This window comes from Pseudomonas sp. 22082 (genome assembly GCF_052046055.1).
GTDB classification, from domain to species: Bacteria; Pseudomonadota; Gammaproteobacteria; order Pseudomonadales; family Pseudomonadaceae; genus Aquipseudomonas; species Aquipseudomonas pharyngis.
Genome location: NZ_JBQEQB010000026.1, coordinates 1 through 97,936, shown reverse-complemented (window position 1 = coordinate 97,936; position 97,936 = coordinate 1). Strand labels below are relative to the sequence as shown.

The window sequence follows — 97,936 nt, the reverse complement described above, 5'->3', positions numbered from 1 at the left end:
CCCCAGCCCGACGTCGATCTCGGCCGCACTGCTGCGGTACAACCGGCTGAACTCGAATGGAAGCAGCCCATCGAGCACACCATCGGTCAGCGTCAACAGCTCTTCGCCGGTGACCATCGACACCGGACAGCCATTGGTGCAGGTCCTCGGTGCACAATCGGCACTATCACCGTTGGGATTTTTCGCCTGATCCGAAGCATCATCCCGAGGCTCATGCCGTTCCATTCGTGTCATGCCGTGGGGCTTGTCGCGGGCAATGGCCGCCGGATTGGGCACCGTCAGTACCAGCGAATCGGCCGTACGAATTTCCAGCGGAATGGCCGGTGTCGGCCGCAATGGCGCCTGCCGCGCATTGACCATCAACGGTTTCAAAGCGCTCGCATGGCGGGTCAGGTCAGGCGCCGAGGTCAGCTCTGCCAGCCGCAACGCCGATGCCGCCAGCCATTCCCGCGCACGGGGTGACTTGATCTTGCCCAATACCTGGGTGCTCAACCGCAGCGGCACGCCCATGCCACCCGACACGCACATCAGCAGAAAACTGACCAGCAGCTCAGCGCGAACCTCAGCCACCACCTCGGCCAGATACTGCGGCGGCAACATCTTCAGCCAACTGGTAAAGGCCGCCAGATAAATGAACAGCAACGGCTCATCGCCGAGCATCAGCAGGCCATTGGCGATGGCCTCGCTGGACGCCTCGAGCAAGGCATCCAGTTCAGCGCTGGACAGGTACTGCAGAAGCTTTTCGCTGTTGGCCTGCAAGTCTGCAAGCAGGGCAAACAGCTGCTTCACGTCGTCCCAGACGCCATTCAGGGCGGATTCGAAACCGTGCCAGTCAGCCTGTTGCAACTGCCCGTAACGCTCGGTGAAACCGGCGCTGGAAAACGCCGTCCACTGCGGTTGAAACCCTTTCCATTCCTCACGTAACCAGCCTTCCAGACCATCGATGAGGCCTTGATACGAGGCGTATAACGTCCGGATATGCGCAGTGGAAACATCGGGAAAGAAGGTGATGCGATAACGCTGGCCCCGGTCGCAGTCGCTGACCTCGAGAATGCCGCTGGGGCCGATGGTGTGATGCAGCGGTTCGCCGAACCCCAAAACGCCGTCGACATCGGAAATCACCGGTTCAAGGATCACCGGCGTGTCGCCGATCGGCACAAACCGTGCGGCTTCGAACATGTGCACCAGCGTCAGGGGGCCGGTGGCGGGGCACATGACCACGGAGGAACTGATGGGTCTGCGGCTGCCAACCGGTGCACTGAGCCGGACATCGTTGCCGACCTTGAACACCTGCTCGACACCCAGCGCGGTGCCCATCCAGAACTGCTCGGCCCAGGCGTCATAGTTGTTGAGACAAAGGCGAAACTCCTGAAACAGCTTTTCGACATCGGGCTGATCAGGGTTCAGCGCAGCGACCACCAGCAAACCGATGCTGTTGTTCAATTTCAGGAGTGGATCAGGTGGAAGCATTGGCAGTCACTCGCGCGCATCGGGGGAATGGCGCGAAACTTTGCGGGGGATCGAACAGGAAAGAAGTCAGCCGAGTAGGCGATGTCTGTAGGGCGATTCTCTAAATGTGCGGGAGGGCGTTCGGCGGACAACCGACATTGCCCGTTGCTCTACCTCGGCTGCGCTCGTTATGCTGCTGAACCCTTTAATCAGATCCGAGCAGCGGCGCTATCCACGCCGCTCGGGATGTCTTTGATAACGGATCCGATGATGAATGCACCGCTGAAGGCGTTTGGCCCGATCAAGGCCGTGATTTTCGACATGGACGGTTTGCTGCTGGACACCGAGGGCATCTACACCGAGGTCACCTCACTGATTGCCGCGCGTTACGGGCGTACCTTCGACTGGAGCATCAAGCAGAACATCATTGGTCGCGGCGCTGGCGATCTGGCGCGCTACGTGGTTGAGGCGCTGGACCTGCCGATCACCGCCGAAGAGTTTCTGGTGATCCGCGAGCCGCTGATGCGCGAGGGCTTTCCCACCGCGCAGGCGATGCCGGGTGCCGAGGAACTGATCCGTCACCTCAAGGCGCACAACATTCCGATTGCGGTCGGTACCAGCTCATCGCGTCAGTCGTTCGGTCAGAAAACCACCTTGCACCGCGAGTGGTTCGCGCTGTTCGACTTCATCGTCACCGCTGACGACCCGGAAGTCGGCGCAGCCAAACCGGCACCGGACATCTTCCTTACCGCAGCGCGTCGCCTGGGTGTAGCGCCGGAAGATTGCCTGGTATTCGAAGACTCGCCGTTTGGCGTGACGGCGGCGAAAGCAGCCGGCATGACCGCTATCGCCATTCCCGATGCCGCCATGGCCGATGAAAAATATGCACACGCCGACGGGATTCTTCGCACGTTGAAAGCGTTCACGCCGAGTGCATGCGGATTGCCGGCGCTCGACTGGGCCTGATCAAACCGCCGACATAAAAACGCCGCCCCTCTGTCAAAGGAGGGGCGGCGTTTTTCGTTATCGACTATCTGATCAATCAGGCGCCGAAACCACCGTCGATGGTCAGGCTCGCTCCGGTGATGTAACCGGCCTCCGGGCTGGCAAGGTAGGCCACGAAGCTGGCGATTTCCTCGGCTTTACCGTAGCGACCCACCGCCATCAGCGGGATCAGGCTGTCGGCGAACTCGCCATGAGCCGGGTTCATGTCGGTATCGACCGGGCCGGGTTGCACGTTGTTGATGGTGATACCCCGTGGGCCGAGGTCGCGGGCCAGGCCTTTGGTCAGGCCGACCAGTGCGGATTTGCTCATCGCATACACGCCGCCACCGGCGAAGGGCATGCGGTCGGCGTTGGTGCTGCCGATGTTGATGATGCGCGAGCCTTCGCCCATGTGCTTGGCGGCTTCTTGGCTGGCGATGAACACGCTGCGCACGTTGATTGCCAGGGTCTGGTCGAAGTCTTCCAGTTTGAAGTCTTCCAGCGGCGCGACGGCCAGCACGCCGGCGTTGTTGACCAGGATGTCGAGGCGGCCAAAGGCTTCGACAGTGGCGCTTACGGCGTGGCGAATGGCACCGGCGTCGGCGCTGTCAGCCTTGATCGCCAGGGCTTTGCCGCCGGTGGCGGTGATGCTGTTTTGCAGTTCTTCAGCCTTGGCGGCCGAGCTGACGTAGGTAAAGGCAACCGCAGCGCCTTCAGCGGCCAGGCGTTTGACGATGGCGGCACCGATGCCGCGAGAGCCGCCTTGAATCAGAGCGACTTTGCCGCTGAGGTGTTGAGTGGTCATGTTCGATCTCCAGAAGTTTCAAGGCAGGCTGCCTTGGTGTGGTGTCGAGTATCTGCCCCTCGCCAATAGGCGGGTAGACCGTGGTTGCTATAGTCTGTGTAAACCAAAAGTTTAGAGTGGCGGCCATGGAAACCTTCAGCAGTATCGAATGCTTCGTGCGCAGCGCCGAAGTCGGCAGCTTTGCCGAGGCCGCGCGACGCCTGAGCCTGACACCGGCCGCCGTGGGCAAAAGCGTGGCGAAACTGGAAGCGCGCCTCGGCGTGAGGCTGTTCCAGCGTAGCACCCGTCGGTTGACCCTGACGGAAGCGGGGCAGTTGTTTCTGAGTGAGGTCAGCGGCAGTCTCACCACCATCCAGAACGCCGTGAACAATCTGGCCAGCGCCGGTGGCCAACCGGCGGGTACGCTGAAAGTCAGCATGGGCACGGTGTTCGGCCGCTTGTACATCGTGCCGTTGCTGGGAGAATTTTTGAGAAGGTTTCCGGCGATCAACCCGGACTGGCACTTCGATAACCGCCAGGTCGATCTGATCGGCCAAGGTTTCGACGCAGCGATTGGCGGTGGTTTCGAGCTGCCCCAAGGCGTGGTCGCCCGCAGGCTGACGCCGGCGCATCGGGTGTTGGTGGCCTCGAAGGATTATCTGGATCGGTACGCACCGATCAGCGAACCGGACGACCTCACACTGCACGACGGCATCCTGATCCGCTCACCGCAAACCGGTCGCGTGCGCTCCTGGCAGTTGACTCACCGCACGCAACAACACAGCCCGCTGACCCTCAAGGCACGAATGACCATGAGCGATTCCGAAGCCGCCTGCGCCACGGCGGCGCAGGGGATGGGGATTGCACTGGTGAGCATGCCATTCGCGGTCGGCTACCTTGAGGCGGGGACTTTGCAGCGGGTCCTGCCGGACTGGTACGTCGACGACGGCAACATCTCCATTTATTACGCCGAACACAAACTGTTGCCGGGCAAGACCCGGGCCTTCGTCGATTTTGTCATCGAGCAGTTTTCAATCCTGGGTCTCGCCGAACGCTTCAACGCGCAAAACGTGCTGGCCAGCCGATGATGGTTTTTGGCCGTGGCGTCGCATACGTGCGCACCTTGGAGGTCGACAAACCCAGCCGCACCAGCGATTCGGCGATGGTCACGGCTGCCGTGACGCCATCCACCACCGGCACCCCGGTGCGCTGACGGATCTGCTCGTCGAGCCCGGCCATGCCGCCGCAACCCAGGCAGATCACTTCGGCTTTATCTTGAGTCACCGCCAGTTCCGCCTGATGCACGATCGCTTCCAGCGCCCGTTGCGGCTCGTGTTCCAGCTCCAGAACCGCCAGGCCGCTGGCGCGCACCGAGGCGCAGCGATCCCACAGGCCGGAAAGTTTCAGCCGATCCTCAATCAGCGGCACGGTGCGATCCAGCGTGGTCACCACCGAGTAGGCGTGGCCAAGGTACATCGCGGTGCTGGCGGCCGCGTCGGTGATGTCCACCACCGGCACGTTGAGCAACTCCTGCAAACCTTCACGACCGTGCTCGCCGTAGCCGGCCTGGATCACCGCGTCGAACGGCTGGTCGTAGGACATCACCCGGTCCATCACGGCGATGGCCGCCAGATAACTTTCGAAATTGCCCTCGACTGAATCGGCGCCGAAGTATGGCGTCAGGCCGACAATCTCGGTGCCGGGGGAAGCGACAGCCTGCGCCGAACGAGCGATGGCCTGAGTGATGGATTCGGTGGTGTTGACGTTGACCACGAGAATGCGCATGGGAAGTCCTTATTACGGTTGGTTCTGCGGCCCCGCGAGGGGCCGCCAAAAGATTCAGTGGCTGACGTTGTCGACGGCGATGGCTTCACCGTCGACATCGGCGTAGTGCGGCTGGCGTTTGGCGATGATCAGGTAGAGCATCCCGGCAATGCCGGCGCCGATCAGCCAGGAGAAGGGCGAAACGCTGTGGAAGCCCGGCACCAATGCCAGAACGATGGCGATCAACGCCGCCGGAATAAACGCCGCAACGGCCCGCAGATTGACCCCGCGGCTGTAGTAATACGCGCCGTTCGGGTGTTCGCTGTACAGCTGCGGCACGTGGATCCGGCCTTTGCGGATCAGCCAGTAGTCGACCATGATCACGCCATACAACGGGCCGAGCAGGGCGCCGAGGCCGGACAGGAAGTACACGATCACCAGCGGGCTGTTGTAGAGATTCCACGGCAGGATCAGCACCGCAATCGTCGCGCTGATCAATCCGGCGCGGCGGAAGGTCAGGTATTTCGGCGCCAGGTTGCTGAGCACGAAGGCCGGGGCGACGAAGTTGGCCATGATGTTCACCGCCACGGTGACGATCAGGAACGCCAGGCAACCGAGTACCAGAAAGAACGTGTTGGGAATCGACGCGATGATCTCGGTCGGGCTTTCGATGATCCGGCCGTTGATCTGAAATTGCGCACCGCACAGCAGGACAGTGATCCCGGCGAACACCAGAATATTCACCGGCAGGCCCCAGAAATTTCCGACCTTGATGGTTTTGCGGCACGGCGAAGAGCGGGCGAAGTCGCAGAAGTTGAGGATCAACGTGCCGTAGATCGCCAGCCACAAGGCGCCGCCGGCAAAGATGTTGCGCCACATCTCGCCACCGGTCAGGGGGTCGCGGATCGACCAGGCGATGGTCGCGTTGGCCTGGGTGTACATCCACGCGGCGAGGCAGGCGACGGTCAGCAGAATCACCGGCCCGGCGAAGGCTTCGTAGCGGCGCACCATTTCCATGCCGTAGGCCAGAATCGCCAGTTGCACGAACCAGATCGCCACGAAACACACCCAGCCCAGGCTCGACAGGCCGAGGATCGAGTTGTGATCGTAGTCGGCGAAACCGGGATGGATCGCCGTGAGCAGCACGCGAAACACCACTGACGCCAGGTACGTCTGAATCCCGAACCAGGCGATGGCGATCACCGCCCGGATCAATGCAGGAATCTGCGCCCCATGAATGCCGAAACTGATCCGGCTGATCACTGGAAACGGCACGCCGGTTTTCTGCCCCATATAGCCGGACAGGTTCATGAAGAAATACACCAGTGCTGCACCGATCCCCAGCGACAGCAGAATCTGCCAGCCGCCCAGGCCCAGGGCGTACAGACCGATGGCAAACGAGTAATTGGCGATGTTGTGCACATCGTTGGTCCACAGGGCAAAGATGCTGTATTTACCCCAGCGCCGTCCTTCGACCTTGGTCGGCGCGAGGTCGCTGTTGTGCAGGCGTGGACTCAATTGCAGCGGTTCGGCGATCCCGTCACCGGGCACGCTGCGGTCGAGGGTGGAAGAGGCGGGCAGATTCAGCGCGATGTTGTTATTGGAGAGACTCGTACGCATTCCGGCAGGCTCCTGATGTTCGGGCCGCGATGACTGTGCATGAGCGTTCGGGCTCGGCAGATCTTCGTCGCGGCGGTGAAACATCACTGGTTTCGGGGCATCTGCAGCCTGTACGGGATAGGGCGCTTCAGGCTTGCGGATCGAAAGTGTGGGTTCATGTTTTGCGGTTTTGTATACAAAACATGTATGCACTAAAGCCAGATCTGTGCCAGCCGGCGATCTATGAAAACCACCGCTGATTTCGAAAAGTTATTGAGGCGCGCCAAGTCGTTGAATTACGGGCGATATAAATTGACCGTTCGAACAGGTATTTATTTTTCGGGAGGGTTTTTAGCGGGCGTCGGGAGGGAGTGTTGCTGGAGCTTGATGTAACTTTTCAGGGCGCAGAAACGAAAAGTGCACACATAAATGGCACCGATGGTGACAATCCTGTGTACACATTTTTCAGAACGGGTAGAGAACACTGTCGGAGCTGATTAGCTCCCACAGTGCATCGGGGACCTTATGCCTTGCTGATGATATTCCCGGCATGCAACCCGCATTCTTTCTGGGTCGCTTCTTCCCACCACCAACGGCCTTCGCGCTCGTGCTGGTTCGGCAGGACAGGGCGGGTGCACGGTTCGCAGCCGATGCTGATGAAACCGCGTTCATGCAGGCTGTTGTACGGCAGCTCCAGCATGCGGATGTAGCCCCAGATTTCCTCGCTGGTCATCTGCGCCAGCGGGTTGAACTTGTACAGGGTGCGCTCCGGGGTGGAGAACGCTGTATCGATTTCCATCACCGCCACGGCACTGCGGGTGCCTGGGCTCTGGTCGCGGCGCTGGCCGGTGGCCCAGGCTTTGACGCCGGACAACTTGCGGCGCAGCGGCTCGATCTTGCGGATCCCGCAGCATTCGCCGTGACCGTCCTTGTAGAAGCTGAACAGGCCTTTTTCCTTCACGAACGGTTCAAGTTTCGTGTAGTCCGGTGAGACCAGTTCGATGTCGATCTTGTAGTGCTCGCGCACCTGATCGATGAAACGGTAGGTTTCCGGATGCAGGCGGCCGGTGTCGAGACTGAACACCTTGACGTTCTTGTTCAGCTTCCAGGCCATGTCCACCAGCACCACATCCTCGGCGCCACTGAAAGATATCCACAGGTCATCGCCGAACTCGGCGAACGCGAGTTTGAGGATGTCCTGCGCGGATTTGTTGGCATAGGTCGTGGCGAGTTCCACGACGTCGAACGTTGGGCTCATCAGGGCGGCTTCCTACAGGTCGGTGGCGCTGGGCGCTCTATATGGCGGCGATGGTAACAAAAAGCAACGCGCGCCGGGGCGGCCTCTGCGTTGCGCGCTCCAGGTCGAGCCGCTAGAGTTCGGGCTCGCTCGGCTCAATAAACATTACAAATGGAGTGTCCTGTGGAAATTGCCTGTCTTGATCTTGAAGGGGTGCTGGTACCGGAAATCTGGATCGCCTTCGCCGAAAAAACCGGAATCGAATCGCTCAAGGCCACCACCCGGGACATTCCCGACTACGACGTGCTGATGAAGCAGCGCCTGCGTATCCTCGACGAGCATGGCCTGAAACTTTCGGACATTCAGGAAGTGATCGCCACGCTCAAGCCGCTGGACGGCGCGGTGGAATTCGTTGACTGGCTGCGCGAGCGTTTCCAGGTGGTGATTCTGTCGGACACCTTCTACGAGTTTTCCCAGCCGCTGATGCGTCAGCTGGGCTTTCCGACCTTGCTCTGCCACCGACTGATTACCGATGACAGCGGTCGGGTGACGAGCTACCAGTTGCGTCAGAAAGATCCGAAACGTCAGTCGGTCCTGGCCTTCAAGAGCCTGTATTACCGGGTGATTGCGGCGGGGGATTCCTACAACGACACCAGCATGCTTGGCGAAGCGGATGCGGGGATTCTGTTCCATGCGCCGGACAACGTTATTCGCGAGTTTCCGCAATTTCCGGCGGTGCATACGTTTGCCGAGTTGAAGCAGGAATTCCTCAAAGCCTCGAACCGCGACTTATCCCTTTAGCCACCTGATGATCGTTCCCACGCGGACGGTTCGACGCCTCGACGTGGGAACGATCAACGGTTAAAGGTTTTGCAGGGTTTCGAGCAGGACTCTGACCTTGGTGATCGATTCCTGATACTCCGCCAGCCAGTCCGAATCGGCGACGATCCCGCCACCGCCCCAGCAGCACACCTGTCCATCCTTCACCAGCAGACTGCGGATCGCGATAGAGCTGTCCATCTCGCCGCGCACGTCCAGGTACAGCAACGAACCGCAATACAAGCCGCGTCGGGTCGGCTCCAGTTCGTCGATGATCTGCATCGCACGAATCTTCGGTGCGCCGGTGATCGAGCCGCCGGGGAAACTGCCGGCAATCAGGTCCAGGGCGTCGCGATCCGCCGCCAGTTCACCGGTTACGCTGCTGACCAGGTGATGCACGTTCGGATAGCTTTCCAGGCTGAACAACTCCGGCACCCGCACCGAGCCGATGCGGCAGGTGCGGCCCAGGTCGTTGCGCAGCAGGTCGACAATCATCAGGTTTTCCGCACGATCCTTGGGGCTGGCCAGCAGTTCGGCGGCGTTCGCCGCGTCCTCGGTCGGGTTCGCGCCACGGGGACGGGTGCCCTTGATCGGGCGGGTTTCCACCTGACGCTGGCTGACTTTGACGAAACGCTCGGGCGACAGGCTCAGCACTGCATTGCCGTCGGGCAGGCTCTGGAACCCGGAAAACGGCGTCGGGCAGGCCTCGCGCAATTTGCAGTAGGCCAGCCATGGATCGCCCTGGCACGGCGCGCGGAAACGCTGGGCGAAATTGACCTGATAGCAGTCGCCGGCCTGGATGTAATGCTGGATGCGTTCGAACGCCTGACGGTATTCATCTGCCGAGAGATCGGCTGCCATCGGGCTGTTCAGCTTGAAAGGCGTCAGTGCGGTGCTCACCGGTTGGCTGAACACATCGATCAGTCGTTGTTTCTCGCTGGCGCTGACCGAGGGGTGAAACACCAGTTGGCTGGTGGCCGATTGGTGGTCGCTGATCAGTGCCCAGTCGTACAGACCAAAACGCGCATCGGGCAATTGCAGATCATCCCGGGCCTGACTCGGCAGGTTTTCCAGATGCCGGCCGAAGTCGTAGCTCAGGTAACCGATCAGGCCACCGGCGAAAGGCAATTCGTACCCATCGGGCAATTGCGCGTCGCCCAACCGGGTCAGATTATCCCGCAGACGTTGCAGGAAATCGTCGCCGCGCTCGTCCGGCAAAACCGCCAGCTGTTCCAGCGGCCAGGCGCTGAGCAGGTCATAACGGCCACGGTCGGCACTCGGGCGGCCACTGTCGAGCAGCACGGCGCCGGGCGCATGGCGGATGGCCGCGAAATAGTCGGCGGGGTTGGCGCGGTAGGGCAGCGGGTGTACGGAACAGGTCAACATGGGCGGGGCAGATCGGCCATCGAGGCGGGGTGGGGATTGTAGTCCCCTCCGGGAATTGCTCCTAGAGGGGATGTCGGGGATTGGCAGATTGGCGGCAGGTAGTGCGACTCAGCCCTCGACCGCCGGAATATGCCCAAACAACTCCTGAGCAAACGCCACCCGCTCTTCAACCGATTCAGTCACACCACGCGCCTTGAGTTCTTCCAGATGCGCTTCCACCGCATGGGTGCGCAACGTCAGCCCGCAGTCGTTGGCAATCTGGATATTCAGCCCCGGCCGCGCATTCAGCTCCAGAATCAGCGGGCCTTTCTCCTGGTCCAGCACCATGTCCACGCCGATGTAACCCAGGCCACACAGCTCATAACAACCGGCCGCGAGCTTCATGAAACCGTCCCAGTAGGGCAGTTGCACGCCGTCCACCGCGTTGGTGGTGTCCGGGTGTTTGGTGATGATGTTGTTCAGCCAGGTGCCGCGCAAAGTCAGGCCGGTGGCCAGGTCGACACCGACGCCGATGGCGCCCTGGTGCAGGTTGGCCTTGCCGCCGGACTGGCGGGTCGGCAAACGCAGCATCGCCATCACCGGGTAACCCATCAGCACGATGATGCGGATGTCCGGCACGCCTTCGTAGCTGATGCTCTTGAAGATCTGGTCCGGGGTCACCCGATATTCGATCAGCGCCCGGTCGCGGTGCCCGCCCAGCGAATACAGGCCGGTGAGGATGCTGGAGATATGATGCTCCAGCTCTTCGTGGGCAAGGATCTTGCCCGACACCGTGCGATAGCGGCCCTCGAAACGGTCGGCGATGACGATGATGCCGTCACCGCCGGCGCCCTGGGCCGGCTTGATCACGAAGTCGTTGCGCCCGCCGATGATCTCGCCGAGCTTGTCGATTTCCTTCTCCGTGGAAATCACGCCATACAGTTCCGGCACATGAATGCCGGCCTCGATCGCGCGTTCCTTGGTGATGATCTTGTCATCGACGATCGGGTACAGGCTGCGCTTGTTGTACTTGAGCACGTAGTCCGCGTTACGCCGATTGATGCCCATGATGCCCCGGGCTTCCAGGGACTTCCAGGTCTTCCAGAAACCGAACATCAGGCGTCAGCCTTCTTCAGGAAAGCCTTGAAACGCACCAGTTCAGTCAGGCGATAACCGCGATAGCGACCCATGGCCAGCATGAAGCCCACCAGGATCAGCAGGATTGCCGGGAAGGTGAACACGAAGTACACCAGTTCCGGAACGGTCATGATCAGGTGCGCCAGGGACGCCGCGAACAGCGTGCCGATCGCCACTTTCATGGCATGGCTGGCGCCGCGTTCTTCCCAGGTGATCGACAGGCGTTCGATGGTCATGGTCAGAATCACCATCGGGAACAGCGCCACCGACAGACCGCGCTCCAGACCGAGTTTGTGACTGAACAGGCTGATCGCCGCGATCAGCACCACCACGAACGTCAGCACGACCGACAGGCGCGGCAGCATTTGCAGCTTCAAGTGTTCCAGATACGAGCGCAGTGATAACCCGAGCGCGGTGATCACGGTAAACAGCAGGATGCCGAAGCCCAGTTGCGTCTCGCGGAAGGCCAGGGCGATCAGCACCGGCGTGAATGTACCGAGGGTCTGTAGGCCGATCAGGTTGCGCAGGATCAGGATCACCAGCACGCCGATCGGAATCATCACCATGATCATGAAGGTTTGCTGGGTTTGCAGCGGCAGGCCGTACAGCGAGTATTCGAGGAAGTTGGCGTCGGTGTTTTCGTCGGTCAGCTTGGCCAGACGAATCGCGTTCATCTCGCTGTTGTTCAGGCTGAAGGTTACGTTGGCTTTCTTGCCGCCGTCGACGGTGATCAGGTTTTCATCACCGCTCCACCACAGCAGGCGGTCAGTCGGCAGGCCTTGCTCGCCGGTTTCCGGGTTGAAGTACAGCCAGTCGGTGCCGTTGAAGCTGCGCAGCCACAGTTCCGGGGTTTGCGGTTGATCGGCGACGAGGCGGATGGTGTGGACTTTCTCCACCGGTACGTGGGCGATGGACAGCAGCAGCTCGACGATTTTGGCTTTGTGCGGTGTCGACGGATCGCCGGCCAGCAGCAGTTTCACGTTGTCGTCGTTGACGTTGTTGACGCGTTTGATCGCTTCGCCGATGAAGGTCTCGACGTCGGCCGAATGCTGGCGGATCGGCGCGAGCAGGGCTTCGGCGGCAATCTTTTCCGGGCCTTCGATGGCCATGCTGTCGCGGAAGGTCGGGCCTTTGATCTTGGTTTTCTCGGCGGTGTAACGCTTGGTCAGCACCAGACGGTAATAAAGCGTCTGGTTGCCCTTGGCCCGGCGTGCCGACCAGGTGACCTTGCGGTTGCCGTCGACGCGGTTGACCGCCACCCCGTAGTTGTTGGAGATAAAGCTTTCATTGAGGCTGACGTAATCGCGGCTCAGGGGCGGCACGAACATCTGGATCTTCACCGGATCCTTGGTGCTGGCGACGAACTCGACCTTGGCGTCGATGTTCCACAGGTCGTCGGTGGCGTCTTCGGTCACCGGGATGCCGAGCACGAAAATCTGATAGGCCGTAACCGAAACGCCCAGCAACACCAGGATGGTGATCAGGACTTTCAGGTGGAAGGTTAGAGAACGCATGGAAATTACTCGGCGGTATGAGCGGCGATGGCGCAGGCGGGTTTGCCGGCAGCGTATTTAAGACTGGGATCGACCAGCGCATCGAAGCGTTTCAGCGCCTCGGAGCCGATCAAAAGCGGGTATTGGAACGCACTACGGTCGGTCAGGTTCACTTCGATGCTGCGCATTGCCGAACCCATGCAGATGTCCAGCTCGATCACCGGGCGGGCGGTGTACTTCTTGCCTTCTTCCGGGTCGTAGTCGCCGGCGCGGCGCTTGATCTTGCTGACCCGGGCCAGAGGCCGTTCGATCGGGTGCGAATGCGCGGCGTCGATGGCCAGGTAGAAACGTACCCAGGACTCGCCGTTGCGTTTGAAGCGTTTGATGTCGCGGGCACTCAGGGAGGCGGTTTTCGCCCCGGTGTCGAGTTTCGCCGCCACTTCCAGGTTGATCCCGTCGAGGGCAGCGTATTCGTTGAGGCCGTACACGGTCTTTTCCCCCGCCGCAGCAAGGCCGGGCAGGCAAAACAGTGCAAAGAATGTGGGGAAGGGCTTGAGTCTCATAAATCCTGGCGAGCAGCGTTCCGTTCTCGGTTCAGGGCCATGGCATCAGGAAATCCTGTCTGGTCATCGCCTTCGTGTGCCTATCAGCTTTTTATGACAAGCCGTGCAAATGACTCGCAAATGCGGGCGGCATTCTAGCACGGTGGTTTTATGGCGCCAGCGCCGGGGCCGGTCTATAACCCTTGGGGCTGACACGCAGGCTTATTAGACGATTGTCGACAATCTCTATTTATCCTTTGACTGATGCGGGTTGATTCGCTAGTTTTTGCCGCATTGGATTTGAAGGTGTTGACAATATGCTGGATCAACTCGATCCCCCGGTGATCAGCGGCGACGATTCCGAGACGCTCTCGGAAAACGTCTTCCGGCGCATCCAGGCGGCCATCGTCAAAGGCGAGATCGCCCCGGGCAGCAAGATCTCCGAGCCGGAACTGGCGCGCACCTACGGCATCAGCCGCGGGCCGCTGCGCGAGGCGATCCATCGTCTGGAAGGCCAGCGCCTGCTGGTGCGCGTACCGCACGTCGGTGCGCGGGTGGTGTCGCTGAGCCACGCCGAATTGCTCGAACTCTACGAAATCCGCGAATCCCTCGAAGGCATGGCCTGCCGTCTGGCGGCCGAACGCATGAGCGTCGAAGAAATCGACGAACTGCGCCGGGTGCTGGAAACCCACGAACGCGATGCAGCGTTCCAGGCCGGCGTCGGCTACTACCAGCAGGAAGGCGATTTCGACTTTCACTACCGGATCATCCAGGGCAGCGGCAACCGCACCCTTACGCAAATGCTCTGCGGCGAGCTCTATCAACTGGTGCGCATGTACCGCATCCAGTTTTCCACCACGCCCAATCGCCCGCGCCAGGCCTTTGCCGAACACCACCGGATTCTCGATGCCATCGCCGACCGTGACGGCGAGCTCGCGGAATTGTTGATGCGCCGTCACATCGGCGCCTCGAAACGCAACATCGCCCGTCATTACCAGGACGGCGCCGACCACAAGACAGCCACTGAACGAGGTGAGTCATGAGTTCCAACAAGAGCACTCCAGGCCAGCGTTTCCGCGATGCGGTCGCCAGCGAACATCCGCTGCAAGTGGTCGGGGCGATCAATGCCAACCACGCGCTGCTGGCCAAGCGCGCCGGTTTCAAGGCGATCTACCTGTCGGGTGGCGGGGTGGCTGCCGGCTCCCTCGGCGTGCCGGACCTGGGCATCACCGGCCTGGATGACGTGCTGACCGACGTGCGCCGCATCACCGACGTCTGCGACCTGCCGCTGCTGGTGGACGTGGACACAGGTTTCGGCGCCTCGGCGTTCAACGTGGCCCGCACCGTCAAGTCGATGATCAAGTTCGGCGCGGCGGCGATTCACATCGAAGACCAGGTCGGCGCCAAGCGCTGCGGTCACCGTCCGAACAAAGAGATCGTGACCCAGCAGGAAATGGTCGACCGCATCAAGGCTGCCGTCGATGCCCGCACCGACGACAGCTTCGTGATCATGGCGCGCACCGACGCGCTGGCTGTTGAAGGCCTGGAATCGGCACTGGATCGCGCCGCCGCGTGCATCGAGGCCGGCGCCGACATGATCTTTCCGGAAGCCATCACCGAGCTTGAGATGTACAAGCTGTTCGCCAGCCGCGTGAAGGCGCCGATCCTGGCCAACATCACCGAATTCGGCTCGACGCCGCTGTACACCACCGAGCAACTGGCCGGCGCCGACGTGTCGCTGGTGCTGTACCCGCTGTCGGCGTTCCGCGCGATGAACAAGGCTGCGGAAAACGTCTACACCGCGATCCGCCGCGACGGCACTCAGCAGAATGTCATCGACACCATGCAGACTCGCATGGAGCTCTACGATCGCATCGATTACCACACCTTCGAGCAGAAGCTCGACGCGTTGTTTGCGGCGAAGAAGTAAGCCGCAACCGTACTCCCTAATAAATTCAAGATTGGAGACAACAATGGCCGAAGCAAAAGTACTCAGTGGCGCCGGGCTCCGGGGCCAGGTCGCCGGGCAAACCGCACTGTCCACCGTGGGCCAGGCCGGTGCCGGGCTGACCTATCGCGGCTACGACGTGCGCGAACTGGCAGCCGACGCACAATTTGAAGAAGTGGCGTACCTGCTGCTCTACGGAGAGCTGCCGACCAAGGCGCAACTCGCCGACTATCAAGGCAAGCTGAGCAAGCTGCGCGACCTGCCGCAAGCACTCAAGGAAGTGCTGGAACGCATCCCCGCCGACGCCCACCCGATGGACGTGATGCGCACCGGTTGCTCGTTCCTGGGCAATATCGAGCCGGAAAAAGACTTCTCCGAGCAACGCGACAAGACCGACCGTCTGCTGGCCGCCTTTCCGGCGATCATGTGCTACTGGTATCGCTTCAGCCACGACGGCAAACGCATCAATTGCGTGACGGACGAGCAGTCCATCGGCGGCCACTTCCTGCACCTGCTGCACGACAAGAAGCCGAGCGAACTGCACGTCAAGGTGATGAACGTCTCGCTGATCCTCTACGCCGAGCACGAATTCAACGCCTCGACCTTCACCGCTCGGGTGTGCGCTTCGACCCTGTCCGATCTGTATTCCTGCGTCACGGCGGCCATCGGTTCCTTGCGCGGCCCGCTGCACGGTGGCGCCAACGAAGCGGCGATGGAAATGATCGAGCGCTTCTCGTCGCCGGAAGAGGCGATCAAGGGCACCCTCGGCATGCTCGAGCGCAAGGACAAGATCATGGGCTTCGGCCACGCGATCTATAAGGACAGCGATCCGCGCAACGAGGTGATCAAGGGCTGGTCGAAAAAACTCGCCGACGAAGTGGGCGACAAGGTGTTGTTCGCGGTTTCCGAAGCCATCGACAAGACCATGTGGGAACAGAAAAAACTGTTCCCCAACGCCGACTTCTACCATGCCTCGGCGTACCACTTCATGGGCATCCCGACCAAGCTGTTCACCCCGATCTTCGTCTGCTCGCGCCTGACCGGCTGGGCGGCGCACGTATTCGAACAGCGTGCCAACAACCGCATCATCCGTCCAAGCGCCGAGTACACCGGCGTCGAACAGCGCAAGTTCGTGCCAATCGAACAGCGCTGACCGGGGAGGGCGCCGGCACAGGCGCCCCCTCTTTGAAACTACCGTGACCGAGTCCTGACCGATGAACACAGAATTTCGCAAGAACCTGCCCGGCACGCCGCTGGACTTTTTCGACGTCCGCGCGGCTGTCGATGCGATCCAGCCCGGCAGCTACGACACCCTGCCGTACACCTCTCGCGTGCTGGCGGAAAACCTCGTGCGTCGCTGCGACCCGGCCACGCTCACCGATTCCCTGAAACAACTGATCGAGCGCAAACGCGACCTCGACTTCCCGTGGTTCCCGGCCCGCGTGGTGTGCCACGACATTCTTGGCCAGACCGCACTGGTGGATCTGGCCGGCCTGCGCGACGCGATTGCCCAACAGGGCGGCGACCCGGCGCAGGTCAACCCGGTGGTGCCGACACAACTGATCGTCGACCACTCGCTGGCGGTGGAAGCGGGCGGCTTTGACAAGCAGGCCTTTGAGAAGAACCGCGCCATCGAAGACCGGCGAAACGAAGACCGCTTCCACTTCATCAACTGGACCAAGAAGGCCTTCAAGAACGTCGACGTGATCCCGCCGGGCAACGGCATCATGCACCAGATCAACCTGGAGAAAATGTCGCCGGTGATTCAGGTGCGCGACGGCGTGGCGTTCCCGGATACCTGCGTCGGCACCGACAGCCATACCCCGCACGTCGATGCGCTGGGCGTGATTGCCATCGGCGTCGGTGGTCTCGAAGCTGAAAGCGTGATGCTCGGCCGCGCATCGTGGATGCGCCTGCCGGAAAGCGTCGGTGTCGAGCTGACCGGCAAGCTGCAACCGGGCATCACCGCCACCGACATGGTGCTGGCGCTGACCGAATACCTGCGCAAACAGAAAGTGGTCGGCGCGTGGCTGGAGTTCTTCGGCGAAGGTGCTTCGGCACTGACCCTCGGCGACCGCGCGACCATTTCCAACATGGCCCCGGAATACGGCGCCACGGCGGCGATGTTCTACATCGACCAGCAGACCATCGACTACCTGAAACTCACTGGTCGCGAAGACCAGCAAGTGCAGCTCGTCGAGCAATACGCCAGGCAGATCGGTCTGTGGGCCGACAGCCTGAAAGGTGCGCAATACGAGCGTGGCCTGACCTTCGATCTGTCTTCGGTGGTGCGCAACATGGCCGGCCCGAGCAACCCGCACGCTCGCGTGGCGGTGTCGGATCTGGCCGCCAAAGGCATCGCCGGCCAGTGGGAGGACGTGCCGGGGCAAATGCCTGACGGCGCGGTGATCATCGCCGCCATCACCAGTTGCACCAACACCAGCAACCCACGCAACGTGATCGCCGCCGGCCTGCTGGCGCGCAACGCCAACAAGCTTGGGCTGACCCGCAAGCCGTGGGTCAAGTCGTCGCTGGCACCGGGTTCGAAAACCGTGGCGCTGTACCTCGATGAAGCAGGGCTGACCACGGAGCTGGAGCAGCTCGGTTTCGGCGTCGTCGCCTTCGCCTGCACCACCTGCAACGGCATGTCCGGCGCGCTGGATCCGGTGATCCAGCAGGAAATCATCGACCGCGACCTGTACGCTACCGCTGTGCTGTCCGGTAACCGTAACTTCGACGGGCGGATCCACCCGTACGCCAAGCAGGCTTTCCTCGCTTCGCCGCCGCTGGTGGTGGCCTACGCGATTGCCGGCACCATCCGCTTCGATATCGAGAAAGATGTGCTGGGCGTGGTCGACGGCAAGGAAATCCGTCTGAAAGACATCTGGCCGAGCGACGAAGAAATCGACGCGGTGGTGAAATCCTCGGTCAAGCCCGAGCAGTTCCGTCAGGTCTACATCCCGATGTTCGCCATCCATGAAGACACCGGCCCCAAAGTTGCGCCGCTGTACGACTGGCGCGAAATGAGCACCTACATCCGCCGTCCGCCTTACTGGGAAGGCGCGCTGGCCGGGGCGCGCCCGCTCAAGGGCATGCGCCCGCTGGCGGTGCTGCCGGACAACATCACCACCGATCACCTGTCGCCGTCGAACGCGATCATGCTCGACAGCGCCGCCGGCGAATACCTGGCGAAAATGGGCCTGCCGGAAGAGGACTTCAACTCTTACGCGACCCACCGTGGCGACCACCTGACCGCACAGCGCGCGACGTTTGCCAACCCGAAACTGTTCAACGAAATGGTCGTGGAAAACGGCAAGGTCAAGCAGGGTTCGCTGGCCCGTGTCGAGCCGGAAGGCCAAGTGATGCGCATGTGGGAAGCCATCGAAACCTACATGGAACGCAAGCAGCCGCTGATCATCATCGCCGGCGCCGACTACGGCCAGGGTTCGTCCCGCGACTGGGCGGCCAAAGGCGTGCGTCTGGCGGGTGTGGAAGCGATTGCCGCCGAAGGTTTCGAGCGCATTCACCGCACCAACCTGGTGGGCATGGGCGTGTTGCCGCTGGAGTTCAAACCGGGCACCGACCGCAAGACCCTGGGTATCGATGGCAGCGAAACCTACGACGTGATCGGCGAGCGCACGCCGCGTGCCGACCTGACGCTGGTGATCCATCGCAAGAACGGCGAACGCGTTGATGTGCCGGTGACCTGCCGTCTGGATACCGCTGAAGAAGTGTCGATCTACGAGGCCGGCGGCGTGTTGCAGCGCTTTGCCCAGGACTTCCTCGAAGAGTCGGCGGTTGCCGTTTAAATCAACTGATGTGGGCATGGGACTTCAAGTCCCATGTCTTCGTTAAGGAGCACCATGGCTCACGCACCGCAAATAAAAATCCCCGCCACCTACATGCGTGGTGGCACCAGCAAAGGCGTGTTTTTCAGCCTCAAGGATCTGCCCGAAGCCGCGCAGATTCCCGGCCCGGCCCGCGATGCGCTGCTGCTGCGGGTCATCGGCAGCCCCGACCCGTACGACAAGCAGATCGACGGCATGGGCGGCGCAACGTCCAGCACCAGCAAAACCGTCATCCTGTCGAAAAGCATCAAGGCCGATCACGACGTCGATTACCTGTTCGGTCAGGTGTCGATCGACAAGCCGTTCGTGGACTGGAGCGGCAACTGCGGCAACCTGTCGGCGGCGGTCGGTTCGTTCGCCATCAGCAACGGCCTGGTGGACGCCAGCCGCATTCCTCACAACGGCGTGGCGGTGGTTCGCGTGTGGCAGGCCAACATCGGCAAGACCATCATTGCCCACGTGCCGATCACCAATGGCGAAGTCCAGGAAACCGGTGATTTCGAGCTCGACGGCGTAACCTTCCCGGCCGCCGAAGTCCAGGTCGAATTCATGGACCCGGCGGCGGAAGAAGAGGGCGGCGGTGGCTCGATGTTCCCCACCGGCAACCTGATCGACGAGCTGGAAGTGCCGGGTGTCGGCACGTTCAAGGCGACCATGATCAACGCGGGTATCCCGACGATCTTCGTCAACGCCGAAGACATCGGCTACACCGGCACCGAACTGCAAAGCGCGATCAACAGCGATCCGAAGGCTTTGCAGATGTTTGAGACGATTCGCGCCTACGGTGCTTTGCGCATGGGGCTGATTTCCAGTTTGGATGAAGCGGCCAAGCGTCAGCACACGCCGAAAGTGGCGTTTGTCGCCAAACCTGCGGATTACGTCGCGTCCAGCGGCAAGGCCATTGGCGCCGGGGATGTGGATCTGCTGGTGCGGGCGTTGTCGATGGGCAAGCTGCACCACGCAATGATGGGGACGGCGGCGGTGGCGATTGGCACTGCAGCAGCTATCTCCGGCACCTTGGTGAATCTGGCGGCGGGTGGTGTTGAGCGCAATGCTGTGCGGTTCGGGCATCCGTCCGGGACGTTGCGTGTTGGCGCAGAAGCTAGCCTGGAAAACGGTGAGTGGGTGGTGAAGAAGGCGATCATGAGCCGTAGTGCGCGCGTCCTGATGGAAGGTTACGTCCGCGTCCCTGGCGACTCTTTCTGACCCAGCGCAGCAGCAAATGTGGGAGCGGGCTTGCTCGCGAAGGCGGTGTATCAGGCAACATCAACGCTGGATATGCGGCCCATTCGCGGGCAAGTCGAATCGTCGCACCGCCGCTCCCACAGGTTCTGTATTTCAACAATAAGAATGGTTTAAAACCAAGACTCAGCCTGAACCGAGGTCCCATCAACGAACCACTTTCAAGAGTGAATCGAACATGAGCGCCAACGTCGACCTGAACAACCGCCCCGACTACGACCGTGTCCTGCAGGACATCGCCGATTACGTCCTCACCTGCAAAATCAAATCCACCGAAGCCCTCGACACCGCCCGTAACTGCCTGATGGACACCCTGGGCTGCGGTCTGCTGGCCCTGCGTTTCCCCGAATGCACCAAGCACCTTGGACCTATCGTCGAAGGCACCATCGTGCCGTTCGGCGCGCGAGTCCCCGGCACCTCCTATCGCCTCGACCCGGTGAAAGCGGCGTGGGACATCGGCTGCATCGTGCGCTGGCTCGATTACAACGACACTTGGCTCGCCGCTGAATGGGGCCATCCGTCGGATAACCTCGGCGGGATTCTCGCGGTGGCCGATCACCTGTCGCAAAAGCGTCTGGCCAATGGTGAAGCGCCGCTGACGGTACGCGATGTACTCGAAGCCATGATCATGGCCCACGAGATTCAAGGCGTGATCGCCCTGGAAAACTCCTTCAATCGTGTAGGCCTCGATCACGTCATTCTGGTGAAAGTGGCCTCGACTGCCGTGACCGCCAAACTGATGGGCGCCAACCGTGAGCAGCTGTTATCGGCGTTGTCCCATGCGTTCGCCGACGGTCAGGCGTTGCGCACGTACCGCCATGCGCCGAACGCCGGTTCGCGAAAATCCTGGGCGGCGGGGGATGCGTCGAGCCGAGGCGTGCGGCTGGCGGATATCGCGATGCGCGGCGAAATGGGCATTCCCGGCGTCTTGAGTGCCAAGCAGTGGGGCTTTTACGACGTTCTGTTCAGCCACACCAACAACGATCTGGCGCTCAAGCCTGAAGACAAACGCGCCTTCAGCTTCTCCCGGCCGTTCGGCAGTTACGTGATGGAAAACGTGCTGTTCAAGATCAGCTTCCCCGCCGAATTCCACGCGCAGACCGCCTGCGAAGCCGCTGTGACCCTGCATCCGCAGGTGCGCAATCGTCTGCATGAGATCGACCGGATTGTCATCACCACGCATGAGTCGGCGATTCGCATCATTTCCAAGGTCGGGCCGCTGGCCAACGCCGCCGACCGCGATCACTGCCTCCAGTACATGACCGCCGTGCCGCTGGCGTTCGGCAATCTGGTGGCTGAGCAGTACGAGGATGATTTCCACAAGGCCCATCCGGTCATCGATGTGCTGCGCGAAAAAATGGTCATCGTCGAAGATCCGCGTTTCACCCGCCAATACCTGGAGGCCGACAAGCGCTCGATCGCCAATGCGGTGCAGGTGTTTTTCAAGGACGGTTCGAGCACGGAAAACGTGGTGGTGGAGTACCCGATCGGCCATCGCCGGCGTCGCGCTGAGGGCATTCCGTTGCTGGAGGACAAATTCCGGACAAATCTGGCGACCCGCTTCACCGGACAGCACAGCGGGGAGATTCTTGCGCTGTGCAAGGATCAGGCGCGGCTTGAAGCCACGCCGGTGAACCGGTTTGTCGATTTGTTTGTGATCTGAGGGACCGCGTTATCGTTCTTCGCGGGCAAGCCACGCTCCCGCAGGGTTTTGTATCGGATGCAATTATTGCAAACGCCACGACACCTGTGGGAGCCGGGCTTGCCCGCGAAGGCGTCAGATCAGACACCGCAGAGCTATTTGAAGCGCCGCTCGACGCCTTTTTCCACGAGAATCTTCGCGGAAATCTCTTCCACTGAAAAATGCGTGGAGTTGATGTTCGGGATGTTCTCGCGGCGGAACAGGTTTTCCACCTCGCGCACTTCGAACTCACACTGGGCGTAGCTCGAATAGCGGCTGTTGGGCTTGCGTTCGTTGCGGATCGCGGTGAGGCGGTCCGGGTCGATGGTCAGGCCGAACAGCTTGTGCTGGTGGGCGCGCAGGGCGGCCGGCAGTTGCAGGCGTTCCATGTCGTCCTCGGTCAGCGGATAGTTGGCCGCACGGATGCCGAACTGCATCGCCATGTACAGACACGTCGGCGTCTTACCACAACGCGACACGCCCACTAGTATCAGGTCGGCCTTGTCGTAATAGTGGGTGCGGGCGCCGTCGTCGTTGTCCAGAGCGAAGTTCACCGCTTCGATGCGCTCCATGTAATTGGAGTTGTGACCGATGGAGTGGGATTTGCCGACGGTGTAGGAAGAATGCTCGGTCAGTTCCTGTTCGAGCGGGGCGAGGAACGTCGAGAAGATGTCGATCATGAAACCATTGGAGGTTGCGAGAATCTCACGGATGTCCTGATTGACGATGGTGTCGAAGATGATCGGCCGGAAACCGTCGGTTTCAGCGGCTTTGTTGATTTGTTGTACCATGGCCCGCGCTTTTTCAACGCTGTCGATGTAGGGGCGCGTGAATTTGCTGAAGGTAATGTTTTCGAACTGCGCCAGAAGGCTTTGACCCAGGGTTTCGGCGGTGATGCCGGTGCCATCGGAGATAAAGAAAGCAGATCGTTTCATTTGCACCTTGGGCCTTAAGCTAATGAGCATTTCTGGATATGATAGGCACGATTTGTCGGCCGCCATTGGCCCGCATTCTCACTTATTTTCCAGGTCCAGGCCATACAGCCGGCCAACGCTCCCCCGAGCCGCCGGTTTCTGAGCTTTTCCAACACAGTTAGTGGAGAGATCACCTTGGTAGAGTACGTAGTTTCCCTCGATAAGCTCGGCAAACACGATGTTGAGCATGTGGGGGGCAAGAACGCATCCCTGGGCGAGATGATCAGTAACCTGGCCGGTGCCGGTGTTTCGGTCCCCGGCGGCTTCGCCACCACGGCGCAAGCCTATCGCGACTTCCTGGAACTGAGCGGTCTGAACGATCAGATCCACAAGGCCCTCGATGCGCTGGACGTCGATGACGTCAATGCCCTGGCCAAGACCGGCGCCCAGATCCGCCAATGGATCATGGAAGCCGAATTCCCTGAAAAACTGAACACCGAGATCCGCACCGCGTTCGCCGCGTTGTCGGCCGGTAATCCTGACGTGGCCGTGGCCGTGCGTTCCTCCGCCACCGCTGAAGACTTGCCGGACGCTTCGTTCGCCGGTCAGCAGGAAACCTTCCTGAACATCCGTGGCGTGGAAAACGTCATCCGCGCGGCCAAGGAAGTGTTCGCTTCCCTGTTCAACGACCGCGCCATTTCCTACCGCGTGCACCAGGGCTTCGACCACAAGCTGGTCGCCCTGTCGGCCGGCGTGCAGCGCATGGTGCGTTCGGAAACCGGCACCGCCGGCGTGATGTTCACCCTCGATACCGAATCCGGCTTCCGTGACGTGGTGTTCATCACCGGCGCCTACGGCCTGGGCGAAACCGTCGTACAAGGCGCGGTGAACCCGGACGAATTCTATGTCCACAAGGGCACGCTGGAGGCCGGTCGCCCGGCGATCCTGCGCCGCAACCTGGGCAGCAAGGCCATCAAGATGATCTACGGCGACGAGGCCAAGGCCGGTCGTTCCGTGAAAACCGTTGATGTCGACAAGGCTGACCGCGCGCGTTTCTGCCTGACCGACGCTGAAGTCAGCGAGCTGGCCAAGCAGGCGATGATCATCGAGAAGCACTATGGCTGCCCCATGGACATCGAGTGGGCCAAGGACGGTGACGACGGCAAGCTGTACATCGTGCAGGCCCGTCCCGAAACCGTGAAGAGCCGCACCCAGGCCAACGTCATGGAACGTTACCTGCTGAAGGAAACCGGCACCGTGCTGGTGGAAGGTCGTGCCATCGGCCAGCGCATCGGCGCCGGCAAGGTGCGGATCATCAAGGACGTCTCCGAGATGGACAAGGTCCAGCCGGGCGACGTGCTGGTCTCCGACATGACCGACCCGGACTGGGAACCGGTCATGAAGCGCGCCAGCGCCATCGTCACCAACCGTGGCGGCCGTACCTGCCACGCGGCGATCATCGCCCGTGAGCTGGGAATCCCGGCCGTCGTCGGTTGCGGCAACGCCACCCAACTGCTGAAGGACGGCCAGGGCGTGACCGTGTCCTGCGCCGAAGGCGACACCGGTTACATCTTCGAAGGCGAACTGGGCTTCGACATCAAGAAGAACTCCGTGGACGCCATGCCGGAGCTGCCGTTCAAGATCATGATGAACGTCGGCAACCCGGACCGCGCCTTCGACTTCGCGCAGCTGCCGAACGCTGGTGTGGGCCTGGCCCGTCTGGAATTCATCATCAACCGCATGATCGGCGTGCACCCGAAAGCGCTGTTGAACTACGACGGCCTGCCGCAGGACATCAAGGAAAGCGTCGACAAGCGCATCGCCGGTTACGACGATCCGGTCGGCTTCTATGTCGAGAAACTGGTTGAAGGCATCAGCACCCTGGCCGCTGCGTTCGCTCCGAAGAAAGTCATCGTGCGTCTGTCGGACTTCAAGTCCAACGAATACGCCAACCTGATCGGCGGCAAACTGTACGAGCCGGAAGAAGAAAACCCGATGCTGGGCTTCCGTGGCGCTTCGCGTTACATCAGCGAATCGTTCCGTGACTGCTTCGAACTCGAGTGCCGTGCGCTGAAGCGCGTGCGCAACGAGATGGGCCTGACCAACGTCGAAATCATGGTGCCGTTCGTCCGTACCCTCGGCGAAGCCAGCCAGGTGGTCGATCTGCTGGCCGAGAATGGCCTCAAGCGTGGCGACAACGGCCTGCGCGTGATCATGATGTGCGAACTGCCATCCAACGCGATCCTGGCTGAAGAATTCCTCGAATTCTTCGACGGTTTCTCGATCGGCTCCAACGACCTGACCCAGCTGACGCTGGGTCTGGACCGTGACTCCGGGATCATTGCGCACCTGTTCGACGAGCGTAATCCGGCGGTCAAGAAGCTGTTGGCCAACGCGATTGCCGCGTGCAACAAGGCCGGCAAATACATCGGCATCTGCGGTCAGGGTCCTTCGGACCACCCGGACCTGGCCAAGTGGCTGATGGAGCAGGGCATCGAAAGCGTGTCGCTGAACCCGGACACCGTGCTGGAAACCTGGTTCTTCCTTGCCGAAGGCCAGGCGGCGGAATAAGCCGTGAATGAAGCCCCGGCCCGTTGAACCGGGTCGGGGCTTTAAGATTGAAGTAGGGCGAGCTCTCCGGATGCCGCCCTTTTTTGTGCAAGAGCATTATGCAAAGCAGCAGCAACCTATTTCCTGTCGCCCTGATCAGCGCCGAGCGACGCGGTGATCTGAGCGAAGACGTTTATCGTTTGAAACCGGGCAACAGCCCTGACTGGTCCGTGGAAATCGCGGTGACCCGCCTCGGCATGGCCGATGAGCCGGCGTCGCGCGGCGTGCCGGTGATCTTGCTGCACGGCAGTTTTTCCAATCGGCGCTTCTGGTTCTCGCCGAAGGGCCTGGGTCTGGGCGCGTATCTGACGCGTCTGGGTTTCGATGTGTGGATCCCGGAAATGCGCGGTCACGGTCTGTCCCAGCGCAACGAGGACTACCGCCGCAACCGGGTCGCCGACTATGCCCGTTACGATCTGCCGGCGATTGCCGCGTTCGTCCGTGAGCAGAGCGGGCAGATTCCGCACTGGATCGGCCACTCGCTGGGTGGCATCACGTTGGCGGCCGCGCTGGGCGGCGAATACCTCGGTGAACCGGCGGTGGCGTCGGCGGCGTTTTTCGGCACGCAGGTCAGCCGCACGTACTGGCCGCTGAAGATTCCGCCGGTGGAGTGGAGTGGGCGCTTCATTCTCAAGCGTTTTGCCCAGTTGTCCGGCTCGCGACTCAAGCGCGGCCCCGAGGACGAGCCGATCGGCCTGGCGCTCGAAAGCATGCGCTGGTACGGACTGTTCGGGCGTTTCGGCGACAAGGACAAGGATTGGTGGGCAGGTCTTGCCGACGTGCAGGTCCCAGTGCTGGCGGTAAGCGCGGCGGGGGATCATCAGGATCCTGCCTGGGCCTGCAGGAAACTGTTCGAACAGATTGGCTCCGAGCACAAGCAGTTCATCAACCTGGGCCGTGAGCAGGGTTTCAACGATCAGTTCGGGCATGTCGAGATGCTGGTCAGCAAAGCGGCACAGGCCGAGGTCTGGCCGCTGGTGGCGCGCTGGCTGGCAGATCAGCACACGCCATTGCTTGGCGAGAAGCCGGATCTGGCGGCAGCGGTCTGAACGCGGCGCCCTGAAAAGGGCATTTCGTTCGCGTCGGCTTGCGGCTAAGATATGACGCATTGGACGGTTCTGGTCATATTTAGTGACTGTTTTGCTATTACGTTTCAGCCTGTGTTCAGGTTCGTTCAGCGACCATGACATGGTCTAAGGTAAACAGCGACCGCCGGAACTCGTTTCAAAAGAGTGCGACATCCTTGATCGTCTTCCTTGTTACAGGAGTTTTTCGATGAACCATTACCTTACGCCTGACCTGTGCGACGCCTATCCGGAGCTGGTTCAGGTGCTGGAACCGATGTTCAGCAATTTCGGCGGCCGTGATTCGTTCGGCGGCGAAATCGTGACCATCAAATGCTTCGAAGACAACTCGCTGGTCAAGGAGCAAGCCGAGCTCAAGGGCAACGGCAAGGTGCTGGTGGTCGATGGTGGTGGTTCCCTGCGCTGCGCGCTATTGGGCGACATGATCGCCGAGAAAGCCGCGAAAAACGGTTGGGAAGGGCTGGTGATCTACGGCTGCATCCGTGATGTGGACGTCATCGCCCAGACCGATCTCGGCGTTCAGGCCCTGGCCAGCCATCCGAAAAAGACTGAAAAACGCGGTCTCGGCGACCTCAACGTGCCGGTGACCTTCGCGGGTGTGACCTTCCATCCCGGCCAGTACATCTATGCGGACAACAATGGCGTGATCATCTCGCCAAGTCCGCTGAAAATGCCTGAATAAATCGCGGTAACCACAGGGGTGAGGATGTTCGAGGAAGAAAACGCGCAATGGGGGCTGGTGCATGCCCTGGTGCTGGACGGTAAAGGCGGTGCGCGTTCGATAGCCCGGACTGATCTCGACGATCTGCAGCTGCAGGCTCATGAAAGCCTGTGGCTGCACTGGGATCGCAGTCACCCGCAGACCCAGACCTGGCTGCGTAAATCCAGTGGGCTCAATGAGTTCACCTGCGACCTGCTGCTGGAAGAAAACACCCGTCCACGCCTGTTGCCGCTGCCGGATTCCGAGCTGCTGCTTTTTTTGCGCGGGGTCAATCTCAACCCCGGCGCCGAGCCGGAAGACATGGTATCGGTGCGGATCTTTGCTTCTGCCCAGCGAGTGATTTCCCTGCGTTTGCGGCCATTGCGCGCCACTGACGAGTTGCTTGTGATGCTGGGCGAGGGGAAGGGGCCGAAAACCTCGTCCGAACTGATGCTGTATCTGGCGCAATTCCTCACCAACAAGGTGCAGGATCTGGTGACTTGTCTCTCCGAAGTGGTCGATGAAGAGGAAGAAAAACTGGATGCCGACGAACGGTATACCCCCGAGCACGGCGCCATTTTGCATATCCGTCGCCGGGCCGCCGGACTGAAGCGTTTTCTGGCACCGCAGCGGGATATTTTCGGACAGCTGACGCGGATAAAGCTGCCGTGGTTCGTCGATGACGATGCCGACTACTGGAACGAATTGAACAACAGCCTGACCCGTTATCTCGAAGAGCTCGAATTGACCCGAGAACGCGTGGGGCTGGTGCTGGAAGCCGAAGACCGGCGCTTGAGCGTGCACATGAATCGCACGATGTATCGCTTCGGGATCATCACCTGCATCTTCTTGCCGATGAGTTTTATTACCGGTCTGTTGGGCATAAACGTTGGCGGAATACCGTTCGCCAGCAGCCCTTATGGCTTCCTTATCGCCTGCCTGACGGTGCTCGCCCTGGCGTTCGGTCAGTGGTGGTTGTTCCGCCGTTTGCGCTGGGTCTGACGATGCATCATGTGACCCGACCAAATTTGCCCGCGTCTTTCACAGACATCACGAGAGGTGCGTATGCACGATCCGTTTGAACAGTCTTTGCGCGACATGCTCAACGCTTCGCCGTCCAGCCGCGACGACGATGCCTGCCTGGGTCGCGTGCTCAAAACCGCCAACCGCCAGGTTGGCGCCGGCGATCTGTTCAGCCTGCTGGGCCGCTGGCTGCCCGCGCTGATGATCGCCCTGAATAACGGCTCGGCTCATGTCGCGCCGGTCTCACGTCTCCGTAAACCTACCGCTCGCACTGCTGATAAGGCTGATTGAATATGGAACTTGATCTCTGGACTCAGAGCCTCGTCACTGCAATGACTGCGTTGTGGACCAAAGTCGCTAACTTCATTCCTAACCTGTTCGGCGCACTGGTTGTGCTGCTCTTGGGTTTCGTCGTGGCCAAGCTGCTGGACACCTTGTTGTCCAAGTTGCTGGCCAAACTGAGGCTTGATCGCCTGATGGGCGGCACCGGCCTGACCAAATTGATGTCCCGCGCGGGGCTGCAAGTGCCGATCTCCACGTTGATCGGCAAAATCGTTTACTGGTTCGTTCTGCTGATTTTTCTGGTTTCGGCAGCAGAATCCCTTGGACTTGAGCGAGTTTCAGCTACGCTTGACATGCTGGCGCTGTATTTGCCGAAAGTATTCGGTGCCGCGCTGGTGTTGCTGGTGGGTGTCCTGCTTGCGCAATTGGCCAATGGCCTGGTTCGCGGGGCGGCAGAAGGCGTAGGCCTGGACTACGCTTCAGGACTTGGGCGAATTGCCCAGGGCTTGGTGATCATCATCAGCATTTCGGTCGCAATCAGTCAGTTGGAGGTCAAGACCGACCTGCTGAACCATGTGATCGTCATCGTATTGATTACCGTTGGTCTGGCGGTTGCGCTGGCCATGGGTTTGGGAAGCCGGGAAATTGCCGGTCAGATTCTTGCGGGAATCTATGTGCGTGAGTTGTATCAGGTTGGGCAACAAGTGCGTATTGGCGAGGTCGAAGGCCAGATCGAAGAGATCGGCACGGTTAAGACCACATTGCTGACCGATGAGGGTGAGCTAGTCTCTCTCTCCAATCGGATCCTGCTGGAACAGCATGTGAGTAGCCGCTAACCCGGCAAACCCTGCTAATGTATGCCGCCGCAAAATGCCAGCTGTCGCTGGCTGCGGTGGACATTGACCTGACTGTCGGCACGACTTGTTTTGAATAAAGCCCAAACGCTATCCACGCGCTACGATCCCCGCGAGCTCTCTGATGAGGAGTTGGTCGCGCGCTCGCATACCGAGCTTTTTCACGTGACGCGCGCCTACGAAGAACTGATGCGGCGTTACCAGCGGACATTATTTAACGTGTGCGCACGATATCTTGGGAACGATCGCGACGCAGACGATGTCTGTCAGGAAGTGATGTTGAAGGTGCTGTATGGCCTGAAGAACTTCGAGGGGAAATCGAAGTTCAAGACATGGCTATACAGCATCACCTACAACGAATGCATCACACAGTATCGGAAGGAACGGCGAAAGCGTCGCTTGATGGACGCTTTGAGTCTTGACCCCCTCGAGGAAGCGTCCGAAGAAAAGGCGCCGAAACCCGAGGAGAAGGGCGGACTGGATCGCTGGCTGGTGTATGTGAACCCGATCGACAGGGAAATTCTGGTGCTACGATTTGTCGCAGAGCTGGAGTTTCAGGAGATCGCAGACATCATGCACATGGGTTTGAGTGCGACAAAAATGCGTTACAAACGCGCTCTTGATAAATTGCGTGAGAAATTTGCAGGCATTGCTGAAACTTAGTTCGGCGCAAATATCTCTTACGTGTAGGCAAGTTCTGATAGACTTGCCGCCGAGTTGTCCCCCGGTTTGCGGGACTGCTTCACAATCACCAGATGGGGATTTAACGGATGAAACTGAAAAACACCTTGGGCTTGGCCATTGGTTCTTTGATTGCCGCCACTTCTTTCGGCGCTCTGGCACAAGGCCAAGGCGCAGTTGAAATCGAAGGCTTCGCAAAGAAAGAACAATTCGACAGCGCTCGTAACTTCAAGAACAACGGCAACCTGTTCGGCGGTTCGATCGGTTACTTCCTGACCGACGACGTTGAACTGCGTCTGGGCTACGACGAAGTGCACAACGTGCGTGCCGACGATGGCAAGAACGTCAAGGGCGCCAACACCGCTCTGGACGCTCTGTACCACTTCAACAACCCAGGCGACATGCTGCGTCCATACGTTTCGGCCGGTTTCTCTGACCAGAGCATCGACCAGAACGGTTCGAACGGTCGTAACCGTTCCACCTTCGCCAACCTGGGCGCTGGTGCCAAGCTGTACTTCACCGACAACTTCTACGCCCGTGCTGGCGTTGAAGCTCAGTACAACATCGACCAGGGCGACACCGAGTGGGCTCCTAGCGTCGGTATCGGTGTGAACTTCGGTGGCGGCTCCAAGCCAGCTGCTGCTCCAGTTCCAGCACCGGCTGAAGTCTGCTCCGACAGCGACAACGACGGCGTTTGCGACAACGTTGACAAGTGCCCGGACACCCCAGCCAACGTAACTGTTGACGCTGATGGCTGCCCAGCAGTTGCTGAAGTTGTTCGTGTTGAGCTGGACGTGAAGTTCGACTTCGACAAGTCGGTTGTTAAGCCAAACAGCTACGGCGACATCAAAAACCTGGCTGACTTCATGAAGCAGTACCCATCCACCACCACTACTGTTGAAGGTCACACTGACTCCGTCGGTCCTGACGCTTACAACCAGAAACTGTCCGAGCGTCGTGCAAACGCCGTTAAACAAGTTCTGACCAACCAGTACGGTGTTGAATCGTCCCGCGTTCAGTCGATCGGCTACGGCGAATCCCGCCCAGTTGCTGACAACAAAACTGAAGCTGGCCGCGCTGTTAACCGTCGCGTAGAAGCGCAGGTTGAAGCTCAAGCTAAGTAATTAGCTGCCGCTACGAGAAAAGCCCGGCTTAGGCCGGGCTTTTCTTTGCCTGCGATTTGGTGACGCCAGAGATTGTCAGGCCAGGCGATCAGCTACCCAGCCAATCGAGTCGACCTGGGGCGCGGCTGCTGCGACGGCGCCTATGACCAGAATCGCAGGACTCTTGAGCTGGAAACCAAGGGCATCGTCCTCCATCGCTGTCAGATCACTGCGGCATTCGCGTTGCTCTGGCAACGAGGCATTTTCGATCATCGCCACTGGTGTACCCGCCGCCATACCGCCCGCCAGCAGTTGCTCGCGAATCTCGCCGAGCTTCGCCACTCCCATGTAAATCACCAGCGTCGTGCCGCCCTGCGCCAAGGCCCGCCAGTTCAACTGGCTGTCGTCCTGAGTGTGGGCCGTGACCAGCGTCACACCCCGGGCCACGCCGCGCAACGTCAGCGGGATATCACACTGGGTCGCGCCGGCCAGTCCGGCGGTGATGCCATTGACCAGTTCCACCTCGACCCCGCGCTCACGCAACCACTGCGCTTCCTCACCCCCGCGCCCGAAAATGCACGGATCGCCGCCCTTGAGCCGCACCACGCATTTGCCCTGACGGGCGTAACGCAACATCAGCCGATGGATGAACGCCTGAGGCGTCGAACGACAGCCGCCGCGTTTACCGACGGCAATGATCCGCGCAGCAGGGCAGTGTTCAAGTACCGCCTCATTGACCAGATCGTCGATCAGCACCACCTCAGCTTCGCGCAAGGCCCGCACCGCTTTGAGCGTCAGCAATTCAGGATCACCGGGACCCGCGCCCACCAGCCAGACTTTCGCGTTCATGGTGTTTTCCTCTTCAGATGACGGCGACCGGACGCACGTCGGCGGCCAGCAAGCGCTTGATTTCCGGGACGCAGGAACCGCATTGCGTGCCGCACCCCAATGTATTTTTCAAACCCTGCAGATCCAGGCCATCACGGATACCGGCGCAGACCGCGCTGTGGCTGACGTTCTTGCAGTTGCACAGGGTCTTGTCCGCCACAGTCTGCACGCCGGCATTGCCCGGCGGCGCACTCATCGGTGCCAGCAGCCAGCGCCGCAGTTGTTCGTCGGCGCGGCCTTCGAGCCACAGACCTTGCAACCAGTGCTGGGCGAGGGTTTCACCGGCAAGGCGGATCGCGGTGATTCGCCCGTTTTCGATGCGTACCCGTTTGCCAATGGCGCGGCGAGGATCGTCATACGCCAGCACCGGCCCATCGATCAGGGCCAGGCACTGGTCGATTTCACCCAGCAATTGCGGTTCTGGCGCCACGACGCTGGCTGCGCGTATCAGCAGCGCAGGCCGTTCACGTCCGACAAGGCTGAGACTTGCGTAGGAAAACGCCTCGCAGAGCGGTCGAAGCGCCTCGAAATGCCGTTGAACATCGCCCTCGATCAGTGCGAACAGTTGCCATGGCAAGTCCACCGTTTCCAGCCGCACACCGCTGTGCTTGAGTTCCGGTTGTTTCGACAAAGGATCGAAGGCGGGTAGGGTCAGGCTGTTCACGCCGCCCTTGAGGAAACGATCGCCCCAGTGCATCGGCAGGAACGCCTGGCCCGGACGCACGCTGTCATCGCTGGCGACCGCCACGATCACTGAGCCTCGACGACTTTTCAGATTCACCAGATCCCCAGGCTGCAAGCGGTGACGGCGCAATTCGTCCGGATGCAGACTCAACATCGCTTCGCTGACATGGCCGAACAGTTGCGCCGCCGTGCCGGTGCGGCTCATACCGTGCCATTGATCACGCAGGCGGCCAGTGATCAGGGTCAGTGGAAAGCGCGCGTCGCGTTGTTCTTTGGCGGCGCGATAGGGATCGGCAACGAACTGTGCGCGCCCGTTCGGCGTAGGAAAGATACCGTCGCCATACAGCCGGGCTGTACCTTGGCGGGCGCCAGCGGGGAAGGGCCATTGCTGTGGACCCAGCTCATCAATCAACCGATGGCTGATCCCGGACAAATCCAGATCGCGGCCACGGGTCAGTTGTTTGTACTCGTCAAACAGCTGCGCCGGTTGTTCGAACGCAAACAGCCCCGGCTGCTGCGGGCGCAGACGCTTCTCCAGGCGTTGTGCGAAATCTACGGTGATCGCCCAGTCCGGTCGTGCTTCACCCGGTGCGGCAATGGCCTGGCGGACGTGGGAAATCCGTCGCTCGGAGTTGGTCACCGAACCTTCCTTCTCGCCCCAACTGGCCGCCGGCAACAGCAGATCGGCAAACGCTGCGGTTTCGGTGGTGCGAAACGCCTCCTGCAACACCACGAACGGACAAGCCTCCAGCGCGGCGCGCACGGCGTTCTGGTCCGGCATCGATTGCGCGGGATTGGTGCAGGCAATCCACAACGCCTTGATCTTGCCGCTGCGCACTTGTTCAAACAGTTCGATGGCGCTGAGACCGGTATTTTCCGGCAGCTTATCCACACCCCAATACGCCGCGACTTCTGCGCGGTGCTCTGGATTGGCGACTTCACGATGGCCTGGCAACAGGTTGGAAAGGCTGCCGGTTTCGCGCCCGCCCATGGCATTCGGCTGACCGGTCAGGGAGAAAGGTCCTGCACCCGGCCGGCCGATTTGCCCGGTGGCCAGGTGCAGATTGATCAGCGCGCTGTTTTTCGCGCTACCGGCGGTGGACTGGTTCAGGCCCATGCACCACAGCGACAGAAAGCTTGGTGATGTGCCGATCCATTCGGCGCATTGCTGCAACTGCTCGACGCTGATCCCACACAACTGCGAAACCATCGCCGGCGTGTAGTCGCGCACCAGGCTTTTAAGCTCGGCGAGGCCTTCGGTGTGGGCCTTGATGAAGTCGCGGTCGATCCAGTCTTCCCACAACAGCAGATGCAAAATCCCATGGAACAAAGCGACATCGGTGCCCGGCAGAATCGCCAGATGCAGGTCGGCCAAATCACAAGTGTCGGTGCGCCGTGGATCAATGACGACGACTTTCATCTGCGGGCGGCGGGATTTGGCTTCTTCGAGGCGGCGAAAAAGCACTGGATGCGCGTAGGCCATGTTACTGCCGACGATCACCACGCAATCGCTCAACTCCAGGTCTTCATAGCTGCACGGCGGAGCGTCGGCGCCGAGGCTGCGCTTGTAACCGACCACCGCCGAAGACATGCACAGCCGCGAATTGCTGTCGATGTTGTTGGTGCCAACCAGCGCCCGCGCCAGTTTGTTGAAGGCGTAGTAATCCTCGGTCAGCAATTGCCCGGAGATGTAGAACGCCACGCTGTCCGGGCCGTGTTCGGCGATGGTTTCGGCGAAGACCTGGGTGGCGTGATCCAGTGCGGTGTCCCAGTCGCAACGGCTGCGCGCCAGGCCTTTGCCCAGGCGCAGTTCCGGGTACAACGCCCGTGCCGCCAAGTCGCCGGTCAGGTGCAGGGTCGAGCCTTTGCTGCACAGTTTGCCGAAGTTGGCCGGATGCGCCGGATCACCGCTGACGCCGAGGATGCGCTCGCCGTCATGCTCGATCAGCACGCCGCAGCCGACCCCGCAATAACAGCAGGTCGAGGCGGTCGTCTGGCGGTTCATCAGACGGCGTCCCGCAGGGCCAGTTGCACGCGGCCGTTTTCCACTCGGGCCGGGTGATGGTGCGCGCAGCCGACGTCCGGGGCCTGGGCTTCGCCGGATTGCAGGTCGATCTGCCAGTTGTGCAGCGGGCAGGCGACACGTTTGCCGTAGATCAGTCCTTGGGACAACGGGCCGCCCTTGTGCGGACAGCGGTCATCGAGTGCGAAAACTTCGTCGTCGCTTGTACGAAAGATCGCAATGTCACCTTTGGGCCCGGCGATGATCCGCGAACCGAGGGCGTTGATCTCTTCCAGGGCACAGATATCGAGCCAGTTCATGCCGGCACCTCCAGGTTTTTCACGGGAATCACGTCGAATTCTTTTTTCAGTTGCGGCTGGGCGAGGCGCTCTTTCCACGGATCCTGTTCGAACGACAGGGAGAATTGCAGGCGCTCGTTCAGGGCCTTGCGGCGCTCGGGATCTTCCAGCACAGCTTTCTTGATGTGCTCCATGCCGACCCGTTGCAGGTAGTGCACGGTGCGTTCGAGGTAGAAGGCTTCTTCGCGGTACAGCTGCAGGAACGCGCCGTTGTACTCGCGCACTTCCTCGGCGGTCTTGAGCTTGACGAAGAACTCGGCGACTTCGGTCTTGATCCCGCCGTTGCCGCCGATGTACATCTCCCAGCCGGAATCGACGCCGATGATGCCTACGTCCTTGATCCCCGCTTCCGAACAGTTGCGTGGGCATCCGGAGACCGCCAGCTTCACTTTGTGTGGCGACCACATGTTGAACAGGTCATGTTCGAGGTCGATGCCCAACTGGGTCGAATTCTGCGTGCCGAAGCGGCAGAACTCGCTGCCGACGCAGGTTTTCACGGTGCGGATGGATTTGCCGTAGGCGTGGCCGGACGGCATGTCGAGGTCTTTCCATACACCGGGCAGGTCCTGTTTCTTGATTCCCAAAAGGTCGATGCGCTGGCCGCCGGTGACCTTGACCATTGGCACCTGATACTTGTCCGCCACGTCGGCGATCCGCCGCAGTTCCGACGGGTTGGTCACGCCGCCCCACATCCGTGGCACCACCGAATAGGTGCCGTCCTTCTGGATGTTGGCGTGGGCCCGCTCGTTGATCAGGCGCGACTGCGGATCGTCCTTGGCTTCGCCGGGCCAGGTTGAAATCAGGTAATAGTTGAGGGCCGGACGGCAGGTGGCGCAGCCGTTCGGGGTGCGCCAGTTGAGGTAGCTCATGGTGCCGGCGATGGTCAGCAGGTGCTGCTCGCGAATGGCCTGGCGAATCTGGCCATGGTTGAGATCGCTGCAACCGCAGATGGCTTTTTCGCTTTTCGGTTTGACGTCCGCCGCGCCGCCGACGGTGTTGATCAGGATCTGCTCGACCAGACCGGCGCAGGAGCCGCAGGAGCTGGCGGCCTTGGTGTGTTTCTTCACTTCGTCGACGCTGAACAGGCCATGTTCCTGAATCGCCTTGACGATGCTGCCCTTGCACACGCCGTTGCAGCCGCAGACTTCGGCGTTGTCGGCCATGCTCATGGCTTTGTCCTGGCCCTGATGTCCTACGTCACCGAGGGCGTTTTCACCAAACATCAAGTGATCGCGGATCTCGCCGATGGCGTGATTCTCACGAATCTGCCGGAAATACCAACCGCCATCTGCCGTATCGCCGTACAGACAGGCGCCGACCAGCACGTCATCCTTGATCACCAGTTTTTTGTACACCCCGCCGATCGGGTCGGAGAGGGTGATGGTCTCGGTGCCTTCGCCGCCCATGAAGTCGCCGGCGGAAAACAGGTCGATGCCGGTGACCTTCAATTTGGTCGACGTCACCGAGCCCTGATAACGGGCGAAGCCCAGTTGGGCCAGGTGGTTGGCGCAGACCTTGGCCTGTTCGAACAGCGGCGCCACCAGGCCGTAGGCGATGCCACGGTGGTTGGCGCACTCACCGATGGCATAGATGCGCGGGTCGTAGGTTTGCAGGGTGTCGTTGACCAGAATCCCGCGATTGCACGGGATGCCGGCCTTTTCCGCGAGTTCGGTGTTGGGGCGAATGCCGGCGGCCATGACCACCAGATCGGCGGGAATGATGTCGCCGTTCTTGAACTGCACCGAGCCGACCCGACCATTACCGGCTTCGTGCAGGGCCTGGGTCTGTTCGCACAGGCGAAAGTGCAGGCCACGGGCCTCGAGGGCGGTTTGCAGGAGCTGGCCGCTGGTCTTGTCCAGTTGCCGCTCCAGCAGCCATTCACCGAGGTGCACCACGGTGACGTGCATGCCGCGCAGCATCAGGCCGTTGGCCGCTTCGAGGCCGAGCAGGCCGCCGCCGATCACCACGGCGTGCTTGTGGGTTTTTGCGGTGTCGATCATCGCCTGGGTGTCGGCGATGTCGCGGTAACCGATCACGCCCTGCAAGGTGTTGCCGGGGATCGGCAGGATGAACGGGGTCGAGCCGGTGGCGATCAGCAGGCGATCGTATTCGGCCTCGGTGCCGTCTTCGGCGATCACCCGGCGTTTGACCCGGTCGATCTCCACCACTTTGCGGTTGAGCAGCAGTTTGATGCCGTTTTCCAGGTACCAGTCGAGGTCGTTGAGCACGATCTCTTCGAAGGTCTGCTCGCCGGCCAATACCGGCGACAGCAGGATGCGGTTGTAGTTGGTGTGCGGTTCGGCGCCGAAGACCGTGATGTCGTACAGCTCGTTGCTCAGTTTCAGCAGTTCTTCCAGGGTACGGACCCCGGCCATGCCATTACCGATCATCACCAGTTTGAGTTTTTTCATCAGGTTCTCCGGGAGCATCGGGCTTGCCTCTTGTGGGCAGTCAGGCCTTGCTCGACAAAAATGGCGCAAACAAAAAAGGCGTCCCGCCAGTTACCTAGCGAGGACGCCTTTGTCCTTGTCCCGTTCTCTCGGGAAGCCTGGCCTTCGTCGTTGAAGGTCGGGCTTTATGTCAGTTGCAAACGTTAATGCAGTGGTTGTGCCAAGTCGCGCAGAGTCGCGAATTCGTTGGGGTAGGGCTGGAATTGGCCAGATATTCAGTGTGGTTTTTGCACTGAATGGAAGCGGCACGCCCATTAATGGAGCGCCGCATCAGCCATGAAACAACAGAAACAGCAGCACCAGATTGCCCAGCAGTGCCAGCAACGCCAATGTCCGCCAGACCTTCAGCGGCTCCCGTTCCAGCAAGGGGCGAGGGCGTACATTCAGGCTACGTCGTTCACCTTGCTCCAGCATCAGCAACCATTCCTCGGCGGTTTCATAGCGTTGCAAGGGATCAGCCGCCACAGCGCGCTCCAGACACTGCGCCAGCCACTCCGGCAGATCCGGGCGATAGCGACCGGCACTCACCGGCACCCCGAAACGCGGGCGCTGGAAGGCTTCGATCTCGCCGTAGGGAAAATGTCCGGTGAGCAGGAAATACAAGGTCACGCCCACCGCATACAGATCCTGTTGTGCACTGGGGGCTGCGCTTTGAAAAGCTTCCGGTGCGATGTAGCTCGGGGTTCCGGGCAAGGTCGACGGTGTGTCCTGCGACAGACCGGGGCAATACGCCAGGCCGAAATCCAGCAGGCGCAACTCGCCGTCGTCCCCCAGGTGCAGGTTTTCCGGTTTGATGTCGCGGTGCAGGATCTGCCGTCGATGCAGCAGGCCGACGGCCCGCAGCAGGCGTTCGGCCAGATCCTGCCACTGGGCCAGTGGCAGCGGGCCGCTTTGTTCGAACAACTGCGCCAGGGTGGTTCCCGAATATTCACGCATCACGTAGTACAAATGCTGACGCTGACCGGCGCTATGGACTTCAGGGAAATGCCGCCCGGCGACGCGTTTGAGAAACCATTCCTCCGCCAGCAAGGCCTGGCCGGCCTGGGCATCGTCTGCCAGTGGTGCAGGCAAGGTCTTCAACAGCCACGCCTGACCCTGACCATCGAGCACGCGATACAGCAGCGATTGCTGGCTCTGACTTATAACCTCTTGAACCCGCCAGCCTTCAAAGGCCTGAGCCGGTTTCAGCGGCGGGGGCAGGGGCCATTGCTGCAAATGAATCAACGCATCGCCAAGGCTGGCCTCGCCAACCGCATCCACCCGCACCAACAGCGCACTGGCATTGTCCTGACTGCCGGCCAGATGCGCAGCGTTGACCAGCGTTTGCGCGGCACTGTGCAGGTCCGGTTGATCGCGCAGAATCCCGGCGATGGCGGTATCGCCAAGCGCGGCCCACACGCCGTCACTGAGCAGCACGAAACATTCGCCGTCACGCAGTTCGCCGTCGAGAAAGTCCAGCACCAGATGCTGATCCAGCCCCAGTGCGCGCTTGAGCACATGCTGCATGCCCGGTTGATCCCAGACGTGATCCTCGCTGATCCGCTGCAAGTTATCGGCGTGCCAGCGATAGACCCGGCAATCGCCGACGTGCGCCAGGGTAAAGCGCCGGCCGCGCATGACCAGCGCACTGACCGTGGTGAGCAGCGGCTGACCGCCACCATTGGCCTGCAACCAGCGGTTTTGTGCGAGCAGCAGACGATCGAGGGCCTGGGCCACGCTCCAGGTTTCCGGGGTGGCGTAGTAGTCCAGCGCCAGCGCCTGCAAGGTCGAACGCGCGGCCAGACCACCGTCGGCGCACTGGCTGACGCCGTCGGCGATGGCGAACAGGAAACCCTTGCTGGCGGCCAGCGCCGGGGCCGGGGTCACCAGGCGCAAGGCGTCCTGGTTTTCCGCGCGGGGACCGGTGGCGCTGGCTTCGGCAAAGCTCAGTTGCAGAGCCATTCGGGCCTCAGACCCGGGCAGCGGTCACGGCCGCCGAACCCCAGGTGGTTCTCCAGCGACGTTTGACCCCATGCAGGCCGAACCACGCCAGCACGCCAAGGCTGGCGAACAACCACAGCGCCAGTTGATAGCTGCCGGTGCTCTGTTTGATCGCGCCCATGCCTGCCGCCAGGGCAAAGCCGCCGATGCCGCCGGCCATGCCGATCAGCCCGGTCATCACGCCGATTTCACGCCGAAAGCGCTGTGGCACCAGTTGGAACACCGCGCCATTACCCGCGCCGAGACCGAGCATGGTGCAGACGAACAGGGCCAGCGCCGCGTAGGAACTCGGCAGGTTGAAGCCGACCGCCGCGATGCAGACTACGGCCACTGTGTACATCGCCAGCAGGGTGCGAATTCCGCCGAACCGGTCCGCCAGCGCGCCACCCAGCGGTCGCATCAGGCTGCCGCCGAACACGCAGGCGGCGGTGTAGTAACCGGCGGTCACCGGGCTGAGGCCGTATTGATCGTTGAAGTAGCCGGGCAGGGCGCTGGCCAGGCCGATGAAGCCGCCGAAGGTGACGCTGTAGAAAAACATGAACCACCAGCTGTCGCGGTCGCCCAGGGCCTTGAAGTAGTCGGCCATGGATTTGGCTTTTGGTCGCTCGGGAGCGTTTTTTGCCAGCCAGGCGAACAGCACCAAAGTCAGGAGCAGTGGAATCAGGGCGAAACCGAACACATTGCTCCAGCCGAACGCCGCCGCCAGTACCGGGGCGATCAGCGCGGCGAACACGGTCCCGGAATTGCCGGCCCCGGCGATGCCCATCGCCTTGCCCTGATGCTCCGGCGGATACCATTGCGACGCCAGCGGCAGGGCCACGGCGAACGACGCTCCGGCCATGCCGAGGAACAGGCCGAGCAGCAGAGCCTGTTCGTAACTGTGGATGCCCAGTTTCCAGGCACCGAACAGTGCACAGATCACGATCACCTGGCCGATCAGCCCGGCAGTCTTGGGTGACAGGCGATCGGCAAGCATGCCCATCGCAAAGCGCAGCACCGCGCCGGCCAGAATCGGCGTCGCCACCACGAGGCCGCGCTGTTGAGTGGTCAGGTGCAGGTCGCCAGCAATCTGCACCGCCAGCGGGCCGAGCAGGTACCAGACCATGAAGCTCAGGTCGAAATACAGGAAGGCTGCGAACAGGGTCGGGGTGTGGCCGGATTTCCAGAAGCTTTTATTCATCGCGCACCTCAGCTGTTAAGAATCTCGAGAAGGAGTCACAAGCCAGCAAGTGGAGCGCCGCCACGGCCGCACCACCGGCCCCGGGCTGTGGGGCCAAAACGCAAAAACGCCGCTACCCGGATCGCCGAAAGGGGCGAAGAAGGTGAGCGACGTCTTTGTCGTAGGTGGGGCAACCGCCGTTGGTTACCTGTGGTGATTGCTTAGCGAGATTTGTGCCAATAGTCTGAAATCGCGTTACGGCCAATCGCGGGCAAGCCCGCTCCCACAGGTTCCGCATTAATCACAGAGACTGTGTACGACAACGAAACCTGTGGGAGCTGGCTTGCCAGCGATGGGGCCTTTACAGGCCCCACGAAACTTCAGCCAAGCAACTCGCTCATGGCAATGATTTGCTCCGCCACCTGAATCAGTTTCTGCTGGCGGCTCATGGCCTGGCGGCGCATCAGGGTGTAGGCCTCTTCTTCGTTGCAGTCCTTCATTTTCATCAGCAGGCCCTTGGCCAGTTCGATGCGCTTGCGCTCGGCCAGTTGCTGGTCGCGGGCCTGTAGCTGGGCGCGCAAGGCCTGATCGCTTTCGAAGCGGGCCATGGCCACGTCGAGAATCGGCTGCAGGCGTTGTGCGTGAATGCCTTCGACGATGTAGGCACTGACCCCGGACTTGATCGCCTGACGCATCACGCCGGGATCATGCTCGTCGGTGAACATCACGATCGGCCGGGGCTGGTCCCGGCTGACCAGCACCACTTGCTCCATCACATCGCGGCTCGGCGACTCGGTATCGATCAGGATCACGTCCGGACGCACCGTTTCGACGCGCGCCGGCAGGTCGATGGTCAGGCCCGACTCGTCGATCACCTCGAAACCGGCCTCGGTCAGCGCGGCTTTCAGGCGTCCGACTTTTTTCGCGGTGTCGTTGATCAGCAGAATGCGCAGCATGTTCGCGGTCTCCTGTCAGCGGTGGGCGAGAAGGGGGGCGCTGTCGCTCAGCGCGTGGAGCTTGAAGCTTCGGGCGTAGGCGGCCGGGTCGCTGCCGTCCCAGATTTTGCCGTCGATCAACTGGCTGCTGCGCATGTCCTTGCCCCAGGCCGCAAAGCCCACAGCAGTCGCTGCGTCGCGATAGATCTCCAGTTGTTGTACCTGACGGGCGACGGCGAGGTAGTCCGGGTCATCGCGCAGCAAACCCCAGCGGCGGAACTGGGTCATGAACCACATGCCATCCGACAGGTACGGCAGGTTCACCGCGCCATCGCCGTGAAAGCGCAGGGCGTGCGGGTCTTGCCAGCGATTGCCGAGGCCATCGTCGTAGTCGCCGAGAAAGCGCGGTTCGATGCAGGAGACCGGGGCGTCGAGGTACTCGGCGGCGCTGAGAAGTTGCGCGGTGCTGCGGCGGTTTTCCGGGCTCTCTTCGATGAAACGGCTGGCCTCGAGGATCGCCATCACCAGCGCGCGCGCGGTGTTGGGGTATTGCTCGACGAAGGCACGGGTGCAGCCGAGGACTTTTTCCGGGTGATCGGGCCAGATGGTCTGGCTGGTCGCCAACGTGAAACCGAGATTCTGCTGCACGGCGCTGGCCGCCCAGGGCTCGCCGACGCATAAACCATCGATGCGACCGGCCTGAAGGTGCGCGACCATTTGCGGCGGCGGCACCACCACGCTGTCGACATCCTGCAACGGATGAATGCCCTGGCTCGCCAGCCAGTAATACAGCCACATGGCATGGGTGCCGGTCGGGAAGGTCTGGGCGAAGGTCAGTTTTGCGCGGGTTTGGTGCACATGATGGTGCAGCGCTTCAGGACCGGTCACGCCCAGGCCCTGCAAGCCGTGGGACAGGTTGAGGCTCTGGCCGTTCTGATTCAGACCCATCAGCACCGCCATGTCGGTTGACGCGACGCCGCCGATGCCCAGATGCACCGCGTAAATCAGGCCGTAAAGGCTGTGGGCGGCATCGAGTTCGCCGCTGACCAGATTGTCCCGCAGGTTGGCCCAGGAACTCTGGCGCTTGAGATTCAGGGTCAGGCCGTAAGGCTGGGCAAAGCCCTGAGTGGCGGCGACCACCAGCGAGGCGCAGTCGCTCAGGGCCATGAAGCCCAGGTTGATCGCGCTTTTTTCCGGGGCATCGCTGCCGTTGACCCAGGCCAGCGGCCCGGCGGAGGTTTGAGTCATGAAAGCCACCCTCAAAAAAAACGTCGTCCCAGGCTTTGCCCGCGCAAAACCGAGAGACGACGCCATTGTCCTTGCCTGCACGCCACCATTGGCCTGCCGGCTGATGCCGTGGAAGGTGCAAGGCATATGCCATGCGCACGGATTTACCCGTGCGCCTCGCGCGTCGGGGGGATGCCCGGCTATAATCGCCGCCTCTTTTCGCCGCCCGAGTCATAGCCGCCCATGTACACCCTGGCCCGTCAGCTGTTGTTCAAACTTTCCCCGGAAACCTCCCACGATCTGTCGCTGGATCTGATCGGCGCGGGCGGGCGTTTGGGCCTCAACGGCTTGCTGTGCAAGGCGCCGGCGTCGCTGCCGGTGAATGTCATGGGCCTGACGTTCCCGAACCCTGTGGGTCTGGCGGCCGGTCTGGACAAGAACGGCGCGGCCATCGATGGCTTCGCCCAGCTGGGTTTCGGGTTTGTCGAAATCGGCACCGTGACCCCGCGTCCGCAGCCGGGCAACCCGAAACCACGGATTTTCCGTCTGCCGGAAGCCGAGGCGATCATCAACCGCATGGGTTTCAACAACCTCGGTGTGGATAACCTGCTGGCGCGAGTGGCGGCGGCCAAATACAAAGGCGTGCTGGGGATCAACATCGGCAAGAACTTCGACACCCCGGTCGAGCGCGCAGTAGACGACTACCTGATCTGCCTGGACAAGGTCTACGCTCACGCCAGTTACGTCACGGTCAACGTCAGTTCGCCGAACACCCCGGGCCTGCGCAGCCTGCAATTCGGTGATTCGCTCAAGCAATTGCTGGCGGACCTGGCCACGCGCCGCGCCGAACTGGCGCTGCGCCACGGCAAGCATGTACCGCTGGCGATCAAGATCGCGCCGGACATGACCGACGAAGAAACCGCGCAAGTCGCCCAGGCACTGATCGAAACCGGGATGGACGCGGTGATCGCCACCAACACCACCCTCAGCCGCGTGGGCGTCGAAGGCATGGAACACGGGGACGAGGCGGGCGGTCTGTCCGGCGCGCCGGTTCGCGAGAAGAGCACCCATACCGTGAAAGTGCTGGCGTCCGAGCTGGGCGGCAAGCTGCCGATCATCGCGGCGGGCGGCATCACCGAAGGCAAGCATGCGGCCGAGAAGATCGCGGCCGGCGCGAGCCTGGTGCAGATCTACTCCGGCTTCATCTATAAGGGCCCGGCGCTGATCCGCGAGTCCGTGGATGCGATCGCCGCCAAGCGCTGATCCTTTGTGAGAGCGAGCCTGCTCGCGATGGNCGCTGCCATAAATAATGCGGCGGGCATAAAAAAGGGCTCCTCGAAGGAGCCCCTGGGCCGTAGCCCGCCGTCCGGGAAGGACGTGCATGGTGATCAGGTTGTTACGAAATCAGATTGTCGTGTCGGAATAAGTGCCCTGTGTCAGCCGACGGCGTGAAGTTCGTTGAGTCTGTGGATTCCCGCAGTGCCGGTCATACCGTCCCAGTTGTCGCCGCGTCCTTCTCGCCAGCCGTTGATCCAGGCTTGACGTACCGACGGTAGAGTAAATGGGCAAAGCTCACGGGATTTACCACCAACGCCATATTGATATCCGCGCAAAAATGCTCTTTCCAACGGATCACGCTTAAGTCTTCTCATAGGGTGTTTCCCTCACTTGTTGACTGTTTTTGTCGCGTCGACCTCAATTGAGGTCTGGCAGAAAAACTCTGCCGTTGGCGGCTCGCTGCCGGCGTGGCGAGCCAAGGTGTTGACGCCGTTGCGACGTCAACCTGTGTTCAGTTCTAACCAATGAGTCACATCGATGGAATGACCGTTTTGTCATAAGGACGTAACGAAAAAGATGCTATGGCCATAAGTAACCGCGTATTTATCCAGCGTCCATTGGCCAAACCCCGGTATGATCGGCCCCGCGCTGGATGATGAGGTTAATCCTTTAGTGAGAATGACCCACGTTTACGCTGGGCTACTATTCGACGAAGGGTTGCTTTGAGTCATTTTGTTGCTTCAACTTTTTTATCTGTCCCGGCATCTAAGCTCTTTTAACCCGAGCAGCGGGGATGGAACGGCACACCTTCGTGCCACGCGGGCGCTCTTGTAGAAAAGCGCCTGATTGAAAACCGGATCGGCAATGCGTTGCCGGTTCATCAGCCAAAGGCTCTGGAAAAACCATGTCCGACCGTTTCGAACTCTTCCTCACTTGCCCCAAAGGCCTTGAAGGCCTGCTCATCGAGGAAGCCGTCGGGCTTGGCCTTGAAGAGGCCCGCGAACACACCTCCGCCGTGCGTGGCATGGCGACCATGGAAACCGCTTATCGCCTGTGCCTCTGGTCGCGTCTGGCCAACCGGGTGCTACTTGTCCTTAAGCGCTTCCCGATGAAAAACGCCGAAGACCTGTACCATGGCGTACTCGACGTCGACTGGCAGGATCACATGCTGGCCGACGGCACACTGGCCGTGGAATTCAGCGGTCATGGGTCGGGCATCGACAACACTCACTTCGGCGCCCTGAAGGTCAAGGACGCCATCGTCGACAAACTGCGCACCCCGCAGGGCGACCGTCCAAGCATCGACAAGCTCAACCCGGACTTGCGCATTCACCTGCGTCTGGATCGCGGCGAAGCGATTCTGTCCCTCGACCTTTCCGGCCACAGCCTGCACCAGCGCGGCTATCGCTTGCAGCAGGGCGCCGCGCCGCTGAAGGAAAACCTCGCAGCCGCCATCCTGATCCGTTCCGGCTGGCCGCGCATCGCCGCCGAAGGTGGCGCGCTGGCGGACCCGATGTGCGGTGTCGGTACGTTCCTGGTCGAAGCCGGCATGATCGCCGCCGATATGGCGCCGAACCTGCGTCGCGAACAGTGGGGCTTTACCGCCTGGCTCGGTCACGTGCCGGCGCTGTGGAAAAAACTGCATGAAGAAGCCGTCGAGCGTGCTGCTGCCGGTCTGGCCAAGCCGCCGCTGTGGATTCGTGGTTATGAAGCCGACCCACGCCTGATTCAGCCGGGCCGCAACAACGTCGAACGCGCCGGCCTGAGCGAGTGGATCAAGATCTATCAGGGCGAAGTCGCGACCTTCGAACCGCGTCCGGACCAGAACCAGAAAGGTCTGGTCATCTGCAACCCGCCGTACGGCGAGCGTCTGGGTGATGAAGCCAGTCTGTTGTACCTCTACCAGAACCTCGGCGAGCGTCTGCGTCAGGCCTGCCTGAACTGGGAAGCGGCGGTGTTTACCGGCGCGCCGGACCTGGGCAAGCGCATGGGCATCCGCAGCCACAAACAGTATTCGTTCTGGAACGGCGCGCTGCCGTGCAAGCTGCTGTTGATCAAGGTCCTGCCGGATCAGTTCGTCACCGGCGAGCGCCGCACCCCGGAGCAGCGTCAGGCCGAGCGCGAGCAAGCCGCCTACGATCAGACGCCGAACGAGCCGCAAGAGCGCAAGTTCAACAAGAACGGTAACCCGATCAAACCGACGCCGGCCCCGGCGCCAGTGGTCGAGCAGCCGCGCCTGAGCGAAGGCGGGCAGATGTTTGCCAACCGTCTGCAGAAGAATCTCAAGGCGATGGGCAAGTGGGTCAAGCGCGAAGGCATCGACTGCTACCGCGTCTACGATGCGGACATGCCGGAATACGCCATGGCCATCGACCTGTACCACGACTGGGTACACGTTCAGGAATATGCCGCGCCGAAGTCGATCGATCCGGAAAAAGCCTCGATCCGCATGTTCGATGCGCTGGCGGCCATCCCGCAGGCGCTGAACATCGACAAGAGCCGCGTGGTGGTCAAGCGCCGCGAGCGTCAGAGCGGCACCAAGCAGTACGAGCGTCAGGCGGCTCAGGGCAAGTTCAATGAAGTGACCGAGGGCGGCGTGAAGTTGCTGGTCAACCTCACCGACTACCTCGACACCGGGCTGTTCCTCGATCACCGCCCAATGCGCATGCGGATCCAGAAAGAGGCGGCCGGCAAGCGCTTCCTCAACCTGTTCTGCTACACCGCGACCGCCAGCGTGCACGCAGCCAAGGGCGGCGCGCGCAGCACCACCAGCGTCGACCTGTCGAAAACCTACCTCGACTGGGCGCGCCGCAACCTGTCGCTCAACGGTTTCTCGGACAAGAACCGTCTGGAGCAGGGCGATGTGATGGCGTGGCTTGAGAACTGCCGCGAAGAGTACGACTTGATCTTCATCGATCCGCCGACCTTCTCCAACTCCAAGCGCATGGAAGGCATCTTCGACGTGCAGCGTGATCAGGTGCAGTTGATCGACCTGGCCATGGCGCGTCTGGCAGCGGGCGGGGTGTTGTATTTCTCCAACAACTTCCGCAAGTTCCAGCTCGAAGACAACCTGGCCGAGCGTTACGCGGTCGAGGAAATCACCGCCAGCACCATCGACCCGGATTTCGCCCGCAACGGCAAGATCCACCGCGCCTGGAAAATCACGGCTCGTTGACACTCTGCAACATTGGATCCACAGAGCCTTGATTTTTAAAGGCTCTTGGATCCGTTCAGAACTAGCCAAATTAGTGGCTAATAGCTATAACTCACACACGGCCGATGGGGTTTTTCCCGCAGATGCTGACGTAGTGAGTGACTTTTATGTCGTTGCACCCCGTGCGCCCGAAGATATTGGGTTTTATCAGCGAAGAAGTCTCGGCCTGGCTGGTCGCGGTGCTGGTATTGCTCGCCGGCGGGATTCTCACGGGGCTGCTCGCCTGGGGCACCCTCAATCAGTTCCACAGCCAGTTGCGCCAGCGCTTTCAGCTACTGGCCAACGAGCGCTACAGCCGCATCGAAGAACGTTTTCAGGATCAGGAGCAACGCCTCGATGGCCTGCGCCGGTTCTTCGCCAACTCCGAATCGGTGTCCCGCGCCGAATTCGACGGCTACACCCACCCTTTATTACTGCGCACCCAGGCCTATTCGTTCGCCCTGCGGGTGAGCGGTGCCGAGCGTGCAGCGTTTGAACAGCGGGCGCGGGATGAAGGCCTGAGCACCTTCAGCGTGCGCGAACTCAATGCCCGCGGCGAGCTGCAACTGGCCTCGGCCCGCGATGAATACGTAGTGGTGTTGTACAGCCAGACCCAGAGCCGGCTTGGCGCGCCGCTGGGTTACGACTTGCTGGCCCAGCCATTGCGCCGCTCGACCCTTGAACGTGCCGACCAGCTTCGCGGCCTGGCGGTCTCGCAGCCGATGCATCTGGTCGGTATCGAGCCGGCTTACGCACGCGGCGTCTTGTTGGTGGCACCGCTGCTGCGCAAAGGGGAGTCCAGATCATATGGCTATGTGATGGCTGTCATCAGCATGCGTCAGCTGCTGGCAGACGGCTTGCCGGATGCACTTCATGACTATCTTTCGGTGCGCATCCTCGATCTGTCCACCAACGATCAGCATGAAGTGTTGTTCGAGTCGACCAATGAATCGGTGCCGAGCGATCTGTCGGCTACGCGGTTGGTGCGCATGGCCGATCACGACTATCAGGTGGATATTCTGCCCAGCGAAGCGTTCATGCAGGCCAACCATTCGGCGGTGGGCAGCGTGGTGGTGCTGGGCGGGTTGCTCAGTCTGCTGTTGAGCGCGCTGCTTTATGTGCTGGTCAGTCAGCGCCAGCGCGCGTTGCGCATGGTCGAGTTGCGTACTCAAGAACTGCATGAACGCGAACAGGAACTGCGCGGGACCCACGGCCAGTTGCGCGGGGTACTCAACGCGGCGACCCAAGTGGCAATCATCGCCACCGACCTGCGCGGCGTGATCAACACGTTCAACCCCGGTGCCGAGCAGATGCTCGGTTATCACAGCAACGAAGTGGTCGGCCACATGACCCTGGAAAACCTGCACTTTCCCCGGGAACTGGTGGCCCGCGCGGCGGAGCTCAGCGCCCGCTATGGCAAAACCATTCCGACCTGCCAGGCGATGCTGGTGGAGGGTGGCGAAGTCGGCGGGCACGAGGCGCGCGAGTGGACGCTGGTGCGCAAGGACGGCAGCCACATTCCAGTGAACATGCTGGCCACACCGGTGCTGGACGAGCAGGGGCTGTGGGTCGGGCACCTGGCGATCTGCATCGACATCACCGAGCGCAAGCGCGTGCACGAAGCGCTGGCCGCACGGGACGTGCTGTTGAAAAAGCTCAGCGCCCACGTGCCCGGCGGGATCTATCAATTCAAAATGGAGTTCGACGGGCGCTTCAGCGTGATCTACGCCAGCGACGGCATCCGCGAGATCTACGAGCTGGAGCCGGATGTGCTGCTGCTCAACGCCGAAGCGATCTTCACCCGCATCCATCCGCAGGACGTCAGCCGCGTGCGCAAGTCGATCCGCGCTTCGGCGGACAACCTCAGCCCGTGGCGCGAGGAATACCGCGTGCAATTACCCGGGCGCGGCCTGCGCTGGGTTCGCGGCGAGGCGACCCCGGAGGAACTGCCGGGTGGCGGCGTGCTGTGGCACGGCTATATTTCGGATATTTCCGACCTGAAACGGGTGGAAGAAGAATTGCGCGCGCTGTCGGTGACCGATTCCCTGACCGGCATTCACAACCGGCGTTATTTCCAGGAGCGCCTGACCACCGAGATGGCCCGGGTCGAGCGTGGCGGTGGCGAGTTGTCAGTGATCATGCTCGACATCGACCACTTCAAACGGATCAACGATCAGTACGGTCACGCGGTGGGCGACCGCGTGTTGCAGGCGGTTTGCGAGCGCATCGGTCACCGGCTGCGGCGTACCGACGTGTTCTGCCGGTTGGGCGGCGAAGAGTTCATGGTGCTGTGCCCGGACATCGACGGCGATCACGCCCACATGCTGGCCGAGGAGTTATGGCACAGCCTGCGCAGTGCGCCGATCGACGTGGTGGGGGTGGTGACGGCCAGTTTCGGGATTGCCAGCTGGCGACCGGGGGAGGGCGCGGATGCGCTGTTGCTGCGGGCGGATTCGGGGGTTTATGCGGCGAAGCAGGGTGGGCGGGATCGGGTTGAGCGGCAGATGAACTAGGCACTGAACATGTGGGAGCCAGCCTGCTGGCGATGGCGGAGTGTCAGTCACTGGATCATTGACTGAACTGACGCTATCGCCAGCAGGCTGGCTCCCACAGTGTTTTGTGGCGTGCTTACAGAACCGAAGCAGTCTGCGGCGTCCGCGGCTGTTTATAGAGATCCAGCAGCACCTGATCCAGCACCGACGATGCGCCGAACGGGGCCTTGTCGTTGAGGATCGCCACCACCGCCCAGGTGTTGCCGTTGACGTCGCGGCTGAAGCCGGCAATCGCCCTTACGGTGTTCAGGGTGCCGGTCTTGACGTGGGCTTCGCCGCGCATCGCGGTGGTCTTCAGGCGTTTGCGCATGGTGCCGTCGGTGCCGGCAATCGGCAGCGAGCTGATGTACTCGGCGGCGTAAGGGCTGTGCCAGGCCGCTTGCAGCATGTTGGCCATTTCCCGGGCGCTGACCCGCTCGGAGCGCGACAGACCTGAACCGTTTTCCATCACCAGATGCGGCGCGGTGATGCCTTTCTTCGCCAGCCACTGACGGACCACACGTTGCGCGGCTTTGGCGTCATCGCCGTCGGCGTCGTTGCGGAATTTCTGGCCCAGGCTCAGGAACAGTTGCTGAGCCATGGTGTTGTTACTGTATTTGTTGATGTCGCGGATGATTTCCGCCAGATCCGGCGAGAACGCACGGGCCAGCACTTTGGCGCTGCTCGGGGTCGGGGCCAGACGATCCTTGCCCTGGATGCTGCCACCCAGTTCCTTCCAGATCGCCCGCACGGCGCCGGCGGTATAGGTCGCGTGGTCGAGCAGCGACAGATAAGTCTGCGAGCTGCAGCCTTCGCCCAACTGGCCGGCCACGGTCACGGTCACGCTGCCATCGGCCTGCGGCACCGGGTTGTAGCGCACGCCGCCGGTGCATTGTTTGGAGTTGAGCGCTTTGACGGTGTTTTCGATGTTGATGCTGGCAATCGGCGGCTCGACCGAGATCAATACCCGGCCGTTGTCATTGCGAGCCACGAAACGCAGAGCCTTGAGGTTGACCAGCAGCGAATCCGGCTTGACCAGGAACGGCTTGTTCTCGTCGTTGCCGTCATCGTTGAATTCCGGCAGTTGCGGCTGCACGAAGAAGCTGCGATCGAGCACCAGATCACCGGTGACCTGGGTCACGCCGTTGGCACGCAGGTCGCGCATCAGCAGCCAGAGTTTTTCCATGTTCAGCTTCGGATCGCCACCACCTTTGAGGTAGAGGTTGCCGTTGAGGATCCCGCCGTTCAGGTCGCCGTCGGTGTAGAACTCGGTTTTCCACTGATGGTTGGGGCCGAGCATTTCCAGTGCCGCGTAAGTGGTGACCAGCTTCATCGTCGAGGCCGGGTTGACCGACACGTCGGCGTTGTACACGGTCGGCGTGCCCGGACCGTCCAGCGGCACCATCACCAGCGACAGGGCGGTGGGCTGCAGCTTGCTGGCCTTGAGGGCTTTTTCGACGTTGGGGGTCAGGGCGGTGTTGATGGTGGCAGCGGAGACGGGCAAGGCCAGCGGCAGAAGAAGACCGGCCAGGAGCAGAGGACGCAACGATTTGATCATATGAAATAAAACCCTACAGCCGAGGGGAAAAAGACGAGGACATGGATGAAAAGGCCCTCAGTGGTCATGAAAGTGTCGGCATTATGCCCCAAGCTGTTACAGCTTGTGCCTTTCGCAAGGGCGCCAATTCGTTATTTTTTTACAGGCGGTCGCACGCACGTCCCAGAGAGTCGGGCAATCGCCGGCTTAAACTGGTAAAGTGCCGGCCGTTATTACTTAAGAGGATTGTTCCAATGGCGACTAACCGTTCCCAGCGTCTGCGCAAAAAACTGTGCGTCGATGAATTTCAAGAGCTGGGTTTCGAACTGAACCTGGGCTTCAAAGAAGACCTGTCCGAAGAAGCCATTGACGCTTTCCTCGAAGCATTCATCAAAGAAGCCATGGAAGCCAACGGTCTGGGCTATGTCGGCGGCGACGACTTCGGTCTGGTTTGCCTGCAGAAGCGCGGCTCGGTCACCGAAGAGCAGCGCGCTGCTGTTGAAGCCTGGCTGAAAACCCGCTCCGAGCTGACCAGCACTGAAATCAGCCCGCTGCTGGACGTCTGGTATCCGGAAAAGCCGATCAACGCGGCCAAGTGATATTGAAAAAACGGCGACCCGAGGGTCGCCGTTTTTTTATGCCTGCTTTTTACTCAGGCCTCAAGCCTTGCGCCAGTTGAGGATCAGCAAGGTCAGCACCCCCGCGACAATCCCCCAGAACGCCGAACCGATGGAAAACAACGTCAGCCCCGACGCCGTAACCATGAACGTGATCAGCGCCGCTTCCCGTTCCTTAGCCTCGGTCATGGCGATGCTCAAGCCGTTGATGATCGAACCGAACAGCGCCAGCGCCGCAATCGACAGCACCAGTTCCTTCGGCAGCGCAGCAAACAGCGCCGCCAGCGTGGCGCCGAACACTCCGGCAATCCCGTAGAAAATCCCGCACCACACCGCAGCGGTGTAGCGTTTGTTGCGATCCTCATGGGCATGGGGGCCGGTGCAGATCGCCGCGCTGATGGCCGCCAGGTTGATGCCGTGGGAACCGAACGGCGCCAGCAGCAACGACGCGATGCCGGTGGCGGTGATCAGCGGCGAGGCCGGGACGTTGTAACCGTCGGCCCGCAGCACGGCGATGCCGGGCATGTTTTGCGAGGTCATCGCTACCACAAACAGCGGAATGCCGATGCTGATGGTCGCGGCCAGGGAAAAGTGCGGCGTGGTCCAGACCGGTGTCGCCACTTCCAGATGAAAGCCGCTGAAGTCCAGCAAACCCATGAAGCCCGACAGCGCGGTGCCGATCAGCAGCGCGGCGAGCACCGCATAACGCGGCGACAGGCGTTTGACGATGAGATACGTGAAGAACATCCCCAGCACCAAGCCGGTGCGGTGCTGTGCGGCGACGAAGATTTCACTGCCGATCTTGAACAGGATCCCCGCCAGCAGCGCGGCGGCGAGGGAGGCCGGGATCTTTTTCACCAGCCGTTCGAAGCTGCCGGTCAGGCCGCAGATCGTCACCAGCACCGCGCAGGTGATGTAGGCGCCGATGGCTTCGCCGTAGGTGACGCCGCCGAGGCTGGTGATCAACAGCGCCGCGCCGGGCGTTGACCAGGCAATCGTGATCGGCGTGCGATAGCGCAGGGACAGGCCGATCGAACACACCGCCATGCCGATGGAAATTGCCCAGATCCACGAGGAAATCTGTCCGCTGGTCAGGCCCGCCGCCTGCCCGGCCTGGAACATCAGCACCAGCGAACTGGTGTAGCCGGTCATCATCGCGATGAACCCGGCGACGATGGCGGAGGGCGATGTGTCCGCCAGCGGGCGCAGTCGGGTGTGGGTGATTTCGTTCATGACAGCGGTGTTCCTTGTTCAAGCCACGGATTTCGGGTTTAAGCCTAAACTCAAACGTAACGGAGCGTTGCAATACAGCCGAAGTCGCAAACAGCCGTACAGTCGTGTTGCCACCTTCCATTGTGTACAATCGCGCTGTTTTTTACGCGATACTTGCCAGCGACCCACTGTGCCGTATTACAGTCACGGTCAATTCGCCGCCGTTCTTCCCGACTCGAGTGCCCATGAACGAACAGTTGCAACCCCTCAAGAAACAACCGCGAGCAGGCAAAGCCGGCCGCAGCGGAACCCAGGACGATATTGTCTATGCGCATATCTTCGAGGCCATCCTCGAACAGCGCCTGGCGCCCGGCACAAAGTTGAGCGAAGAAGCGCTGGGGGAAATTTTCGGGGTCAGCCGCACCATCATTCGCCGCGCGCTCTCGCGTCTGGCCCATGAAGGCGTGGTGCTGTTGCGGCCGAACCGTGGCGCAGTCGTCGCCAGCCCGAGCGTTGAAGAAGCGCGTCAGGTGTTCCTCGCCCGACGTCTGGTGGAGCGCGCGATTACCGAGCTGGCGGTGCAACACGCCACCGCCGAGCAGATCGCCGAACTGCGCCAGATGGTCAACGACGAACGCGACAGCTTCTCTCGCGGCGATCGCGGCGCCGGCATCCGTCTCTCCGGCGAATTCCACCTGAAACTGGCCGAGGCAGCGAAGAACGCGCCATTGATCAGCTTCCAGCGCAGCCTGGTTTCGCAGACGTCGCTGATCATTGCCCAATATGAAAGCGGTAACCGTTCGCACTGTTCCTACGACGAGCACACCCAGTTGATCGACGCCATCGAAGCGCGCAATGGCGAGCTGGCGGTGGACCTGATGATGCATCACATGGATCACATCGACAGCAAGCTCAACCTCGACGAGGAAAGCGCGTCCGACGATCTGCATGCAGTGTTCTCGCATCTGTTGCAGACCAAGAAGCCGGGGCGGCCGGCGGTCAAGCTCTGAGCTGACACCGTGTCTCGCGATAGCTGTCCGATAGGCAACAAAAAATCCCCCGGTGTGAACACCACCGGGGGATTTTTTATGCCTTGGGAAAACTCAGCGCTGGTGTACCAGCGCACCCGCCGCATAGGTCTGGGCCACGGTGCGGTCATCGCCCAGGGTCATCAGTACGAACAGCGTCTCGGCAATATTGTTGGCCTGCTTCAGGCGGTAGCTCAGCAGCGGCGTAGCGTTGTAGTCGAGCACCAGGAAGTCGGCGTCGGAGCCCGGTTGCAGGTTGCCGATCCTGTCTTCCAGACGCAGCGCCCGCGCGCCGCCGAGGGTGGCGAGGTACAGCGACTTGAACGGGCTCAGGCGCGCACCTTGCAGCTGCATCACCTTGTAGGCTTCGTTCAGGGTTTGCAGCAGCGAGAAACTGGTACCACCACCGACGTCAGTACCGAGGCCGACGTTCAGTTTGTGCTTCTCGGCCATCGGCAGGTTGAACAGGCCGCTGCCGAGGAAGAAGTTCGAGGTCGGGCAGAACGCGACCGCCGAACCGGTCTGCGCCAGGCGCGCGCATTCGTCGTCGCACAGGTGCACGCCGTGGGCAAACACCGAGCGCTCGCCGAGCAGCTGATAGTGGTCGTAGACGTCCAGATAGCCCTTGCGCTCCGGAAACAGCTCCTTGACCCACTCGACTTCCTTGAGGTTTTCGCTGATGTGGGTCTGCATGTACAGATCCGGGTATTCGCTGAGCAACTGGCCGGCGAGGGTCAGCTGTTCCGGGGTGCTGGTCGGGACGAAACGCGGGGTGACTGCATAGTGCAGACGACCCTTGCCGTGCCAGCGCTCGATCAGCGCCTTGCTGTCGACGTAGCTCGACTCCGGAGTGTCGGTCAGGTAGTCCGGCGCGTTGCGGTCCATCATCACCTTGCCGGCGATCATCCGCAGGTCCAGCTTCTCGGCCGCTTCGAAGAACGAGTTCACCGATTGCGGATGCACGCTGCCGAATACCAGCGCAGTGGTGGTGCCGTTGCGCAGCAGTTCCTTGATGAAAATGTCCGCCACTTCATCGGCGTGGGCCTTGTCGGCGAACTGGCTTTCGCACGGGAAGGTGTAGGTGTTCAGCCAGTCCAGCAGTTGCTCACCATAGGCGCCGACCATGCCGGTTTGCGGCAGGTGGATGTGGGTGTCGATGAAGCCCGGGGTGATCAGCGCATCCTTGTGATGAACGATCTCGATGTCCGCCGGCAGTGTCGGCAGCAGTTCACTGGCGTGGCCGAGGGCGCTGATCTTGCCGCCATCGACCACCAGCAGGCCGTCCTCGAAATACTCGTAGGAGGCTTCGATGCCGACCTCGGCAGGGTCGGCGATGCTGTGCAGGATGGCGGCGCGGTAGGCTTTGCGAGTCAGAGGCATGAGGGTTCTCTAATCAGTTTGAGGCTTTGAGTGTGGCGGCCTGACTGCGGCGTGAAACCGGCAGCAGTTTGGCAATCGGTTCGGCGCTGGCGGTGTGCTGGCCGAAATTGGCGTTATAGGTGGCGATGATTTCGCCGGCGATGGAGATGGCGATTTCCACAGGCAACTTGCCTTTGACTTCGCCGATGCCCATCGGGCAGCGCATGCGTTGCACGACGCTGGAGTCGAAGCCACGGTCACGCAGGCGGTGTTCGAACTTGGCGCGTTTGGTCTTCGAGCCGATCAGGCCGAACCAGGTGAAGTCGTTGCGCTTGAGGATCGCGGCGGTGAGCTCCAGATCCAACTGATGATTGTGGGTCATGACGATGCAGTAGCTGCTGGCGGGCAGGTCGTCGATTTCATCCACCGGTTCCTCGGCGACGATCTTGCGCACGCCGTGGGGAATCAGCTCGGGAAATTCCTCTTCCCGGGAATCGATCCAGCGCACCCGGCAGGGCAGGCTGGCAAGCAGCGGCACCAGCGCGCGACCGACATGGCCGGCGCCGAATACGGCGATCTGCGCCTGCACCTGGCCCATCGGTTCGAACAACAGCACCGTGGCGCCGCCGCAGCACTGGCCGAGGCTGGCACCGAGACTGAAGCGCTCCAGATGGGTGTCCTGCCTGCCGCTGGCGAGCATCTCGCGGGCGATCTGCATGGCTTTGTATTCCAGGTGCCCGCCACCAATGGTGTCGAACGTCTGGCGGGCGCTGACGACCATCTTCGAGCCGGCATTGCGCGGCGTCGAGCCGAGCTCTTCGATGATCGTCACCAGAACGCAAGGTTCGCCCTGGTTCTGCAGGTCGGCGAGGGCGTCGATCCAGTTGTACATATCTCACCTCTCAGATCGTTCCCACGCTCTGCGTGGGAATGCATCACTGGACGCTCCGCGTCCGCTGTTCAGGATGCGACGCAGAGCGTCGCGGGCTGCATTCCCACGCAGAGCGTGGGAACGATCATCAAACAACCTCGGTTTCAGCTTCGACGGCTTTCACCGCCTTGAGCTGGCGCATCTGCTCGCAGCCCCACAACACCCGCTCCGGGGTCGCCGGCGCGTCGATCTTCGGTTGATGCTTGTAGTCGCCGAGGCTGGCCACCGCATCCTTGATCGCACACCACGCGGCGATGCCGAGCATGAACGGCGGCTCACCCACAGCCTTGGAGTGGAACACCGTGTCTTCCGGGTTCTTGCGGTTTTCCACCAGCTTCACCCGCAGGTCCAGCGGCATGTCCGCCACGGCCGGGATCTTGTAGCTGGCCGGGCCGTTGGTCATCAGCTTGCCCTTGTTGTTCCACACCAGTTCTTCCATGGTCAGCCAGCCCATGCCCTGGACGAAGCCGCCCTCGACCTGGCCGATGTCGATGGCCGGGTTCAGCGAGGCGCCGACGTCGTGGAGGATGTCGGTACGCAGCATCTTGTACTCGCCGGTCAGGGTGTCGACGATCACTTCGCAGCACGCCGCGCCGAAGGCGAAGTAGTAGAACGGCCGACCACGGGCCTGGCTGCGGTCGTAGTAGATTTTCGGGGTCTTGTAGAACCCGGTGCTCGACAGCGACACCTGATTGAAATACGCCAGCTGGATCAGCGCTTCGAAGGTCAGGATGTGGTCACGCACCCGTACGTGGCCGTTGTGGAATTCCACGTCTTCTTCGCTGACCTTGTAGTGCCGCGCGGCGAATTCGACCAGACGCCGCTTGATTGTCTCGGCAGCGTTCTGCGCCGCTTTGCCGTTGAGGTCGGCGCCACTGGAGGCCGCGGTCGGCGAGGTGTTCGGCACTTTGTCGGTGTTGGTCGCGGTGATCTGCACGCGGTCCATTTCCACCTGGAACACTTCGGCCACGACCTGCGCGACTTTGGTGTTCAGGCCCTGGCCCATTTCCGTGCCGCCGTGGTTCAGGTGGATGCTGCCGTCGGTGTAGACGTGCACCAAGGCACCGGCCTGGTTGAGGAAGCTGGCGGTGAAGGAAATGCCGAATTTCACCGGGGTCAGCGCCAGGCCTTTTTTCAGGATCGGGCTGTTGGCGTTGTAGCGACGGATCGCTTCGCGGCGCTCGGCGTACTGGCTGCTTTCTTCCAGCTCGGCAGTCATCTCTTCGAGCATGTTGTGCTCGACGGTCTGGTAGTAATGGGTGACGTTGCGCTCGGTCTTGCCGTAGTAGTTTGCCTTGCGCACGGCCAGCGGATCGAGATTGAGATGACGAGCGATGGCGTCCATCACTTCTTCGATCGCGACCATCCCTTGCGGCCCGCCGAAACCACGGTACGCGGTGTTCGACGCGGTGTTGGTCTTGCAGCGGTGACCGTTGATGGTCGCATCGCCGAGGTAGTACGAGTTGTCCGAGTGGAACATCGCACGGTCAACGATCGAGGCCGACAGGTCAGGCGAGCAGCCGCAGTTACCGGCCAGATCCATCGCGATCCCGTGCAGGCGCCCGGTGCTGTCGAAGCCGACGTCGTACTCGACGTAGAACGGGTGACGCTTGCCGGTCATCAGCATGTCTTCGACACGCGGCAGGCGCATCTTGGTCGGCTGGCCGGTGAGGTGCGCGATCACTGCGCACAGGCACGCCGGGCTGGCGGCCTGGGTTTCCTTGCCGCCGAAACCACCGCCCATGCGGCGCATGTCGACCACGATCTTGTTCATCGACACGTCGAGGACTTCGGCCACCAGTTTCTGCACTTCGGTGGGGTTCTGCGTCGAGCAGTAAACGATCATGCCGCCGTCTTCGGTCGGCATCACCGAGGAGATCTGGGTCTCCAGATAGAAGTGTTCCTGGCCGCCGATGTGCAGCGTGCCTTGAATGCGATGTTCAGCCGTAGCCAGTGCGGTAGTTGAATCGCCGCGCTGATGGGTGTGGCTGTCGAGCACGAAGTGGCGTTTGCGCAGGGCTTCGACCACGTCCAGCACCGGCTCCAGATCTTCGTATTCGATGATCGCGGCCATGGCGGCCTTGCGTGCGGTTTCCAGATCTTTCGCGGCCACGGCCAGCACCGGCTGACCGACGAACTGCACGTCATCAATAGCCAGCAGCGGATCACCCGGCAGCAGCGGGCCGATGTCTTTCAGGCCCGGCACGTCTTCATGGGTGATGGCGATGCGCACGCCTTCAAAGGCGTAGCAGGGCTGGGTGTCGATGCTGATGATTTTCGCGTGGGCGCGATCCGACAGCCGCGCGTAAACGTGCAACTGGTTAGGGAATTCGAGCCGGTCATCGATGTACTGCGCTTCACCGGACACATGCTTGGCGGCGCTGTCGTGCTTGACGCTGCGGCCGACGCCGGTGGTCAGGTCCCTGGCGAACAATTCAGCCAGTTCAGCTTGAGTTTTCTCTACGCCGTGATGGTTAGACATAAGCGGTCACCCGAGTCTCGATGTGCGGTGTTTGCAGTTCGATGAAGTATTTGCGCAGCAGGTTCTGCGCGCTGAGCAGGCGGTATTCCTTGCTGGCGCGGAAGTCCGAGAGCGGGGTGAAATCCTCGCCCAGCGCGGTGCAGGCACGTTCGATCACAGCGTTGTTGAACGGCTGGCCGAGCAGCACAGCTTCGCAATGAGCGGCGCGTTTCGGGATCGCGGCCATGCCGCCGAAGGCGACGCGGGCGTCGGTGATCACGCCGTTTTCGATGCGCAGGTTGAACGCGGCGCAGACGGCAGAAATGTCATCGTCCAGACGCTTGGAGACTTTGTAGGCGCGGAAGCGCTGCTCAGCGGTGGCGCGAGGGACGATGATCTTCTCGATGAACTCGCTTTCCTGACGCGCAGTGACCCGGTAATCGATGAAGTAATCCTCGAGGGCCAGCGTGCGGCGGGTCTCGCCCTTGCACAGCACGATCTGCGCGCCGAGGGCGATCAGCAGCGGTGGCGAGTCACCGATCGGCGAGGCGTTGCCGATGTTGCCGCCGAGGGTGCCCTGGTTGCGGATCTGCAGGGAGGCGAAGCGGTGCAGCAGTTCGCCGAAGTCCGGGTACTCGGCGGTCAACGCTTCGTAGCAGTCGGAGAGGGCAGTGGCAGCGCCGATTTCGATGCGGTCTTCGAAGGTTTCGATGCGCTTCATTTCAGCGACGTTGCCGACGTAGATCATCACCGGCAACGTGCGGTGGAACTGAGTGACTTCCAGCGCCAGATCGGTGCCGCCAGCCAGCAGGCGGGCCTGTGGATAAGCGTCGTAGAGATCGGCCAGATCGGCCACGGTCAGCGGCACCAGGCAGCGTTTGTCGCCGCTGTTGAGTTCGCCGATCGACGTCGGGGCAATGGCTTTGAGGCGGGCGATGGTTTCCGCTTCACGGGCGTCGAACTGGTCCGGTTGCTTGGCGCAGCAGGATTGTTCGGCGGCGGCCAGGATCGGCCGGTAGCCGGTGCAGCGGCAGAGATTGCCGGCCAGCGCTTCGTGGGCCTTGGCCTGATCCGGTGCATCGCTGTTCTTTTGCAGGGCGAACAGCGACATCACGAAACCGGGGGTGCAGAAACCGCACTGCGAACCGTGGCACTCGACCATGGCTTTCTGCACGCTGTGCAGTTCGCCCTTGTGCTTGAGGTCTTCGACGCTGATCAATTGTTTGCCGTGCAGCGACGAAACGAATGTCAGGCACGAGTTGAGGCTGCGATAGCGAATATGTTCGCGGCCATCGTCATCCGTCTGCAACTCGCCGACCACCACCGTACACGCGCCGCAGTCACCGCTGGCGCAGCCTTCTTTGGTGCCGGATTTACCCACGTGTTCGCGCAGGTAGTTGAGCACAGTCAGGTTCGGGTCCAGGGCGTGCTCGCTACGGAGTTCCTGGTTAAGTAAAAACTGGATCACGGAAGGCCTCGCAGACTCATTATTGTTGTTGAGCGACTTGAGCCGAATTTAGCAGGTCTGACTTTTCGGTCAATGGTTTTCTGACTTAAAGGTCAGGAAAAGCCGTTTTGTCGCTCAACCGCGTGTCTCTTCAGTATTGACCCTCATTGGATCAAGCGCTTTTTTGCGGGAATCGTGCCAAAAACCGCTGTGCGGGCACTCCGCCATGACCGCGCATTGCGCTACACTGCGCCGCTTGTGCAGATCGAAGAGTTTGAAGGACAACCATGACGTTCAAGGCGCCGGACAGCCTCGCCGAGCAAATCGCTCACCACCTCGCCGAACGGATCATTCGTGGCGAAATGAAGCCGGGAGAGCGCATCCAGGAACAGAAGGTCACGCTGGCGCTGAACGTCAGCCGCGGTTCGGTCCGCGAAGCCTTGCTGATCCTCGAGCGCCGTCACCTGATCGCGATCTTGCCGCGCCGCGGCGCGCACGTCACCGAGCTTACGGCGCACAAGGTGCAGAGCCTGTGCACGCTGATGAGCGAGCTGTACATCCTGCTCGGCAACGCCGTGGCCAATGGCTGGCAGACCCAGGCCGACATGGCGCCGTTCGTGCAGATCCAGCAGCGCCTGACCGCCAGCTACGAGCGTCAGGACATCCGCACCTTCGTCGACGACAGCTTCAACGTCATGCGCGCCGCGTATCCCTTCGCCAACAACCCGTACCTGCAGGAAACCGTCGAGAACCTGCAACCGGCCATGAGCCGTGCGTACTTCCTCGCGCTGGAGCAGCGCAAGGCCGAGATGAGCGAGTTCCTCGACCTGTTCGAACGCCTGCTCGCCGCCGTCCTCGCCCGTGACCTGCCGCAGATCCGCATCGTGCTGACGGCTTACGCCCAGCGCAGCTGCGATCTGGTGGTGTCCGCCCTGACGGTTGCCTGACCTTGCGGCTCAAGTGCATCAAGCTGGCGGGGTTCAAATCCTTCGTCGACCCGACCACGGTGAACTTCCCCAGCAACATGGCGGCGGTCGTCGGGCCGAACGGTTGCGGCAAGTCGAACATCATCGACGCCGTGCGCTGGGTGATGGGCGAAAGCTCGGCCAAGAACCTGCGCGGCGAGTCGATGACCGACGTCATCTTCAATGGCTCGACCAGCCGCAAACCGGTGAGCCAGGCGAGCATCGAGCTGGTGTTCGACAACTCCGACGGCACGCTGCTGGGCGAGTGGGCGGCCTACGCGGAGATTTCGATCCGCCGCAAAGTGACCCGCGACAGCCAGACGACTTATTACCTCAACGGCGCCAAATGCCGTCGTCGCGACATCACCGACATTTTCCTCGGCACCGGCCTCGGCCCGCGCAGTTACTCGATCATCGAACAGGGGATGATCTCCAAGCTGATCGAGTCCAAACCGGAAGACCTGCGTAACTTCATCGAAGAAGCCGCCGGCATCTCCAAGTACAAGGAGCGCCGACGCGAGACCGAAAACCGCATCCGTCGCACCCACGAAAACCTTGCCCGTCTGACCGACCTGCGCGAAGAGCTCGAGCGCCAGCTCGAACGCTTGCACCGTCAGGCCGAGGCCGCCAAGAAGTATCAGGAATACAAGGCTGAAGAGCGCCAGCTCAAGGCCCAATTGTCGGCCCTGCGCTGGCAGGATCTGAACGATCAGGTCAGCCAGCGTGAATCGATCATCGGCAACCAGGAAATCAGCTTCGAAGCGCTGGTTGCCGAGCAGCGCAACGCCGACGCCGCCATTGAACGCCTGCGCGACGGTCACCATGACCTGTCCGAGCGCTTCAATCTGGTGCAGGGGCGCTTCTATTCGGTCGGCGGCGACATCGCCCGGGTCGAGCAGAGCATCCAGCACGGTCAGCAACGCTTGCGCCAATTGCAGGACGATCTGAAAGAAGCCGAGCGCGCACGCCTCGAAACCGAATCGCACCTGGGCCACGACCGCACCTTGCTGCTGACCCTTGGCGAAGAACTCGATCAACTGACTCCCGAGCAGGAAATCACCAACGCCGCCGCCGAAGAAGCCGCCGCGGCGCTGGAAGATTCCGAAGCCGTCATGCACGGCTGGCAGGAGCAGTGGGACGCCTTCAACCTGACCGCCGCCGAACCCCGTCGTCAGGCCGAAGTGCAGCAGTCGCGCATCCAGCAGCTGGAAACCAGCATGGAGCGTCTGGCCGATCGGCAAAAGCGTCTCGGCGAAGAGCGGGCGTTGCTGTCGGCCGATCCGGAAGACGCGGCGATCATGGAACTCAGCGAACAGCTCGCCGAGTCCGAGGCCACCCTTGAAGATCTGCAGACCAGCGAAGAAGCCCAGGTCGAAAAACTTGAGCAGTTGCGCCAGGAATTGCAGCAGGCACTGACTGCGCAGCAGCAGGCGCAGGGCGATTTGCAGCGCCTCAATGGCCGCCTCGCATCGCTGGAAGCCTTGCAGCAGGCCGCGCTCGATCCGGGCACCGGTACTGCCGAATGGCTGAAGGAACACAACCTCGCCGAACGCCCGCGTCTGGCCGAAGGCCTGAAGGTCGAGGCCGGTTGGGAGCTGGCGGTGGAGACCGTGCTCGGTGCCGACCTGCAAGCGGTGCTGGTGGATGATTTCGACGGCTTCGATCTGTCCGGTTTTGCTCAGGGCGATCTGCGTTTGCTCAGCCCCGGTAATGACGGCGTGCGCGTGGCCGGTAGCCTGCTGGACAAGGTCGAGGCGCAGGTCGATTTGTCGCCCTGGCTCGCTCAGGTCAAACCGGTCGACAGCCTTGAACAGGCGCTGGCCCTGCGCGGCCAACTGGCTGCCGGGCAGAGCCTGATCAGCCGCGACGGGTACTGGGTCGGTCGGCATTTCCTGCGGGTGCGCCGCGCCAGCGAAGCTGAAAGCGGCCTGCTCGCACGCGGCCAGGAAATCGAATCGCTGCATGCGGAACGCGAAGAGCGCGAAGCCACGGTCGAGGCCATGGAGACTCGCTTGCAGACCCTGCGCGCACAACAGCGGCAGCAGGAAAACGGCCGCGAGCATTTGCGTCGCCTGTTGCAGGACGAAGCCCGTCAGCAAGGCGAACTGAAGGCCCAGTTGTCCGCCGGCAGGGCCAAGGCCGAGCAGTTGAACCTGCGTCGCACCCGCCTCGACGAAGAGCTAGTCGAGCTCGCCGAGCAGCGCGAGCTGGAACACGAAAACATCGGCGAAGCGCGGATCCAGTTGCAGGACGCCCTCGACGCCATGGCCCTCGACACCGAGCAGCGCGAATTGCTGCTGGCCCAGCGTGACAGTCTGCGCGAACGTCTGGATCGGGTGCGTCAGGAAGCCCGCCAGCACAAGGACCACGCGCATCAATTGGCCGTGCGCCTCGGCTCGCTGCGGGCCCAGCATGATTCGACCCGTCAGGCCCTTGAACGTCTGGAAATGCAGGCCGAGCGTCTCACCGAAAAACGTGAACAGCTCAGCCTGAATCTGGAGGAGGGCGAGGCGCCGCTGGAAGAGCTGCGCCTCAAGCTTGAAGAATTGCTCGATAAGCGCATGAGCGTCGACGATGAACTCAAGACCGCCCAGATCGCTCTGGAAGACGCTGACCGCGAACTGCGCGACGCGGAAAAACGCCGGACCCAGGCCGAGCAGCAATCGCAATTGATCCGTGGCCAGCTCGAACAGCAACGCATGGAATGGCAGGCCCTGACCGTGCGCCGCAAGGCCCTGCAGGATCAACTGCTGGAAGACGGCTACGACCTGCACGGCGTGCTCAACACCTTGACTGCCGAGGCCAGCGAGAAGGCTGCCGAAGAAGAACTTGAACGCATCGCCGCGCGCATTCAGCGCCTGGGCGCGATCAACCTCGCGGCGATCGACGAATACCAGCAACAATCCGAGCGTAAACGTTATCTGGACGCCCAGGATGCCGATCTGGTCGAAGCCCTGGAGACCCTGGAAAACGTCATCCGCAAGATCGACAAGGAAACCCGTAACCGTTTCAAAGATACCTTTGATCAGATCAATGGCGGTTTACAGGCACTTTTCCCAAAAGTTTTCGGTGGCGGGCGGGCGTATTTGGAACTGACGGGCGAAGATCTACTCGATACAGGGGTGACGATCATGGCGCAGCCGCCCGGAAAGAAGAACAGCACCATCCATTTGCTCTCCGGTGGCGAAAAAGCCCTGACCGCACTGGCACTGGTTTTTGCGATCTTCAAATTGAATCCGGCGCCGTTTTGCATGCTCGATGAAGTTGACGCACCACTGGATGACGCTAACGTTGGACGCTACGCACGATTGGTCAAGGAGATGTCGCAGACCGTGCAGTTCATCTATATCACCCACAACAAGATCGCCATGGAAATGGCTGACCAGTTGATGGGTGTGACGATGCACGAGCCGGGCTGTTCGCGACTGGTAGCCGTGGATGTCGAGGAGGCGATGGCGATGGTGGATGCCTGAGCCGGCGCTGTCGGAAAAGGTATTTGTAGTCTGTAGGACATATTTACCGGCTTCGACTTGCTGGCCAATCGACATAATCGCGCAAGCCAATGAGACAGACGGTGTAAAGTTGTCTTTGGTCGTGCTAGTTTAATGTCAATTTTTCGTATACGTGGGCAAAACGCCTGTCAGAACATAGAGTTGGCGCCACGTTTTAAAGCGGTTTGCACAGTGTAAACCCCTTATTTTTCAGCATTTTTTATAGAGGCACGGGATTACATGGAAATCGGTCTGCGCGAGTGGCTGATCGTCATCGGCATCATTGTGATAGCCGGTATTCTTTTCGATGGCTGGCGCCGTATGCGCGGCGGCAAGGGAAAACTGAAATTCCGTCTTGACCGAAGTCTGTCCAACCTGCCGGACGAGGACACCAGCGCCGAACTGCTGGGCCCGGCCCGCGTGCTGGATACCCATAAAGAGCCACAACTGGACGAACACGATCTGCCATCGGTGAGCATGCCGGCCCGCGAAGCACGCGAGCCTCGCGAATCCGGTTCCAAGCGCGGCAAGCGTGGCAGCAACGGTCCGGCCCAGGGCGACCTGAACCTCGATCTGGATCTGGACGGCGGCCCGAGCTTCAGCAGCCGCGATGATGATTTTGTCGAATCTGCCGCCAAGTCGTCGCCTGCCGTTGCCGTTGCCGATAAAGATCAGCCGCAAGCCGAAGAAGTGCTGGTGATCAGCGTGATCTGCCGCGACCCGGCCGGCTTCAAGGGCCCGGCACTGCTGCAGAACATTCTGGAAAGCGGCCTGCGTTTCGGCGAGATGGATATCTTCCACCGTCACGAAAGCATGGCTGGCAACGGTGAAGTGCTGTTCTCGATGGCCAACGCGGTCAAGCCGGGCATCTTCGATCTGGACGACATCGACCATTTCAGCACCCCGGCGGTGAGCTTCTTCCTCGGCCTGCCAGGCCCGCGTCATCCGAAGCAGGCCTTCGACGTGATGGTGGCGGCAGCCCGCAAGCTGTCCCAGGAACTGAACGGCGAATTGAAAGATGACCAGCGCAGCGTCCTGACCGCGCAGACCATCGAGCACTACCGTCAGCGCATCGTCGAATTCGAACGTCGCGCCCTGACCCAGAAGCGTTGATTGAAAAGGTTGCCTCGTCATAAAGAGGCAATCGGCAAAATAGATTGAGCAGCCTCGGCTGCTCTTTTGCTTTATGAGAGAACACCCATGACTGCCGCCAAAGACCGCATTCTAGAGCTGCGCGCTGAACTCGATCAGCACAACTACCGTTACCACGTCCTCGATGAGCCGAGCATTCCGGATGCCGAGTACGACCGGTTGTTCCACGAGCTCAAGGCGCTGGAAGCGGCCAACCCGGAACTGATCACCAGCGACTCGCCGACCCAGCGTGTGGGCAGCGTCGCGCTGACCGCGTTCACCCAGGTGCGTCACGAAGTGCCGATGCTCAGCCTCGGCAACGCCTTCGAAGAAACCGACATGCGCGAGTTCGACCGCCGGGTGACCGAAGGTCTGGATCTGCCGGCCGGCGATCTGTTCGGCGGAGGCGCGGCGGTGGAATACAGCTGCGAACCGAAACTCGATGGCCTGGCGGTCAGCCTGCTGTATCAGGACGGCGTGCTGGTGCGCGGCGCCACGCGCGGCGACGGCACCACTGGCGAAGACATCAGCGTCAACGTGCGCACGGTGCGCAACATCCCGCTGAAGCTGCACGGCACGGGCTGGCCGGCGACCCTGGAAGTGCGCGGCGAAGTGTTCATGTCCAAGGCCGGTTTCGAACGCCTCAACGCCTCGCAACTGGAAGTCGGCGGCAAGACATTCGCCAACCCGCGCAACGCCGCCGCCGGCAGCCTGCGTCAGCTGGATTCGAAGATCACCGCCAACCGCCCGCTGGAATTCTGCTGCTACGGCATCGGTCAGGTCTCTCACGACATCGCCGACACTCACATCGGCAACCTCAAACAGCTGCAAGCCTGGGGCATGCCGATCAGCCACGAATTGAAGCTGGCCAAGGGCATTGGCGAATGCCTGGATTACTACCGCGATATCGGCGAACGCCGTAATTCGCTGGCCTATGAAATCGACGGTGTGGTGTTCAAGGTCAACAGCATTGCCGATCAGCGCGAACTGGGCTTCCGCGCCCGTGAACCGCGCTGGGCCATCGCCCACAAATTCCCGGCGATGGAAGAACTCACCGAACTGCTCGATGTGGAATTCCAGGTCGGCCGCACCGGTGCCGTCACACCCGTGGCGCGGTTAAAACCGGTCAAGGTTGCCGGCGTCACCGTGGCCAATGCCACGCTGCACAACATGGATGAAGTGGCCCGGCTGGGCTTGATGATCGGCGACACGGTGATCATTCGCCGCGCCGGTGACGTGATCCCGCAAGTGGTGCAGGTCGTCACCGAGCGTCGTCCCGAAGACGCGCGGCCGGTGCAGATTCCCGAGAGCTGCCCGGTTTGTGGTTCCCATGTCGAACGCACGCAACTGGTCAAACGCAGCAAGGGCAAGGAAACCATCAGCGAAGGCGCGGTGTATCGCTGCGTCGGCCGACTGGCGTGCGGTGCGCAACTCAAGCAGGCGATCATTCACTTCGTCTCCCGTCGCGCGATGGACATCGAAGGTCTTGGCGACAAGAGCGTCGAGCAGTTGGTGGACGAAGGTCTGGTCAGTTCGCCGGCCGATCTTTACGCGCTGAAGTTCGACGACATCGTCGACCTCGAAGGCTTTGCCGAAGTGTCGAGCAACAAGTTGCTGACCGCTATCGAAGACAGCAAGAAGCCGGGGCTGGCGCGCTTCATCTATGCGCTCGGGATCCCGGATGTCGGCGAGGAGACGGCTAAGGTGCTGGCGCGTTCGCTCAGTTCGCTGGAGCGCGTCCAGCAAGCCTTGCCGCAGGTGCTGACGTACCTGCCGGACATCGGTCTGGAAGTGGCGCACGAGATTCACAGCTTCTTCGAAGATGCACACAACCAGCAGGTGATCACCGAGTTGCTGGGCCACGGTTTGCAGATTCAGGATCAGGGCGAGCTGGGTGCCGAGTTTGCCGCCAGCACCACGCTGGGCGGCTTCCTCGACAAGCTGCACATTCCTTCGGTGGGGCCGGGCGGGGCGCAGAAGCTGGCTGACAAGTTCGAATCGCTGGAAGGGGTGATGAACGCTGACTGGCTGGACATGCGCCAGGCATTGCCGGAGAAGCAGGCCAATTCGGTACGCGAGTTTTTTGCCTTGCCCGAGCATCGTCAACTGGCTGAAGACGCCGAAAAGCAACTGCGCGATTTCGGCATGCACTGGCAGAGCGAAAAGAAAGTCGTCGAAGGCCTGCCGCTGGCCGGGGAAACCTGGGTGCTGACCGGCAAGGTCGAGTTGATGAGCCGCGATGTCGCCAAAGAACACCTGGAAAGCCTTGGCGCCAAGGTCGCCGGTTCCGTGTCAGCCAAGACTCACTGCGTAGTCGCCGGGCCGGGTGCGGGGTCGAAACTGACCAAGGCCAACGAACTGGGCGTGAGGGTCATGGATGAGGAGGCGTTTATCGCGTTCCTGAAAGAACACGGTATCAGCGCCTGATGATCGTTCCCCACGCTCCGCGTGGGAATGCCGCCCCGGACGCTCCGCGTACGCTGTGACGCAGAGCGTCACGGTATGCGTTACCACGCGGAGCGTGGGAACGATCTGCGCGCAGGAATGATCTAGTCTTGGCAAGCCCAAGGGAGAGATCGCCATGTACCGCTTTTTCGAGCAGCTCAGTTCCCGCATCGTCGCGCCGTTCATGGGCGAATCCTCGCGCAACAGCAAAGTCTGGCCGTGTCGCTGCGGCCAGTCGCTGTTCTTTCGCAACAGCCAGTGCCTGGCCTGCAACGCGGCACTGGGTTATCAACCGGAGCACAGTCGGCTGACATCGCTGCAACCGGGGCCGCAAGAGGGCACCTGGACGCTGGACGCCGACCCCGACGCTGGCCTGTTCCGTCGCTGCGCCAACCTCGACACCCCGGCGGCCTGTAACTGGCTGCTGCCCGCCAATGATCACGACACCCTGTGCGCGGCCTGCGCTCTGAATCGCACCATCCCCGACCTGTCCGTCCCGGAAAACCCCGAACGCTGGCGCAAAGTGGAAATCGCCAAGCGGCGACTGGTCGCGCAACTGATCAGCCTTGGCCTGTCGGTCGTCCCGAAAACCGTCGACGAAGCCACCGGCCTGGCCTTCGATTTCATCGGCGTCGATCTGCAAGGCAACGCGCCGATGACCGGCCACGCCAACGGCCTGATCACCCTCGACATCGAAGAAGCCGACGACGCCCACCGCGAACGGGTCCGGGCGCAGATGCACGAACCCTATCGCACGTTGCTCGGGCACTTTCGCCATGAGGTCGGGCATTACTACTGGGATCGCCTGATCGACAACGGCCCGTGGCTCGGTTCCTTCCGCAACCTGTTCGGCGACGAACGCGCCAGTTATGCCGAGGCGCTGGAGCGGCATTATCAACAGGGCGCGCCGGCGGACTGGTCGCAGCACTACGTCAGCGCCTACGCCACCATGCATCCGTGGGAAGACTGGGCGGAAACCTGGGCGCATTACCTGCATATGATGGACGCGGTGGACACGGCGCTGGGTTTCGGCATGAGCGCCCGGGAGATGGACCTCGACTACCAGCCGTTTCCGTCGAGCACGCTGTACGACCCCGAACATCCCGGCGGCGCGGCGTTTTTGTCGTTCGTCAATGCGTGGATCGAACTGGCCGGCATGCTCAACGAACTGTCGCGCAGCATGGGCCAGCCGGATTTCTATCCGTTCGTGCTGCCGCCGGCGGCGATTGCCAAGCTGCACTTCATTCATCTGGTGATCCAGCAAGAGGGCGGCCGCGCGGACGAGGTGCTTCAGGCGCAATAGCAAGTGCTTGAAGCCCATCATATTTTTAATCTGCAACGAGCGGTTGTAACTTCGTCTCAGATAGGTACAATGGCGCGGCTCGCCGACAGGTGAGCGTCGTTATGGTGACCCTATCGGTCCCCCCGCAACGATTACCCGTGAACCTGGTCAGAGCCGGAAGGCAGCAGCCACAGCGGGAACATTGTGTGCCGGGGTGTGGCTGGTAGGGTTACCACCTTAACGAACATCGAACGAATCAACACCGAACTGCATGGGTTTCGCCCACTGCGGTTTTTTTATGCCTGCGATTTGACGTTTCGTACCCGAACCCCTGCTCGCGAAGGTGTCGACGCCTCTTCAATCCCGCATACTCGCCACCACCGAAATAAATGAAGAGTCTGGCCAGGATCGACCTTTTAAGGTTTGCGCCCAGGCCGCGAGGTTTTATGCTCCCGGAACATTCCGATCTATCCAGCCCTGTGTTTTTGCCCGTCACGGATGAAACCTGCGCGAACCTGTTGCAGGCGGGTGGCGCAAAAGCGCTCGAAAGCCTGACCGATCCGGAGCTGGCGGCGGTGCTGGTCATCCAGAATCTGGTGCAGACGAAGGAGCAGGATCTCGGCGCCGTGGCGGCAGAGAAAATTCTGGCCAAGCTGTTGGCGTGGGCTGCCGAAAACCGTCAGTCAACGACGGCGGGCCTGCTGTCCGAAGCCCAGCGGCTGTTCGACCCGCGCAAACTGTATTTCGGCCTGAAGGTTCTTAACCCTCTCAACTTGCGTTTTCTGCTGGCCGATGAAATATCGGCACGCGACTACTTGTTGCCCGATGGTCAGTGGGATTTCGAATACAAAGTCCGGCGCCATCGCAGCCATGACCCGTTCAGCCAGCCGATAGTGACGCCCCGTTACCGCGAGCGCTGGTTGAGCCCGGCGCAGGACAAACTGGTCAGGACCTTCCGCGCCAATCTGGACGAAGACCTGCATGTACAAGGCTACGCAGGGATCGGCAAAAGCCATCTGCTGGTGGCGTTGCAGGAGCATCTGCGCCCGGAAAAGACTCTGTTGCTGGCGCGCACCCCGGCCAAGCTCGAAGTTCTTCGTCAGCGCATGGTGGGGCCGAGCGAGAAGAAGGCTGGCAAGACCTTCCTGGCGTTTGCACAGTCGCTGATGCTCGGGCGCAGGCCTCAGGCTGAAGGGGCGACTCGGATCCTCAGTCGCCAGGCGCTGGCGCAGGAACTGAATATCTTCGGCTTTCGCCACCACGACGGGCAGGCGACCCTTGAACTCTGCCTCACGGTGATCGAGCGCTACTGCCGCTTCCGCGATCACACTTTTTCGGCGAAGCATCTTCCACATTTCAACCAGCCGCTCTCCAGCGTGGACGCTCAGGTGTTGCTGGAGTATTCGAGCCGGGTGTGGGGCTATCTCGAACTCAACCCGGCGTGGGGCAGCCAGACCGGGTTCGAAGCGCTGCTGATGATCAAGCGGGCCTGCATTGCTGGTTGCGTGGTGCCGGCGCGCTACACGCACGTGCTGATCGACGAGAGCCAGGATATTCCCGGGTCGCTGTTGCAGATCATCGAACGTGGCCGCCAAGTGCTGATCACCCTCGGCGACGAGTACCAGCAGGCCAGCGGTGTGCCGGTCAAACGGCACCGTGAGGTTCGCCAGAGCGATATCAGCTATTCCGTGCGTTCGGGTCGCAACGTCGAGCGGCTGGTCAACCCGCTGATCGCCCGGCACTCGCAGAAGGGCAAGATACCGTTCGAAGGCGCCAGTGATGCTGACGTCCTGATCAAGGAATATCCAGAAGGGTTCGTGCCGCCCGAAGGCTGCGTGGTGCTGACGGCATCCCCGTGGGACACGATGATCTGGGCCATCCACCTGCACGATGCCAACTGCAAGTTCAGATTCCCGGACAAGCGCACCCAGGATGAACTCAAGCATTTCATGGCCACCGCCATCGAACTGTTCAAACCTGATTTCTACCGCTCCGAATTCAGCGAAAACGGCGTGCATCCGTACTTCAGCGACCTGCCCGACTGGCAGGCCGTGTGCGACGCCAACCGGTTCGACGAGTCGTTTCTGCGGGTCAAGGCCAAGCTGGAAAACGGTTTCATGATTGCCGACCTGACACGCCTGAACCGAATGATCGACAACGCCGGCAACGGCTGCCTGCTGATGCTCGCGGAAGAGGCGGGTGGCATGGAGTTCGACAAGGTGCTACTGACACCGGGGCTGCTGACCAACGAGAAATTCAAGGATGCCTACGCGTTCGATCAGCGGATCTGCGCCGTGTACATCGCTATTTCCCGGGCCAGGCTGAAGCTTTACGTGCCGTACGATGTGGTTGCGTGGGTCGAGTATCACGAGTACCAGCGGTTTCGTGATACGGCGGGGCATTGAGGGTCTGGCTTACGGTTCGCCGCCCGCGCTGCCGGTATACAACCGAATGATGTCATCAATCTCCCCCGACATTTTCATCCGCAGCAACGTCCTCAATATCTGCTGCACCGGCACGTTCGGATCGTTGCGCACATAGCAACCGACCTTCTGTTCCTGCAGCACCGCCACCGCTTGCAGTTGCTGCCCGGGGAGCAGGCGCTGGTTGAACCAGTCCAGGGTCCATTGATTGCTGACGGCGTAGCGATAGCGGCCGGCCAGCAGTTTGTCGAGCACCTGCTCCTGATTGCGCGCGTCTTCGCGCCAGAGTCGGTCGGCGTCGAATATTGGTTGCAGCGTGGGGTAGCTGTAGCCGAGCACGGTGCCGATCGACTGGCGGGGCAGGTGGGCCGGATCGGCGCGGGGTGGTTGGTCCTGACGGCTGATCAGCAGGTCGCGCTGGAAGAACAGCGGCAGACTCCAGATGTAGTCCCCGGACAGGTTCGGCAGCCAGGATTGTGCGGCATAGCAGCGCACGTCGACTTCGCCGTGTTCCATGGCGTTCTGCACCCGGGCGCGGGGCAGGACGTGAAATTGCGCCGGCACGCCGACCTGGGTCGCCAGGCTGAGCATCATGTCGTAGAGAATGCCCTGGGTCGGGCGGCCGCGTTCGATCTGCACCATCGGCATCGCCCAGCTGTCGGCAACGGCGAAGCGCAGTGGCGGTTGCGACGCCATCGCGCTCAGGCTGATTCCCAGTATTGCCCCCACGGCCCACCGCATAAACGCTCCGGTAATTCCCGATCCCGAACCGATAAAAGCCCCTGCCCATGCAGCTTAGCCAGAATAGACGAGCACACCGGATGCAATTTTGCCCTTGCTCCGCTAGCATTAGCCGCTTCTGCTTCCTTTGCCGCGACGGTTTTCGATGAGTTATCAGGTTCTTGCACGTAAATGGCGTCCGCGCTCGTTCCGCGAAATGGTCGGCCAGACCCATGTGCTCAAGGCTCTGATCAATGCCTTGGACAGCCAGCGCCTGCACCACGCCTACCTCTTCACGGGTACGCGGGGCGTCGGCAAGACCACGATTGCGCGGATCATCGCCAAATGCCTGAACTGTGAAACAGGTATCACTTCAAGCCCGTGCGGCGAGTGTTCGGTGTGCCGCGAGATCGATGAAGGCCGTTTCGTCGACCTGATCGAGATCGACGCCGCTAGCCGGACCAAGGTCGAGGACACCCGCGAGCTGCTCGACAACGTGCAGTACGCCCCGAGCCGCGGGCGCTTCAAGGTCTACCTGATCGACGAAGTGCACATGCTCTCCAGCCATTCCTTCAATGCGCTGCTGAAAACCCTCGAAGAGCCGCCGCCCTACGTCAAGTTCATCCTGGCGACCACCGACCCGCAGAAACTTCCGGCAACGATTTTGTCGCGATGCCTGCAGTTCTCCCTGAAGAACATGACGCCTGAGCGGGTGGTCGAGCATCTGACCCACGTTCTGGGCGCCGAAAACGTCCCGTTCGAAGACGACGCCCTGTGGCTGCTCGGCCGCGCGGCGGACGGTTCGATGCGTGACGCCATGAGCCTGACCGACCAGGCCATCGCCTTCGGTGAAGGCAAGGTATTGGCCGCCGATGTGCGGGCGATGCTCGGTACGCTGGATCACGGTCAGGTCTACGACGTGTTGCACGCGCTGATTGAAGGCGACGCCAAGGCGTTGCTCGAAGCCGTGCGCCATCTGGCCGAACAGGGGCCGGACTGGAACGGCGTGCTCTCGGAAATTCTCAATGTGCTGCACCGCGTCGCCATCGCCCAGGCCTTGCCGGAAGGGGTCGACAACGGCTACGGCGACCGTGATCGGGTGTTGGCCCTGGCCCAGGCCTTGCCGGCCGAAGACGTGCAGTTCTATTACCAGATGGGCCTGATCGGCCGCCGCGACTTGCCGCTGGCGCCGGACCCGCGAGGCGGCTTCGAAATGGTCCTGCTGCGGATGCTGGCCTTCCGGCCGGCGGACACGGCAGACGCCCCGAGGCAACCGCTAAAGCCAGTGGGGATCAGCCAGGCCACAGTTGATTCCGCAAACTCAGTGGCTGCCGCGCCGAAACCTGCGCCGGTAGTTGCTGCGGCTGTTGCACCCACACCCGCGCCAGCACCGGCGGTTACGCCTGCTCCCGAGCCTGCACCGGTTGCCCAGGTGATTGTGCCGGAACCCGTTCCTGAGCCAGAGCCAGAGCCAGAGCCGGTTGCCGTTGAGGAAGTTGTCGATCTGCCGTGGAATGACCCGGTAGAACCGGCGCCTGTGCAGCAGCCAGCGGTGGAGCCCGTTCTGGAAACCACCGCCGAACAACCCGATTTGCCGCCAATGCCACTGCCGACCCCGGACAGCGTCGTGCCGGACGCCCCGGAGTGGGCCGCCGCGCCGATCCCCGAGCCGTCAGTAGCCGACGTCGATGCCGCCACGCCGGGCATGGACATGGACGACGAGCCGCCGCTGGACGAGGACTACATCGAGCCGGACATGGATTCGGCCTACAGTTACCTCGACGATCTGGCCAGCGAACACGCTGCAGAACCGGCCCCCGAGCCCGAGCCGGAACCTGCCGCCGCGCCGGCCACCGGTCTGGCCCTGCAATGGCTGGAGCTGTTCCCGCAACTGCCGATCTCCGGCATGACCGGCAGCATCGCCGCCAACTGCACGCTGATCGCGGTCGATGGCGATCACTGGCTGATGCACCTGGACCCGGCCCACAGCGCCTTGTTCAACGCCACCCAGCAGCGTCGCCTGAACGATGCGCTGAACCAGTTCCACGGGCGCACGCTGACCCTGACCATCGAGCTGATCAAGCCCGAACAGGAAACCCCGGCCCAGGCCGCGTCCCGGCGCCGTGCCAACCGTCAGCGCGAGGCGGAGGAATCGATCCACGGCGATCCGTTCATCCAGCAGATGGTGCAGCAGTTCGGTGCGGTCGTGCGACACGATACTATTGAACCTGTCGACGCCCTGGTCAGTCAGGGCTAATAACTGAGGGCGTCCGGCCTGTATGGCCGGGCGCTGTTTTGATCCAAGTACTTTTGAGGTGATTCCCATGATGAAAGGTGGCATGGCCGGCCTGATGAAGCAGGCGCAGCAGATGCAGGAAAAAATGGCCAAGATGCAGGAAGAACTGGCCAACGCCGAAGTCACCGGCAAAGCCGGTGGTGATCTGGTCACCGTGGTGATGACCGGTCGTCATGACGTGAAAAAAGTCAGCATCGACCCGAGCGTACTGCCGGGCCTGGACGAAGACGACCGTGAAGTGGTCGAGGATCTGGTGGCCGCAGCCGTCAACGCCGCTGTGCGTCAGATCGAAGCCAACAGCCAGGCGAAAATGGGCAGCATGACCGCTGGCATGAACCTGCCGGCCGGTATGAAACTGCCGTTCTGATTCGCCTTTGCGGGTTGGATGAGCTACACAAAATGCCAGGCAGTGCGCCTGGCATTTTTGTTTCTGGCCGGTAGAGATGTGTTGGCTGTAATGACGCCTTCGCGAGCAAGCCCGCTCCCACATGGGATTGCATTTNATTTCAAATGTGGGAGCGGGCTTGCTCGCGAAAGCGTCAACACGATTTGCCGGAATAAACATCGAACACCCCACCGCCCCAAGGGTCTGCTTCCTATACCCCCGAATTCATCATTCAAAGGAGACGCTGACATGTCCGACCCTCTGACCCTCAATCAACGCTTCGTGCTGGCCTCGCGTCCGGTGGGCGCGCCGACGCCCGAGAATTTCCGTCTGGAGCGCGAGCCGCTGCCGGACCTTGAGGACGGCCAGGTGTTGCTCAAGACCCTGTATCTGTCGCTCGATCCCTACATGCGCGGACGCATGAGTGACGCGCCGTCCTACGCGGCGCCGGTACAAATCGGCGAAGTGATGACCGGTGGCGCTGTCAGCCGGGTCGAGCAGTCGCGTCATCCGAAATTCCACCCTGGCGATCTGGTCGTCGGTGCCACCGGTTGGCAAAGCCACAGCATCAGCGATGGCCGCAACATCATCCCGATTCCGTCGGGCCTGCCGAGCCCGTCGATGGCGCTCGGCGTGCTGGGCATGCGGGGCATGACCGCTTACATGGGTTTGATGGACATCGGTCAGCCGAAAGAAGGGGAGACCCTGGTGGTCGCCGCCGCTTCCGGCGCAGTGGGCTCGGTGGTCGGCCAGGTGGCGAAGATCAAAGGTCTGCGCGCCGTCGGCGTGGCTGGTGGTGCCGAGAAGTGCAAATACGTGGTCGAGGAACTGGGCTTCGACGCCTGTATCGATCACAAGGCACCGGACTTCGCCGAGCAACTGGCCAAGGCCTGCCCCAATGGCATCGACATCTATTATGAAAACGTCGGCGGTCACGTCTTCGATGCCGTCGTGCCGCTCCTCAATCCCAAGGCGCGGGTCCCGTTGTGTGGCCTGATTGCCGGCTACAACGCTTCGGAAGCGCCGAAAGGCCCGGATCGCCTGCCCATGTTGCAACGCACCTTGCTGACCAAACGCGTACGGATTCAGGGTTTCATCGTGTTCGACGACTACGGTGACCGTCAGCCGGAATTCATCAGCGCGATGGTGCCGTGGGTGCGCGAGGGCAAGGTGAAATTCCGCGAGGACGTGGTCGAGGGCCTGGAGCAGGCGCCTGAGTCGTTTATCGGGCTGCTGGAGGGGCGCAACTTCGGCAAACTGGTGGTGAAGGTCGCCCAGGACTGAGGATTTGACGCTGGCCGGAGGCGCGGGTATAAACCGCGTCTCGTTGTTTTGTCGGACTTTTTCCCCATGAGCTTCAGCCCTTTGATTCGCCAACTGATCGACGCCCTGCGAACCTTGCCGGGCGTGGGTCAGAAAACTGCCCAGCGTATGGCGTTGCAGTTGCTCGAACGTGATCGCAGCGGCGGTACGCGCCTGGCCCAGGCCTTGAGCCAGGCCATGGAAGGGGTCGGACACTGCCGCCAGTGCCGCACGCTGACCGAAGACGATCTGTGCCCGCAATGCGCCGACACCCGCCGCGACGACACGCTGCTGTGCGTGGTGGAAGGGCCGATGGACGTCTACGCGGTCGAGCAGACCGGCTTCCGTGGTCGCTACTTCGTGCTCAAGGGGCACCTTTCGCCGCTGGACGGCCTGGGCCCGGAAGCCATCGGCATTCCGCAATTGATGGCGCGGATCGAAGAGGCGGGCACCTTCACCGAAGTCATCCTCGCCACCAACCCGACCGTGGAAGGCGAAGCGACGGCACACTACATCGCCCAGTTGCTGCAGAACAAAGGCTTGATCGCCTCGCGCATCGCTCACGGCGTGCCGCTGGGTGGCGAACTGGAACTGGTGGACGGCGGCACGCTGGCTCACTCGTTTGCCGGGCGCAAGCCGATTTCCCTCTGAGCCACACAATCTTGTTGAAAACCAAGCAAGCGCTCGGTTAAGTTCGGCGAACCCTTCCATGGAGTTCGCCGATGCCCGCCTTCCAGGAATACTTCGACCCCAGCCACCAAATGGTCCGCGACAGCGTCAGACGTTTCGTCGAGCGCGAGATTCTGCCGGACATCGATGCGTGGGAAGAAGCCGAAAGCTTTCCCCGTGAGCTGTACCTCAAGGCCGGTGCGGCCGGCATTCTCGGCATCGGTTACCCCGAAGCGCTGGGCGGCAGTCACGAAGGTGATCTGTTCGCCAAAATTGCCGCCAGCGAAGAACTGATGCGTTGCGGCTCCGGCGGGCTGGTCGCCGGGCTCGGCTCGCTCGATATCGGGTTGCCGCCGATCATTAAATGGGCCCGGCCTGAAGTTCGTGACCGCGTCGTCCCCCTAGTGCTCAGCGGCGAGAAAATCAGCGCCTTGGCCGTCACCGAACCGGGCGGCGGTTCCGACGTCGCCAATCTGCAGACCCGCGCCGTACGCGATGGCGACCACTATCGAGTCAGCGGCAGCAAAACTTTCATTACCAGTGGTGTGCGCGCCGATTACTACACCGTCGCGGTGCGTACCGGTGCGCCCGGTTTTGGCGGCATCAGCCTGTTGTTGATCGAGAAGGGCACGCCGGGTTTCACCGTCGGCCGGCCGCTTAAGAAAATGGGCTGGTGGGCGTCGGACACGGCTGAATTGTTCTTCGATGATTGCCGGGTGCCCTTAGGAAACCTGATTGGCGCGGAGAACATGGGGTTCGCCTGCATCATGGGCAACTTCCAGAGCGAACGTCTGGCGCTGGCGCTGATGGCCAACATGACGGCGCAATTGGCGCTGGAAGAGAGTCTGAAGTGGGCGAAGGAACGTGAAGCGTTCGGCAAACCCATCGGCAAGTTCCAGGTGATCAAGCATCGCCTCGCGGAAATGGCCACGGCGCTGGAAGTCTCGCGGGAGTTCACCTACCGGCAGGCAGCGAAGATGGCGGCGGGGCAGAGCGTGATCAAGGAGATTTCCATGGCCAAGAACTTTGCCACGGACACTTCGGACCGCATCACCAACGAAGCGGTGCAGATTCTTGGTGGGTTGGGTTATATGCGCGAAAGTCTGGTGGAGCGGCTGTATCGGGATAACCGCATCCTGTCGATTGGCGGCGGGACGCGGGAAGTGATGAACGAGATCATCAGCAAACAGATGGGACTTTAGATTTTGCAGTGAGGCTGCCGGCCCATTCGCGAGCAAGCCCGCTCCCACATTCGACCATGTTCCATCAGGGGAATGCGGTCGAATGTGGGGGCGGGCTTGCTCGCGAAGGCGTAATGGCAGGCGCCGCTTATTTATCAGTCAACGCAAACTGCGTCAGGCAGAACGTCGGAATCCCCATGTCCTCAAGACGCTGCGAACCACCCAGTTCCGGCAGATCGATGATCGCCGCGGCTTCGTGAACGCGGGCGCCCATGCGGCGGATCAGGTTGGCCGCTGCGATCAGCGTGCCGCCGGTGGCGATCAGGTCATCGAACATCACCACCGAGTCGCCTTCGCACAGGCTGTCGGCGTGCACTTCGAGGAACGCTTCGCCGTACTCGGTCGCGTAACCTTCGGCCAGCACGTCCGCCGGCAGCTTGCCCTGCTTGCGGAACAACACCAGCGGCTTGTTCAACTGATAGGCCAGTACCGAACCGATCAGGAAACCACGCGCATCCATCGCACCGATGTGGGTGAAGTCGGCTTCGACATAGCGGTGGGCGAAGCTGTCCATCACCAGGCGCAGAGCCTTGGGCGACTGGAACAGCGGGGTGATGTCGCGAAAGATCACACCCGGTTTCGGGAAGTCGATCACGGGGCGGATCAGGGATTTGATGTCGAAGGAGTCGAAGACCATCGTCGAGGTGTCCTGGCAGGGCTGCAAACGGCGCAGTATACCCGCGGCTGAAACGATTCGCTCGGCCGCGGGTCGAGATCAGACTTCGAGCGAGCCGCCAGCCAGGGCGCAGAGCTGGATCGGGTCGAGGATGTGGATTTCCTTGCCCTCGGCGGCGATCAGTTCGTTCTGCTGGAAGCGGGTGAAGACCCGGGACACGGTTTCCACCGCCAGCCCCAGGTAGTTGCCGATTTCATTGCGCGACATGCTCAGGCGGAACTGGTTGGCCGAGAAGCCGCGAGCGCGGAAACGCGCCGACAGGTTGACCAGGAATGTGGCGATGCGCTCGTCGGCGGTTTTCTTCGACAGCAGCAACATCATCTGTTGGTCGTCGCGGATTTCCCGGCTCATCACGCGCATCAGCTGACGGCGTAGCTGCGGCAGTTGCAGGGCCAGTTCATCGAGGCGTTCGAACGGAATCTCGCAGACCGAAGTGGTTTCCAGGGCCTGGGCGGACACCGGGTGTTTCTCGGTGTCCATGCCGGACAGCCCGACCAGCTCGCTCGGCAGGTGGAAACCGGTCAGTTGTTCTTCGCCGGTATCGCTCAGGCTGAAGGTCTTCAGAGCGCCGGAGCGTACTGCATAAACGGAATCGAAGGTGTCGCCCTGGCGGAACAGGAACTCACCCTTTTTCAACGGGCGACCCCGTTTAACGATTTCGTCCAGCGCTTCCATGTCTTCCAGATTCAGCGAAAGTGGCAGGCAGAGAGGGGCCAGGCTGCAATCCTTGCAATTAGCCTGGTTGTGAGCGCGCAGTTTAACTGGCTCGGACATTTCTTAAATCCTTGTGGGAAAACACACATAAGGCGTAAGGGTAACCCACTGGAAGACATTCAGGCCAGCCTGTGGCGAGATTGCCCCACCGGCAAAACGCCGCAGGGATGACGGCCGATAAACGTGTCTCGGATGGCGTGCAAGGCGCCGTTTCGATGACCGCTATGGATACGCAGCCCCCTGCGTTGTTGATGAAAAGTCAGATCACCCGGGAAAAGCGCTGGCGATTCTGCTGTTCCAGATACGCATCGAACACCATGCACACCGAACGCACCAGCAGTCGCCCGGCCGGCAGCACGGTGATGCGTTCGCGATCCAGTTCGATCAACCCGTCCTGCGCCATGCCCTGCAATTGTGGCCAGAGCGCGCCGAAGTAACCCTGAAAATCGATGTTGAAACTGCGCTCGATCTCGGCGAAGTCCAGGCTGAAATTGCAGATCAGTTGCTGGATCACCGCGCGGCGCAGGCGATCGTCAGCGTTGCACACCAGGCCTCGGCTGGTAGCCAGTTGCGCGCCGGCCAAGGTGTTCTGGTAGTGATTGAGGTCGCTGCTGTTCTGGCAGTACAGATCGCCGATCTGGCTGATGGCCGACACGCCCAGGCCGATCAGGTCGCAATGGCCGTGGGTGGTGTAGCCCTGGAAATTGCGTTGCAGGGTCGATTCTTCCTGAGCAATCGCCAGTTCATCGTCGGGCAGGGCGAAGTGGTCCATGCCGATGTAGCGATAGCCGGCGGCGGTCAGTTGTTCGATGGTGCGTTGCAGCATTTTCAGTTTCTGCGCCGGGCTCGGCAGTTCGTTGCCGTTGATCCGCCGCTGCGGCATGAAGCGTTCCGGCAGGTGGGCGTAGTTGAATACCGAGAGCCGGTCCGGTTGCAGGCTGATGACTTCCTCGACGGTACGGGCGAAGTTGTCCGGGGTCTGTTTGGGCAGGCCATAGATCAGGTCGATGTTGATCGAGCGAAATTGCAGGGTGCGAGCCGCGTCGATCACCGCGCGGGTTTCCTCCAGGCTTTGCAGGCGATTGACCGCCCGTTGCACCGCCGGATCGAGATCCTGCAGGCCGATGCTGACCCGATTGAAACCCAGCTCGCGCAGCAGGCCCATGGTCGACCAGTCGGCTTCGCGCGGGTCGATTTCGATGCCGTAGTCGCCGGAATCGTCATCCAGCAGATTGAAATGCTTGCGCAGGTGCGCCATCAACTGGCGCAATTCATCGTGGCTGAGAAAGGTCGGCGTGCCGCCGCCGAAGTGCAGTTGCTCGACTTTCTGCGCCGGGTCGAGGTGACAGGCGATCAGCTGGATTTCCTGCTCGAGCCGTTGCAGATAGGGCAGCGCGCGGCCGCGATCCTTGGTGATGACCTTGTTGCAGGCGCAGTAATAGCAAATGTTCGCGCAGAACGGCACGTGCACGTACAGCGACAACGGGCGCAGGGCCTTGCGGCTATCGCGCAGGGCGTGGAACAGGTCGAAGGTGCCGACCTGACTGTGAAATTGCACGGCCGTCGGGTACGAGGTGTAACGCGGCCCCGCCAGGTCGTAGCGGCGGATCAAATCGGTGTCCCAACGAATGGCGTCGAGCATGCGGGCATTCCCCCGGATAGGCTGGCAGTGTGCCGAGTCTAGGGGAGGGCACAAAAAGGCATCTTGATTTGCATCAACGGGATCAGTGGCCCATCAGCCAGTGCTGGTGCGGCCCCGGCAGGGTCCAGATACCGAACAGGATCACCAGCAGACCGCCGGCCATGCGCACGCTGCGTTTGCGCAACAGCGCCGTGACCCGCTCGGCCGCGAGGCCGGTGGCCAGCAATACCGGCCAGGTGCCGAGCCCGAAGGCGAGCATCAGCAACGCGCTGTCGAGTGCATTGCCCTGACTGGCCGACCACAGCAACGTGCTGTAAACCAGCCCGCACGGCAGCCAGCCCCACAGCGCGCCGAGCAGCAAGGCCCGGGGCAGGCTCGACACTGGCAGCAAGCGGTTGGCGACGGGTTGAATGTAACGCCACAGTCCGCGCCCAAGGCTTTCGATACGGGTCAGGCCGCTCCACCAGCCCGCCAGATACAGACCCATGGCGATCAGCAGCAAACCGGCGAGCACGCGCATGAACAGCGCGGCAGGACTGTTGGCCACGGCCCATCCGGCCAGTCCGATCAGTAATCCCGCCGTGGCATAACTGAAAATCCGCCCGAGGTTATAGGCCAGCAGCAATCGAAAACGTCGGCTGCGTTGTTCCTTGGGAATCGCCAGGGTCAGTGCGCCCATCAAGCCTCCGCACATGCCCAGGCAATGGCCGCCGCCGAGCAGGCCGAGGATCAACGCAGACACCAGCAGCGGCGCCAGTTCAAGCATGGGGTGGCGCCTTGTCGTCCGCTTTTGTAGGGTTGGCTTCGTCCACCGCAGCGGTGTGGTTCGGGTCCTGGTCGTCGAACAGGATGCTGTGGGCCGGGCCGTCGAGGTCGTCGTATTGGCCGCTGTCCACCGCCCAGAAGAAGATGTAGACGGCGATGGCCACGATCAGCAGCGCGGCCGGAATCATCACGTAGAGAGCTGGCATCTGTACTCCATGCCCGCGCGGCTCAGGCCGGCAGCGGGCGGGTTTCTGACGTGGCGCTAACGGCCCGCGCGCTCGGCAGGCGAGTCAGGCGCAGGGCGTTGAGCACCACGGTCAGCGAACTGATCGACATGCCGACGGCGGCCCACACCGGAGTGATCCAGCCGAGGGCGGCGAACGGCAACATGAGGCCATTGTACAGCGCGGCCCACAACAGGTTCTCGATGATCACCCGGCGTGTGCGGCGCGCCAGCGTGAAGGCTTGTACCAAGGCGTCGAGGCGGTTGGAAAGCAGCACCGCGTCGGCACTGGTTTTCGCCAGATCAGTGGCCGAGCCCATGGCCACGCTGATGTCCGCAGCAGCCAGCACCGGCACGTCGTTGACCCCGTCGCCGAGCATCAACACCTTGCGGCCGTCCTTGTGCAGTTGTTGCAGCACTTGCAGCTTGTCGTCCGGGCGCAGACCGCCCCGGGCCTCGTCGATGCCCAGTTCGGCGGCGACGCTGGCGACCATCGGCGAACTGTCGCCCGACAGCAGCAGCGTGCGCCAGCCGCGCGCCTTGCACGCGGCGAGCAGGGCGGGGGCGTCGTCGCGCAGACGGTCGTCGAGGGCGAGCCAGGCCAGGGGGCCCTGATTGTCACCGAGCAGCAGCCATTGCCCCGGCTCTTTCGGCATCGATGGTACCGGCGCGCCGCTGAGATCACAGACAAAATCCGCCTGACCGATGCGCAAACGCTGTTCACCGACCAACCCTTCAAGCCCAAGCCCCGACGTGCTGTGGACATCTTCGGCAGCCAGTGGCGCGCGACCAAAGGCGCGGGCAATCGGGTGTTCGGAACGGTTTTCCAGGGCGGCGGCGAGGCTCAGGCATTGATCGCTGTCGAGGGCGCCGAGCGGGCGGATCGAGCGCAGTACCAGTCGGCCTTCGGTGAGAGTGCCGGTCTTGTCGAAGATCACCGTGTCGATCTGGTTCAGACCTTCCAGCACATGGCCGCGCGTCAGCAGCAGGCCAAGTTTGTGCAGAGTGCCGGTGGCGGCGGTGAGGGCGGTCGGTGTCGCCAGTGACAGCGCGCACGGGCAGGTCGCCACCAGCATGGCGAGGACGATCCAGAACGCCCGCGACGAATCCAGTTCCCACCACAACAGGCCGATGGCGGCCGCCGCGATCAGCGACAGCAACAGGAACCATTGCGCGGCGCGGTCGGCGATTTCCGCCAGCCGTGGTTTTTCCGCCTGGGCGCGATCCAGCAGGCGGACGATTGCCGACAGCCGCGTGTCCTGGCCGAGCGCCTGCACCTCGACGGTCAGCGCGCCTTCCACGTTCAGCGTGCCGGCGGTGACCGCATCGCCCTTGGTACGCGGTTGCGGCAGGTATTCGCCGGTCAGCACCGACTCGTCGATGCTCGACTGGCCATCGAGGATCTTGCCGTCCGCCGGCAGCACCGAACCGGGCTGCACCAGCACCCGGTCACCGAGGCGCAGTTCGCTGAGCAGGATGCGTTCGCTCTGGCCGGCGTTGTCGAGGCGCAGGCACGAAGCGGGCAACAGATTGACCAGTTGCGCAGTGGCAGCGGCGGTACGCTCTCGGGCGCGGCGTTCGAGGTAACGTCCGGCAAGCAGGAACAGCGCGAACATGCCCACCGCGTCGAAATACAGCTCGCCGACCCCGGTGATCGAGGTCCAGATCCCGGCGATATAAGCCGCGCCGATCGCCAGTGAGACCGAAACGTCCATGGTCAGATGACGGGTGCGCAGGTCGCGCATGGCCCCTTTGAAAAACGGCGCGCAGCTGTAGAACACGATCGGCGTGGTGAGGAACAGCGCGACCCAGCGCAGGATGGTGTGCAACTCGGGACTGAGGTCGATGTTGAATTCCGGCCAGGTGGCCATGGTCGCCATCATGGCCTGAAACCACAGCAGCCCGGCCACACCAAGCTGACGCAGGGCGAGGCGGTTTTCGCTGGCCAGTTGCTCGCTGGCGCGGTCGGCCTGATACGGGTGCGCGGCATAGCCGATGTGGCGCAGTTCGCCGAGGATCTGGCTCAGCGGCAATTGTCCGTCGGCCCAACGTACGTAGAGGCGATGGTTGGACAGGTTCAGCCGCGCTTCGGCCACGGCGGGCAGGGTGCGCAGGTGTTTCTCGATCAGCCAGCCGCACGCGGCGCAACTGATGCCTTCCATCAACAGCGTGGTTTCGGCCAGTTCACCTTCGTGGCGCACGAAGGGTTGCTGCACGTCGGCGCGGTCGTACAGCTCAAGCTCGTCCACCAGTTGCACCGGCAGCGCTTCGGGGTTGGCCGAAGCTTCGCTGCGATGCTGGTAATAGCTTTCCAGCCCACCGGCGACGATGGCTTCGGCCACCGCCTGGCAGCCGGGGCAGCAGAACTCGCGGGACTCCCCGAGCACGACGGCGGTGAAGCGGCTGCCGGACGGGACGGGCAGGGCGCAGTGGTAACAGGGGAGTGGGGTGTTCATCAGCTAAATCGTCGTCCGGGAGGGCCTCATCGCGAGCAGGNCTCGCGATGCGCGAAGCGCGGCTTTATTTCTTCAGGTCTTCAGCGCCTTGAAGCGGCTCATCACCCAGCAACAAGTCCTTGTCATGACTCACCAGCTCTTCCTCGAACATCCGCCACACGTGGTCGTCCTGAGTGCCCAGCAACTCAACAAAGCGCCGGCCTTCGATCTTGTCGCTCAACTGGCCGATGTAGCGGCCCTGTTCAGTCTCGCTGCGGGCCAGGACGATCTTGCGATCCTTTTCCGGCTGGGTCGGCGAGATCAGGTTCAGTTCCAGGGTTTTCGGCTGGCTGTCGCCGCTCAGGCGCAGGTCGACTTCTCCGGTGACGTCATCCAGGTGCACGGCGGCGCGCATCTTCAGGGTCTGCGCCAGCAATTCACGGTCCAGCGAACGGTTGATGCCTTTGCCTGCCTCGTAGTAGTTGTCGTTGACCAGGTTATCCGGGTTGTTCACCGCGATGGTCACCATGGACAGCGTCAGGGTCACCGAACAGGCCAGAATCCCGATGATGATCCATGGCCAAAGGTGCTTGTACCAGGGACTTGCGGCGTTTGCTGCGGGCATGTTCAGTTCTCTCAACGATTTTGTGGGCCGATGAACCGGCTCTTGGCTTCTACGTGGACGCTGTCGTCATCGGCATCCCTGAGGATGAATTTCACCTCGTTGGTGCTCGAAGGCAATTGTTCAGGCGCGCTCGACAGCTCGACCGGCATGCTGAAGATTTCCCCGGCCGGCACTTTGATCTCGCGTTTGCCTTGCAGGCGCAGATCCGGCAAACCGGCGGCTTCCAGCACGTAGGTGTGGTCGCGCTGATCCTTGTTCATGATCTTCAGGCTGTAGACGTTTTCGATCCGGCCTTCGGCGTTTTCGCGATACAGCACGCGGTCCTTGCTGACGTCGAAACCCACCAGCGAACGCATGAAGAAGGCCGTCACCAACAGGCTGATCATCGCCAGCAGCACCACGGCATAACCGATCAGGCGTGGCCGCAGTTTATGGGTTTTCTGCCCGGACAAGTTGTGTTCGGTGGTGTAGCTGATCAGCCCGCGCGGGTAATCCATCTTGTCCATGATGCTGTCGCAGGCGTCGATGCACGCGGCGCAACCGATGCATTCGATCTGCAGGCCGTCGCGGATGTCGATACCGGTCGGGCAGACCTGGACGCACATGGTGCAGTCGATGCAGTCGCCCAGGCCCTGAGCCTTGTAGTCGATGCCTTTCTTGCGCGGACCACGGCTTTCACCGCGACGCGGGTCGTAGGAAACGATCAGCGTGTCCTTGTCGAACATCACGCTCTGGAAGCGTGCATACGGACACATGTAGATGCACACCTGCTCACGCAGCCAGCCGGCATTGCCGTACGTGGCCAGGGTGAAGAAACCGACCCAGAAATACGACCAGCCATCGGCTTGCCCTGTGAAGAATTCGATTACCAGTTCGCGGATCGGCGAGAAGTAACCGACGAAGGTCATGCCGGTGACGAAACCGATCAGCAGCCACAGCGCGTGCTTGGCGAATTTACGCAGGAACTTGTTGGCGCTCATCGGCGTCTTGTCGAGCTTGATGCGCTGGTTGCGGTCGCCTTCGGTGACCTTCTCGCACCACATGAAAATCCATGTCCAGACGCTTTGCGGACAGGTGTAACCACACCAGACCCGGCCGGCATACACGGTGATGAAAAACAGGCCGAACGCAGCGATGATCAACAGGCCCGAAAGCAGAATGAAGTCCTGGGGCCAGAACGTGGCGCCGAAAATGAAGAATTTGCGCTCCGGCAGGTTCCACCATACGGCCTGATGGTCGCCCCAGTTCAGCCATACCGTACCGAAATACAGCAGGAATAGGGCGGCGCCGCCTGCCATCCGCAGATTGCGGAACAGGCCAGTGAAAGCACGGGTGTAGATTTTTTCTCGAGAGGCGTAAAGGTCGACGCTGTTGTTTGCGTTCTTGCTGGGTGGCGTGACGTCGTGTACCGGAATCTGGTTGCTCATCATTGCATCCCACGGCAGTGGAAAAATGCCTCGGTCGATACGTGCCGGCCGGGGTCAAAAAGGGGTGTTGCGGTGGCGCAATGATACGCCTGTACTACCGACGAACGGGTGCGACCTTTGGTCGCGTTGGGGAAAAATCATGAATGGTGTAGCGAATGTAACAAAGCATGATGCAGATCAATTGACTATAGACGATCCTTGGTCCCGTTCTCGCGAACGAGCCTCCGGAATACGCTGACATGCCTGTCTGGAGCGGCATCAAACCAGTTTTCCACCTCCGAGACTGTCCAGCCCGTTGCCGTTACTCTTCTCGGCGCGTTCGACTGTTTTTGTTTTGTCGCTGGCAGGGGCTTCGGTAGGTGTGGTTTGAATTTCCGAATAGGCGTAAAGGAAATCGTCATGGGGTTGAACGCAGTCGTGATCAGATTCTCGCATTGGTTTTCTTCCTTGAGGTCAATGTGTCGAACGACAAGCTACAGGGCACCTCATTAAGCGTCCATCGAGCATTCGTCTCAAATCATGAAGGTGCCGGAATGCAAAGCGGCCCCGCCNCGGGGCCGCTTTGTTTGCTTCAGGCGTCGGCCTTACTGGGCCTCGGCTTCCGCAGGTTTTTCACCGTGGGACAGGCTGTAAACGTAAGCCGCCAGCAGGTGAACCTTGTCGTTGCCCTGCAGTTGTTCCTGGGCAGGCATCTGGCCCTGACGGCCGTAACGGATGGTCTGCTGTAGTTGTGCAAAGCTCGAACCGTAGATGAACGCGGCCGGGTGAGTCAGGTCGGGTGCGCCCATGGCTGGCGTACCCTTGCCCGCCGGGCCGTGGCAGGCCACGCAGTTGGCAGCGAACAGTTTCTGGCCGTTGGCCGGGTCTGCCTTGGTGCCTTCCGGCAGCTTGCGGCCATCCAGATTGGTCAGCACGAACGCGGCCACGTCGGCCACGCCTTGCTCGCCGATCACTTCTGCCCAGGCCGGCATCACCGCGTGACGACCGCCCATGATGGTGGTCTTGATGGTTTCCGGCTCGCCGCCCCAGCGCCAATCGGCGTCGGTCAGGTTGGGGAAACCATAAGCGCCCTTGGCGTCGGAGCCGTGGCAGACCGAGCAGTTGGAGGCGAACAGACGGCCACCCATCTTCAGGGCTTGTGGATCCTTGGCGACTTCTTCGATCGGCATGGCGGCGAACTTGGCGAAGATCGGACCGAACTTGGCGTCCGAACGGGCCATTTCCTTTTCCCACTCGTGAACGCCGGTCCAGCCGGTCTGGCCGTTGGCGAACGCGGTCTGCTTCTCGGTATCGAGGTAGTTGTAGCCCGGCAGCAGGCCTTTCCAGTTACCCAGGCCCGGGTACAGCACCAGATAACCCAACGCAAACACGATGGTGCCCACGAACAGCATGAACCACCATTTCGGCAGTGGGTTGTCGTACTCCTCGATCCCGTCGAAGGAGTGGCCGACCGTCTCGTCCGTCTGTTCGCTGCGCTGGCCCTTGCGGGTCGACAGCAACAGCCAGGTCAGGGAAAAGATCGTACCGAGACTGAGGACTGTGACGTACAGACTCCAGAATGTAGTCATTCTTTGTTACTCCTAGAAGCTTGCTCGACGTGCTTGATGGCTTCGGGATCATCCGCGAAGGGCAGCAAGGTCGCGTCTTCAAACTCCGACTTGCGCTTGGGGCTGAACACCCACAACGCCAGGCCGATGAAGGCAACCATCACGACAACGGTGCCCAGGCCTCGAATCATCCCGATATCCATCAGAATCACCGTTTGCTTTTGATGATGGTGCCCAGGCCTTGCAGATAGGCCACCAGCGCGTCCATTTCGGTTTTGCCCTTCACGGCATCTCTTGCACCGGCGATGTCTTCGTCGGTGTAAGGGACGCCAAGCGTGCGCAACACTTCCATTTTCTTGGCCGTGTCTTTGCCATCGAGCTTGTTTTCTACGAGGAACGGGTAGGCCGGCATTTTCGACTCGGGGACGACGTTGCGCGGGTTGTACAAGTGCGCACGCTGCCAGTCATCGGAGTAACGACCGCCGACGCGGGCCAGGTCCGGACCGGTACGTTTGGAACCCCACAGGAACGGGTGATCCCAGACGCTTTCACCGGCGACCGAGTAGTGGCCATAGCGTTCGGTTTCGGCACGGAACGGTCGGATCATCTGCGAGTGGCAGCCGACACAGCCGTTGGCGATGTAAACGTCGCGGCCTTCCAGTTCAAGGGCGGTGCGCGGCTTCATGCCTTCGACCGGCTTGTTGGTGACGTCCTGGAAAAACAGCGGAACGATTTGGGTCAGGCCACCGACGCTGACGGCGATGACCATGAAGAAGGCCAGCAGACCAATATTCTTCTCGACAGCTTCATGCTTCATCAGTGAGCTCCAACTACGGCGATCTTGGCGGCGGCTTCGGCTTCAGCCGGGTTCGAGGCGCGAACGGTGCGCCATACGTTGTAAGCCATCAGCAGCATGCCGCTGGCGAAGAACGCACCGCCCAGAGCTCGGACGATGAAGCCAGGGTGGCTGGCCTGCAGCGCTTCGACGAACGAGTAGGTGAGGGTGCCGTCGTCGTTGATTGCACGCCACATCAGGCCTTGAGTGATGCCGTTGACCCACATCGAAGCGATGTACAGCACGGTACCGATGGTCGCGAGCCAGAAGTGCGCGTTGATCAGGCCGGTGCTGTGCATCTGCGCGCGGCCGAACAGTTTCGGGATCATGTGGTAGATCGCGCCGATCGAGATCATCGCTACCCAGCCGAGAGCGCCGGCGTGTACGTGGCCGATGGTCCAGTCGGTGTAGTGCGAGAGCGAGTTGACGGTCTTGATCGCCATCATCGGACCTTCGAAGGTCGACATGCCGTAGAACGCCAGCGATACCACCAGGAAACGCAGGATCGGGTCGGTACGCAGCTTATGCCAGGCGCCCGACAGGGTCATCATGCCGTTGATCATGCCGCCCCAGCTCGGTGCCAGCAGGATGATCGACATCGCCATGCCCAGCGATTGTGCCCAGTCCGGCAGAGCGGTGTAGTGCAGGTGGTGCGGACCGGCCCAGATGTACAGAGTGATCAGCGCCCAGAAGTGCACGATCGACAGACGATAGGAATAGATCGGACGTTCGGCCTGTTTCGGCACGAAGTAGTACATCATCCCCAGGAAACCGGTGGTCAGGAAGAAGCCCACGGCGTTGTGGCCGTACCACCACTGGATCATCGCGTCGGTGGCGCCCGAGTAGGCCGAGTAGGACTTGAACAGGCTGACCGGCAGCGACATGTGGTTGACGATGTGCAGCATCGCGGTCACCACGATGAACGCACCGTAGAACCAGTTACCGACATAGATGTGCTTGGTCTTGCGCTTGGTGATGGTGCCGAAGAACACCAGTCCGTAGGAAATCCAGACAATGGCCAGCAAAATGGCGATCGGCCATTCCAGTTCCGCGTATTCCTTGGTGGTTGTGTAACCCAGCGGCAAGGTAATGATCGCGCCGACGATCACCGCTTGCCATCCCCAGAAGGTGAAGGCCGCGAGGCTGTCGGAAATCAGTCGCGTCTGGCAGGTTCGCTGCACGACATAGTAGGAAGTGGCAAACAGTGCACAACCACCGAAGGCGAAAATCACCAGGTTTGTGTGCAACGGGCGCAGGCGTCCAAAGCTCGTCCACGGCAGACCGAAGTTCAACTCCGGCCAGACCAGTTGCGAGGCGATGAAGACACCGAGCCCCATGCCAAGGATCCCCCAGACCACCGTCATGATGGCGAACTGGCGGACTACCTTATAGTTATAAGCAGTCGGACTGATTGCTGTGCTCATTCTAAGGTTCCACGGTTTGGGTGTTTTATTAGGATTAAAATCGGCCGCAAGTATGTAGAAAGCAGGGGGTCAATGCAACGCGCCATGACCTGGGTCAATGCTTTCCAACGCTGATTCTGCGGCCTTTCCATGCGCCGCGTAAGGACAAAATTGCCCTCGGGCAAAATGTCGCAGCGGACGAAAAAAGCGAGGGGTCCCGGTCGGATGTAACGGGGTGTGTTCGAACGCTCGGTTCGGGTGACGGACGGTAATGGGCACGACAGCCGGTATCTACCGGCCTTTGCGGCCATGTCAGTCAGCCGATTCGTTCAACGCCTCGCTCGGGGTCGACCTGGAACCGGCACGGGCCAGTCCGCATCGAGCAAGCGTAGACCCGAATCCGGGTAACCGAAAGGAGAGGGGGTGAAGGGGTGCGACAATGCGTCGCAAAGGGGCTGGAAACTGCCGCACTGGAAACGTGCGGCAGTCTTGTACGCAATGATTACTTTTTGTTGTCCTCAGTAATCAGTTTTTCTGTATTCAATCCATTGCTCAGGCTGTACACATAAGCGGCCAGTAATTGCACTTTATCGTTGCCCAGCAGCTCGTTCTGAGCTGGCATGTGGCCTTGACGGCCATGGCGAATGGTCTGCTCGAGCTGGGTCAGGCTGGTGCCGTAGATGAAACCGGCCGGATGCGTCAGGTTCGGCGCGCCCATGGCTTCGGTGCCCTGGCCGTTTGCCCCGTGACAGGCGGTGCAGGTTGTGCTGAACGCCTGCTGACCCGCTTGGAGATCAGCCTTGTTGTCCGCCGGCAGTGGCAGCCCCGCCAGTTCATGACGCACATACGCCGCGACATTTTTCACTCCGGCCTCGCCCAGCACTTCACCCCACGCCGGCATCGCCGCCATCCGGCCACCCATGATGGTCGTCTTGATGGTTTCGGCGCTGCCGCCCCAACGCCAGTCCTTGTCGGCGAGGTTAGGGAAACCGAACGCACCCTTGGCGTCCGAGCCGTGGCACACCGAGCAGTTGGAGGCGAACAGACGGCCGCCCATTTTCAGTGCCTGTGGGTCCTTTGCCACTTCTTCCACCGGCATCGCGGCGAACTTGGCGAAGATCGGCCCGAACCTGGCGTCAGCCTTGCTCATCTCCTTTTCCCACTCGTGGACGCCGGTCCAGCCATCCTCGTAGCCAGGCAGGATGCCTTTCCAGTTGCCCAGGCCCGGATAAAGAATCAGATAGCCCACGGAAAACACCAGCGTGCCGGCGAACAGCATGAACCACCACTGCGGCAGCGGGTTGTCGTACTCCTCGATGCCGTCGAAGCTGTGGCCCATGGTCTGGTCGACGCTGCCCTTGGTTTCGCCCCGACGGGTGCCGACCAGCAGCCAGGTCAGGCCGATCAGGCTGCCGATGGTCAGTACGCAGATCCACGTACTCCAGAAGGTGGTCATGGCCGGGTACTCCTTGTTTCATTAACTTGGGTAGTGTCGGGTTGCGGCTCGTCGGCGAACGGCAGCAGGCGTGCTTCGGCGAATTCCGGCGTGCGCTTGCGGTTGAACACCCACAGGGTCAGGCCGACGAAGGCCACGAACACCACGACCGTGCCGAGGCCGCGAATCAGCCCCGCGCTCATTTCAATGACCATGGCTCACCTCTTGCTCTTGATCGCAGTGCCAAGCACTTGCAGGTAGGAGACGAGGGCGTCCATTTCGGTCTTGCCCTTGAGGCTGGCCACCGCGCCGCTGATGTCGTCGTCGGTGTAGGGCACGCCGAGGGTGCGCATGGTCTTGAGCTTGGTTTCGGTGTGGCTGCTGTCGACCGGTTGGGTCACCAGCCATGGGTAGGCCGGCATCTTCGATTCCGGTACAACGTTGCGCGGGTTGTACAAGTGCGCACGGTGCCAGTCATCCGAGTAACGCGCGCCAACCCGGGCCAGGTCCGGACCGGTACGTTTCGAGCCCCACAGGAACGGGTGATCCCACACGCTTTCCCCGGCCACCGAGTAGTGCCCGTAGCGTTCGGTTTCGGCGCGGAACGGCCGGATCATCTGCGAGTGGCAACCGACGCAGCCTTCGCGGATATAGATGTCGCGGCCTTCCAGTTGCAGCGCGGTGTAGGGCTTCATGCCTTCCACCGGTTTGTTGGTCACGTCCTGGAAGAACAGCGGGACGATCTGGGTCAGGCCGCCGATGCTCACGGCGAACACCATCAGCAACATCAGCAGGCCGACGTTCTTTTCAATCGTTTCGTGTTTCATGGCGGACTCCTCAGGCCATCTGCGCGGCAGCAACGACGTCAGCAGGCTGCGAGGCCCGCACGGTGCGCCAGGTGTTGTAAGCCATCAGGAACATGCCGCTGAGGAAGATCGCCCCGCCAATCAGCCGTACGACGAAGCCCGGGTGGCTGGCCACCAGGGTTTCGACGAAGGAGTAGGTCAGCGTGCCGTCCTCGTTCACCGCACGCCACATCAGGCCTTGTGCAATGCCGTTGACCCACATCGAAGCGATGTAGAGCACGGTGCCGATGGTTGCGAGCCAGAAGTGCGCGTTGATCAGGCCGACGCTGTGCATCTGCTCTTTGCCGAAGACTTTCGGGATCATGTGGTACAGCGCGCCGATGGAAATCATCGCCACCCAGCCGAGTGCGCCGGCGTGTACGTGGCCGATGGTCCAGTCGGTGTAGTGGGAGAGGGCGTTGACGGTTTTGATCGCCATCATCGGACCTTCGAAGGTCGACATGCCGTAGAACGCCAGCGACACCACCAGGAAGCGCAGAATCGGGTCGCTGCGCAACTTATGCCAGGCGCCCGAGAGGGTCATCATGCCGTTGATCATGCCGCCCCAGCTCGGTGCCAGCAGAATCAGCGACATCACCATGCCCAGCGACTGCGCCCAGTCCGGCAGCGCGGTGTAGTGCAAGTGGTGCGGACCGGCCCAGATGTACAGGGTGATCAGCGCCCAGAAGTGCACGATCGACAGGCGATACGAATACACCGGACGTTCGGCCTGTTTCGGCACGAAGTAGTACATCATCCCGAGGAAACCGGCGGTGAGGAAAAAGCCTACGGCGTTGTGGCCGTACCACCATTGCACCATCGCGTCAGTCGCACCGGCGTACACCGAGTAGGACTTGGTGAAACTCACCGGCAACTCAAGGTTGTTGACGATGTGCAGGATCGCCACGGTGATGATGAACGCGCCGAAGAACCAGTTGCCCACATAAATGTGCTTGGTCTTGCGCTGCATGATCGTGCCGAAGAATACGATGGCGTAGGCGACCCAGACGATGGTGATCAGGATGTCGATCGGCCATTCCAGCTCGGCGTATTCCTTGGAACTGGTGTAACCCAGCGGCAGGCTGATGGCCGCCAATAGAATCACAAGCTGCCAGCCCCAGAAGCAGAACGCGGCGATTTTCGGCGCAAACAATTGCGTCTGGCAGGTGCGCTGTACCGAGTAGAACGAACTGGCGAACAAGGCACAGCCGCCGAACGCGAAGATCACCGCGTTGGTGTGCAGCGGGCGCAGGCGTCCGAAGCTGGTCCACGGCAGGTTGAAGTTGAGTTCGGGCCAGACCAATTGAGCCGCGAGAAAAACCCCGAGCCCCATGCCGACGATGCCCCACACCACCGTCATAATGGCGAATTGGCGGACCACCTTGTAGTTGTAGGCGGTACTGATAGAAGTGTTCATGGTTCCCCATCCACGGTTCAGCCGAAGTGAGCGCGCGCAGGAACGCCGCGAATCCTTCGTCTGGAGTTATAGGCAGACTAAAAGCGAGGCAAGCATGGACAAACAGCACAAGGCCAGTATTGACGGGGATCAATGGGCGCAGTGCGTGCTCGATCATGGATGGCTCTGGAACGCCGCCAGTGGTGAGGCTTCGGCGACGTTGATCCTGGCCCACGGTGCTGGTGCGCCGATGGATAGCGAGTGGATGACTGATATGGCTGGGCGCCTTGCCGGGCTTGGTATCAACGTGTTGCGGTTTGAGTTTCCTTATATGGCGCAGCGGCGTATCGACGGCAGCAAGCGTCCGCCGAATCCGGCGCCGAAGTTGCTGGAATGTTGGCGTGAGGTTTATGGCCTGGTGCGACTTCATGTCGCTGGGACACTCGCGATTGGCGGCAAGTCCATGGGGGGGCGGATGGCGAGTTTGCTGGCTGATGAGCTTGGCGCTGATGCTTTGGTTTGTCTGGGTTATCCGTTTTATGCGGTTGGGAAACCTGAGAAACCGCGGGTCGAACATCTGGCTGGGTTGAAGACACTGACGTTGATTGTTCAGGGGGAGCGGGATGCGCTTGGCAATCGGGACGCTGTTGAAGGGTATTCCTTATCGCCGAGTATTGAAGTGTTTTGGCTGGCTGCGGGGGATCATGATTTGAAGCCGCTCAAGGTTTCCGGGTTTACGCATGAGCAGCATTTGGCTTCGGCTGCGGAGAAGGTGGCTGGGTTTCTTCAGATGTAGCCCAGACCGGTAAAGTCCGGGCACATCCTTTATGTCGGAAACCGTGGACGCTATTCACTGATCACCAGGTTAAAGCGTCCGATGGGCTGTGTCCGATAGCCATGACTTTTGAACTTTGCTTCAAAAGTACCTACTGCGATTCCCTTGGCAGGATCGAGGTCTATGGTCAGGGTGGCTTCATCGGCATCGACCACACTCCATCCATCAAAGCCATCCGGCGCGGGAATTGAATGACTGTGTCTGAAGCTCAATTTGTCCTTAAGCGTGTAGGTGGCTTTGAGAGGGGCGTCATTGATGTACGGGAAACTCATGCTGTAGGCGAAGTAGTCTCCGCCAGAAATTGATCCGGTCGATCCTGAGATTGACCAAGACAACTCCCCCGTTGGCGGATACTCATGTAGATAAAACAGGGATCTTTCAGCTGCCACTTCGGGATTGCTTCCAAATTTCCAGTGGAACTGATTTGCAAGGATCGTAGGGCTATGGGATCGAGGGACAAAAACAGTAAGGCTGCTCATCTGGAGTTCCTTTTTCATGAAGGGTGATTGGCGTTCTTTTAATAGATCGCCAAACACTTGATATGCCTTCCTCAAGATGAACGTCTACTGTCAAACCTGACAGCTAGGCGGATGGCTTCATATGTGCTAGTAGTGGTCAGCTAATAAAATTGCCTTGATGGGGTGTATATCCGTTGCTGCGGTGATGGCTGCTTAGGGTTCCGCCCTTACGGCGGGTCACTTTTGGCAAACGCCCTCTGTGTCAGGCTACCTGTCGCCCTTGTTGATTGACTCGTTCATTCAAGAGGGTGAAGGTGCATAACAATGTCCAATTTAGGCAAGCGCTACGACAGCGACTTCAAAGACTGGGTCGTTTTGCAAATGATGCCGCCCTTTAATCGGTCAGTGGCAGAACTTGCCGTTGCACTCAATCTCACGCCACAGTCGCTGCGAAACTGGAGACAAATGGCCAGAGACAAAGGCTTGATCGTTCCAGGAAACGGCAAAACCAGTGACCAATGGTCTAGCGCCGATAAATTCAATGCTGTTATGGAAACCGCGCCGTTGAGCGAGGTGGAAATTTCTCAGTATTGCCGAATAAAGGGCATTTACCCTGAGCAAATTCAGCAGTGGAGACTGGCCTGTCAAAACGCCAATCCGGTCGTTGATCTCAACTCTCGAACCTCTAAAACGGCCGAGCAACGGCGTATCAAAATACTCGAGCGTCAATTGATCCAGTCAGATGCCGGACGTGCGGAGGCGGTGGCCTTGCTGGAGCTCAGAAAAAAAGCCAATGCGATCTGGGGCAAGGACAAGGAAGACTGATTAACGCCGCTGATCGTACGCAAGCCATGAAGTTGATTGCAGACGCAGTGCAGAGCGGCGCTCGTCGATATCGAGCCTGCAATGAGTTGGGGTTGAGCCTGCGTACAGTCCAGCGCTGGCGATATGCTGACTGTGATGGGCGACTGCTGGCTAAACGGGCAGCTCCGGCTAACAAGCTCAGTGAGTCGGAATGCCAAGCGGTACTTGATGCTGCCAATCAGGCTGGCTACGCCAGCCTTACTCCGCACCAGATCGTCCCCAAACTGGCCGATGAAGGCATCTATCTGGCTTCGGAATCGACGTTTTACCGAGTGTTAAAAGCGGCTCATCAAAACGTGCGTCGCGGCCGAACCAAAGCCCCGAAACGTAGGGTGCTGACGACGCATTGTGCCGATGGCCCCAACCAGGTGTGGTGCTGGGATATCACTTGGTTGCCAAGCACCGTCAGAGGTCGATTTTTCTACTGGTACATGGTCAAGGATGTCTACAGCCGCAAACTGGTCGCCAATGAAGTGCACGAAGTGGAATGCGCCGAACACGCATGCGAGCTGCTTAGAAAGGGATGCTTACGTGAACATACAGCGGGTCGCCCGCTGGTGCTGCACTCGGATAACGGACACGTGATGAGAGGTTCTTTGCTGCGTGAAAGCATGGTTGCACTTGGCGTCGAGCCTTCTTTTAGCCGGCCAAGGGTAAGTAACGATAACGCATATGCAGAGGCACTTTTCCGCACTGCAAAGTACTGCCCGCTCTGGCCGGATCAACCATTTGATACGGTCATTGATGCGAGGCTTTGGGTGCAGAAATTCATCGAGTGGTACAACGAAGATCATCGCCATAGCGCTTTGAAATACGTGACGCCAAACGAGAGGCACGAAGGCAAAGCGACGATGCTATTACAAGCAAGAGCAGCGCTTTATGAGGATGCCAGGAAAGCTAATCCGAGCCGTTGGAGCACTCGGACACGCAACTGGAAACTAGCTGATGCGGTGTATTTAAACCCAGAGCGCCCTGACTTTAAGGGCTCAACTGGCTAACAACGATTGGAACAAGGCGACAGGTGCCTTGACACGCACCG

Annotated in this window: 79 protein-coding genes and 1 other RNA gene; 36 read left to right on the top strand and 44 right to left on the bottom strand. The window is 61.2% G+C overall.

What is annotated here, in order from left to right; all coding sequences use genetic code 11:
* Positions 1 to 1,470, bottom strand: a 1,470-nt coding sequence (locus ACTJK9_RS25460) for a DUF6531 domain-containing protein (protein ID WP_440817068.1), incomplete at its 3' end; no start/stop codon positions are given.
* Positions 1,471 to 1,719: 249 nt separating this feature from the next.
* Here ACTJK9_RS25460 and ACTJK9_RS25455 point away from each other — a divergent pair.
* Entirely contained in the window at positions 1,720 to 2,415 is a 696-nt protein-coding gene (locus tag ACTJK9_RS25455) for an HAD-IA family hydrolase (protein WP_440817066.1), read from the top strand.
* Positions 2,416 to 2,491: 76 nt separating this feature from the next.
* Here the strand turns inward: ACTJK9_RS25455 and ACTJK9_RS25450 are convergent, their stop codons facing one another.
* Positions 2,492 to 3,238, bottom strand: a complete 747-nt coding sequence (locus ACTJK9_RS25450; protein WP_440817064.1) for a 3-oxoacyl-ACP reductase family protein — start codon at positions 3,236 to 3,238, stop codon at positions 2,492 to 2,494.
* Between the two features lie 125 nt (positions 3,239 to 3,363).
* On the opposite strand from ACTJK9_RS25450, the gene ACTJK9_RS25445 reads away from it, so the two are divergent.
* Positions 3,364 to 4,305, top strand: coding sequence for a LysR family transcriptional regulator (locus tag ACTJK9_RS25445; protein WP_440817061.1), 942 nt, complete (start codon positions 3,364 to 3,366; stop codon positions 4,303 to 4,305).
* Here the strand turns inward: ACTJK9_RS25445 and ACTJK9_RS25440 are convergent.
* From ACTJK9_RS25440 to ACTJK9_RS25430, 3 genes are all read right to left on the bottom strand, one after another.
* Positions 4,274 to 5,002 (bottom strand): aspartate/glutamate racemase family protein, encoded by a 729-nt coding sequence (locus tag ACTJK9_RS25440; protein WP_064594658.1) that lies wholly within the window; start codon positions 5,000 to 5,002, stop codon positions 4,274 to 4,276. The genes ACTJK9_RS25445 and ACTJK9_RS25440 overlap by 32 nt on opposite strands.
* Before the next feature lie 54 nt (positions 5,003 to 5,056).
* Positions 5,057 to 6,601 carry an NCS1 family nucleobase:cation symporter-1 gene (locus tag ACTJK9_RS25435; protein ID WP_085613271.1) on the bottom strand — a complete coding sequence of 515 codons (1,545 nt, stop codon included), beginning with the start codon at positions 6,599 to 6,601 and terminating at the stop codon, positions 5,057 to 5,059.
* 502 nt (positions 6,602 to 7,103) lie between these two features.
* A complete protein-coding gene (locus tag ACTJK9_RS25430; protein ID WP_007960132.1) occupies positions 7,104 to 7,838 on the bottom strand; it encodes a phosphoadenylyl-sulfate reductase in 735 nt (244 codons plus the stop codon).
* A gap of 162 nt (positions 7,839 to 8,000) precedes the next feature.
* On the opposite strand from ACTJK9_RS25430, the gene thrH reads away from it, so the two are divergent.
* On the top strand, positions 8,001 to 8,618 hold the full coding sequence (gene thrH, locus ACTJK9_RS25425; protein WP_041067615.1) for a bifunctional phosphoserine phosphatase/homoserine phosphotransferase ThrH: 618 nt from the start codon (positions 8,001 to 8,003) through the stop codon (positions 8,616 to 8,618).
* A gap of 60 nt (positions 8,619 to 8,678) precedes the next feature.
* Here the strand turns inward: thrH and pabB are convergent, their stop codons facing one another.
* From pabB to rloA, 4 genes are all read right to left on the bottom strand, one after another.
* Entirely contained in the window at positions 8,679 to 10,022 is a 1,344-nt protein-coding gene (pabB, locus tag ACTJK9_RS25420) for an aminodeoxychorismate synthase component I (RefSeq protein WP_085613272.1), read from the bottom strand.
* Between the two features lie 108 nt (positions 10,023 to 10,130).
* Entirely contained in the window at positions 10,131 to 11,117 is a 987-nt protein-coding gene (locus ACTJK9_RS25415) for an alpha-L-glutamate ligase-like protein (protein WP_440817055.1), read from the bottom strand.
* The gene (gene rloB / locus ACTJK9_RS25410; RefSeq protein ID WP_007951967.1) at positions 11,117 to 12,652 is read right to left on the bottom strand and encodes an osmotic stress tolerance membrane protein RloB; all 1,536 of its coding nucleotides are present in this window, start codon (positions 12,650 to 12,652) and stop codon (positions 11,117 to 11,119) included. Before rloB ends, ACTJK9_RS25415 begins: the two co-directional genes overlap by 1 nt.
* A gap of 5 nt (positions 12,653 to 12,657) precedes the next feature.
* Positions 12,658 to 13,194, bottom strand: a complete 537-nt coding sequence (gene rloA / locus ACTJK9_RS25405; protein WP_011333239.1) for a retropepsin-like aspartic peptidase RloA — start codon at positions 13,192 to 13,194, stop codon at positions 12,658 to 12,660.
* Positions 13,195 to 13,493: 299 nt separating this feature from the next.
* On the opposite strand from rloA, the gene ACTJK9_RS25400 reads away from it, so the two are divergent.
* From ACTJK9_RS25400 to prpD, 6 genes are all read left to right on the top strand, one after another.
* Entirely contained in the window at positions 13,494 to 14,216 is a 723-nt protein-coding gene (locus tag ACTJK9_RS25400) for a GntR family transcriptional regulator (RefSeq protein ID WP_178076500.1), read from the top strand.
* Positions 14,213 to 15,103 (top strand): methylisocitrate lyase, encoded by an 891-nt coding sequence (prpB, locus tag ACTJK9_RS25395; RefSeq protein ID WP_007951973.1) that lies wholly within the window; start codon positions 14,213 to 14,215, stop codon positions 15,101 to 15,103. The genes ACTJK9_RS25400 and prpB overlap by 4 nt, the downstream gene beginning before the upstream one ends.
* A gap of 43 nt (positions 15,104 to 15,146) precedes the next feature.
* On the top strand, positions 15,147 to 16,274 hold the full coding sequence (gene prpC / locus ACTJK9_RS25390) for a bifunctional 2-methylcitrate synthase/citrate synthase (protein ID WP_074687616.1): 1,128 nt from the start codon (positions 15,147 to 15,149) through the stop codon (positions 16,272 to 16,274).
* Positions 16,275 to 16,335: 61 nt separating this feature from the next.
* The gene (gene acnD, locus ACTJK9_RS25385; RefSeq protein WP_085613274.1) at positions 16,336 to 18,930 is read left to right on the top strand and encodes a Fe/S-dependent 2-methylisocitrate dehydratase AcnD; all 2,595 of its coding nucleotides are present in this window, start codon (positions 16,336 to 16,338) and stop codon (positions 18,928 to 18,930) included.
* 54 nt (positions 18,931 to 18,984) lie between these two features.
* Entirely contained in the window at positions 18,985 to 20,175 is a 1,191-nt protein-coding gene (gene prpF, locus ACTJK9_RS25380) for a 2-methylaconitate cis-trans isomerase PrpF (protein WP_221399101.1), read from the top strand.
* 214 nt (positions 20,176 to 20,389) lie between these two features.
* The gene (gene prpD / locus ACTJK9_RS25375; protein ID WP_440817049.1) at positions 20,390 to 21,874 is read left to right on the top strand and encodes a 2-methylcitrate dehydratase; all 1,485 of its coding nucleotides are present in this window, start codon (positions 20,390 to 20,392) and stop codon (positions 21,872 to 21,874) included.
* A gap of 134 nt (positions 21,875 to 22,008) precedes the next feature.
* Here prpD and ppsR read toward each other — a convergent pair whose 3' ends face one another.
* Positions 22,009 to 22,827, bottom strand: a complete 819-nt coding sequence (ppsR, locus tag ACTJK9_RS25370) for a posphoenolpyruvate synthetase regulatory kinase/phosphorylase PpsR (protein ID WP_007951980.1) — start codon at positions 22,825 to 22,827, stop codon at positions 22,009 to 22,011.
* Between the two features lie 174 nt (positions 22,828 to 23,001).
* Here ppsR and ppsA point away from each other — a divergent pair, with 174 nt between their 5' ends.
* The 8 genes from ppsA (at position 23,002) to ACTJK9_RS25330 (ending at position 31,165) form a co-directional block, all read left to right on the top strand.
* Complete coding sequence (gene ppsA, locus ACTJK9_RS25365) at positions 23,002 to 25,377, top strand: phosphoenolpyruvate synthase (protein ID WP_085649398.1); 2,376 nt, start codon at positions 23,002 to 23,004, stop codon at positions 25,375 to 25,377.
* A 98-nt stretch (positions 25,378 to 25,475) separates the two neighbouring features.
* Complete coding sequence (locus ACTJK9_RS25360) at positions 25,476 to 26,465, top strand: alpha/beta fold hydrolase (protein WP_011333247.1); 990 nt, start codon at positions 25,476 to 25,478, stop codon at positions 26,463 to 26,465.
* A gap of 226 nt (positions 26,466 to 26,691) precedes the next feature.
* On the top strand, positions 26,692 to 27,183 hold the full coding sequence (gene rraA, locus ACTJK9_RS25355) for a ribonuclease E activity regulator RraA (RefSeq protein ID WP_011333248.1): 492 nt from the start codon (positions 26,692 to 26,694) through the stop codon (positions 27,181 to 27,183).
* 24 nt (positions 27,184 to 27,207) lie between these two features.
* Positions 27,208 to 28,203 (top strand): zinc transporter ZntB, encoded by a 996-nt coding sequence (locus tag ACTJK9_RS25350; RefSeq protein WP_085613279.1) that lies wholly within the window; start codon positions 27,208 to 27,210, stop codon positions 28,201 to 28,203.
* A 63-nt stretch (positions 28,204 to 28,266) separates the two neighbouring features.
* A complete protein-coding gene (locus tag ACTJK9_RS25345) occupies positions 28,267 to 28,515 on the top strand; it encodes a hypothetical protein (protein WP_007951986.1) in 249 nt (82 codons plus the stop codon).
* 2 nt (positions 28,516 to 28,517) lie between these two features.
* On the top strand, positions 28,518 to 29,342 hold the full coding sequence (locus ACTJK9_RS25340) for a mechanosensitive ion channel family protein (RefSeq protein ID WP_440817045.1): 825 nt from the start codon (positions 28,518 to 28,520) through the stop codon (positions 29,340 to 29,342).
* Positions 29,343 to 29,432: 90 nt separating this feature from the next.
* Entirely contained in the window at positions 29,433 to 30,023 is a 591-nt protein-coding gene (gene sigX / locus ACTJK9_RS25335; RefSeq protein WP_011333251.1) for an RNA polymerase sigma factor SigX, read from the top strand.
* A gap of 107 nt (positions 30,024 to 30,130) precedes the next feature.
* Positions 30,131 to 31,165, top strand: coding sequence for an OmpA family protein (locus ACTJK9_RS25330; protein WP_011333252.1), 1,035 nt, complete (start codon positions 30,131 to 30,133; stop codon positions 31,163 to 31,165).
* A gap of 75 nt (positions 31,166 to 31,240) precedes the next feature.
* Here the strand turns inward: ACTJK9_RS25330 and cobA are convergent, their stop codons facing one another.
* From cobA to ACTJK9_RS25290, 8 genes are all read right to left on the bottom strand, one after another.
* On the bottom strand, positions 31,241 to 31,993 hold the full coding sequence (gene cobA / locus ACTJK9_RS25325; RefSeq protein ID WP_440817042.1) for a uroporphyrinogen-III C-methyltransferase: 753 nt from the start codon (positions 31,991 to 31,993) through the stop codon (positions 31,241 to 31,243).
* A 13-nt stretch (positions 31,994 to 32,006) separates the two neighbouring features.
* Positions 32,007 to 34,721, bottom strand: coding sequence for a nitrate reductase (locus ACTJK9_RS25320; protein ID WP_440817040.1), 2,715 nt, complete (start codon positions 34,719 to 34,721; stop codon positions 32,007 to 32,009).
* Positions 34,721 to 35,038, bottom strand: a complete 318-nt coding sequence (gene nirD, locus ACTJK9_RS25315) for a nitrite reductase small subunit NirD (protein WP_007951992.1) — start codon at positions 35,036 to 35,038, stop codon at positions 34,721 to 34,723. The genes ACTJK9_RS25320 and nirD overlap by 1 nt, the downstream gene beginning before the upstream one ends.
* A complete protein-coding gene (nirB, locus tag ACTJK9_RS25310; RefSeq protein ID WP_440817037.1) occupies positions 35,035 to 37,488 on the bottom strand; it encodes a nitrite reductase large subunit NirB in 2,454 nt (817 codons plus the stop codon). Before nirB ends, nirD begins: the two co-directional genes overlap by 4 nt.
* A gap of 309 nt (positions 37,489 to 37,797) precedes the next feature.
* Positions 37,798 to 39,468, bottom strand: coding sequence for a protein kinase domain-containing protein (locus tag ACTJK9_RS25305; RefSeq protein ID WP_440817033.1), 1,671 nt, complete (start codon positions 39,466 to 39,468; stop codon positions 37,798 to 37,800).
* 7 nt (positions 39,469 to 39,475) lie between these two features.
* Positions 39,476 to 40,687: a nitrate/nitrite transporter gene (locus ACTJK9_RS25300; protein WP_064594690.1), complete on the bottom strand. Its 1,212-nt coding sequence runs from the start codon at positions 40,685 to 40,687 to the stop codon at positions 39,476 to 39,478.
* A 359-nt stretch (positions 40,688 to 41,046) separates the two neighbouring features.
* Entirely contained in the window at positions 41,047 to 41,622 is a 576-nt protein-coding gene (locus tag ACTJK9_RS25295; protein ID WP_007916390.1) for an ANTAR domain-containing response regulator, read from the bottom strand.
* A gap of 15 nt (positions 41,623 to 41,637) precedes the next feature.
* Positions 41,638 to 42,849 carry a CmpA/NrtA family ABC transporter substrate-binding protein gene (locus tag ACTJK9_RS25290; protein WP_440817029.1) on the bottom strand — a complete coding sequence of 404 codons (1,212 nt, stop codon included), beginning with the start codon at positions 42,847 to 42,849 and terminating at the stop codon, positions 41,638 to 41,640.
* 222 nt (positions 42,850 to 43,071) lie between these two features.
* Between ACTJK9_RS25290 and ACTJK9_RS25285 the strand changes: the two genes are divergently transcribed.
* Positions 43,072 to 44,091 (top strand): quinone-dependent dihydroorotate dehydrogenase, encoded by a 1,020-nt coding sequence (locus ACTJK9_RS25285; protein ID WP_039770005.1) that lies wholly within the window; start codon positions 43,072 to 43,074, stop codon positions 44,089 to 44,091.
* Positions 44,092 to 44,264: 173 nt separating this feature from the next.
* Here the strand turns inward: ACTJK9_RS25285 and rmf are convergent, their stop codons facing one another.
* On the bottom strand, positions 44,265 to 44,480 hold the full coding sequence (rmf, locus tag ACTJK9_RS25280) for a ribosome modulation factor (RefSeq protein WP_003223300.1): 216 nt from the start codon (positions 44,478 to 44,480) through the stop codon (positions 44,265 to 44,267).
* A gap of 530 nt (positions 44,481 to 45,010) precedes the next feature.
* Here rmf and rlmKL point away from each other — a divergent pair.
* Together rlmKL and ACTJK9_RS25270 are read left to right on the top strand one after the other, a co-directional pair.
* Positions 45,011 to 47,281: a bifunctional 23S rRNA (guanine(2069)-N(7))-methyltransferase RlmK/23S rRNA (guanine(2445)-N(2))-methyltransferase RlmL gene (gene rlmKL / locus ACTJK9_RS25275; protein ID WP_064594693.1), complete on the top strand. Its 2,271-nt coding sequence runs from the start codon at positions 45,011 to 45,013 to the stop codon at positions 47,279 to 47,281.
* Between the two features lie 146 nt (positions 47,282 to 47,427).
* On the top strand, positions 47,428 to 49,812 hold the full coding sequence (locus tag ACTJK9_RS25270; RefSeq protein WP_440817026.1) for a sensor domain-containing diguanylate cyclase: 2,385 nt from the start codon (positions 47,428 to 47,430) through the stop codon (positions 49,810 to 49,812).
* A gap of 115 nt (positions 49,813 to 49,927) precedes the next feature.
* On the opposite strand, the gene dacB is transcribed toward ACTJK9_RS25270, so the two are convergent.
* A complete protein-coding gene (gene dacB / locus ACTJK9_RS25265; RefSeq protein WP_039770010.1) occupies positions 49,928 to 51,388 on the bottom strand; it encodes a D-alanyl-D-alanine carboxypeptidase/D-alanyl-D-alanine endopeptidase in 1,461 nt (486 codons plus the stop codon).
* A 233-nt stretch (positions 51,389 to 51,621) separates the two neighbouring features.
* Between dacB and ACTJK9_RS25260 the strand changes: the two genes are divergently transcribed.
* Complete coding sequence (locus ACTJK9_RS25260; protein ID WP_039770011.1) at positions 51,622 to 51,966, top strand: YggL family protein; 345 nt, start codon at positions 51,622 to 51,624, stop codon at positions 51,964 to 51,966.
* A gap of 60 nt (positions 51,967 to 52,026) precedes the next feature.
* On the opposite strand, the gene ACTJK9_RS25255 is transcribed toward ACTJK9_RS25260, so the two are convergent.
* The gene (locus ACTJK9_RS25255) at positions 52,027 to 53,217 is read right to left on the bottom strand and encodes a benzoate/H(+) symporter BenE family transporter (protein WP_440817023.1); all 1,191 of its coding nucleotides are present in this window, start codon (positions 53,215 to 53,217) and stop codon (positions 52,027 to 52,029) included.
* Positions 53,218 to 53,441: 224 nt separating this feature from the next.
* On the opposite strand from ACTJK9_RS25255, the gene ACTJK9_RS25250 reads away from it, so the two are divergent.
* The gene (locus ACTJK9_RS25250) at positions 53,442 to 54,206 is read left to right on the top strand and encodes a GntR family transcriptional regulator (protein ID WP_007952027.1); all 765 of its coding nucleotides are present in this window, start codon (positions 53,442 to 53,444) and stop codon (positions 54,204 to 54,206) included.
* Positions 54,207 to 54,299: 93 nt separating this feature from the next.
* Here the strand turns inward: ACTJK9_RS25250 and guaD are convergent, their stop codons facing one another.
* The 4 genes from guaD to xdhA all read right to left on the bottom strand — a co-directional run bounded on the left by guaD (position 54,300) and on the right by xdhA (position 60,443).
* Entirely contained in the window at positions 54,300 to 55,604 is a 1,305-nt protein-coding gene (guaD, locus tag ACTJK9_RS25245) for a guanine deaminase (protein WP_085613286.1), read from the bottom strand.
* A gap of 13 nt (positions 55,605 to 55,617) precedes the next feature.
* Positions 55,618 to 56,475 carry a xanthine dehydrogenase accessory protein XdhC gene (xdhC, locus tag ACTJK9_RS25240; protein WP_440817019.1) on the bottom strand — a complete coding sequence of 286 codons (858 nt, stop codon included), beginning with the start codon at positions 56,473 to 56,475 and terminating at the stop codon, positions 55,618 to 55,620.
* A gap of 127 nt (positions 56,476 to 56,602) precedes the next feature.
* Positions 56,603 to 58,996, bottom strand: a complete 2,394-nt coding sequence (xdhB, locus tag ACTJK9_RS25235; RefSeq protein ID WP_085613287.1) for a xanthine dehydrogenase molybdopterin binding subunit — start codon at positions 58,994 to 58,996, stop codon at positions 56,603 to 56,605.
* Positions 58,989 to 60,443, bottom strand: a complete 1,455-nt coding sequence (gene xdhA, locus ACTJK9_RS25230) for a xanthine dehydrogenase small subunit (RefSeq protein WP_085613288.1) — start codon at positions 60,441 to 60,443, stop codon at positions 58,989 to 58,991. The genes xdhB and xdhA overlap by 8 nt, the downstream gene beginning before the upstream one ends.
* Before the next feature lie 266 nt (positions 60,444 to 60,709).
* On the opposite strand from xdhA, the gene ACTJK9_RS25225 reads away from it, so the two are divergent.
* The 7 genes from ACTJK9_RS25225 to ACTJK9_RS25195 all read left to right on the top strand — a co-directional run bounded on the left by ACTJK9_RS25225 (position 60,710) and on the right by ACTJK9_RS25195 (position 72,141).
* On the top strand, positions 60,710 to 61,369 hold the full coding sequence (locus tag ACTJK9_RS25225; RefSeq protein WP_039770022.1) for a GntR family transcriptional regulator: 660 nt from the start codon (positions 60,710 to 60,712) through the stop codon (positions 61,367 to 61,369).
* A gap of 2 nt (positions 61,370 to 61,371) precedes the next feature.
* A complete protein-coding gene (gene smc / locus ACTJK9_RS25220; RefSeq protein WP_440817014.1) occupies positions 61,372 to 64,860 on the top strand; it encodes a chromosome segregation protein SMC in 3,489 nt (1,162 codons plus the stop codon).
* A 258-nt stretch (positions 64,861 to 65,118) separates the two neighbouring features.
* Entirely contained in the window at positions 65,119 to 65,991 is an 873-nt protein-coding gene (gene zipA, locus ACTJK9_RS25215) for a cell division protein ZipA (RefSeq protein ID WP_440817011.1), read from the top strand.
* Positions 65,992 to 66,078: 87 nt separating this feature from the next.
* Complete coding sequence (gene ligA / locus ACTJK9_RS25210; protein ID WP_440817008.1) at positions 66,079 to 68,436, top strand: NAD-dependent DNA ligase LigA; 2,358 nt, start codon at positions 66,079 to 66,081, stop codon at positions 68,434 to 68,436.
* A gap of 154 nt (positions 68,437 to 68,590) precedes the next feature.
* Positions 68,591 to 69,757 (top strand): zinc-binding metallopeptidase family protein, encoded by a 1,167-nt coding sequence (locus ACTJK9_RS25205; RefSeq protein ID WP_440817006.1) that lies wholly within the window; start codon positions 68,591 to 68,593, stop codon positions 69,755 to 69,757.
* A gap of 111 nt (positions 69,758 to 69,868) precedes the next feature.
* Positions 69,869 to 69,965, top strand: an RNA gene (ffs, locus tag ACTJK9_RS25200) — signal recognition particle sRNA small type.
* Between the two features lie 217 nt (positions 69,966 to 70,182).
* Entirely contained in the window at positions 70,183 to 72,141 is a 1,959-nt protein-coding gene (locus tag ACTJK9_RS25195; protein ID WP_440817003.1) for a hypothetical protein, read from the top strand.
* 9 nt (positions 72,142 to 72,150) lie between these two features.
* On the opposite strand, the gene ACTJK9_RS25190 is transcribed toward ACTJK9_RS25195, so the two are convergent.
* On the bottom strand, positions 72,151 to 72,900 hold the full coding sequence (locus ACTJK9_RS25190) for a substrate-binding periplasmic protein (RefSeq protein ID WP_064594714.1): 750 nt from the start codon (positions 72,898 to 72,900) through the stop codon (positions 72,151 to 72,153).
* A 145-nt stretch (positions 72,901 to 73,045) separates the two neighbouring features.
* Here ACTJK9_RS25190 and dnaX point away from each other — a divergent pair, with 145 nt between their 5' ends.
* From dnaX to ACTJK9_RS25165, 5 genes are all read left to right on the top strand, one after another.
* On the top strand, positions 73,046 to 75,136 hold the full coding sequence (gene dnaX / locus ACTJK9_RS25185; protein ID WP_440817001.1) for a DNA polymerase III subunit gamma/tau: 2,091 nt from the start codon (positions 73,046 to 73,048) through the stop codon (positions 75,134 to 75,136).
* A 67-nt stretch (positions 75,137 to 75,203) separates the two neighbouring features.
* Positions 75,204 to 75,542: a YbaB/EbfC family nucleoid-associated protein gene (locus tag ACTJK9_RS25180; protein WP_007951650.1), complete on the top strand. Its 339-nt coding sequence runs from the start codon at positions 75,204 to 75,206 to the stop codon at positions 75,540 to 75,542.
* A 267-nt stretch (positions 75,543 to 75,809) separates the two neighbouring features.
* The gene (locus tag ACTJK9_RS25175) at positions 75,810 to 76,844 is read left to right on the top strand and encodes an NADP-dependent oxidoreductase (RefSeq protein WP_440816998.1); all 1,035 of its coding nucleotides are present in this window, start codon (positions 75,810 to 75,812) and stop codon (positions 76,842 to 76,844) included.
* A gap of 66 nt (positions 76,845 to 76,910) precedes the next feature.
* Positions 76,911 to 77,513 carry a recombination mediator RecR gene (gene recR / locus ACTJK9_RS25170; protein WP_007951652.1) on the top strand — a complete coding sequence of 201 codons (603 nt, stop codon included), beginning with the start codon at positions 76,911 to 76,913 and terminating at the stop codon, positions 77,511 to 77,513.
* 71 nt (positions 77,514 to 77,584) lie between these two features.
* Entirely contained in the window at positions 77,585 to 78,733 is a 1,149-nt protein-coding gene (locus ACTJK9_RS25165; RefSeq protein ID WP_440816995.1) for an acyl-CoA dehydrogenase family protein, read from the top strand.
* A 127-nt stretch (positions 78,734 to 78,860) separates the two neighbouring features.
* On the opposite strand, the gene ACTJK9_RS25160 is transcribed toward ACTJK9_RS25165, so the two are convergent.
* The 17 genes from ACTJK9_RS25160 to ccoN (ACTJK9_RS25080) form a co-directional block, all read right to left on the bottom strand.
* Complete coding sequence (locus ACTJK9_RS25160; RefSeq protein WP_003223345.1) at positions 78,861 to 79,409, bottom strand: adenine phosphoribosyltransferase; 549 nt, start codon at positions 79,407 to 79,409, stop codon at positions 78,861 to 78,863.
* A 78-nt stretch (positions 79,410 to 79,487) separates the two neighbouring features.
* Positions 79,488 to 80,222: a fumarate/nitrate reduction transcriptional regulator Fnr gene (fnr, locus tag ACTJK9_RS25155; protein ID WP_039770035.1), complete on the bottom strand. Its 735-nt coding sequence runs from the start codon at positions 80,220 to 80,222 to the stop codon at positions 79,488 to 79,490.
* A gap of 199 nt (positions 80,223 to 80,421) precedes the next feature.
* Complete coding sequence (hemN, locus tag ACTJK9_RS25150; RefSeq protein ID WP_440816992.1) at positions 80,422 to 81,804, bottom strand: oxygen-independent coproporphyrinogen III oxidase; 1,383 nt, start codon at positions 81,802 to 81,804, stop codon at positions 80,422 to 80,424.
* A gap of 82 nt (positions 81,805 to 81,886) precedes the next feature.
* Positions 81,887 to 82,570 (bottom strand): sulfite exporter TauE/SafE family protein, encoded by a 684-nt coding sequence (locus tag ACTJK9_RS25145; protein WP_085613298.1) that lies wholly within the window; start codon positions 82,568 to 82,570, stop codon positions 81,887 to 81,889.
* Entirely contained in the window at positions 82,563 to 82,775 is a 213-nt protein-coding gene (gene ccoS, locus ACTJK9_RS25140) for a cbb3-type cytochrome oxidase assembly protein CcoS (RefSeq protein ID WP_064594725.1), read from the bottom strand. The genes ACTJK9_RS25145 and ccoS overlap by 8 nt, the downstream gene beginning before the upstream one ends.
* Before the next feature lie 22 nt (positions 82,776 to 82,797).
* A complete protein-coding gene (locus ACTJK9_RS25135) occupies positions 82,798 to 85,248 on the bottom strand; it encodes a heavy metal translocating P-type ATPase (protein ID WP_440816988.1) in 2,451 nt (816 codons plus the stop codon).
* A 64-nt stretch (positions 85,249 to 85,312) separates the two neighbouring features.
* On the bottom strand, positions 85,313 to 85,852 hold the full coding sequence (locus ACTJK9_RS25130; protein WP_085613300.1) for a FixH family protein: 540 nt from the start codon (positions 85,850 to 85,852) through the stop codon (positions 85,313 to 85,315).
* 11 nt (positions 85,853 to 85,863) lie between these two features.
* Positions 85,864 to 87,279 (bottom strand): cytochrome c oxidase accessory protein CcoG, encoded by a 1,416-nt coding sequence (gene ccoG / locus ACTJK9_RS25125; protein ID WP_440816985.1) that lies wholly within the window; start codon positions 87,277 to 87,279, stop codon positions 85,864 to 85,866.
* 258 nt (positions 87,280 to 87,537) lie between these two features.
* Positions 87,538 to 87,714, bottom strand: coding sequence for a hypothetical protein (locus ACTJK9_RS25120; RefSeq protein WP_158090095.1), 177 nt, complete (start codon positions 87,712 to 87,714; stop codon positions 87,538 to 87,540).
* Between the two features lie 149 nt (positions 87,715 to 87,863).
* Positions 87,864 to 88,847: a cytochrome-c oxidase, cbb3-type subunit III gene (ccoP, locus tag ACTJK9_RS25115; protein WP_039770046.1), complete on the bottom strand. Its 984-nt coding sequence runs from the start codon at positions 88,845 to 88,847 to the stop codon at positions 87,864 to 87,866.
* Positions 88,844 to 89,029, bottom strand: a complete 186-nt coding sequence (locus ACTJK9_RS25110; protein WP_003175465.1) for a CcoQ/FixQ family Cbb3-type cytochrome c oxidase assembly chaperone — start codon at positions 89,027 to 89,029, stop codon at positions 88,844 to 88,846. The genes ccoP (ACTJK9_RS25115) and ACTJK9_RS25110 overlap by 4 nt, the downstream gene beginning before the upstream one ends.
* 5 nt (positions 89,030 to 89,034) lie before the next feature.
* Positions 89,035 to 89,643, bottom strand: a complete 609-nt coding sequence (gene ccoO / locus ACTJK9_RS25105; protein ID WP_011333287.1) for a cytochrome-c oxidase, cbb3-type subunit II — start codon at positions 89,641 to 89,643, stop codon at positions 89,035 to 89,037.
* A complete protein-coding gene (ccoN, locus tag ACTJK9_RS25100; protein WP_039770049.1) occupies positions 89,643 to 91,085 on the bottom strand; it encodes a cytochrome-c oxidase, cbb3-type subunit I in 1,443 nt (480 codons plus the stop codon). The genes ccoO (ACTJK9_RS25105) and ccoN (ACTJK9_RS25100) overlap by 1 nt, the downstream gene beginning before the upstream one ends.
* 481 nt (positions 91,086 to 91,566) lie before the next feature.
* Positions 91,567 to 92,520, bottom strand: coding sequence for a cytochrome-c oxidase, cbb3-type subunit III (gene ccoP, locus ACTJK9_RS25095; RefSeq protein WP_085613302.1), 954 nt, complete (start codon positions 92,518 to 92,520; stop codon positions 91,567 to 91,569).
* Complete coding sequence (locus ACTJK9_RS25090) at positions 92,517 to 92,714, bottom strand: cbb3-type cytochrome oxidase subunit 3 (RefSeq protein ID WP_085613303.1); 198 nt, start codon at positions 92,712 to 92,714, stop codon at positions 92,517 to 92,519. Before ACTJK9_RS25090 ends, ccoP (ACTJK9_RS25095) begins: the two co-directional genes overlap by 4 nt.
* Before the next feature lie 3 nt (positions 92,715 to 92,717).
* On the bottom strand, positions 92,718 to 93,326 hold the full coding sequence (ccoO, locus tag ACTJK9_RS25085; protein WP_039770055.1) for a cytochrome-c oxidase, cbb3-type subunit II: 609 nt from the start codon (positions 93,324 to 93,326) through the stop codon (positions 92,718 to 92,720).
* Between the two features lie 10 nt (positions 93,327 to 93,336).
* Complete coding sequence (gene ccoN, locus ACTJK9_RS25080; RefSeq protein ID WP_221399117.1) at positions 93,337 to 94,761, bottom strand: cytochrome-c oxidase, cbb3-type subunit I; 1,425 nt, start codon at positions 94,759 to 94,761, stop codon at positions 93,337 to 93,339.
* Between the two features lie 94 nt (positions 94,762 to 94,855).
* On the opposite strand from ccoN (ACTJK9_RS25080), the gene ACTJK9_RS25075 reads away from it, so the two are divergent.
* Complete coding sequence (locus ACTJK9_RS25075) at positions 94,856 to 95,536, top strand: alpha/beta family hydrolase (protein ID WP_085613307.1); 681 nt, start codon at positions 94,856 to 94,858, stop codon at positions 95,534 to 95,536.
* Positions 95,537 to 95,586: 50 nt separating this feature from the next.
* On the opposite strand, the gene ACTJK9_RS25070 is transcribed toward ACTJK9_RS25075, so the two are convergent.
* Positions 95,587 to 96,054 carry a hypothetical protein gene (locus tag ACTJK9_RS25070; RefSeq protein WP_064594741.1) on the bottom strand — a complete coding sequence of 156 codons (468 nt, stop codon included), beginning with the start codon at positions 96,052 to 96,054 and terminating at the stop codon, positions 95,587 to 95,589.
* Positions 96,055 to 96,357: 303 nt separating this feature from the next.
* On the opposite strand from ACTJK9_RS25070, the gene ACTJK9_RS25065 reads away from it, so the two are divergent.
* A protein-coding gene (locus ACTJK9_RS25065) for an IS3 family transposase (protein WP_139834536.1) occupies positions 96,358 to 97,895 on the top strand; the annotation gives its coding sequence in 2 pieces (ribosomal slippage) (positions 96,358 to 96,808 and positions 96,808 to 97,895; 1,539 coding nt in all).
* The last annotated feature ends 41 nt before the right edge of the window (positions 97,896 to 97,936 follow it).

What these genes read in the sequence shown, in the direction of transcription:
- ccoG (WP_440816985.1), bottom strand. Translation starts at nt 87,279, where the DNA reads ATGAGCAACCAGATTCCGGTACACGACGTCACGCCACCCAGCAAGAAC.
- ACTJK9_RS25120 (WP_158090095.1), bottom strand. Translation starts at nt 87,714, where the DNA reads ATGCGAGAATCTGATCACGACTGCGTTCAACCCCATGACGATTTCCTT.
- ACTJK9_RS25090 (WP_085613303.1), bottom strand. Translation starts at nt 92,714, where the DNA reads ATGGTCATTGAAATGAGCGCGGGGCTGATTCGCGGCCTCGGCACGGTC.
- ACTJK9_RS25195 (WP_440817003.1), top strand. Translation starts at nt 70,183, where the DNA reads ATGCTCCCGGAACATTCCGATCTATCCAGCCCTGTGTTTTTGCCCGTC.
- ccoN (WP_039770049.1), bottom strand. Translation starts at nt 91,085, where the DNA reads ATGAGCACAGCAATCAGTCCGACTGCTTATAACTATAAGGTAGTCCGC.
- prpD (WP_440817049.1), top strand. Translation starts at nt 20,390, where the DNA reads ATGAGCGCCAACGTCGACCTGAACAACCGCCCCGACTACGACCGTGTC.
- ACTJK9_RS25160 (WP_003223345.1), bottom strand. Translation starts at nt 79,409, where the DNA reads ATGGTCTTCGACTCCTTCGACATCAAATCCCTGATCCGCCCCGTGATC.
- ACTJK9_RS25300 (WP_064594690.1), bottom strand. Translation starts at nt 40,687, where the DNA reads ATGAATAAAAGCTTCTGGAAATCCGGCCACACCCCGACCCTGTTCGCA.
- rraA (WP_011333248.1), top strand. Translation starts at nt 26,692, where the DNA reads ATGAACCATTACCTTACGCCTGACCTGTGCGACGCCTATCCGGAGCTG.
- ligA (WP_440817008.1), top strand. Translation starts at nt 66,079, where the DNA reads ATGACTGCCGCCAAAGACCGCATTCTAGAGCTGCGCGCTGAACTCGAT.
- prpF (WP_221399101.1), top strand. Translation starts at nt 18,985, where the DNA reads ATGGCTCACGCACCGCAAATAAAAATCCCCGCCACCTACATGCGTGGT.
- recR (WP_007951652.1), top strand. Translation starts at nt 76,911, where the DNA reads ATGAGCTTCAGCCCTTTGATTCGCCAACTGATCGACGCCCTGCGAACC.
- rloB (WP_007951967.1), bottom strand. Translation starts at nt 12,652, where the DNA reads ATGCGTTCTCTAACCTTCCACCTGAAAGTCCTGATCACCATCCTGGTG.
- rloA (WP_011333239.1), bottom strand. Translation starts at nt 13,194, where the DNA reads ATGAGACTCAAGCCCTTCCCCACATTCTTTGCACTGTTTTGCCTGCCC.
- prpB (WP_007951973.1), top strand. Translation starts at nt 14,213, where the DNA reads ATGAGTTCCAACAAGAGCACTCCAGGCCAGCGTTTCCGCGATGCGGTC.
- ACTJK9_RS25260 (WP_039770011.1), top strand. Translation starts at nt 51,622, where the DNA reads ATGGCGACTAACCGTTCCCAGCGTCTGCGCAAAAAACTGTGCGTCGAT.
- ACTJK9_RS25450 (WP_440817064.1), bottom strand. Translation starts at nt 3,238, where the DNA reads ATGACCACTCAACACCTCAGCGGCAAAGTCGCTCTGATTCAAGGCGGC.
- ACTJK9_RS25340 (WP_440817045.1), top strand. Translation starts at nt 28,518, where the DNA reads ATGGAACTTGATCTCTGGACTCAGAGCCTCGTCACTGCAATGACTGCG.
- pabB (WP_085613272.1), bottom strand. Translation starts at nt 10,022, where the DNA reads ATGTTGACCTGTTCCGTACACCCGCTGCCCTACCGCGCCAACCCCGCC.
- fnr (WP_039770035.1), bottom strand. Translation starts at nt 80,222, where the DNA reads ATGTCCGAGCCAGTTAAACTGCGCGCTCACAACCAGGCTAATTGCAAG.
- ACTJK9_RS25250 (WP_007952027.1), top strand. Translation starts at nt 53,442, where the DNA reads ATGAACGAACAGTTGCAACCCCTCAAGAAACAACCGCGAGCAGGCAAA.
- ACTJK9_RS25415 (WP_440817055.1), bottom strand. Translation starts at nt 11,117, where the DNA reads ATGTTCGGTTTCTGGAAGACCTGGAAGTCCCTGGAAGCCCGGGGCATC.
- ccoO (WP_039770055.1), bottom strand. Translation starts at nt 93,326, where the DNA reads ATGAAACACGAAACGATTGAAAAGAACGTCGGCCTGCTGATGTTGCTG.
- ACTJK9_RS25330 (WP_011333252.1), top strand. Translation starts at nt 30,131, where the DNA reads ATGAAACTGAAAAACACCTTGGGCTTGGCCATTGGTTCTTTGATTGCC.
- dnaX (WP_440817001.1), top strand. Translation starts at nt 73,046, where the DNA reads ATGAGTTATCAGGTTCTTGCACGTAAATGGCGTCCGCGCTCGTTCCGC.
- ACTJK9_RS25440 (WP_064594658.1), bottom strand. Translation starts at nt 5,002, where the DNA reads ATGCGCATTCTCGTGGTCAACGTCAACACCACCGAATCCATCACTCAG.
- ACTJK9_RS25345 (WP_007951986.1), top strand. Translation starts at nt 28,267, where the DNA reads ATGCACGATCCGTTTGAACAGTCTTTGCGCGACATGCTCAACGCTTCG.
- ACTJK9_RS25295 (WP_007916390.1), bottom strand. Translation starts at nt 41,622, where the DNA reads ATGCTGCGCATTCTGCTGATCAACGACACCGCGAAAAAAGTCGGACGC.
- ACTJK9_RS25255 (WP_440817023.1), bottom strand. Translation starts at nt 53,217, where the DNA reads ATGAACGAAATCACCCACACCCGACTGCGCCCGCTGGCGGACACATCG.
- ccoN (WP_221399117.1), bottom strand. Translation starts at nt 94,761, where the DNA reads ATGAACACTTCTATCAGTACCGCCTACAACTACAAGGTGGTCCGCCAA.
- ACTJK9_RS25290 (WP_440817029.1), bottom strand. Translation starts at nt 42,849, where the DNA reads ATGACTCAAACCTCCGCCGGGCCGCTGGCCTGGGTCAACGGCAGCGAT.
- prpC (WP_074687616.1), top strand. Translation starts at nt 15,147, where the DNA reads ATGGCCGAAGCAAAAGTACTCAGTGGCGCCGGGCTCCGGGGCCAGGTC.
- ccoP (WP_085613302.1), bottom strand. Translation starts at nt 92,520, where the DNA reads ATGACCACCTTCTGGAGTACGTGGATCTGCGTACTGACCATCGGCAGC.
- hemN (WP_440816992.1), bottom strand. Translation starts at nt 81,804, where the DNA reads ATGCTCGACGCCATTCGTTGGGACACCGATTTGATCCGCCGCTACGAC.
- zipA (WP_440817011.1), top strand. Translation starts at nt 65,119, where the DNA reads ATGGAAATCGGTCTGCGCGAGTGGCTGATCGTCATCGGCATCATTGTG.
- ACTJK9_RS25445 (WP_440817061.1), top strand. Translation starts at nt 3,364, where the DNA reads ATGGAAACCTTCAGCAGTATCGAATGCTTCGTGCGCAGCGCCGAAGTC.
- ACTJK9_RS25285 (WP_039770005.1), top strand. Translation starts at nt 43,072, where the DNA reads ATGTACACCCTGGCCCGTCAGCTGTTGTTCAAACTTTCCCCGGAAACC.
- ACTJK9_RS25435 (WP_085613271.1), bottom strand. Translation starts at nt 6,601, where the DNA reads ATGCGTACGAGTCTCTCCAATAACAACATCGCGCTGAATCTGCCCGCC.
- ACTJK9_RS25145 (WP_085613298.1), bottom strand. Translation starts at nt 82,570, where the DNA reads ATGCTTGAACTGGCGCCGCTGCTGGTGTCTGCGTTGATCCTCGGCCTG.
- ACTJK9_RS25270 (WP_440817026.1), top strand. Translation starts at nt 47,428, where the DNA reads ATGTCGTTGCACCCCGTGCGCCCGAAGATATTGGGTTTTATCAGCGAA.
- cobA (WP_440817042.1), bottom strand. Translation starts at nt 31,993, where the DNA reads ATGAACGCGAAAGTCTGGCTGGTGGGCGCGGGTCCCGGTGATCCTGAA.
- ACTJK9_RS25175 (WP_440816998.1), top strand. Translation starts at nt 75,810, where the DNA reads ATGTCCGACCCTCTGACCCTCAATCAACGCTTCGTGCTGGCCTCGCGT.
- ppsR (WP_007951980.1), bottom strand. Translation starts at nt 22,827, where the DNA reads ATGAAACGATCTGCTTTCTTTATCTCCGATGGCACCGGCATCACCGCC.
- ACTJK9_RS25110 (WP_003175465.1), bottom strand. Translation starts at nt 89,029, where the DNA reads ATGGATATCGGGATGATTCGAGGCCTGGGCACCGTTGTCGTGATGGTT.
- rmf (WP_003223300.1), bottom strand. Translation starts at nt 44,480, where the DNA reads ATGAGAAGACTTAAGCGTGATCCGTTGGAAAGAGCATTTTTGCGCGGA.
- ACTJK9_RS25075 (WP_085613307.1), top strand. Translation starts at nt 94,856, where the DNA reads ATGGACAAACAGCACAAGGCCAGTATTGACGGGGATCAATGGGCGCAG.
- ACTJK9_RS25130 (WP_085613300.1), bottom strand. Translation starts at nt 85,852, where the DNA reads ATGCCCGCAGCAAACGCCGCAAGTCCCTGGTACAAGCACCTTTGGCCA.
- ccoO (WP_011333287.1), bottom strand. Translation starts at nt 89,643, where the DNA reads ATGAAGCATGAAGCTGTCGAGAAGAATATTGGTCTGCTGGCCTTCTTC.
- ccoS (WP_064594725.1), bottom strand. Translation starts at nt 82,775, where the DNA reads ATGCCAGCTCTCTACGTGATGATTCCGGCCGCGCTGCTGATCGTGGCC.
- ACTJK9_RS25070 (WP_064594741.1), bottom strand. Translation starts at nt 96,054, where the DNA reads ATGAGCAGCCTTACTGTTTTTGTCCCTCGATCCCATAGCCCTACGATC.
- nirB (WP_440817037.1), bottom strand. Translation starts at nt 37,488, where the DNA reads ATGAAAAAACTCAAACTGGTGATGATCGGTAATGGCATGGCCGGGGTC.
- guaD (WP_085613286.1), bottom strand. Translation starts at nt 55,604, where the DNA reads ATGCCTCTGACTCGCAAAGCCTACCGCGCCGCCATCCTGCACAGCATC.
- ACTJK9_RS25135 (WP_440816988.1), bottom strand. Translation starts at nt 85,248, where the DNA reads ATGAACACCCCACTCCCCTGTTACCACTGCGCCCTGCCCGTCCCGTCC.
- ACTJK9_RS25360 (WP_011333247.1), top strand. Translation starts at nt 25,476, where the DNA reads ATGCAAAGCAGCAGCAACCTATTTCCTGTCGCCCTGATCAGCGCCGAG.
- rlmKL (WP_064594693.1), top strand. Translation starts at nt 45,011, where the DNA reads ATGTCCGACCGTTTCGAACTCTTCCTCACTTGCCCCAAAGGCCTTGAA.
- ACTJK9_RS25165 (WP_440816995.1), top strand. Translation starts at nt 77,585, where the DNA reads ATGCCCGCCTTCCAGGAATACTTCGACCCCAGCCACCAAATGGTCCGC.
- ACTJK9_RS25190 (WP_064594714.1), bottom strand. Translation starts at nt 72,900, where the DNA reads ATGCGGTGGGCCGTGGGGGCAATACTGGGAATCAGCCTGAGCGCGATG.
- ACTJK9_RS25430 (WP_007960132.1), bottom strand. Translation starts at nt 7,838, where the DNA reads ATGAGCCCAACGTTCGACGTCGTGGAACTCGCCACGACCTATGCCAAC.
- acnD (WP_085613274.1), top strand. Translation starts at nt 16,336, where the DNA reads ATGAACACAGAATTTCGCAAGAACCTGCCCGGCACGCCGCTGGACTTT.
- ACTJK9_RS25455 (WP_440817066.1), top strand. Translation starts at nt 1,720, where the DNA reads ATGAATGCACCGCTGAAGGCGTTTGGCCCGATCAAGGCCGTGATTTTC.
- ACTJK9_RS25225 (WP_039770022.1), top strand. Translation starts at nt 60,710, where the DNA reads ATGACGTTCAAGGCGCCGGACAGCCTCGCCGAGCAAATCGCTCACCAC.
- ACTJK9_RS25320 (WP_440817040.1), bottom strand. Translation starts at nt 34,721, where the DNA reads ATGAACCGCCAGACGACCGCCTCGACCTGCTGTTATTGCGGGGTCGGC.
- ACTJK9_RS25180 (WP_007951650.1), top strand. Translation starts at nt 75,204, where the DNA reads ATGATGAAAGGTGGCATGGCCGGCCTGATGAAGCAGGCGCAGCAGATG.
- ACTJK9_RS25350 (WP_085613279.1), top strand. Translation starts at nt 27,208, where the DNA reads ATGTTCGAGGAAGAAAACGCGCAATGGGGGCTGGTGCATGCCCTGGTG.
- ACTJK9_RS25305 (WP_440817033.1), bottom strand. Translation starts at nt 39,468, where the DNA reads ATGGCTCTGCAACTGAGCTTTGCCGAAGCCAGCGCCACCGGTCCCCGC.
- ACTJK9_RS25205 (WP_440817006.1), top strand. Translation starts at nt 68,591, where the DNA reads ATGTACCGCTTTTTCGAGCAGCTCAGTTCCCGCATCGTCGCGCCGTTC.
- ccoP (WP_039770046.1), bottom strand. Translation starts at nt 88,847, where the DNA reads ATGACTACATTCTGGAGTCTGTACGTCACAGTCCTCAGTCTCGGTACG.
- xdhB (WP_085613287.1), bottom strand. Translation starts at nt 58,996, where the DNA reads ATGTCTAACCATCACGGCGTAGAGAAAACTCAAGCTGAACTGGCTGAA.
- xdhC (WP_440817019.1), bottom strand. Translation starts at nt 56,475, where the DNA reads ATGTACAACTGGATCGACGCCCTCGCCGACCTGCAGAACCAGGGCGAA.
- dacB (WP_039770010.1), bottom strand. Translation starts at nt 51,388, where the DNA reads ATGATCAAATCGTTGCGTCCTCTGCTCCTGGCCGGTCTTCTTCTGCCG.
- nirD (WP_007951992.1), bottom strand. Translation starts at nt 35,038, where the DNA reads ATGAACTGGCTCGATATCTGTGCCCTGGAAGAGATCAACGCCCTCGGT.